The sequence below is a fragment of the Phycisphaerales bacterium genome, assembly GCA_035627955.1.
Lineage (GTDB): Bacteria > Planctomycetota > Phycisphaerae > Phycisphaerales > UBA1924 > JAEYTB01.
On record DASPKU010000021.1, the window covers coordinates 168651 to 257185 of the forward strand.

Consider the following 88535-nt stretch of genomic DNA (forward strand, 5'->3'; position numbering starts at 1 on the left):
CGCGGGAGAGGGCTTCGAGGAGGGCGAGGGAGAGGCCCTCGGCGCGGGAGGGGAGGATGAAGATGTCGTGGTCGTCGAGGAGGGCTGGAACCTCGCCGGGTGTGGCGGCGTCGCGGAGAATGATGGTGTCGAGGCCGGCGCAGGCGCGGGCGAGGTCGTCGCGCGCGGGGCCATTGCCGATGATCGTCAGCGTGTGACGGAGGCCGAGCTGCGTGAGCGTGCGCGAGAGGGTGGGAAGTGCGAGAACGCGCTTGATGTCGCGGTCGAGGCGGCCAAGGTAGAGCAGGCGCGGGCGGGCGGTGTTGAGGCGCGGGCGCGGCGGGTTGCTCGCGTCGATGGGGGTGGCGTTGGGGATGTTCCAGATGCGGGCGTGGGGGATGCGGGCGCGGAGGGTGTGTTCCAGGTGGTCGCTCACGGCCGCGATGTGCGCGATGACCGGTGAGTAGAAGTCGAGGACGCGGAGGTCGTAGGGGCTGTCGAGCTGGCACCAGCCGGCGATGCGGAACTGGTCGGGGATGTCGCGGGTGAGGGCGGCGAAGAGGCCGGCGGAGTCGCCGAGGTGCTGGGGGATGCAGATGACGGGCTGCTGTGTTTGCTGGTTGAGGGTGGTGATGGCGTGGCGGTAGGTGGGGAGGTAGGGCGAGAGGTCGCCCCGGGAGGCGCGGAGGGGGGCGAATGTCGGATGTGGGATGTCGGATATCGGATGTGAAGGCAGGCGGAAGACCTGCAATGCGGGGTGCAGGGGGATGTCGAGCGGGGCGGACTCTTCGGGGTGGAGGAGGAGAGCGGTCGTGTGGCCGCGGGCGGCGAGCTCGCTGGTGAGGCGTGCGGCCCAGACCTGGACGCCGCCGATGGTGAGGCCGGTGGGGAGGGAGATGAGGAGGGGGGGGAGCACAGGGGAAGCGGAAACCGGAAAGCGGAAGGCGGAAAGCGACGTCTGTGTGACAACTAGGGGTCAACCACCGAGATGAGGACATCTCGGTGGCACGTCAGGTCGTTGCTACGCACCAGTACTCTCCCCATCTGGTGGTGAGGTGGGTGAGGGTGAGGTTGGCTTCGCGGAGCTCGCTCAGGAGCTGGTCGGCGGTGTACTCGGTCTCGTGGGTGGGGTCGAGGCGCCACTCGACGCCGAGCTGCTGCTTCCACGGCACGCGCCAGTCGCGGTCGAAGGCGGGGACTCGGATGAGGAAGCGCTTGGGGGCGTACCACTCGCCCCACTGGGCGAGGCGCTGGGGGCGGTGGGTGATGTGCTCGAGGACGTTGGAGAGGACGATCGTGTCGTACTGGCCCGGAGCGCGGAACGTGGTGATGTCGCCCTCGAGGTAGGTGATTGAGAGGTTCTGGTTGGCGGCGGCGGTTCGGGCCTTGGCGAGGTTCTCGGGTGACCAGTCGACGCCGGTGATGCAGGCGCGGGAGCGGGCGGCGATGCTGGCGGCGAGGGCGCCGACGCCACATCCAAGGTCGATCACGCGCTCGCCCGCGGTGATGTTGTCCACGAAGAAGTCGTGGTATCGCATGAGAGCGTGCTTGGGGTGCAAGCCTTGGTGCAGCCCCGCGGCGATGGCGGCGTAGCCCTCTTCCTCGTAGATGGCGGAGTCAAGGGCCATGAGGAAGGTGGCGCGGTCGATAGGCGAGAGCTGGCGGGAGAAGGCGCGGAGGGCGCCGAGCCATTCCTTCATGGCCTGCGGGCCCTTGGCGAGCAGGGCGGGGTCAAAGGTGATCGGGTGAGCGGTGGTGGAAGGCATGGTCGGGTTCCGGGTAGGCATCAAGGGGAAGGCAGGTCGAGGAACCAGTCGATCACCTCGCGGACGGCGCCGTGACCGCCGGGCTTCTTGGTGATGAGCTTGGCCGCCGCGAGGCACTTCTCGTGGGCGTCGGCGACGGCGATGCCGAGGGCAACGTGCTGCATGCAGGCGATGTCGTTGACGTCGTTGCCGACGTAAGCGACCTGGTCCGCAGTGAGGCCGCGGTCGGCGATCATGGTTTGCAGTGCAGGCAGCTTGTTCTTGGCGACGACGCAGGGGATCTTGAGCTTCTCGCAGCGCTTCTGCGGGGCGGGGTTCACCTCGGCGGTGAGCACGGCGATGAGGGGCAGGCCGCGCTCGCGGAGGAGGCCGACGCCCAAGCCGTCGGAGCGGTTGGCGAGGACGCCTTCGGTACCGTCCTCGAGGACGAGGACCTGGTTGGTGGTGAAGACGCCGTCGAAGTCGAAGACGAGGAGTTTGATGCTGGAGAGCTGGGGGGCCATGGCAGTAGGTCCTATAGGTCCTATGGGTCGTATAGGTCCTATGCAGCAGCGGGCTGGAGCAGCGCGTCGCGGTGTGCAGCGAGTTCGAGCTGCACGATGGTGGGGAGGCCGTAGCGGCGGCGGGCGGTGTGCGCGGCCGCGGTGCCCAGGCGGGAGCGGAGGCGGGGGTGGGTGAGGAGGTCCTCAATGGCGGCAGCCAAGGCGCGCGGGGTAGGCGCGACGAGCAGGCCGTCGGTGTTGTGGGCGATGACCTCGAGGCCGGGCGCCTGCGCGGCGATCACCGGGGCGCCGGTGGTCATGGCCTCGATGACGGTCTTGGGGTGCCCCTCGAGGGCGGAGGCCTGCACGTAGATGGTGCAGGTGTGCATGCGGGCGAGCAGGTCGTGGTGGGGGATGCGGGGGGTGAGGGTCACGTTGACGGTCAGGGCCTCGGCGAGGTTGCGGAGGCTGGGCCGCTCGGCACCCTCGCCGAAGACATCGAGGCGGGTGGTCTCGCGGAGCGCTTTCGGCAGGAGCGAGAGGGCCTCGATCAGCAGGTGGACGCGCTTGCGGGGGACGAGCTGGCCAGCGTAGAGCAGGGTCGCGGCGTCGCGCTGCTGCACGGGCGTGGGGTCGGAGGTGAGGTCGACGTAGTTGGGGATGAGGCGGGTGCGGGCGGGGTCGAGCGCGTGGCGCGCGACAAGGTGGTCGAGCATCTCCTGCGTGGTGCCGACGACGAGGTCCGCGGCGGTGCAGAGGGCGTGCTCGCGGGCGCGGGTGCGGTGAGCCTCGGGTGACTTCGGGCCCTTGTCCGATTCGACGAAGAGCGACCAGGGGTAGCCGCCGCGGGCGATGAGGGCGGTGGGGTGGTTGCGGCTGCGGAGGTGATTGGTGATGGCGAGGGCGAGCTCGCCGCCGTGCATCTGGTTGGTCTTGACGATTGTCGGTGAGTCTGCGGGGATCAGCGCGGCCACGCGCGCGGGGGCGGCGGCGGTGTAGTCGGCGGGCGGGAGATTGTCGTGGTTGCAGACGACGTGGACCTTGTGGGCGTCGGCGGGGGCGAGGAGGGGGGCGAGGATGCCGGGGTCGGTGGAGTGGCCGTGGGTGACGAGGATGATGCGTGCGTAGTGGGGGAGGAGCTCGCGATAGAGGGCCCACTCGCGGGCGAGCATGCCGGTGTCACGCCAGGTGGCGAGGGAGACGCTCTCGGTAAAGGTGAGGATGAGGGTGGCGTGGCGCATGGGATGGAATGCGGGCTGAAAGCCCGCCTCCCCGGTTCGATCGGCGATTGAGGGGGTGTGTGGGGAGTTTTTTGCGCGTGGGGCGCGGGTGGTCGATGGTGGGGTATGGCTCTGATTTCGGTGGCGTTGCCGGTATGGCGGGCGGCGGGGACGTTGCGCGAGGCGCTCGGCTGTGTGCTGGGGCAGACGCACCGTGAGCTGGAGGTGCTGCTGGTCCTGAACGGGTCAGACGCGGAGACCCGGCGCGTGGCAATGGAGCAGGCGGCGGCGGATGGGCGGGTGCGGGTGCTGGAGATGGCGGAGGCGAGCCTGCCCGCGGCCCTGAACCTGTCGCTGCGGGAGGCGCGGGGCGAGTTTGTGGCACGGATGGACGCGGATGACTGGTGCGGGCCGGAGCGGCTGGCGCGGCAGGCGTCGTTCCTGGTGGAGCACCCGCGGGTGGCGGCGGTTGGGTGCGGGTGGGAGGTGGAGGAGGATGGGCGCGTGACGGCAGTGGTTCGGCCGCCGGCGGACCCGGCGGAAGCGCGGTGGCGGCTGCTGGTGGAGAACCCGTTCGCACACGGGGCGATGATGCTGCGGCGCTCGGCGGTGCTGGATATGGGCGGGTACGACGAGTCGATGGTGCGGGCGCAAGACTATGACTTGTGGGTGCGGCTGAGCGCGCGGTGGGGGGTGTGTGCGTTGCCGCAGGTGATGTACCGGCACCGGCGCGCGCCGGGGGGGACGTACAGCGCCTCGGAGCTGCAGGCGCGGCACGCGGCCGTGGTGATGACGCGGGCATGGGCCGCGCTCCCGGGGGGCGGGGATGTGTCGGGGGAGCTGGCGCGGGCGATGGGGGTGGAGGGCGGGCGGGCCTTGGCGATGGAGGCTCTTGAGGCGCGCCTGCGCGAGGAGCCGACGCGCGGGGCGCTGATGGCGTGGCTGTGGGTGCGCGGCGTGCTGGGGGCGGAGAAGAGCGTGGTGGAGGTCTGCCGCGGTGCGCGGGCGCGGGAGGTGGCTTCATTGATCAAAGCGGCGGGTGCGAGCGGCGTGTGGCTGTGGGGGGCGGGGGCGCACTGCGGGCGGGTGCTGGAGCTGCTGCGCGGGACGGGGCTGGAGGTGCTGGGGCTGGTGGATGACGGGCTGGTGGGGCAGGAGCGGTACGGGTTTGTGGTGTCTTCGCCTGCGGCGGTGCGGGCGGGGGAGGACGTGTTATTGGCGAGTGATGCGCATGAGGGGGCGCTGTGGGAGGCGTCGCGCGGGGCGCGGGAGCGCGGGGTGAGGGTGTGGCGGTTGTACTCGGAGTGAGAAGAAATATTGGAGGTGGGATTTGGGAGGTGGGGTTTGGGATGTCGTATATGGGGCGCCGGTCGTTGAGCGGTGATGGATCTCGCCCGGTTCTCCTCCGCCCCCTTCGGGGCGGCTGAGTGAATGTGGCAAACCACCAGTTGCGCGACGGCGAAGCGCCGTCGCTTCACTGGTGGCAACACTCTGGCGCCCCGTTGGGGCGAAGAGCACCGAGATGAGGACATCTCGGTGGCACGATGGGTGCGCAACGGCGAAGCGCCGTCGCTCCACTGGTGGCAACACTCTGGCGCCACGTTGGGGCGAAGAGCACCGAGATGGACACCTCGGGGCACGAGCGCTCGTTCACGCGGCTTCGTAGAGCGGGACGACGTGGTCGGCGAAGGTGCGGGCGCGGGTCAGCATTTCGCGTTCGTGCTCGTCGCTGGAGATGATGAGGGCGTGGGCGTCGAGCAGGGGGAAGTGGGCGGGTGAGAGGACGGGCTTGCCGGCGATATGAGGCGGAGGGCCGTGGGGGGTGCCGGCCGCGTCATCGATGATGGCGACGAGTTCGGGGGTGCTGGCGATGGCGGATGCGAGCGCGGCGGTGTGGCGGCCGCAGCCATAGAGAGCGAGGCGCGTGCGGCCCTGCTGGCGGAGATGGGCGAGGGTGCGGCGGAGGCGGCGCTCGCCCGGGCTTGGGCGCGGCGTCACGGAGAGCGGCAGGTCGACTTCAGCAGTGTCGATGCCGACGGCGCGGAGCTCGGTGAGCCAGAGATTGGCGAGGTGGGCGGCGCGCTCGGGGGCGAAGGGGCCGATGGCGCTGAGGGCGTGGAGCGTGCGGGTCCACCGGCGGGTGATCGCGTCGGGCGTTGCGTGGTCGCCGGGGCATGCCGCGGCTTCGTTGAAGAGCGCGTTGAGCGCGGGGGCGCGGGCGGCGGGGGAGAAGAGTTGGAGTGCGCGGGCGTGCGCGGCGCTGGACATGGCGTGCAGCGCGCCGGGGCTGTTCACGAGAGTGGAAAGGGCCGCGGCGAGGGCGGGCATGTCGCCGGTGGGGATGATGAGGCCGTCGGAATGGCTGCGGATCCAGTGCGTGGCCTCGCCGCAGGAGGTGGTGATGGCGGCGGGGCGGGCCGCGGCCATGGCCTCCATCACGCACATCGGCGCGGCCTCTGAAGCGGAGACCAGGAGCAGAAGGTGGTGCTCGTGCAGGAGGTGCGACATGCGCGCGGGCGGCACCGCGCCCGTGAAGGTGACGCGGGGCGAGTGGGGTGCGAGGGCGGCGCGGAGCTCGCGCTCGGCGGGACCCTCGCCGGCGATGGTGAGGTGGAAGTGGACGGCGCGGGCGGCGAGGGCGTCGCACAGGTGGGCAAGGTCGAGGACCCGCTTGTGGTGTTTCTCGAGACGGGCGGCGTAGAGCAGGCGCAGCGGGTGGTCGCCGCCCAGGGGCGGCAGGGGCGCCGGCTCTCCGGGCACGTCGATGAAGGCGGGGGCGGTGGCGCGCGGGGGCGGTAGTTCGAGGCCGAGCTCGGCGGCGACGGTGAGGGCGCGCCGTCGGCCCTCGTGCGACACGGCCCGCCAGGCGTCGGCGAGCTCGAAGCAAGTGGTGACGAGCGCCTCGCCGTCGTGGGATGCGGAGTGGAGCCAAGCGGCGCAGCGAGTGCCGCGGTAGTGCTCCAATGAGGCGGCGGCGAAGGCGTGGGGGAGGTCGTTCGTGAGGACTACGTCGACATTCAAGCTGCGAAGCGCGTCGCGTACGGCGAGCACCTGATCAACGGCGTCGGCGCCCTTGGGCCAGGTGCAGAGCGCGACGCCGGGGGCGCCGGCGAGAGGGGATTGCGCGACGTCTGTGTCGGTGAGGGCCTCGCCGATGATCAGCGGGCGTGCGGGGGTGTGGGGAGCCTCCAGGCGCGCGGCGGAGAGGCCGGCAGTGGAGACGCCGGAGACCTTGGCGGGGCGGTGGAGGGCGACGACGTTCATGAGACGGGCGGCAATGTCGGATGTTCGATGTCGGATGTCGGATGTGACAGCGAAGCGTTGAAAGAAGTGGCGACGAGCTCGAGCATGCGTTGTGCGAGGGCGTCGGTGGTGAGGTGCTCGCGGGCGACCTTGGTGACGCGATCGGTCACACTGACCCGCCAGGCCTGGTCGGTGAGGGCGCGGGTGATGAGGGCTTCAAGCTGGGCCTCGGTCTGGAAGGTGGTGTCGGCGAGGTCGCCGAAGAGGAACGCGGGGTTGTGGTCGGGGGCCATCGCGTTGCGGAGCCGGCGCTGGTTCTCGCGCCGTGAGGTGGGGAACCACATGATGGGACCCTCGTGCGGGTGGCCGAGGCGCGCGAGGTGGTCGGCGAGGGCGTGGAACTCGGGGTGGTTGGCGATCTCGTAGCCGACGCGGGCATTGGCGGTGTCGACGTGGTCGGGCGTGCGGTCGATGGTGGCGAGCTCGGCGGCGGTGCGGAGGCCGGCGTGGGCGTCACGGAACAGGCGGGGTATGCACAGGCCGCCGGCGAGGTAGCACTCGACAACGCGCTGGTGCACAAGGGCGGTGCCGGAGAGGTGCAGGTGCACGCCGGCGCAGCGGTAGCTGGCGCGGAGCTCGTCGTTGTGCGGGAGCTCGCCGCGGGCGAACTCGGCAAGCGTGGGGTGCCTATCCCAGTGCTTGCCGTAGAGGTGGAAGCGGAGGTTGCGCCGGCGGGCGATTGCGGCGGCCCACTCGAGGGCCTCGTGACGGATGAGGCGGTCGGCGAGCGGGATGGCCGCGTGCTGGTAGATCTTGTGGAGCGTGTCCTGGTCGGCGGGGGAGTCGGGCTCGCGGCCGAGCGCGTTGCGGAGGCGGTCGCGGGCAGCGTTGCGGAGGCGGAGGTGGTGGCAGGTGTGGGCGCACTCGCTGGCCGCGGCCTGGATTTCGGGCCAGAGGGCGTCGAAGGCGCGCTGGGCGCCGGGGTTGTGCCGCATCTCGGCGCGGAGGCGCTCAAACATGGCCCGCGGCGTCTCGGCGTGGTGGGAGACGAAGGCGATGTCGCAGGTGTGCTTGCGGGCGAGGTCGGGTGCGACGGGGCCGCGGTGGAACTTGTGAGGGTCAGCGACGAGGGCGATGGGCAGGAGGCGGTCGGTGGGGTACTCGTGCCTCAGGAAGAGGTCGGCGAAGGTGTGGCCTGCGATGAAGTCGAAGTCTGTTTGCGCACGCCCCAGCTCGGCGCGGAAGAGGTGGGGCATCGCGTCCTGGAGCCAGGCGATGTAGGGGATGCGCGGCGGGATAGCGCGTGCGAGGCAGGCGCGGGGGTAGTTGATGGTGATGATGAGGTCGGGGTCGAGCTCGTCGATGGCACGAAGGTACGCGTTGGCCGCGAGCTCGGTATGGGCGTCAGGCTCGATGAGCACCTGGGCGCGGTGGCCGGCGCGGGTGAGTGCGGCGGCGAGGTCGTGCGCGGCGTGCTGGACGTACGTGGAAAAGCGCGAGGTGGGGAGGAGGATGCGGAGGTGAGACGGTGAGGCGGTGAGACGGTGAGACGGTGATGGAGGTGTACCGAAGCATTCGCGCCAGTAGGTTGCGTCGCGCTCGGCGTACCGGGTGGTCAGGGCTGTGGTGAGTTGCTCGAACTCAGTGTGCTGGTGGGTGAGCGCGGCGGAGACGGTATCGGGGAGCGAGGGGGTGCACGGCGTGGGGAGCGTGGGGCTCGGCAGGACGATGGTGGGGAGGGCGTAGGGGGTGCGCTCCCGGAGTTTCGCGGCCAGGCGCGTGGTGGCATCGGGGCCGATGTAGAGCTCGACGCGCGGGTCGTTGAGTTCGCCGGTGAGGTCGGTGATCGCGAGCTGCTCGAGGAACTCGGCGGGGTCGTGCTGGGCGATGATGATGCGGGGGGCGAAGCCGATGGGGCTCGTCGGGGTGGCGTCGTAGAGGGCTTTGAAGAGAGGGGCGGAGAGGCCGTGGAGGACGATGCGGGAGAGGTCGGCGGCAGATCGCTGACGGACCTGGTCGAGCAGGGCCTTGGCGTGGGCGTGCTGATTGATGAAGCGGGTGGTGCGGAGGGCGGCTGAGGGCTCGGCGGCACGATGGGCAGTGCGCGGACGGGTGATGAGGTTGCCGTCGAGGGTCTTGAAGCAGTCGTGGGTGGGTTGGATGTTGTCGAGCTGCAGGGCACCGAGATGAAGACATCTCGGTGGCACGACGGTGTCGTCCGGCAGGCGGGCGACGGCGGCGCGGAGGGCGTTGACGTCGGGGTGGTCGGGGAGCAGCGCGAGCTGCTCGTTCGCGAGGGTGCGGAGGCCCAGCCGCGCGAGGTTGGCGGCGGTGAGGAAGCGGAGTGCGTGGTCGCCCTGGATCTGGTCGAGGGCCTGGGCGGCGAGGGGGAGGAAGTCCCAGGGGCGGCCGGACTGGCCCGCGCGGACGAGGTCGTCGCGGGTCAGCGTGCGCGGAGTTTGAGCGCTGGGTGCTGCGGGCACGGAGGATGTATCGGCGCAGGCGGGGCGCGGCCGATAAAGGGGCGATGAGCCCGAATACCACAGGGTGGGGGGATGGCACGCGCGGAGGCAGCGGTAGTGGGGGGGGCGGCCTGCCCGCGGGTGTGCGCGCGAAGATCGTGAACCGCGAGCAGCTGCTGGCCGCGCGGGCGGAGGCGCGGCGTGCGGGGCGGGCGCTGGTGCAGTGCCACGGCTGCTTCGACATCGTGCACCCGGGGCACATCCGGCACCTGCGGCAGGCGCGGAGCCTGGGCGACCTGCTGCTGGTGAGCATCACCGGTGACCCGGGCATCAGCAAGGGGGTGGGGCGACCACTGATCCCGGAGGAGCTGCGGGCGGAGAACCTCGCGGCCCTGGACTGCGTGGATTACGTGTACGTCGACGACCAGCCCACGGCGCTGTCGCTGCTGGAGGCGGTGAAGCCCGACGTGTACGTGAAGGGCAAGGAGTACGAGAGCAACAACGACCCGCGGTTCGCGGCCGAGCGGCAGGCGGTTGAGCGGGCGGGCGGGCGCGTGGTGTTCAGCAGCGGGGACGTGGTGTTCAGCTCGACGGCGCTGATTGCGGCGCTGGAGCAGAGCGCGGACCCCTACCACCAGCGGCTGGTGCAGCTGTGCCAGCGGGAGGAGCTCTCCGGTCCGACGCTGTACTCGCTGATCACGTCGTTCAAGGGAAAGCGCGTGGCGGTCGTCGGGGAGGTGATCCTCGACACGTACATCCTCTGCGACCGGCCGGAGGTGGCGAGCGAGAGCCCGGTGATGACGCTGCGGCCGCTGGAGGCGCGGCATTACGACGGCGGCGCGGCGGTGGTGGCGCGGCACCTGGCTGCGCTGGGTGCGAAGCCCGTGCTGGTGACCGTGCTGCCGGCAACGCGCGACGGCGCGGCGTTGCGCGAGCGGCTGGAGGCCGAGGGCATCGAGGTGCGGGCGATGGCGGTGAAGACGCCGGTGCCGGAGAAACAGCGGTTTTTAGTGGGCGCGCAGAAGGTGATGAAGGTTGATCTGGTGGAGCCGCTGGTGCTGGATGCGGGGGCGCAGGAGCGGTTTGTGGAGATGGCGGTGGGGGCGTGCGGAGAAGAACCGCCGCGGAGCGGCGGGGTACCCAGGGCCGAGGCCGCGATCGTGACGGACTTCGGGCTGGGGCTGTTCGTGCCGAAGATGATGGCGCGGCTGTGCAAGGGGCTGCGGACGCGGGTGAAGACGCTGACGGGGGACGTGAGCGGCAAGCGGAGCAACCTGCGGTTCATGCGAGAGATGGACCTCCTTTGCCCGAGCGAGCAGGAGCTGCGTGAGGTCATGCGGCTGCACGGCGAGGGGCTGCCGCTGGTGGCGTACCGGCTGCTGGAGGCGACGCAGTCGAAGGCGGCGTTCGTGACGCTGGGCGCCGACGGACTGATTGCATTCTCGCCGGTGGAGGGCGCGGAAACGGCGGAGGGGTGGACGACGCGGCTCAACAGCGAGCACGTGCCGGCGCTGGTGCCGATCGCGCTGGACCCGCTGGGGTGCGGGGACTCGCTATTGAGCGTGGCGACGCTGGCGCTGAGCGCGGGCGGGTCGCTGGTGCAGGCGGCGTTCCTGGGGGCTTGCGCGGGGGCGGTGCAGGTGCAGCGGCTGGGGAACATGGCGGTGACCCCGGCGGACCTGCGCGGGGTGGTGGCGCGGGTGCAGAGTTCGAGGTTGGTATTTGCGGGGGAGAGGGCGGTGTCGGAGAGGGTCTTGCAAAGGGCGTGATGGGGTACGTGCAAGGTGTCCCGATCCGAGACTTCGCCCAGGGCGGCTCAGTCTCGGCTTCGGTTCGGCGTGCGGTTTGCGGGTGGGTTTTCCATGATCTCGTACGTCATTCCGACGCGGAACCGGCCTGAGCGGCTGAAGCAGACCTTGTGGGCGATCGAGGCGCTGGGGGATCACCGCGCGTGCGGGGGAGCGGAGGTTGTCGTCGTTGATAATGCGAGCACCGAGCGGTTGATCATGCCGGCGGAACTGGCCTGTGGGGGGGCCGGTGCGGTGCCGGTGCGGGCGGTGCTGCTGGATGAGAACATGGGGGCGGCGGCGAGGAACATCGGGGTTGCGGAGAGTGAGCCAGCGTCGGAGTGGATCGTCATGCTCGACGACGACTCGTACCCGGACGACACGGCGTTCATGGAGCGGCTTGCGGCGCAGCCGGCGGATGTGGCGGCGGTGTCGGCGGACATCTGGCTGGACACGCGCGGGCGGGCAGACACGCGAGAGAGCGGTGGGCTGCCAGAGGTATTCATCGGGTGCGGCGTGGCGATCCGGCGGCGGGTGTTCAAGGAACTGGGCGGGTACGACGCGGCGTTCGGGTATTACGCGGAGGAGTACGACCTCGCGGCGCGGATGCTGCTGGCGGGGCACCGCGTCGCGTTCGAGCCGCTGTTCAGCGTGACGCACGCGAAGGTGAGCAGCGGGCGCGACATGAACACGATCCTGGGGCGGCTGGTGCGGAATAACGGGTGGGTGGCGCAGCGGTACGCGCCCGAGTCGTGCCGCCTGGCTGAGCTGCGCGAGACGCGGCGGCGCTACCGGCGGATCGCCGCGAAAGAGCGGGCGCTGTCCGGCTTTGGGCGCGGGCTGGTGGAGCTGCGGAAGACGTTGTGGCGGCAGAAGCGCACGCCGATGAGCGTGGAGCTGTGGGACCGGTTCACCGGTCTCGCGGCCGCGCGGGCGGCGCTGCAGCGTCAGTACGCGGCGCGCCCGTTCAGGAGTGCGGCGATCATCGACCCGGGCAAGAACGCGTGGGTGGTAGCGCGGGCACTGGAAGAACTGGGCGTGCGGCTCACGGGCGAGGGCGAGGACGCGGAGGTGAGCGTGATTGGCACGATGTCGCCGGGGCCGATGATGGACGCGATGCGGAAGCGCGCGGGCGGGCGGCAGCGGGTGATCATGCCCTGGGATGTGGGTGAGGTTGCGATGGAGCGGGTGCGCGAGGCGGCGTGACGCAGGTCGACTGGGTAGAGGCACGACCCGAAGACGGATCGTGCCACCCGTCAGTTGAGGCCGACCTTGCGGATGCCCAGGCGATCGCAGATTTCGTGCACGCGGACAACGTCCTCGTAGGCGACGTCGGGTGAGACCTCGACAGGGACGACGAGGTTCTCAGGGCCGACGCGGGTGGCTTCGGCGGAGAGGGCGCTCTCGATCTGATTGACCGTGATCGGCGTCGCGTCGTTGATGGCGATCTGCGTGACGCCGTTGGCGGAGCGTGTGAGCGTGAGGCGCAGGCGCGTGGGCTCGGCGGCGGTGGGCTGCGCGGCGGCGCTGCGGGTGGGCAGGTAGGACTTGAGGAACCACTCGGGGCCGAGGAAGGCCGTGCTGGCCATGAAGAAGATGAGGATAACCATGACGACGTCGACCATCGGCGTCATGTTGGGCCCGACGTGGGTCTCGTAGAGGGCCTGAGCGTTGCGGCGGCGGAAACTGTGGCTCATGCGCCCCCCGACTTCTCGGTGACGAGCCACACGGCGGTGAGGCCCGCGGCGCGGCAGGCCTTCACGACAGGCTCGACAGCGCCGTAGCTGAGGCGGCGGTCGGCGCGGACCTGGACGGTGGTGGTCGCGGCCTTGTCGCCCACGCGGGCACGGAGGGCGTCGGCGAGGGCATCGCGCGGCACCTCAACGCCGTCGAGCAGGATGCGGGAAGTGAGGTCCAGGCTGCCGGAAGCGCCCTCGGCGGTGACGGTGATGACGACGGGCTTCTGTTCTTCGCTGGTGGCGCCGATGCGGGACTCGGGCAGGTCCACGCGCGAGCGTTTGTCGGCGGCGAGTTTGCCGACTATGAGGTAGAAGATGATGAGCACCATCACCACGTCGATCAGCGGCGTGACGTTGATCTTGGCCGCGGGCTGGTGAGGATGGAAGGTGCGGAGACGCATGGAGAAAGTGAAAAGTGGAAACCGAAAAGCGAAAATGAAGGCGTGGCGTCAGGTGTGGGAAGGAGCTTTGATCGCACCGGCGATCACGGCGCGCGGGCCTGCGCCGACGGGGGCATCCTCCGGCTCACGGACGGGCAGGAGCTCGATGATCTCGCTCGCTGCGACGATGCCGCGGGTGCAGAGGCGGTCGACGACCCCGCGGTAGAGGCCGTAGATGAGCAGGCAGGGGATGGCGAGGCAGAGGCCCAGCAGGGTGTGGAAGAGTGCTTTGCTGATGCCCAGCGAGAGGTCGCCGGGGCCGGCCTGGCCGCCGGCTTCGCCCAGGCTGGTAAAGGCGAGGATCATGCCGTAGACGGTGCCGGCGAGACCCACGAGCGGGCCGAGGTTGCCGATCACGTTGAGCACATCGATCTTGCGGAACCAGCGGGCGGACTCTTCGCTCGCGGCGAGCTCCGCGGCCTCGCGCATGGCCGCCTTGTCGTGCACGGGCGCGGCGAGGGTCGCCTTGACCACGCGGGCGACGAAGCTCTCATCCTCGTGCACGGCCATCGAGAGGTCTTCCCAGCGCTTGGCGCGGGCAAGGTCGCGGAGGCGGGCGATGGTCTTGGGCGGCGTGATGTTCTGCTCGCGGACGTCCATCATGCACATGAAGATGGCGGCGACGCCCGCGACCGAGCCGAGCAGCAGCAGCACGGTGAAGAGGTCGAAGGACTTGACGAAGAGGGACCAGAGGCCGCCGGTGGCGACGGGGGTGCCGCCACCGGCAGCGGGGGTGGTTTGCGCGAGGGCGGGAAGGGCGAGGACGGCCGCGCCGAGGAGGGCGAGGAGGCAGAGGCGGGCGAGGGTGATCATGGGTGGGGATGGTAGGAGGACTCTGGAGGGTCCCCGCCGCACAGAGAAGTGCACCGAGATGAGGACATCTCGGTGGCACGGACGCGCCCGGTGCTAGACGTTCTCTTCGTCGGTAGGCTTGATCTCGCGCGAGGTCTTGTAGCCGCCGGTAAACCACTGGTACATGTCCGCGTCGCGGGCGCGTTCGTCGATGAACGGGTAGGTGGCGGATGTCGGGGAGACCCAGCGGCCGGTGACGCGGCACTTCGTGGGCTCGCGGTCGCGCAGCCACTCCAGACGCGGGCGGCTTTCCCAGCTGCCCGGCAGCCGCAGGGTGATCTGACGACGCGAGGGGCCGGCCGCGGCGATCTCGATCCAGGCGCACTCGTCTGGCAGTGCCTTTGCGATTCGGCGCGGCCACTCGATGAGCGCGACAGAGTCTGTTGCGGCCTGACGTGAGTGGTGGTCAAAGAGCCGGTCCCAGCCGAGTGCATCGAGGTCTTCCTCGCTGGTGAGGCGGTAGGCGTCGACGTGCGTGATACGCCCACCCGCGAGGGCATTGCGGGCGGCAGGGGGAATCGGGTACTCGTTGACAAAGACGAACGTGGGGCTGGAGACGAGACTCGTATCAACGCCGAGGGCGCCTGCCAGGGCGCGCACGAAGGTGGTCTTGCCCGCACCCAGGTCGCCCTCCAGGGCGAGGACATCACCAGAAGCGAGCACTGAGGCCAGTCCCGCGGCGAGGGCGCCGGTGGCTTCCTCGCTGTCGCTGGTGCGCTGGATAACGATGGTGGCCCTGGACACTACGTGTGCTCCCAGCCCCGGCCTGAGACGTCGAGGCGTTCGCCGTCGAGCAGAAGGTAGCACGCGGGCTCGCCGGCGAGGCAGCGGCCGATGCGGGTGATGGGCGTGCCGGTGAGTGGGCATGTGGGCGGCAGTGTGACGGCGGTGTCGGCGGTGAAGAGGAGCTCATAGTCCTCGCCGTCGGAGACGGACTGGAGGACGAGGTTCCGGTCCGCCGAATGTTGGCGGGCACGATCATGAAGACATGATCGTGGCACATCGAGCTCCAGCTGTACGCGCGAGGCCGCGCCGAGCCTGCCCGCGTCGATGCCCAGACCGTCGGACAGGTCCATCATCGCGTGCAGCTGCGGGCCGAGGGTGTCGGCGAGCCAGTGTGCCTCGGTCACGCGCGGCTCGAAGGTGAGGTGCCGGCCCATGCCGGTCGCGGCGTCGAACGAGCCCCCGATGCGGCCGGTGATGTAGACGTGGTCGCTGGGCCTGGCGGTAGAACGCAGGACCGGGCCGCGGGAGGGATGCGGGAGCCCGACGAGTGTGATGGTCAGGGTCAAGGGCGTTGCGTCGGTGGCAAAAGACGCGATGTCGCCGCCCACGAGCGGGGCGCCGAAGTGGCGTGACCAGCGCGAGCAGGCGTCAAAGAGCTCATCGGCGCGGCGCTGCTCGTAGCCGGGGGGCAGGGCGCACGCCGCGAGCGCGGCCCGCGGCGTGCCCGCCATGGCGGCGATGTCGGAGACCGCGCGGGCAATCGCCTTGCGGGCAATCAGGTCCAGCGGTGTGCCCGGCGTGAAGTGCCGGCCCTCGATGAGCTGGTCGGTCTTGAGCAGCACGCCAGGGTGCGCGGCCCCGACACCAACGAGGGCGCAGTCATCACCGGGCCCCACGAGCACCTGTGGAAAGGCGGCGCGGAGGTCGGTGGAGCGGTTGTAAATGAGGGCGAGCAGTTCGCCTTCGCGCATGGGCCATGGTAGAGCGAGCGCTATGGGAGTGGTGCGCTCCGGGACTATGATCCGGCATGACCATCACGATCCCCGACGAAGTTCTCAAGAGTTCGGGATTGACTGAGCGGGAGGTGCTCCTTGAACTTGCCTGCCGTCTCTTTGATATCGACCGGCTGACAAAGCATGAGGCCGCCTCCATGTGCGGCCTGGACCGGCCGTCATTCGAGGATGAACTCTTCAAACGTGGCCTTGCTGTCTACCACATGACGGATGAAGATTGGGAGATTGAGCAGCGGGCGCGGAGGGCTGGTTGAGTTGCTCATAGTCAGCGACACATCGCCGCTGCGTGCTTTGCAAGTTCTCTCGTTGCTCGGCCTTCTTGAGCCGCTGTACTCGCAAGTACTGATCCCCCCGGCTGTGTACACCGAGCTTTCTCGAGCGCGGATCGGTGTGCCCCCGCTCGACATTGCGCAGCATTCCTTTATTGAGGTGCGCTCGCCGAAGCTCGTTCGAGGGTTCCCTCGCCTCGGTCCGGGAGAATCGGAGGCGATCTCTCTTGCTCTTGAACTGGGCGCGACCGAGCTACTCATAGACGAGGTCGGTGCACGGAGTGTCGCCACGACACTCGGCATGAAGCCCATCGGCGTGCTTGGTGTTCTCATCCAGGGAAAGCAGCGCGGGCTGGTTCAGCAAGTGGCGCCATTGATTGAGCAACTCCAACAGCGGATCTCATTCAGGGTGTCTGATGCGGTCGTCGCTGAGGTGCTCCGGCAGGCGGGTGAATCGCGACCCTGAGATAGGAGTGCAGATTTGTCCGACCTCTACACCTTCCTCGCCCACCGCGGCCTCGCCTTCGCCAACCCGTTCAGCGAGCCCTCGATGCAGCGGGCTATCGACGTGCTGGCGCTCGCGCCTGGAGCGAGCGTGGCCGACTTCGGTGCTGGGTCTTGCGAGCTGCCGATCCGGCTGGTGGAGAAGTACCAGGCGAAGGTCGCGGCCGTGGAGCTGTCGGCGCGGATGGCGGCGTGGGCGCGGGAGAAGATCCACGCTCGCCTCGTGGCAAAGAACCTGCCCGGCGGCGTGACCGTGCACGAGGGCGACGCGGGTGCGTTCCGCGCCACCATGGAGCCGCACTCCTACGACCTCACGATCTGCATCGGCTCCTCGCACGCGCTGGGCGGGTACGAGAAGACGGTGCAGGTGCTCAAACGGCTGACGCGACCCGGCGGGCAGGTGCTGATCGGCGAGGGGTTCTGGGGCAAGGCGCCGCCGGAGGCCTACCCCCAGGCGACGGGCATGACGCCCGACGAGTTCCACACGCACGGGGGGAACATCGACCACGCCTGCCGCGAGGGGCTGACGCCGCTGTGGGCGATCACCGCCAGCGAGCGCGAGTGGGACGAGTACGAGTGGGCCCACGCGCGGAACCTTGAGTCACTCGCGCAGGACAAGTGCGACTCGGGCGCGGCGTTGATCGCCCGGGGGCGCTCCTGGCGCGAGGCGTACTGGAAGTGGGGGCGGGGCGTACTGGGGTTCGGGCTGTACCTGTTCCGCTGCCAATGAAAAACCGGCCCTGTGCAGGCCGGTTTCGTTGCGGGTCAGCGGGCAGAGTTACTTGTGGTCGTGACCGGCGTGGTCGTTGGGCACCGGCACGGCCGTGGGCGGGGGCGTGGGCTGCGGCTTGGGGGCAAGGTTGCGCGCCGCGACCAGCTCCAGCTCGATGTCGCAGGTAACGCCGGTGGGTCGGTTGGTGACCTCGGGCATGGAGTTGTTGAGCTGCTTGGGGATGTGGATCTTGCGCTTGCCGCCGACCTTCATGCCCTTGAGCGCCAGCTGCATGGCGTCGTCGCGCGGGCTGTAGCGCATTTCGCCGGGCAGCCAGACGTAGGGCGGGTTGTCATGCGTCACCTTCTCGCCGCTGGCAGGAGTGATGGTCTGCTTGACCACGCCCACGGCCATGCCCCAGATCTCCTCGCCGGTGCCCGGGCTGATGTCCTCCCAGTGCAGCGCGTCATCGAGCTGGATGACGAACACGAGGTCGGCCTTCGCCGGGATCTTGGGCGGGCTGCCGGCCTCGCCGTAGGCGAGGGCGTAGGGGATCGTGAGCTTGCGGATGCCGCCGACCTTCATGCCGGGGACGCCCTTCTGCCAGCCCTGGATGACGCCGTTAAGCGAGAAGGCGATGGGCTCGCCGCGCTCGAACGCTGAGTCGAAGGCGGGGGTGCCGGCGGGAGCGTCCTTGAGGGTGCCGTGGTAGAAGGCGACGACGGTGTCGCCCGGCTTGACCTCGTAGCCGTTGCCGACCTTCATGTCCTCGACGATGAGGCCGCCCTCGAGCTCCTTACGCTCGATGATCGGCATCTCGGGGACGGGGATGCCCTTGGGGGCCGGGGGGGTAACGGGCTGCACAGCGGTGGGCTGGCCGGCGGGGGTCGCGGGGGGCTGGCCCGGCTGAGGGGCGGGTTGAGCAGCGGGCTGCGGCTGCGTGGCGGGCTGGCTGCCCGGCTGAGCGACGGCCACGGCGACACCGGCGGCGACGATCAACATCGCGAGGACACTGCGCATGGACTTCCTTTCAGAGTGGTTGCGAATCATGGAAGGGGATGGTAGCTCAGCCGGGGGAAGCGAGTGCAACCAGCTGGTCGGCGCGAACACGGGCGAGACCGGAGCGAGAGGCTCCGGACGAGTCGCGGCTGGTGCAATGGGATAAACGCGCTGAGGGCTCCGGAGCTTGCGCTCCGATCTCGCAATGGCACTCTCTGCCTCAGTGAAGCACCCGGTAAACCTCGCTCTCGTCGGTCAGGCCCATCTTGACCTTGGCGAGGGCGTCCTCGCGCATGGGCGAGAAGCCGTGCTTGCGGGCGGTCTCGTAGAGCGTCACCGCGTCCGCGCGGGTGGCGGTCAGGCGGCGCATCTCGTCATCCATGGTCATGATCTCGTACACGGCGAGGCGGCCCTTGTAGCCCACGCCGTAGCAGACCTCGCACCGCACGTCGGACGAGCCGGGGGTGGGCACGCCGGTGCCGCCGCACGCCTGGCAGCTGCGCCGAAGCAGCCGCTGCGCCAGCACCGCCAGCAGCGAGCTGGTGACGAGGTAGGGCTCGATGCCGATGTCGACCAGGCGCGGGATGGCGCTGGGGGCGTCGTTGGTGTGCAGCGTCGCGAGCACAAGGTGGCCGGTGAGCGACGCCTGGATCGCCAGCTGCGCCGTCTCGGCGTCGCGGATTTCGCCGACGAGGATGACGTCGGGGTCCTGACGCAGGAGGCTGCGGAGGCCCGCGGCGAATGTGACGCCGCGCTTCACGTTCACCTGCATCTGGCTGATGCCCTCGAGGTGGTACTCGACCGGGTCCTCGATGGTCATCACGTTGCGGCTGGCGCGGTCGATGCGGGAGAGCGCGGCGTAGAGCGTCGTCGTCTTACCCGAGCCGGTGGGACCGGTGACCAGCACGATGCCGGTGGGCCGCTCGATCAAGTCCAGCAGTTGTGCCTGCATCGGCTTGGTCATGCCGATCTCGTCGAGCGAGAGCTGCGTGGCGGTCTGGTCGAGCAGACGCAGCACGAGGCGCTCGCCGTAGACGGTGGGGATGCAGGAGAAGCGGATGTCGACTTTGCGGCTGCCGACACGCACGGAGGTGTGGCCGTCCTGGGGCGTGTGGCGGTTGGCGATGTCCAGCTCCGTCATGACCTTCAGGCGCGACGAGATCGCGGCCGCGAGCGACAGCGGGGGGCTGAAGGCGTCCACCAGCATGCCGTCGATGCGGAAGCGGATGACGAGCTTGTTCTCCTGCGGGTGGACGTGAATGTCGCTGGCGCGCCGGCGCAGGGCCTCGAACAGGATCATGTTCACCAGTCGGATGACCGGCGTCTGGCGGGCGAGCTGGAGCAGGTCGGTGGACTGGCCCGCAGACCCCGCGGCCGCGGCGATGGCCCGCTCGTCGAGCGGCATCTCCTCGATGATTTCGGTGACGAGGTCCTGCCGCTGCTCGTAGCCGCGGTTGATGAGATTGCCCACGGCCCCCCGTGGCGTCAGCACCACGCGCACGGGCATGCCGAGGATGTCCTCGAGCATGGTGAAGGTCGCGGGCTGCATCGGCTGGGCGGTGGCGACGGTCATGCTGACGCCGTCGGACTCCAGGCCCGCGACGTGGCGGGTGCGGGCGACGTCGGGTGGGACAAGCTCGTAGAAGCGGCTCGCGGACTCGTGCCCGCGCGGCTCAGAGATGAACCTGAGGCCGGTGCGCTTGGCGAGCAGCTCCAGGGCCTGGTGCTCGTCCATGGCGAGCATGGTGAGCAGGACGTCCCACGGTTCCTCGTCGCTGCCTTCCACCTTTGGGAACTGCCGCAGCTGCTCGGGGCTGATGGCGAGGGGGCCAAAGAGCTGGGCCACGCGCGGCAGGTCGAGGGCCGCGCCGTTGGTGGGCTTGGGTTCCGCGGCGTTCTCGCGACGCAGAATCGACTTGAGGGAGTCCTTGGGCATCAGTGCTTCTTGTGGGGTTCTTAGTCGGGGTTGGGCTGGTTGGGGTCGCTGGTCTCGGGAGAGGTGTGGTCGGGGCGGCCCTTGGTCTCGCGCGGGCGCTCCTCGTGCAGCATCGCGGGGGCGGGCTGCTCGTCGGGGAGCGGGATGGGCGCGGGAGGGTCGATCGGGGCGGGCGCCGGGTCATTGATGACCGCAGGCTGGTTGAAGGCCGCGGGCATGCGGGGCGGGAGTACGGGGTTGAGCACGTCGATGGTCGCGCGCCGGAGGGGCGGCAGCTCGCTCTCCTGAAGGGCGGAGGACTGCGGGCCGCGGGTGAGGATGCGGAGGTCCTGGAAGGTGGGGTCGCGGAGGATGCGCGGCGTCAGGAAGACGTAGAGCGTGGTGGTGCGGTCGTTGTCGCGCCGGTCCTGGAAGAGCAGGCCCAGCAGCGGGATGTCGCCCAGCAGCGGGATCTGTGCGCGGGTGAGCGAGTCGCTCTTGAAGTTGAGGCCGCCGACGATGACGGTCGTGTCCGCGGGGATGGTGACGCTGTTGGCGGTGAGGCGGTTTTCGGCCTTGGGCGGGGGGAGGTTGGCCGTCGCGCTGCCGGTGAAGCTGCTGAGGATGACCTCGTACTCCAGGCCCATGTAGCCGCCGTCGCTGATGTGCGGCGTGACACGGAGTGTGGTGCCGGCATCCTCATACCCGCCGAAGCTCGTCTGCGAGGGGTTGCCGGTGGTCTGGGTGGTGGTGGCGGTGGGCTGGCTGTCCACGCTGACGATCTCGGCCTCCTCGTTGTCGTCCACCAGCAGCTGCGGGGCCGACAGGATGCGCGAGTTCACCTTCGTCTGCAGAGCGTGCATGATGATCGGAACCTGGTCCGACTTGATGACCGCCGCGGTGAGGCCGCCCAGCCCGGTCGCGACGGTCTTGACGCCCGTGATGTCGTTGCCCGTCGCGAAGCTGGAGAGGCCGAAGTTGGTGTTGAGCACGCCGCCGCTGCCGTTGGCGTTGATCAGCTGCGTCTCGAACGCGAGCCGCAGGTCGTCGCTCCACGTCACGGAAACGATCTTGGCTTCGATGTACACCTGGGCCCTGCGCTGATCGAGCTTCTCGATCAGGCGTGCGAACTCGCGCTGCTGACCCGCGGGAGCCTTGACGAGGATCTGGTTGTTGGCCTCGTCGGCGACGACGTACCCCTCGCCGTCGAGCGAAAGCTCGCCCTCGCCCGCCTGCGTTGTCGTGGCGGGGTTGCGGGTGCCGCCCGCCGGGTTGTTGCGGTTGCGGAACTGCTCGCGGGCGACGCGGCTGCTGCTGCGGCCCACGCCCGAGCCCGCCTGCCCATTCCCCGGCAGCAGCGGGCTGCTGCCCACCACCTGCGAGTTGTTGATGATCGCGTCGATCACGGCCGCGACCTCCGCGGCCTCGCTGTTGCGCAGCTTGTACACGCCGATGATCACGCGCTCGCTCTGTGGATCGATCTCGCGGATGAGGGCGTCCATCTGCTGGTGCTGCGGCTCGGTGGCGTAGTAGATGATGGTGCCGCGGGTCTCGTCCACGACCATCACCGGGCCGCCGGAGGTGATCTGGCCCTGCTGCCCCTGGCCAAGGCCCTGCTGCTGACGCAGGTTCTGCTGGTTGAACGCGGCTGCGGCGTCCCCGGCGGACTCGTTGATCGTGGTGATCTCGCCCAGGCCGCGGCTGCGGGCGATGTTGGCGATCGATGCCGCCCATGTGCCCACGGCGTAGTTCTTGGGCGTGAGGTTGTTGGGGACGTCGATCATCTCCAGCACCTGCTGGACGCGGGCGATCTCTTCCGGTTGGCCGCGGAAGATGAGCGCGTTGCCCTGCGGGTCGACGATGAGGCGGTCGGAGAGGTTGTCGAGGTTGCCGGTGCGGCCTGCAGCGGCCGGGGCCACGCCGGGCTGGCTGGGCTGGCCGATGCCGGCGTCGGTGCGCTGCGCGAGAGCGCCGACGAGCTCAAGGGCACGCTGGCGGGCGACCGATGCGGCCAGGTACCGAAGTTCCAGGCGCGTGTAGGATGTCTTGCCGGTCTCTTCGACCAGGCGGTCAACAAGGCGCTCAAGGGCCGCGAGGCGGCGCGGGGTGTCGGTCGCGAGGATGATTCCAAGATCGTCGACGTAGGTGTACTTGGTCGGCGGCTGGCCCGCGGCGGTGAAGTGGGCGCTGATGGCCTGCTGCAGGCTGCTGGGGCGGACGTTGGGCGTGCGGATGACGCGGGTCGTGGAGAGGTCATCGCCCACCTGCACGCCGATGTTGGCGATCGGGTGCACGGTGTAGATGCCAAACTCGTCGCGCGTGATGGTGTAGTTCTGCTGCTCCAGCAAGCGGTCCAGCAGCGGGATGAGCTCGTTGCGGCGGACGGGGATCGGCGCGTTGAAGACCACCGTGCCCGGCACATCACCCTGCACGGCGACGTTGATCTGGAGGGTTCGGGCGACGAGCTCGATGAGCGAGGAGAGCTGCACGGGCTCGGCGAAGGCGGGCAGGTAGACCATCTCCGACTCGCCGGCCTGGTTCTGCGGCTGGCCGGCGCCTTCGGGCGCGGGGGTGAGGGTGCCGCCAGCGGGCTGGTTGCCCGGTTGAGCACCGGGCTGGTTGCCCGCGCCCGGCTGACGCCCGGGCTGGTTGGGCTGCGGCTGGCCCGCGGCGGGGGTGTTCCCGGGGCGAGGCTGGCCGTTGTTGGCGGTGGGGGGCACGCCCTTGTCGGGCTGGCGCGAGGGCTGGGGCGGGCGGGTCATTGCCGGGCGGCTGGGCGTCCCCGGCTTTTCGCCCTCACGCGGCTGGGCTGATGCCGGCAGCCCCGCAAGAAGGATGAGGGCGAGGGCTGGGGCCAGGGTTCGGACAGGGGGGGTCATCACGCTGCTCTCCCGGGTCGCCCACCGGACGGGTGGGGACAAACGGTTATCCTTCGGCCGCGGGGCCCTGTCAACCGTAGTAGGCGGGGCACAATGTGCTACGCCCGGTCGACCGCGGAGTGCCCCTGACGAACTCAATATGCCCCCACCCATCGCCGCGCTCGCTCATGTTGAGGAAATAGCCCCCCGCAGAAGGGTGTGCGTTGTGCACGATGCGGGGGTGCGGAGATGAGCGGGGAAGCCCCTGCACGCCCGCGGGTTGTGAGCCTGCTGCCCTCGGCGACAGAGGCCCTGTGTGCCATCGGCGGCGGAGGGCTCCTGGTGGGGCGTTCTCATGAATGCGACTTTCCGGCGTCGGTTGCGCACCTGCCGGTGCTGACCGGGCAGCGGACGCACGCGACCGACCCGGCGGAGATCGACCGGCAGGTGTCGGCGTCCCTGAGCGCGGGCGAGGCGCTGTACACGCTGGACGCGATACTGCTGGAGGGGCTGCGGCCGGATGTGATCCTCACGCAGGACCTCTGCGAGGTGTGCTCGATCGACCTCGCCCACGTCCAGCGGGTCGCCGCGTCGTTCTCCTGGCCGGTGCAGGTCGTGAGCCTCAACCCGCACACGCTCGAGGGGGTGCTCGATGACCTGCTGACGGTCGGGCGGGCGGTGGGGATGGAACGTGCCGCGACGGAGACGCTGGTGCGGCTGCGGGGGCGGCTGTTCGCGGCGGAGGAGTTTGTGAACCCGTACGCCGACGGTCCGACTGTCGGGTTCCTGGAATGGACCGACCCGCTGTTCTGCGCCGGGCACTGGACGGTGCAGATGATCGAGCGGGCGGGCGGGCGGCACCCGCTGAACCCGACCGTGGCGCAGGCCAATGCGGGGGCCGCGGCGGGGCCACAGCGGGCGCAGCGGTTGGCGGGGAAGTCGGTGCGGGTGCCGGAGGAGGTCTTTGTCGCATCGGCACCTGAGTACGTGGTGATTGCGCCCTGCGGCCTCTCGCTGGAGCGCACCCGAGCGTGCGCCGCCGCCCTGGCCCAGAAGCCCTGGTGGCGCGACCTGCCTGCGGTCCGTCAGCGGCAGGTGGCCCTGGTGGACGGTAACCAGATGTTCAATCGGCCGGGGCCCCGCCTGGTGGACGCCTTCGAGTGGCTGGTGGGTTGGCTGAACGACCGGCCGGAGGTGATTCCCGACGGGTTCCCGTGGGAACGCGGCGTCTGACGGGTCCTGTGCGCGAGCACAGGAGGATCCCTGCAAGCGGACTAAAAACGGGGCCCTGAGGGCCCCGTCTGTGCGCTGCTGTTCCGGTGCCTCCTGAGCGTGCGCTCAGGGCTCCTTTGCTCGCCTGAAACTCAGGGCGTTCCGCTCGGCGGGCGGCAGTCCTCGTTGCGCCCGACGCGCACCGTCTTCATGATGAAGGTGCTGTCGGTCCCGCTGCCGGTGCACTCGCCGCAGCTCACTTTCTGTCCGCTGTACCACCAGTGCTGGGTGGCGGGGAAGTCGTAGTAGCAGAACTTGTCATCAGGGAAGCTGGCGGGGGTGGAGTGGTAGCGGAAGATCCACTGACCGTTGGGGTCGGGGACCATGGGGTCATAGTTCTTGACGCACCCGGTGCACCCGAAGGAAAAGCAGTCCACGGAGGTGGCGGCCACCCCCGTGATGATGACCTCCATTTTGTAGGCGGATTCATCCAGCAGCTTCTTGAGGGGGTCGATCCCTTCGGGGTCGCAGCTCAGGTCGAGGGGCGCCACCGCGATCTGCGACAGGCCCGGGGCGGCTTCCCAGCCGATCTCCTCCAGCAGCGTCATGACCTCGACCGGATCGTCAGACACCTCGATGAGCTGGTGCATCGGGTCATCCGTGTACAGGCCTTCGGTCATGTTCTTAGGCTCGGAGCCTTCGATGTCCGCCCGGACCACACAGCAGAGCTCGGAGTGGTTCTTGAAGATCTCGGCGCTGCCGTAGTGGTCGTGCAGCCACTTCACGGCGCCGGCGAGGTTGTAGTTGGACCAGCCCCACATCGTCCACTCGCCGTCGGCGCCCTTGTCGTACCAGACCAGCGGGATGTTGTTGCCGACCAGAAGGTTGGGGTTGATGTAGCAGAAGAACCCCTTCACCTCGCCGTCGACGAGGACCGGGGCGAACGTCCAGTCCGCGAACTCCTGCGTTGCGTAAGCGGGGCGCGTGGTCGTCTGCGCCTCCACCGTTGCGGACCCGAGGAACACACCCACCGCTGCGGCCGCGGCCGCCATCCATCGACGCATGATCACTCTCCCTTATGTAGTTCCGCGGTACCACCCGCCCGCGGGGATGAGAGGAAACTAATCCCACATGCCCGGGAGTGCAAGGCAATGTGGCGAGGAATCCCCTGGTAAGGCGTTGAGGGGCTGTCACTTGTCGCGGCGGTGGTGCTTCTTGTTGCGGTCCCGGTCCTTGCTGCGCTTGTCGCGCCGCTGGCCACCGGTCATGTCCTTGAAACCAGCCCCCTGGCCCCGACCCATGCCCCCGGCGGGGGCTCCCCCGTCGAGTCGGGAGAGCTGCGGCTTCTTGGCCTTGCCCGCCGCCCGCTTCTCGGCGTCGTCAACGACGAGCTCCATCTGCCGCTTGGCGAGGTCGACCTTGGCGACCTTCACGGTCACCAGGTCACCGAAGTTGAAGGAGCGGCCCGAGCGGATATCGGTGAGGGCGCCGGACTTCTGGTCGATCTTCCAGATGGGCGTGAGGTTCTCGCGGGTGACGTCGCCGGGCAGGTCCTCGGACTTGACGAAGCCGTCGGCGAGGTACTTCTCGATCTGCACGAAGATGCCGCGGGGGTTGACGTTGGTCACGACGCCCGCGAAGGACTCGCCGATGTGCTTCTCCAGGAGCTGGAGCACCAGGAAGTTGCGCAGCTCGCGCTCGGCGGACTCGGCGTTGACCTCTCGCTGGCTGGCGTGCCGGCCGACCTCGACCAGCTCCCCCTCGTCGGGGCACTGGTGGCTGTCCCGCATGTCACGCCCCAGCTCGCGGGCCTCCTTCTCACTGCGCGGGCGCTGCTTGCCGTTGTCGGTGCGGCGGAGGTACTCGGCCAGGGCACGGTGGACGGTGAGGTCGGCGTAGCGGCGGATAGGGCTGGTGAAGTGGGCGTAGGCCTCGCTGGCCAGGGCGAAGTGGCCGATCAGCGCGGGGCTGTACTCGGCCTTGGACAGCGTCCGCAGCACGGCGATGTGCACGGCCCGGGCCGCGGGGGTGCCGTGCGTGGCCTTGAGCAGCCCCTGCAGCTCCTCGCGCGTGGGGTTCTTGGGGATGCGGAAGCCCGCCACCATCGCCACCTTGCGCATGGAGTCCACGTCCCCGGGCACGGGGTCGGGGTGGATGCGCCGCAGCAGCGGGACCTCGAGGTTCTCAAAGAGGCGGGCCAGTACCTCGTTGGCCTCCACCATGAACATCTCGATGAGCTTGTGCGTGAAGGCGTCGTCCTCACGCTCGGCGTCGATCACGTGCCCGTTCTGGTCGTAGATCAGCTCCACCTCGGGCAGGTCGAGCACGATCATGCCCTGGCGGTCGCGCCGCGACTGGATGGTTTTGGCGAGAGTGTTCATCTCCTTGAGGGCCTCGAGGAGCTGGTCGGTGTACTTGGGCGGGGTCTTGGCATGCTTCCTCGCCTCGTTGAAGTCCCCGTCGATGAGGGCCTGGGCCTCCAGGTACGTCAGGCGCTTGGCCGACTTGATGAGGGTGTTGGCGACCCGCTCGCCCCGCACGTTGCCGCGGGAGTCGTACTTGATCCACGCCGTCTTGCAGAACCGCGGCACGCCCTCCTGCAGCGAGTGGATCCCGTTGCTGAGGATCTCCGGGAGCATGGGGATCACCAGGCGCGGCAGGTAGCAGGAGTTCGCCCGGTCCGCGGCCTCGACATCCAGCGGCGAGCCGCGGGGGATGAAGTGGGCGACGTCGGCAATGTGCACGCCCAGCTCCCAGCCGCCCCCGTCGAACTCGTCGGTGCGCTTGATGCTGATGGCGTCGTCGTAGTCCTTGGCGTCGGGGGGGTCGATGGTCAGGATGAACTCGCCGGTCAGGTCCTCGCGGTTCTTCAGCGCCGAGGAGCCCTTCTCCTTCCACTCATTGATCTGCCGCTCGAACTCCAGCGCCGCCTCGCGGGCCTGCTGGATGCACTCCTCGGGGAACTCGCCGGGCAGGTCGTACGCGGCGATGACCGCCTGTGTCTCCACGTCGGGCCGCCCCGCGTCGCCCAGCACCCGCGTGATGACGCCCTCGCCCAGCATGTCCCCCTCGGGGAACGCCGTGAGCTCGAGCACGACCTTGTCGCCCTCCTTGGCGTTCTTGCTCTCGGCGTCGCGGACGACGATGGGCTGGCTGATCTGCCGCCCGTCGGGCTGCACCAGCCACTGCCCGCCGCGCTTCGTGAGGGTGCCGGTGTAGGAGGTGTGCTTGCGGTTGACGACCTCGACGATGGAGCCGCTGAACCCGCTGCCGGGTGCGCCGGAGCGGTCGCGGAAAACCTTGATCTTCACGGTGTCGCCCGTGAGGGCGTCGCCGGTCTCGTCGGGGGGGATGAACACCGAGCCCTCGCGCACGGCGGTGTCGGGCTCCACGAAGCCGAAGCCGCGGGCGTTCTTGCGAAACTTGCCGGTGATGAAGCCGCCCGCCTGCTGCGAGCGGGTGGCCACGCTGGGCAGCGAGACCATGCCGGTCTGGGCGATCTCGACCTGGCCCTCCTGGGCCATGCTCTTGACGGCGGCGGTGAAGGCGTCCATCTCCTCAGTGGGGATATTGAGGTCGCCGGCGAGGTCGCCGATGCGGCGGGGGGTGTAGTCGTCGTGGCGCAGGTGATCGAGCAGGCGACGCTGGTAACGCAGTAAGGACAAGTGCAATCCCTTCAAAGGGGGCGGGCGGCCGCCCCGGCACCACAAGAGTAGTGGAACCGGCCAGCGGGTGATGAACGCGTGCTAAGACGTTGTGGGTCAGGCCCAGTGCGCCCGCAGGGCCGCGCCGATGGCGTCGAAGGTGGCCCGCGCGCCGGCGACGGCGGCGGCGTGCCCATCCGGCGGGACCAGCGGGGCGGCGCTCTCTTTGAACGCCCGCCAGCGGGGCATGGTCTGCGCCCCCGCACCCCGGAAGAACGTGGCCCCGCCACCCTTCACGCCCAGCACACGCTCCAGGTGCGCCGCGATGACCTGCCCGCCAAGGGCGGAGCCCTCGACGACGTACAGCGACCCGATCACCGCGGGGTTGTCAGAGAAGGTCGGCGCGGGCGTCGTCTCGCGCGGAACGGGGGCGTCCAGCGCGGCAAGGTCCGCGTCCAGGGCCTCAACCCGCCAGGCCCCACTCCACGCCACCCCCGCGGGGGCGGCGGTGACGGCCCAGGGCTCCCACGCCGCGTAGAAGGCGCGGAAGGCCCGCAGCTGGCGGATGAGCTCGGCGCGGGCCGCCGGCAGCCCCGCCGCGGACTCGGCCGCGGTGTGGTGGGCGCGGGTCTCTTCTCTGAGCACCTCGAAGACAGTCATGGGCGTGGCTCACTGAAAGGGGCGGACCTGCTCCTGCACGAGCTCGAGCCCCTCGGCAAGGTCGGCGGCGCTCATATCGGCGCCAAGGCGGCCGGCCAGGCCGGGGTAGCCGGTGATCATGCGACCGCCGGCGATGACGCGGAGCCTGGGCAACAGCCCACGGCAGGATTCCACGGCCTCGGTCGCCGCGCGCACGCCGTACACGGTGCAGACCGACAGGGCGAGCAGGTGCGGGCGGAAGGCCGCGGCCTCCTCGGCGACGGTGCGCACAGGGGTGTCGGCCCCCAGGCAGCGGACGCTCCACCCGCGGGCCTCCAGCAGGTCGGCGAAGGCGCTGCAGCCCAGGCTGTGCCGCTCGCCGCCGGGGCAGAAAACGATGGCGCGGAGGTCCAGCGTGGGGCGGGCCACGTACAGGAGGTCGATCGCCAGGTGCGACATCAGCTGCTGGGTGGTGTGGGTGCAGAAGTGCTCCTGCGCCACCGTGATGGCCCGCTTCTGCCACAGGCGGCCCACCTCCCGCTGCACCGGCAGCAGGACGTGCACGTAGACCTCCAGCAGCGGCACGCCCTGCGCCACGGCGGCCTTGAGCTTGCTCGCGGCGGACTCCCGGCTGCCGATGAGCAGGGCGTCGAGGTACTCGCGCGCCAGCCTGGCGTGGGGGCCGGCGTCGGTGATCTCGCAGGCGGGCTCCTCGCCGGGGCCGAGCGCGATGGCCGCGCCGATGCACGCCCCCGCGGCGTCGGCGTCCAGCTCGTCCAGGCGGGTGCGCACGATCTCGTTGAGGGCCTCCAGGGACGCGCGGATGTGGGTGGTCTCCACCCCGTAGGCGGTCATGACGCGGGTGGCCCACGCCGCGTAGTCGGCGAAGAGCTCCGGCTCCCCCGCCCACAGGGCGATCGCCAGGTGCCTCACGTGGTGGGCCATGTCCTCCACGCACCTGGCCTTGCCCTTGGGCCCGTAGAACTCCACCAGCTGCGGGCGCAGGGTGTACAGCCGCTCCACCGCGGCGCGGCTGATCTCGTCGGCGTCTCGCTCCAGCGGGTGGAACTCGGGCACGATCCAACAGTACCCCCCCGCGCGCCGCAAGAAAGAGCCCCTCACGGGGGAGGCGGGCCCCCGGGGCACTCAAGGCAGGCCTCTCGCGGAGGACGCGGGGGCGCGGACGGGGAGGGGAATCATGAGAACGGTTGCGGTGCGCGGGCTCAGGCGGGCAAGGGAACGAACGGGCCTTTGTCTCTTCCCCTCCGCGCCCCCGCGACCTCCGCGAGAGACCTCTTCGGCGCGGCGCGGGAAGGCGGGCGCGTAGCATGGCCCCGCCATGAACCCGACCACCGCGTGGATCATCCTCGTCATTGCCGGGCTGCTGGAGGTCGCGTGGGCGATCGGCCTCAAGTACACCCACGGCTTCACCCGCCTGTGGCCCAGCGTCGCCACCATCGCCGCCATCATCGTGAGCATGTACCTGCTGTCGCTGGCCGCCCGCACGCTCCCCATCGGCACCGCCTACGCCGTGTGGGTCGGCATCGGGGCCGCGGGCACGGCGGTGCTGGGCATGCTCATCCTGCACGAGCCGGCGACGCTTGGGCGCGTGTTCTTCCTGGTGCTGATGGGGGTGGCGATCGTGGGGTTGAAGCTGACGGCGCCGACGGCGGCGGGGACGCCGTAGCACCTGCCCGGCGTCTGTCAGGGTGGCGGCGGCCCCGCCATGGGCGGGATCGCCGCGTACAACCCGCTCCTGGTGGTGCAAACTTCCGTCAACGCGGCGCAGAAGGCCTTCAACGCGCCGCAGAACTTGTTGAACGCGGCGCCCACGGCGTTCAACGCGGCGCAGAACAGGTTCGCCGCAGTGCGCAACACGTTGAACGCGGTCTCGCACATGTTCAACGTGGCGTGGACCGTGTTGAGCGCGGCCTCGAACGTGTTCGCGGGGGCGCCCAGCATGTTCAACCCGACGGAGAGCATGTTCAGGGCAACGTGGGGCATGTTCTGCGCGGCGCAGACCTGTTGCACATGGCGCCGCTCATGTTCCACACCGCGCCGCCCATGTTCTACACCGCGCCGGGCCCTTTTCACGACGCGCCGCCCTTGCTCCAGGCCGCCGCGGACTGACTCTGCGCCACGGCGAACAGCCGTTGCGCCGCCGTGAACACGGGCGCGGGCGCCGCCGCCGCGGTTGCGGATCCCGCGCCCGCTTTGGCCAACTCCGTCCCGCTGGTGCAGAGGGGGCTGCCGCCCGTCGCCGCGGCGACCGACGCCCCGCCGAGCAGGGCGCGAGGGGTGGGCAGGGTGCGCACCGCACCAACTTCCGCTGAGCCGGAAGTTGGTGGCACGTCTATCACACGTGCGGCACCCGTGCGCACCTTTGACGGCATCGCCCCCGGGACTTTGGGCACTGGGGAGGGGTGCGCGGCTCTGCCGCACCTCTCCCCGAGTGCCCAACCGGAGCCAAGGCCTTGTCTACTTTGCCTTCGTGTCTTGCGCATGCTCTGCGCCGCCGCGTGTCCGCTGGTGCCAAGGGGGCTGCCGTCCCTCGTGCGGCTCCCCGCTGAAGACAAGACCTCTGCGCGATCGGCGACCGTTGTGCGCACGGAGTGGCCAGGGAGAGCCCGAGAGGGCCGGCCTTGAGGCCCTCTCGGTTGCGCGACGACGGGGCGCGCAGAGGAGGCCGGGCGCGGCGGCGACCCCTCCGGGGTCCAGGCGGACATGGCGCGGCGCTCCGGGGGTGGCGCTCCTCGCGGACTCGTCGCTTCACCCCCGGCTACTGGCGGCCACCCCTGCGGGGTGAGGAAGATGGCACGGGCGGGGAGCGGGGTGCGCACGGCGCTGATGGCCGCGGCGCCGGCGATCAGCGGCACCCGGCCGCGGACCGGGAGCGTGTGGCGCACGCGCCCCGCGGCTCAGCAGGCGTGACCGCCCAAGACCCTGAAGAAGGCCTCGATGTCCTGGTCCGTGGCGGCGTCGCCGTCGGCGTTGAAGTCGCTGCCGCCCTCGAAGCAGGTGGGGCAGCAGTGGCCGCCGATGCAGGCGAAGAAGGCCTCGATGTCCTGGTCGGTGCCGGTGTCGCCGTCGCCGTTGAAGTCGGCGGTGCCGCAGGGCGGGGGCGGCACGGCATCGACATGGGCCAGCACGCCCACGGCAGCGGCAGTGGGGCTGACGTAGAGCAGGAACGCGACCTGGTTGTCGTCGTTGACGGCCGCGGGTTTGCCGTCCTCGCCGCCGGTGAGGCTGTTGAGGAGGATGGCGTCGGGGGTGATCGTCTGGCCGGGGGCGAACTCGAAGGGCACTCCCTTGCGGGCGAGGAGCGTGACCTGGCCGGCGCTGGTGCGGCCCCACAGGGCGGTGTTGTTGGTGGACGTGACGCCCGTGCCGGTGAGCGTGGTCAGAAACGCGATGTGTCCGGCGGGGCTGAGGCAGACGTCGAGGAAGGCGGTGGGCGACACGCCGGGCAGGCCGGGCGCGGGGTCGCCCGAGCGCATGACCAGCGAGAAGTTGCCGGGCGTGCCCACCCAGATGGCGCGGTTGTTCGTGGTGGTGACGCCGGGGCCGGCGAGCTGGCTGGTCATGAGGACGCGGCCGCCGCCGCTGGGGATCACGACGGAGATGGTGCCGTGGGTGAGGCCGGGGAGCCCGGGCGCGGCGTCGCCCTCCCGGATGACGGTGGGCGTGCCGCCGCCGCCGGGGATGATGAACGCGGCGGAGTCGTTCTCGGTGGTGATGCCCGGGCCCGCGAGGGTGGCGGTGAAGGTGAGCGTGCCCGCGTCGTTGATCCAGAAGCCGCCGATGCCGCTGGTGGTGAGCCCGGCCATGCCGGGGGCGGGGGGCGCGGCGTTGCCCTCGCGGGCGATCATGACGACCGAGCCCGGCGTGCCGGCGAAGATGGCCCCGTCGTTGGCGATGGTGACGCCCGTGCCGCTGAGGACGGCGCTGAAGGCGACGAAGCCCGCCGCGTTGGTGACGGGCCCCGCGAAGGTCGAGTAGTTCACGCCCACGGGGGCGCCGGGGGCCTGCGCGGCGCGTCGGGCGACGAGGGAGATCGCGCCGGGCGTGCCCGCGAACACCGCGCGGGTGCCGCTGGGGACGCTCCCAACCAGCGGGCACTCGAAGACGATCCGGCCGTTGCGGTGCCGCACGGTGTAGACGCCGTTGACGATCGACGGCGGCAGGTCGCCGTAGAGGGCGCCCGCGGGTGCGCCGGGAGCCTGTGCTCCGGCGCGGGCAACCACCGCGAGGTTCTCAGGGAGGCCCAGGAAGAGGGCCGAGCCGTTGGCGGCGGTCACGCCATCGCCCACGAGGTAGGAGAGCACGGCGAGTCGGCCGCCGGCGCCGCCGCCCAGCGCCTCGGTGTGGCCGTTGTTGATCTCGCCCCAGCGCACGCCGGGGAGCGCGGGGATGGCGTCGCCCATGCGCACGAGGAGATTGGGGGCGAGGCCGACACCGCGGCCGAAGATGGCGCGGTTGTTCTCGGTGGTGACCCCGGTGCCGCCGAGCGCCGTGAAGAACATCGCATTGCCCCCGGAGTCAAGGCCCGGGATCGCAGGGAAGACGTAGTTGCACCCCGCGGGCAGGCCCGACGCCTGCTGGCCCGCGACATGGATGATCTCGAACACGGGCTGCGCGGCGGCGACGCCGGCCGAGGCGAGGACGCCGAGTGCCGCGGCCAGTGTGTTGGTCATTGAGTGCGTCACCTGCTCTCCCCTTGTCGGATGGCGTGCAGCGCCAGCATACATATCGGGAGTCGCCGGGAAAGGGGCATCGGGTGCGGCGCGTGAAAAAGCCCAGGGATCGTGATCCCTGGGCTTTGGGTGCTGGTCATTGGGGGCTGCTTACTTGTCTTCCATCAGCGCCGCCTGGGCCGCCGCGAGGCGCGCGATCGGCACGCGGAAGGGCGAGCAGGACACGTAGTCCATGCCGACCTTGTGGCAGAAGTAGATGGACTTAGGGTCCCCGCCGTGCTCGCCGCAGATGCCGACCTTGAGATCGGGCTTCTTGGCCCGCCCCTTCTTGACGCCCATGTCGATGAGCTGGCCCACGCCGCCGGTGTCGAGGGTCTGGAAGGGGTCGGCGGGCAGGATCTCGCGCTCGAGGTAGTCGGGCAGGAAGGTGCCGATGTCGTCGCGGGAGAAGCCGAAGGTCATCTGTGTGAGGTCGTTGGTGCCGAAGGAGAAGAAGTCGGCCTTCTCGGCGATCTCATCGGCGGTGACGGCGGCGCGGGGCACCTCGATCATCGTGCCGATCTTGATGTCGAGGCGCGGCTTGAAGTCCTGCTCCTCCTTCACCTTCGCGATGGTGGCCTCGACCTCCTGGCGCATCACCGCCAGCTCCTTGCGGGTGCCCGCGAGGGGGATCATGATCTCGGGCATGGCCTTGATGTTGCTGCGGAGGCAGTCGATCATGGCCTCGGTGATGGCCCGCACCTGCATCTCAAGGATCTCGGGATAAGTGACGCAGAGGCGGCAGCCGCGGTGGCCCAGCATGGGGTTGGCCTCGTGCAGGCTGGCGACGCGGCTCTTCACCTTCTCGAGCGTGAGGCCCAGGCTCTTGGCGAGCTCGGCCTGCTGCTTCTCCTCGTGCGGCACGAACTCGTGCAGCGGCGGGTCGATGAGGCGGATGGTGACGGGGCAGCCCTTCATGGCCTTGAAGATGCCCATGAAGTCGTCGCGCTGGTAGGGCAGGAGCTTGTCCAGGGCCTTGACGCGGGCTTCCTTGGTCTCGGCGAGGATCATCTCGCGCATCGCCTTGATGCGGTCGCCCTCGAAGAACATGTGCTCGGTGCGGGTGAGGCCAATGCCCTCGGCGCCGAAGTCGCGGGCCCGCTGGGCGTCCTCGGGGGTGTCGGCGTTGGTGCGGATGCCGAGCTTGCGGTACTTGTCGGACCACTTCATCACCTGGGCGAAGTCGCCCGACATCTTGGGCTCGATGCTGGGCACCTGGCCCGACATCACCTCGCCGGTGGAGCCGTCGATCGAGAGCACATCGTCGCGCCCGAACTTCTTGCCCTTGACGGTGAGCGTGCCCTTCTCGCTGTCGATCTCGAGCTCGCCCGCGCCCACGACGCAGCACTTGCCCCAGCCGCACGCGACCACCGCCGCGTGGCTGGTGCGCCCGCCGGTGGAGGTCAGGATGCCCGCGGCCGAGTGCATGCCCTCGACGTCCTCGGGGCTCGTCTCCTTGCGGACGAGCAGGACCTTCTCGCCCTTGCCCGCCCGCTCCACGGCCTCGGCGGCGGTGAAGGCGAGCTTGCCGAAGGTGGCGCCGGGCGAGGCGGGGATGCCGCGGGTGAGGATCTCGACCCGCTTCTTGGCGGCGGGGTCAAAGGACGGCAGCAGCAGCTGCGTGAGGTCCTGGGCGGGGATGCGGAGCAGGGCGGTCTTCTCGTCGATCAGCCGCTCCTTCACCATGTCGCAGGCGATGCGCACGGCGGCGAAGCCGTTGCGCTTGCCGGTGCGGGTCTGCAGCATGTAGAGCGTGCCGCGCTCGATGGTGAACTCGATGTCCTGCATGTCCTTGTAGTGCTTCTCGAGCTTGTTCTTGATGTCGAGGAGCTGCTGGTAGACCTTCTTGTTCCACTTGGCCATCTGCTCGACGGGCAGCGGCGTGCGGATGCCGGCGACCACGTCCTCGCCCTGGGCGTTGACGAGGTACTCGCCGTAAAAGGTGTTCTCGCCGGTGGCGTTGTTGCGGGTGAAGGCGACGCCCGTGCCCGAGTCGTCGCCCATGTTGCCGTACACCATCGACTGCACGTTCACGGCGGTGCCGTTCAGGTTGCCGACGTTGGCGATGCGGCGGTAGCTGATGGCGCGGTCGCCGTTCCAGCTCTTGAACACCGCCTCGATGGCGAGCTCCAGCTGCTTGCTGGTGTTCTGCGGGAAGACCTCGCCCACGGAGCGCTGGTAGACCTTCTTGTACTCCTCGCACAGCTCGATCATGCCCTGCTCGGGCACGTCGGTGTCGAGCTTGGCCCCGTACTTGACCTTGATCTTGTTGAAGGCGTCCTCGAACTTGTGGTGGTCGACGCCCATCACGACGTCGCCGAACATGTTGATGAGGCGGCGGTAGGCGTCGTAGGCAAAGCGGGCGTTGCCCGTAGCGTTGGCCAGGCCCACCACGGAGGCGTCGGTCAGGCCCAGGTTGAGGATGGTGTCCATCATGCCGGGCATGGACACCGCGGCCCCCGAGCGGACGGAGACCAGCAGCGGGTTGGTGTTGTCGTTGAAGCGCTTGCCCAGCTCCTTCTCGAGCATGGCGATGTTGCGGTGCACCTCGTTCATGAGGCCGTGGGGCAGGCGCTGGCCATTGCGGTAGTAGGCGGCGCAGGTGTCGGTGGTGATGGTGAAGCCGGGGGGGACGGGCAGGCCGATGGAGGTCATATCGGCGAGGTTGGCGCCCTTGCCGCCCAGCAGCAGCTTCATGTCGGCGGCGCCCTCGGTGCGGGTCTTGCCGAAGTAGTAGACCATCTTGCCGGGCTTGGCCCGCATGTTGGGGCCGGAGCCGGGGGCCGCGGAGGCGTCGGGCTTGCGGGCGACTTTCTTGAGGACCTTCTTGCTGTCCTTGCTGGCGGGGCCATGCTGAACCGGGGCCATGGGGGTCCGGACCTTCGGGGACGACTTGGGCATCGGCGACCTTTCCGAGTGGGTGAGTGCGGCTCGCGGACACGCGGGAGAGGCCGCCCGTTTCGGGGTCTGCTCGGCCCAAAGTCCCGCGGAAATGACAGGCCCAAAGTCTAGGTTGGCCCCGTTGCCCTTTCGACCGCAGGGCCTGCTGCGCCCGACCCTGAGGCCACTAGAGTCACCCCGTGCCCGGGGATTCTGACCATCTCAGGCCGCTGGACCTGCCGCTCGCGCCGGAGGCGGTGCTGACCCGCTGGCCCGAGCGGGAGCCGCTGGCGGTGCTGTGGTCGGGGGGAAGCGCGGGGCCACACGCCCGGTGGACGGTGCTGGCCCGCCCGAGCCGGAGCGAGACGGCGACACCCGGCACTGCGGCGGAGGCTAAGTCGTTCCTTGACAGGTGGTTGTGTCCTTCCTCGGGTGCCATGACGACGTCTTCGTCGCTATGGAAGGGCATCCCCGATGCAGAGGTCCCCAAGTTCCGCGGGGGGGTCATCGTGGCGCTCTCGTACGACCTTGGGCGGGTGCTGGAACCGGCCGTGGGGGCTTCGCGGCACAGGGGCGCACCGACCTGCTTCGCGTGCGAGTGCGCCGATGCGGTCATCTTTGATCACGCGAGGGGCCGCTGGTGGGCGCTGGGGGAGCCGCCGGCGCTCGCGAAGGGACCCGTGGGTGAGTTCATGATCAACGGGAACCCAGAGCTCCGCGTGACCGCGGCGGCGTACGCGGCAGGGGTGGACCGCGTGCTGGAGTACATCCGTGCCGGGGACGTGTACCAGGTGAACCTGGCGCACCGCACTTCGGCGCGGTTCAGTGGTTCGGGGCGCGCGTTCTTTGTGGCGCTGGTGAAGGAAGCGCGGCCGTGGTACGGGGCGTACGTGGAGACGGGCGAGGGGGCGGTGGCGTCGGCCTCGCCCGAGTTGTTCCTGTCGTACGACCCCGCAACGCGACGGCTGACCACGCGCCCGATGAAGGGGACTCGCCCGGCCACGCGCGCTGGCGAGCTGGAGACCAGCGAGAAGGACCGGGCCGAGCTCAACATGATCACCGACCTGATGCGCAACGACATCGGGAGGGTGAGCGAGCTGGGGTCGGTGACGGTCGAGTCCGCGCGGAACTTCGAGCGGCACAACACGCTGGTGCAGACCACCTCGACAGTGTCGGGCACGCTGCGGCCCGGGCTGACCATCGCCGACGCCCTCGCGGCCACGTTCCCCGGCGGCTCGGTGACGGGGTGCCCCAAGATCCGTGCGATGCAAATCATCGACGAGCTGGAGGACTCGCCCCGCGGGTTCTACTGCGGATCCATCGGGTACGTCTCCCGCAGCGGGCACGCGGCCTTCAACATCGCCATCCGCACGGCGGTGATCCGCGGCGGCGAGCTGACGTACCACGCGGGCGCGGGCATCGTCATCGACAGCGACCCCGCGGCGGAGTGGCAGGAGACGCTTGATAAGGCGGGCATCCTGAGGCGTGTGGCGCACGGACACGCCTGACGACGCCCAGTCCCCCTTGTCGGTTGTTAGGCTGTGCGCATGCTCGTCCAATCCGACCTTGTGGACGTCTACGTCTTCCGGCGCGAGCCTTGCGTCCAGTTTCTCCAGCTGCTGCGGACGGAGGCGCCGATGGAAGCGACGTGGCACCCGGTGATGGGCCACGTGCGCGAGGGCGAAACCGCGCTGGAGGCGGCGCTGCGCGAGCTGAGCGAAGAAACGGGCCTGACCCGCGCCGAGATGCTGGGGTTCTGGGCGCTTCAGGAGGTCAGTCCCTACTTCATCCCGCCAAACACAGTGAAGGTCAGCGGGCGATTCGCGGCCGAGGTAGGGCGGCTCTGGCAGCCCACGCTCAACGCTGAGCACCATGAGCACCGCTGGCGCAACTACAGCGAAGTCGACCGGGCCTTCCTCTGGCCGGGCCAGCGGGCGGCCTGTCGTGAGGTGAAGACCGTCATCGTCGCGGGTCACGAGGCCGCGAAGTGGCAGCTGGTGTAGAGTGCGGGCATGGCGAAGTCAGGCGTCATTCTGTCGGTGCTGCTGTGGGTTGCGGTGGTGGGGGCGATCATCTTCATCTCCTCCCTGAAGCTGCAGCGCAACGAGCGGAAGCTGTGGACGGCGGGCGTGGTCATGGCCGGGTTCGTGACGCAGCTGGGGATGGCCGCCTGGTACGACAGCCAGCGCCGCAAGGCGCTCAACGAGGCGCTCACGCAACGCGGCTTCGTGCCGAACACCGCCGATGAGTCGCCCGCGCAGGCGCTGCACTACCTGTCCCAGAGCGAGCACCACTCCTTCAAGGCCGTGCTATCCGCCCTGGGCACGATCGGGGACCGCCCGGCGCACTTCGCGGAGTACCAGTACACCATCGGCCGCGGCAAGGGGTCGCAGACGTTCAAGATGGCCGAGTTCGCGGTGGATGTGAGCCCAGCGGCCATGCCGCTGCGGCTGCTGCGGCGTCGCGGCGTGTTCAAGAAGGCCGCGAACCTGGCGACGATGTACGAGCGGATCAACAAGGAGTGGCAGGCCGCCGATGGGCGTGAGGGGGAAGCGAGCATGAAGCTCTCGCTGCCGTACTACGAGAGCATGCTGGGGGAGGCGCAGCCCACGGACGAGCAGTGGTGCGTGTCGGACGGGTGGGCGTCGCTCACCATCCGCCGGACCGTGCGGGCCGAGGACCTCGACGCGGTCTACGGGCGCGTCATGATGTTCGCGAAGATCTACGCGCCCGAGGCCTGACCGTCGGGCTTGACGGCGAAGATGGTCAGGCGGTGGCCCTTGGGGTCAAGGCCGCGCTCCCGGCAGATGCGGTCGCGCAGGGCTGCGAGCTCGGGCACGTCGATCTCGATGGTCTGCCCGGTGTCCATGCGGATGATGGAGTCGTTGGCCCGCTTGCCGTAGATGACCTGATAGTGCGTCTGCTCCTCATCGAAGAGGGCCCGCTGGATGATGCCCGCCTCCTGCAGCAGCTTGATGGTGCGGTAGACGGTGGCCTTGCTGACGCGGAAGCCCGACTTGCGGACCGTCTCGAGCACGCGGTCGGCCTCGAACAGGCCGTCAAACGACAGAACGGTGTCGAGCACCTGCGCCCGCTCGGGGGTGTACTTGAGGCCCTCGGCCTTGAGCTTCTTGCGGAAGACCGAGCAGAGGGGCTCGAAGACCTCCAAGGGCGCCTCGATCGCGTGCCCGGGCTGTGAAGAGGCCGACATCGTCGTATCCTACGCACCCGTCGTACCTGCACCCGTGAGGCCTACTTGCGAACGAGTCTGGTGAACCCTGCGAATCCCGGGGATTCCACGCCTGCGGGCCAGCGGACGCGCCGTGCGCTGGTGGTCTTCGCGATGGTCGTGCTGCTGGCGAGCGCGTGCGTGCTGTGCATCCCGGGGAGCGGGCTGGGGGCGTACGCGCCGCTGGTGCTGCTGGAGCGGCTGGTGTACTCGCTGGTGCCGGCGGTGGCGTACCTCGCGGCGGGCGTGGGCTTCGGTCGGCTGCTGCGGCCGCTGTGGCGCGGCGCGACGGACGAGTTCGCGTTGCAGGTAGGCGTCGGCCTTGGGCTGATGCTGACGCTGTCGCACCTCATGGGCTGGGCGGGGCTGCTGTCGGGGCAGGTTGGCCGTTGGGCCGGGCTCGGCACCATCCTGATCGGCGCGGCCTTAGCGCTGCAGCAGACGCACCGCTCGCTCCGCGGCGGCGGGTGGGAGCCGCGGGTCTCACCCCTGGGTCTGCTGAGCGCGATCGGGATCGCGGTGCTGCTGGTCGCGGCGTGCGCGCCGCCGGGCATCCACTGGGCCAGCGAGTTCGGCGGGTACGACGTGCTGGAATACCACCTGCAGCTGCCGCAGGAGTGGCTGTTTGGCGGGCGACTGCGGCCCTTTGAGCACAACGTGTACTCTTTCCTGCCGAGCTATATGGAGGCCGCGTACCTCCACCTGGGTGCGGCGACGTCGGGTGGGCGGCAGTCGATCGGGCAGCTGCCGGTGCTGGTGGAGGGCGAGGGCTACCGGCTCATCGCCTGCCAGCTGCTGCACGCCGGGTTCGCGTTGGTCGCGGCGTGGTTGACGGCGCGCCTGTCGCGCCGGCTCGCGGGGGCGGCGGCGGGGCCGGTCGCGTTCGGGTTGGCGATCCTGACGCCATGGACGGTGGTGACGGGGAGCATGGCGTACAACGAGATGACGATGCTCGCGATGCTCGCCGCGGGGCTGCTCGCGGCCTGTGAGACGGGGCTGCCGGCGTGGCGCCGCGGCGTCATGTGCGGGCTGCTGGTGGGTGTGGCGGCGTCGGTGAAGCCGACGGGGCTGCTGTTCGTGGGTGTGCCGGTGGGAGTGATGCTGCTGGCGCTGGCCCGGGTGCGGGAATGGCCGGCGATGATCGGCGCAGGATGCGTCGTGGGGCTGGCGGTGCTGGGGCCATGGCTTGCTCGCAACGCGATCGCGTGCGGGAACCCGGTGTTCCCTTTCGCGGCGTCGCTGTTCCCCAACGAGCTCGGCGGCACAGGGCACTGGACCGGGGAGCAGGTCGCGCGGTACATGGCGGCGCACCGGTTTGATGGTTCGCTCTTGGAGCGTGTGCGGCTGCTGGTGGCGCCTGACCCTGGGGCGGCCGCGGGCGCGCCCAATGCGCACCGGGGGATGATGCACGGGCAGTGGGGGTTCCTGTTTCCCTTCGCGCTGCTGGGGGCGGGGCTGCTGCTGAAGCGGCCGCGCCCCGTGTGGCGCGAACTGCTGCCGTTCCCGCTCGCGCTGCTGGGCGCGGGCTTGGTGCTGCAGGTCGTGCTGTGGCTGTTCACGACGCACCTGCAGTCACGGTTCCTGCTGCCGCTGCTGGTGCCCGCAGCGGTCCTCGCGGCGGCGGGGCTGACGACCATCACTTCGCACCCGCGGGCGCGGCTCCTGATCAGCGCGGTGCCGCTGGTCATCCAACTCGTGTTCACGGTGAACACCTTCCTCGCCGAGCGCGGCGGGCAGCCGAATGTGGGGCTCGCCAACGGCGTGGGGGTGCGTACCGGCGAGTTCTTTGACGGGCTGCCGTCCCAGGAGGTGGCCGGCGTGCTGGAACGCTGCCCGCCGGAGCTCTTCGTCAACCTCGCCCTGAAGCCGGGGACCCGCGTGTACCTGCTGGGCGATGCGACCCCCTTGTACTTCACGAGACCCGTCATCTACCAGACCACGTACGACACCTCGCCGCTGTCGGGCGTGGAGGTCAGCGAGTGGAACCGCGTGTTCCGCTCACTCGGCGTTGATGTGGTGCTGGTGAACCTCTCCGAGATCGCGCGGCTGGAAAAGTCGGGCTGGAACCCGCCGGGGGTGACGGCCGCGCGGGTCACGCAATGGATGCAGGAGCACTCGATGCCGCTGCTGCCGCCGCAGCGGTGGGAGAGCAGCGGGATGTACCTCGTCGCGCCGGCGGATGCGGCGCCCGGTAGCGGCGGGGGGCCCAGGCCATGACGGCTCCTCAGCCGCCGCGCCGCGGCACGCGCCTGCTGGTGCAGGTGCTGCTGTTCTGCATCGGGCTCGCCCTGTTGGCGTGGTGCATCCGCACGGCCCTCAAGCCCGAGAACGCCGAGCACATCGAGCGGCTGCGGAACGCGCCCGCGGACCTGCTCGTGTCGATCATCGCGCTCTCCCTGACCACGCTGTTCCTCAATGCGGTGACGTTCTGGACGGCCATCTACCCCGTGAAGCGGGTGCCGTTCTGGGACATCCAGGCGACCAACGCGGGCGCGGCCCTGAGCAACTACGCGCCGGCGAAGCTGGGGGCGCTGCTGCGGTTTATCGTGCACAACCGCCGCAACCACGTCCCCATCTTCACCATCGGGGCGTGGATCGGGGCGGTGTCGGTCACGATGATGTGCGCGCTGATCCCGGTGGTCGCGGCGGGGATGTGGCGGAAGGCCTTCGACGCGTGGTTCCTGCTGGCGCTCTTCGGAGGGTTGGCGTTCACGTACACCACCACGCTGCTGCTGGCCCGGGCGTTCGCGGGGGAGCGCGGGCTCGTGCGCCTGCGGGCGATCTCCGCGCGCTTCCGCTCCAAGCTCCTCACGCGGTTCATGCACTCGCGGGCATTCCAGAACCTGCACGCGGGGATGACGATGCTGGCGCACCCGTGGGCCTTCGGCGCGGGCGTGCTGCTGCGGGTGGCGGACCTGCTGGTGCAGGCGCTGCGGTTCATGGTCGCTGCACGGCTGCTGGGGCTTGAGCTCGGATTCGAGGGGGCGTTGATCGTGTCAGGGGCGTACTTCCTGGTCTCGGTGTTCAGCCCCGCGGGGAGCCTGGGCATCCGCGAGTGGATCACCTCACAGCTCGCGCTGTTCGGGATCACGCAGGACACGATGACGGTGATGGCCCTGACGGTCACGCTGTCGGAGATGGCGGTGTACGTGGTGTGCGGCTCGGCAGGGCTGCTGTACCTGCGACCGGACCGGTTCCTGGTGCGGGGCGACGCAGGGGCGCAGGCAAAGGAGCCGATCGCGCAAGCGATCGAGAGCGATCACGCGAGTGATCGCGCGTAAGCGCGGAGTTGGACCAACGGGGAATCGTGGATCAATCCGATCGCCTGCGCGATCGGCTCTTTAGCACGTGCCGCCGCCCAGAACATGGAAGAATGCCTCGATGTCCTGGTCGGTGGCCGCGTCGCCGTCGCCGTTGAAGTCCGAGCCCGCGGGCCAGCAGGTGTCGCAGCAGTGCCCGCCGATACAGGCAAAGAACGCTTCGATGTCCTGGTCGGTGCCGAAGTCCCCGTCCCCGTTGAAGTCAGAAGTGCCGCAGTTGCCCCCACCGGTCGCAATGCGGGCGAGGAAGCCGCGCACCTGGCCGTTGTGGATGCCGGTGCCCACGATGAACTGGCCGTCGGGGCTGATGGCCTTGGCCTCCCGCAGCTCCCAGCCAGTCATGTTGACGCCAAGGCCGGCGAGGTGTGTGCCGAGTTCGACCATGCCGGTACTCTCGGTCCAGATGAAGGCCGCGCGGGGGTAGGTGGTGGGGGTGCCGCCCTCGACGTAGCGGAGTGCGAAGCCAACGACCGTTTGGCCGTCATCGGTGACCCCCTGCGCGAGAGAGCGCCGCGTCTCGGGCGAAGGGCCGGGCACGGTGCCGAGGTTCGTTGCGACGGGGGGGCTCGCAGTGAGGTCGCTGAAGACCCAGCGCGTCGCCCGCCCAAGGCCGCCCGGGGGCGTGATGTGCCCGACGATCGTCAGGCCGTCGCCGCTCACGGCGTACGACGCGCCGTTCAGCTCGAACGCGTGCGAGACGTTGTCGACCCAGCGCGTCGCGAAGGTCTGGAAGTTGATCAGCAGGCCGCCGGCGACCACCGTGCCGTCGGCGTTCACGGCCCGGGCCGTGCCGCCGGTGTCACCGCCGCCCAGCACCACCGTTCCGCCCGCGGGTGTCCAGATGTACGGCTTGGTGGGCGAGTTGAGCGAGTGGCCCACGATGGAGTTCCCGTCGCGGCTGATGCCCAGGGCAATCGACATGGTCGTCCCGGGCACCGTCGGCAGGCTCTCGATGCCCGCGGTGGTCCAGCGGTAGATGTTGGCCGGGCCCAGCCGCCCCGCGACCTTCGATCCGTCGCCGCTCACGGCGTAGCAGTACCCGCTGGGGTTCGGCTGCGTGCTGCTGCCCGGCAGAAGCTGGGAGCCGCCCGCAAGGGTCCAGATCATCGGGACAGGGTTGGAGACGAGCTCGGGGTTGGTGCCCGGGGCGCTGATGCCAACGACCATGCTGCCGTCGGCGCTCACGCCGAAGGCCGTGCTCTGGGTGTAGCCGGGCAGGACGGGGATCTCGGTGATCGAGGATTGAGCGAAGGCCCCCGCGGCGAGCAGCAGCGCGGCGACAGCAACAGAAACGCGGGCAGCGGTCTTCATGGCTCTAGCTCCCAGGGGTTCCCCACGAGGGGCCGCGCCAGTGTCCCCGAAGCGGGCCGCTGCCGCAAGGGCAAATAGGAGCGCCGCAGGGAGCATTCTGAGTCCCAGAACGGGGCCCGAATGCGGAGCATGCAGCCGCAGGCGAGGGAGGGGGGCAGCTGCGTTGACACATTGTGCCACTCCCGTACCATGCATCCATGGCCAAGCGAACGACGGCGAATGTATCCCTTACGCCCAAACTACAGGAGTTTGTCGACGGATTGGTTGCATCAGGGCGGTACCAGTCCACCAGTGAGGTCATTCGCGAAGCCTTGCGGCTCCTTGAGTATCGGGAGCGTCAATCGATTGCAAGCCTTGAAGACCTGAAGCGAGAGGTAGAGATCGGCCTTAAGGAGGCACGCGAAGGCAAACTCATCGATGGACCAACGGTTTTCCGCAAGGCGAGAGAGCGCATCCTGAAGCAGGCGAAAAAGCAGACCGGCCGCAGGCGGGCAGGATGAAGCCGTTCATCCTGACGCCCTCGGCAGAGCAGGACGTGTTTGGCATCGCTGACCACTTAGCGGCCCAGACGACAGACGCGGCCTTCATCGTTCTCACGAAAATGGAAGCGGCACTCTGGAGGCTGGGCGAGAACCCGCGCATCGGGCGTGAGCGACCTGACCTCTCGCCGAAGCGGGAACTGCGAAGTTGGCATGTGTTTGATTACCTGATTCTCTATCACCCGACGACACCCATCGAGGTAGTCCGAATCGTTCATGGGGCGCAGGACCTGCCTACGTTGCTGGAGCTTCCAAAGCGTTCGGCGAAGAAGCGGTCCTGATCACCAAGGCATCACCATGTTCTCCCCCATCCCCGAAATCCTCGAAGAGCTCAAGGCCGGCCGCATGGTCGTCCTCACCGACGACGAGAACCGTGAGAACGAGGGGGACCTCATCATCCCCGCCCAGTTCGTCACGCCCGAGGCGATCACGTTCATGCTCCAGAACGCCCTGGGGTACATGTGCCTCTCGCTCACCGAGGCAGACTGCGACCGCCTCAACCTCCACCCGCAGTCCGCGGTGAACACCACGGTGCGGGGCACGCCGTTTACTGTGTCGATCGACCTGCACCCCAAGCACGGCGGCACGACGGGGGTGTCCGCCAAGGAGCGGGCCAAGTGCATCCTGATGGCGATCGACCCGCGGTACGACGCGGAGGACTTCGTGCGGCCGGGCCACATCAACCCGCTGCGCTCGCGCGACGGGGGCGTGCTGGTGCGCACCGGGCAGACCGAGGGTTCGCTGGACCTCTGCCGGCTCGCGGGCCTCTACCCCGCGGCCGTGATCATCGAGATCATGAAGCCCGACGGCGAGATGGCCCGAGTGCCCGATCTCGCGCAGTTCTGCCAGAAGCACAACCTGAAGATGTGCTCGGTGGCACAGATCATCGAGTGGCGGCTGGAGCGCGAGTCGCTGGTGCGCCGTGTGCAGCCCTTCGAGGGACGGCCGCTCAAGACCGCGTACGGCACCTTCAACACGCTGCTGTTCCAAAGCGTCGTCGACCCGCTGCCGCACCTGGTGCTGACGTGCGGGGGCGTGGGGAAGCCCGCGCCCGGCACCAACGCGGCCCCGCGCAGCGACAAGCCCACGCTCGTCCGCATGCACCGCCGCCACCTGCTCGGCGATGTCTTCGGGGACCTGGAAGGCGGGGACGTGCCCAGCGGCGACACGCTGCGGGCATCCATGCAAGCGATCCAGGCTGAGGGGCACGGCGCGATCGTCTACCTGCGCACGAACAACCCCGCCGATGAGGCGGGGTCGGTCGAGGCGATCCTGCAATCGCTGGCACGACCGGGAGACCCGAACGTGCCCACGTTCTCCGGGCCGTCAGGGTCCACCGCCCACCCCCATCTCCTGCGCGAGTACGGGGTGGGCGGGCAGATCCTGCGGAACCTGGGCCTCAGCAGGCTGCGGCTGCTGACCAACAGCAACACCGAGCTGCCCGGCCTGGAGGCCTTCGGCCTGGAGATCACCGAGCGCGTGCCCGTGCACGTGCCCGCGCGATAGGCCTGGGAGAGAGCCGCTTAGCGGCGCTCGATCACCGTGGTGCTGCCGGGGCGGCGGTCGATGACCGTGGTTTCCGGGGTGTGATCGTGGATCACCGTGGGCCGGCGCTCGATCACCGTGGGCCGCTCGATCACGGTCGTGGGCCGTTCACGCTCGATGACGGTGGACCGCTCGGTGACCACGGGCCGCTCGACGACCGTGGTGCGGCGGCAACCAATCGGGGCGATGAACGCACCGGCGAGGATCAGCAGAAGAGTCGTTCTCATGGTCAAACTCCATCCATGGAGCGGGCACCATTGCCCGCCGCAACTAAGCTGGCGTGCCCGTCTGGGGGCCCGGTGAGCGGTGGCTAAAGCCGGTCAGATGGTGCGGTTGCGTCACCCGGTGTACCGTTACGCCAATGAAGGACCCCCGCCCGGAACCAGAGCGCGAACCGGACAAGCCGCTCATGCGCAGCCTGGGCGAGTTCTTCGGCCACATCGTGCAGGGCATCAAGTCCGACGTGGACCCGAAGAAGTCAGTCACGAAGCAGACCATCGAAGAAGAGACGCGCCAGACGCCGCAGGGGCCGGTGATCCTGCGCCGCACGATCATCGAAGAGGTTCAGCTGCCCCCGGCCGACAAGCAGTAGCCGCAAGAAGACCCAGCGGACCTCGACGAACTACGCATGCGCGCAGAAACGCCGGCGCTCACTGCCGTGAGCGCCAGCGCGGAAGTTCACCAGGATGCCGGGTCAGTCCTTGCTGCGTGAACGGCTGCGCGAGGACCGCCGCCCGCCCGAACGCGACGAGGACCGGCTTCGGGAAGAGCTGCTGCGCGATCCGCCGCTGCTGCGGCCGCTGCGTTCAGACGTGTTCCTCACCGAGCTGCGCCGTCCGCGCCCGCGGGAGCTGCTGCTGCTGGACCCACCGCTACGGCCTCCGGACCGCGACCGGGAACCAGTCCGCGAGCTGCTGCTGCGCGACAAGGAGCCCGAGCCGCGCCCGCTGCGGGCGCTGGTGTTCCGCGTGCCGCTGCTGGTGCCGCGCCCGCGCGAGCGCGAGGACCCGCCGCTGGAGCGCGAGCCCGACCGACCGCCGCTGCGGGAGCTGCTGCTGCGGGCGCCGCCACGGGAGGAGCTGCTGCTGCTCGAGGAGCGGCCGCTGCGGGCAGACGTGCCGCGCGAGGAGCTGGACCGGGACGAGCCGCGCGAGCTCGAGCGTGACCCAGCGCTGGAGCCAGAGCGAGACCCGGAGCGAGAACCAGAGCGGGAGCCAGAGCGAGAACCCGAGCGGGAGCTGCTGCTTCGACCGCCGGAACGCGAGCTGCTGCCCCCGCCACCGCTGCCCGAGCGCGAGCCCGAAGTGCGCGAGCTGCCGCGGGAAGAAGACAGCGATGTGCCAGAGCGGGAGCTGGACCCGCTCGACCGGGAGCTGCTCGAACCAGACCGGGAACCGCTGGAACGCGAACTGCCCGACCCCGAAGCCGACCGCGAACCAGAGCGAGAGCCGCCGCTGGAGCTTGAGCCCGAGCGCGTCCGCGACCCAGACCGCGCCCCTGAACCCGACCGCGACCGCGAACCCGAGCGCGACGAGCCGCGCGAGGACGAACGGCGGCCGCTGCCCGACTCATCGCCCTCACCCGAACCGCCGCGGTTCCCACCGCCATAAATCTTGTTTACCGTGGCCCAGGCGCGGCGTTCCGCCTCGTCCTCACCGACGCCGCGATCCTCGTAACCCTCTTCGATGTGCTCGGCCTGTCTCTGCTGCTTACCGGAGTACTTTGACTTGTCGCCGCGTGGCATGGTGATGCTTCCTTTCTTCTATCTGCAACTTCCCCGAACGGGGTGAAACGCCCCCACCCTGACGCGTGGTTATGCGAGCCAAGTGAACAACTTCTGAATGATGTGGACGCTGCCCGTACGCGCGCCTACGTGGCGCTGCGTGCGGCCATGGCTCTTCTCCCCACTTCTCCTCTGCTCCATCATGGCGCACCGGGATGAGAACACCCCGGCGCACGACATTGATCCTCCCCTTCCGAGGAGCGTCGTTGCGGCCCTGTTAGTGCGGCCCCTCATTGTGCTGCGGCACGGTTGGCTTGGTCTCCATGCTCGTCCGCGTGGAGCGCCCCGCGAACTGCCCGAAGCTGTCGCGCTGTTGCAGTCGCGCGGAGCGCTCGCCCCCCTTCTGCCCTGCGCGCGAACGCTGCAGGCGCGCCTGCTCCACCCCCTGCGGCGGCGGGATTGTCTGGCGGCTCATGTCCAAGGCACGGTTCTCTTCGTTCATACGTGTGCTCCTGAATGCAGCGGGTGTCGTGTGACCGCTGCCGGGCCATGGTCGTGGGGCCGGAGCAATACGGATTGAACGATCCGTAAAAAGACTCTTGGGTTGGTTGGTGCGGGCTCTACCACGGCGTGAGCGTCACCCGGCGTCACGCACGCGTCGCGCCGCATCAGCCCGGGAGCATGCACGCGCCACCAGCACTCACTGCATCCGAAGTAAACTGGGCGCGAAACAGGAGATTCACGTGCGAGACCACTTTTCATCCGGTGCACCCGCACAGCCCTCACGCCGTGAGGTCGTCAGGGCCGCGGGCTTCGGTGCCCTCGCCGCGGCCGGTGTGCTCTCGCGCCCAGCCCGCGCGGGCGTGCCAGGCGATCAGCGTTCATTCCGCATCGCCCACCTCACGGACATGCACGTTCAGCCGGAGCTGCGCGCGGACGAGGGCATGGCCGCGTGCCTGCGTCACGTGAACGCCCTCGCCCACAGGCCCGACCTGATCATCACCGGCGGCGACCAGGTGATGGACACCTTCGACCAGGGCTTCGACCGCAGCAAGGTGCTTTGGGACCTGTGGGCCAGGCAGCTCAAGGAGCACAACGCCATCCCCGCCCAGCACGTGCTCGGCAACCACGACATCTGGGGCTGGAACAAAAAGAAGAGCAAGTGCACCGGCGAGGAGAAGGGGTACGGCAAGGCCTGGGCGTGCGAGCAGTTCGGGCGTGACCGCACCTACACCAGCTTCGACGCCGGCGCCTGGCGGGTGGTGCTCCTTGATTCGGTGCAGCCCAAGGGAGATGGGTATGTCGGCCGCCTTGATGATGAGCAGTTCGAGTGGCTCGAGCAGGAGCTCAACGCGGGCGGCTCACCAGTGGCCGTGTTCTCGCACATACCGATCTTCTCCGTGTGCGTCTACAACGACGGCGCCAAGAAGAAGGACGCGCCCGACGACTGGTTCGTCTCGGGCGGGCTGATGCACGCCGACGCCAACCGAATCCGCAGGCTCTTCCTGCAGCACCCGCGCGTGAAGCTGTGCGTGAGCGGCCACATCCACCAGCTCGACCGCGTGGAGTTCACGGGCGTCACCTACATCTGCGACGGCGCGGTAAGCGGCCGCTGGTGGAAGGGCCGCCAGGCCGAGTGCGACGAGGGCTACGGCGTGATCGATCTCAGGCCCGACGGCACCTTCGCGCACGAGTACGTGAAGTACGGGTGGAAGGCGCCGAGCTAGGTCATAGAAGTCGTCGAAGACCTCGAAGACCTATTCATCGATCAAACCCTGAAGATGCTCCCCAGCTTCTTCCCCAGCAGACTGCTCGCCGCGAAGATCGTCACCGTGAGCAGGGCCATTCCCCACACGCCCATAGCGGCCGCGATGTAGGGCCCATCGCCCAGCCGCTCGGTGAACGCCCAGATCGCTTTGGTCACGGGGTAATGCCGCGCCTGCTGGGCGAGGATCAGCGAGTCGCTCACCTCCAGCATCGAGAAGCTGAACACCAGCAGCCCGCCCGCGATCAGGTTCGCGAGGATGAGCGGCAGGATGACGCGACGCACGGCCGTGACGCGGCTCGCGCCCAGGTTCACTGCGGCCTCCTCGAGCTCGCCGCTGGTCTGCTCCAGCCCGGCGACCGTCGAGCGCACGATGTACGGCAACCGCCGCACCGCGTAGGCCACGATCAGGAATGGCACCGGGTTGGGGTTGACCGCGAAGATGCTCGCGAACCCGCTCAGCGGGCCGTCCTTACCGAAGGGCCAGTTGAGGCTCATGGCCACGTACCCGAAGGCCATCACCAGCCCAGGCACCGCCAGCGGGAGCATGCAGAGGGCATCGAGCAGCGCCCGCCCCTTCACCTCCGTCCGCACGATGATGTACGCGATCACGATGCCCAGGGTGATGTCCAGCAGCATCGCCGCCGCGGCCAGCATCAGGCTGTTCTGGATTGCACGGAACGCATCCGCCGACGTCAGCGCCTGCTGGAAGTGGTGCCCGGTGAACGCCGTAGGCAGCACCGTGCCGTACCACTGCCCTGGCGAGGTGAAGCTGGTGATCACGACGCCGATGTGCGGCATGATGGCGATGAGGCTGACCAGGCCGAAGGCGAGCATCGCGCCTACCGCGGCCGCCCCCGTCAGCGGCTTCTCGGCCGCGGCCCGCGAGGCCTTGGAGTACATCGCGTACCCCTTGCGTCCGAACACCACCTTGCCCAGCAGGTAGATGCCCACCGCCGCGGCGAGCATCACGGCCGTGAGCGCGTACGGCTTGGCCGAGTTCTCCACTTCGCGCAGTCCATTGAAGATCTGCACGGGCGTGACCTCGTAGAAGTCGAACATCAGCGGTGCGCCCAGCTCGGTGAAGCTCCAGATGAACACGATCGTCGCGCCCGCGAACAGCCCCGGGCGCACCAGCGGCAGCGTGATGCGGAAGAACCGCCGCCACGGCCCCGCGCCCAGGTTCTCCGCGGCCTCGCCCAGCGCAGGATCCAGGTTCGCCAGCGCGGCCGTGGTGTTGAGGTAGATGATGGGGTAAAGCGACAGCGCCTGCACCAGCATGACGCCGTAGATCTTCGCCGAGCCGAGCACGTCGATGTCGGTGCCCAGCAGCGCGTTGATCGCGCCCTCGCGCCCGAGGAACGCCCGCATGCCGATGGCGCCCACGAAGGGCGGCAGGATCAGCGGCACCAGCACCGCGGCGTTGAAGAAGCTCTTGCCCGGGAAGCGGCATGTGGCGGAGAGCACCGCCAGCGGCAGCGCGATCAGGATGGCGAGGAACGTCGTGCCCGCGGCCACGCGCAGCGAGTTGAGCAGACCCCGCACCGTCCGCGGGTCCTCAAACAGCAGCCGCAGGTGGTCGAACGTGAAGCCCGAGTGTGTCGCCGGGTCGGCGTAGAACGCCCCGCGCAGCGTGAGCAGGATGGGGTAGACCAGAAACACGCCCAGCAGCGCCAGGGCCCCGATCAGGAGCGTGTAGTGCCAGAAGTTGCGCGAGGCGCGGGGCATGCGGGGGCAGAGTGTACCCGGTCAGCGACGCCCGTTTGCGGCGCACCCGTCGCTATACTCCGGGCATGTTCGACCGCATCGTGTCCGACCCCGCGATCCTCTCGGGAAAGCCGATCGTCAAGGGCACCCGGCTGAGCGTCGAGTTCCTGCTCGAGCTGGTCGCCAGTGGCGGCACGATCCCCCAGATCGTCGCGCAATACCCGCAGCTCACCGCGGGTGATGTGGAGCAGGCCCTTCGATTCGCAGCCAATGCTCTCAAGAACGAGGTCGTTGTGACCGCGAGGCTCGCGGGTTGAAGCTGCCGGCTGATGTCGTCACCCTCCCACGCGTGCCGAGACTGTTGGCTCCGGGAAGGTGAATGGTTCCGCCCGGGTACGATCGGCACATTAGGTTCGCACGGCACCCAACCACCTTTTTTTCGCAGAGCAGAAATAGTTGGTGGCACGACAATCAACAGGAGGTATCGAGATCATGCCGCCTGGGCGGTTTCGGGCCAGCGAATCCATTCTCCTAGAGGGTGATATCGAGGGCGTTGAGTATGCCGGCCGACGTATCGATCAGTTCGTTACCGTCGGCGCGACCCTGACAAACTGCACGTTCAGCGAGACAGCGATCGCGCACGTTCAGTTTGGGTCAGGAACGAAGCAGACGATCTTCCGCGACTGCAGGTTCTCTGCTGTATGCCTGAACATGGACGTGGGGGGCAACTGCCGGTACGAGCGATGCGTCTTCGAGCGGGCCACCTTCAGAAGCTGGATGTGTATGGCTGTCGAACTGATCGATTGCAGGTTCACGGGGGAGATTGAAGATTCAATCCTGAGCGCCGCGGTGCCCCCTTCATTGGCAGCAATGGTTGGACGAAACACGAACGAGCTCCGCAGGAACGACTTCTCGAGAGCGTCGCTGAAGAACACAGTTTTTCGGGGCGGGGTTGACTTACTGGATCAGTCGCTTCCGAGCGGACCCGGATGCATACTGATCAGAGAGCCGGTCGCGGTGCTTCGGGCGGCCAAGGCTGCTCTGCATGAACAGGCGGAGGGCCAGAGGAAAGATGCGGCCGCGCTCCATGCCGTCTTCGGAATGTGGGAGATGGAACTGGAGCTTGGGCAACGGCAGCTCTGGGTACAGAGGTCCGATCTGGACGCGATCGTTGGCGACGTGGTCGCGGGAAATCTGTGGGACGCCCTTGCTGCCGCCAACGGAACGAGCAGCTAAAGGTGCTGATCGGGACTCCACCGACCTCGCGCGGTACCGGCCCTCGCTCCCCCAGCACTTGATTGGAATGACCTCCGTGTCTTTGCAGATCCGGGGCACTTTCATCAGATGTGCTGAGCAGCGTGGGTGACCGAGGGGCCCGCGTGCGGAGGAGCACGGGCTTTTGTCATGGTGCGGGGCGAGCGGGTAGCGTTGGGCCTGCATCGCGGGGCGGAGCCCCTGTTTTTGGAGCGGGCGTGCGGGCATTCTCTCGTTGCGAGGACATCCGGGCAAGTTGATTTGGCGTGTGTTGGCGCAGGAACGTGCGCGGGCGGCCGTGGCGTCGCAGAACGCGTTTTCATGTGGACGCGCAAAGCGGTGCGGGCGCTCCTGGCGGGGTCGGGCAGGGGCGGCGAGCCCCTGCCACGCGCGGCTCGGTGCGCGTGAGCGCGCGGGTGCGGGGCCAGGCCAGCTGTGCACAGGTCGGGTGATGGACCGCCGCTTGCTAAGCGGTTGGCGCCGAAAGGCGCGGGGTTCGAGTCCTCTGCCATCCGCCTGGAGTGCCACGCGACGAGGCGTCGCCCCCGGTTGGAAGCCGGGCGGGCCCTTCACCGGGCTGGGGTTCGAGTCCCCGACACTCCGCTTCTCGCCCTGCCGCCGGGGCGGCCTCCCCGACCGCCACCGGCGGCCGCAGGGCGATGTTCAGCACAAACTCTCCGCTGTGCACGCGCCGGATCGCGCGCCCCAGCGACTCCACGTCCCAGCCGCGGTAGGTGGCCCCCCACACCCCCGCCTCCATCACGCGGTCAAACTCGTCGGGGGCCATCGCCACCGCGTGCACCAGGACCTTCGACTCGGGGCTGACCTCCGCCAGCCGGCTTGTCAGTGCCGCGGCGTCCAGCCCCGGCATCGTCGGGTCGAGGACGACCACGTCCGGCCGCACCACGCGGCACACCCGCTCCACGTGCGTTGGCGTCCCGAGCAGGGCCATCACCTCGATCCCGTGCCCCGCATCCAGCCCCCGCCCGACCGCGGCCAGCACCTCCGGGCAGCAATCAACGAACACAACACGCACGAGCGCAGCAGTGCTCATGTGGATCTCCAGTGAATCAGGTTGTGCACGCAGGCCGCCGCTCCCCGCGGTCGGCCGGTTGACCTTCCAGGCGCGGGTCCCCACCCACGCCGACCTCCAAGCCTGAGCCGTCAGTATCCCCGGCCCCGCCGGGGTATTCAAGTGAAAAAAGCCCGGAATCACAAGTAAAACACCCCAAAGCACTTAGGAAAACACAGCGGGCCCGGCAGTGGTCTGCCGGGCCCGCGTCAGAAGCTGAGTGAGGGGAGGAACAGTTACTGCTTGGGCGCGGGGGCGGGCTCCGGCGCGGCTGGGGCCTCAGGGGCGGGCGGAGCGTCCGCCTTGGGCTCCTCGGGCGCGGGGTTGTTCTTGGCCGTTTCCTTCGCCCGGGCCGTGGCGTCCAGAACGTCCTTGCTGGGCAGGATCATCTGGCCCAGGAAGCCCTTCATCGCCGCCTGCATCTGCCCGGCGACCATCTCTTCCCGCTCGGGCAGGATCAGGGTGGAGAAGCCCACGACCTTGTTGTTGGCGTCGAAGATCGGCAGGCCCTCATCGCCGCCGACGACAATGCCCACCGACGGCATGATCAGCGTGCGGGGCTTGGTGACGGTGGCCGTGACGAAGCCCTCGCTGAGCATGGGGGCGCGGTCGAAGAACTTGCCCATGAGCGAGACGGCGTACAGCACCTCGCCCGTCTTGGGCTCGGCGCTCTGGGCGAAGTCGATGAACGCGTAAGGAGTCTTGGGCGCCTCCTCGACCTGGAGCCACGCGAGGCCGAGCTCGGTGTCGCGGGCGAGGAACTTGGCGCTCACGCCCTGGGTGTCATCACCGACGAGGATCTTGATGTCGGTGGGGGTGGGCACGCTCATGCCCATCCGCGCCATCAGGCCGCCGAAAGGCTTGTTGGAGCAGATGACCAGGCCGCTCGCGTCCATCATCGCGCCGGTGGTCTCTTCCTCCTGCTCACCCTCCTCGCTCTTGAGCACGAACTTGATGGTGACGATGGCCGCGGACCGCTCCGCGGCGATGCGGCTGCCCGGCGTGGCCGTGGAGGGCTGGGCCGGAGTGGCGGGGGTGGGGTCCGCCGCGATGGCGGGCGCGCCGACCAACGTAGTGCCGGCGAGCAGGGCGAGAACAGCGGCGGACAAGAGCTTCGACACGGTGCATCTCCAGAAAGCGTGCAGGAACCTGAGAACGCGCCAACACGGTAGCGGGTTTCACTTCTTCTCGGTGGACTCACCCTTGGCGGGCGCACCCTCGGCGGCGGCGGGCGCACCCTCGGTCTTCTTCTCGCCCTTCTCGCCAGTAACGACCGGCTTCCACTCGGGCTCCGCGAACATGAAGTACGTGCGGTTGCCGCGGAGCACGCCGAAGGTGACGCGCTCGGGCTGTGCCTTGGCGATCTCGGCCATGGCCTTGCGGAACGAGTGGATGTCCTTGATCTCGTGCTGGTTCACCTTCTGGATGAGGTCGCCATAGCCGATGCCGGCCAGGCCCGCCCATCCCGCGTCCTCGACGTTCTCCACCAGCACGCCGTTGACGGAGTCCTCCCACCGGTTGTCGTCGCGATCGAAGAAGGTCAGCTCCCGGACGGAGAGCTCGAAGTCCTTGTTCTGCTCCTTCAACGCCTCGCTGGGCCCGATCCGCGTGCGCTCGAGCGGCACGCTCAGCTCGATGGTCTCGCCGTTGCGGAGGACCGCGAGCGTGGCCTTGTCGTTGCCGCCCAGCTGCCGGATCTTGCGCTCCAGCATGCCCGACTCCTGGATGGAGCGCGGGGCCATCTTGTCGCCGTTGATGGCGGTGATGACGTCGCCCACCTGCAGGCCGCTCGTGTACGCGAGCGTGCCGGGGTACACGCGGGTCACGCGGAAGCCCAGCGTGCCCTCGTGGCCGAGCTGCTTGGCAAGGTCGCGCAGCACCGGCTGCGTGGCGATGCCGATCCAGCTCTTGGGCACCTCGCGAGGTGGGTCCTGCGTCTTGTCCGGACGCGGCTTGATGAGCGTCACCTGGTTCTTGCCGCGACGGTCGAACTCGATCAGCACGAACTCGGGGATCGGCTCGCCCGACATGATCTTCTTGTACACCTCCACGGCCTGTTCGAGCGTCTCTACCGGCTTGCCGTCCACCGTCTTGATGATGTCGCCATAGGAGAGCGCCGGCTCCGCCTGGGATGCAGGCCCGCCCGAGCGCAGCCCAGTCACGATCGCGCCTTTGGTGGACGCGAGCTGGCGGTCCTTCGCCATCTTCTCGGTGATCTGCGACAGGCTGACGCCCCACATGCGGAGCGCGGTCTGGTCGCCCCGCTCCTTCAGAAGCTTCTCGGTGACGAGAGTGGTGGTGGCCTTTTCGCCCCCTCGGCTGTACTCCACGCTCATCTTCGTGCCCACGGGCTTGCTCGAGATCATCCGCACGAACGTGGGCACTTCCTCCGCGAACTTCACGGTCACGGGCTTGCCATCGAGGGCCGTGATCAGGTCGCCCGCCTTCAGCCCCGCCTTGTCGGCCGGCGAGTCCTTGACGACGGAGTTGATGAACACACCCTCCTTGAACTCCGAGCGCTTGATGGGCTTGAGGGCGATGCCCACCTGCGAGCGGACGACCTCGCCCTTGTCGATGAGCTCGCGGGCGACGTCGCGGGCGAGGGCCGCGGGGATCGCGAAGCCCATGTTCTGCCCGCCCAGTGCGTTGACGCCGATGACCTCGCCTCGCAGGTTCACCAGCGGGCCGCCGGAGTTGCCGTGGTTGATGTTGGCGTCGTGCTGGATCCAGGAGGTGAAGAGGCCGGTCCGCCCGGCGTCAAACTCCATCTCCTCGACCTCGTCCCCGCCCATGCCGCTGGTGAATACGCGCTCGGTGTTGCTCACGATGCCCAGCGTGACGGAGCGGGACAGCGCCAGCGGCGAGCCCATGGCCATCACGTAGTCGCCCACCATCAGCTTGTCGCTGTCGCCGAAGCTCGCGTAAGGCAGCGGGCCCTTGTAGGAGCCGGGGTCGATCTTGAGCACCGCGAGGTCGGTCAGCGGGTCCTCGCCCACCATCGTCGCGGGCAGCTCGGTCCGGTCCGCGAGCGTGACGCGGTACTTCTTGCCGCTGTCGGTCACGTGCTGGTTGGTGAGGATGTAGCCGTCGGGCGAGATGATCGTGCCCGAGCCGATGGAGCCGCCCTTGGTCTCCTTGCCGCCGTAGTAGTTGACGGTGATGACCGAGATATTCACGAGCGCCGGGAAGACCTTGTCGCGGGCCTGGCTGACAACCACCCGCATCTCCTCCCGCAGGCTGTCGGCCCGATTCATGGCCGCCTTCTCGCCCGAGCCCCCGCCGCTGCGGGTCGACGGCTGATCGTTCTGCTGAGGGTCCTTGTGCGACACCGCACCCTGCGCGGCCGGCGTCCGCTGCTGCGAGCAGCCGCCCGCAAGCAGGGCCAGCAGCAGGGCGGGGGCGATCAGGGTCCGGAGTGGCGCGGTGCGGAGGGCCTGGGGCATCAAAGTCTCCTCGCCCCCGAAACCGGGAGCGGCAATTGCGTTGAGTGTTCAGGGAGCGGGTCTGGGTGGTTAATACCCCCCGCCCCCGGAAAGGTTCACGGGAGAGGATAGTGGAAAACGGTCGAGGGCCGGAGTTTCCCCTGCCAGACCGGCGACCGCCCCACTGAAAGTGTGGCGCTGGGCAGCCCTTGTGAGCGGATTGTGGGGCAACCTACCGGCAAGTCACCCCGCCCGCCGCCCTTGCCGGAGCCCGCGGACGGTGTACGATTGTGGCGACCTTGGGGTATGGTGTAACGGTAGCACGACTGACTCTGACTCAGTTAGTCTAGGTTCAAATCCTAGTACCCCAGCTTTCCGGCATGCAGCGGGCCTCGTGCCCCAGCGTGCCAACCCACGCCACGTTGCGACCTTGCGGCGAACCGGCCAAGAGCCGGGCGTGGTCGCTTGTGCCGGTGTGTGCCCAGTCGAGCCCCGAGAAAGGCACGATAAAGGCACCATTGATGCTGCGGCATCCTAGAGGGACGTTCCTCGACATCATGCCGTCCTCGTGAGGCTGGGCAGCGCGCTCATTGCGGCGCTCAGCGGCAGCAGCGCCTCGTCCGCGTACACCTCGGCCGTCAGCTTGATGTCCCGGTGCCGCATGATCCGCTGGGCCACCGCCATGGGCACGCTGCTCGTGACCAGCATGGTGGCCAGGGAGTGGCGAAGGCTGTGCAGGACCACCTTCCGCCCGCGCCCGTCGGCCTCCTCGATCCCAGCCGCCTTGAGGTCCGCCCGGAACTCCTCCATCAACGGGATCGCGTCGAAGACGGGGTCCTCGTCCGACCGCTCGCCCCGGCTTGCCTGGAGGGCGGCGACGACCTCCGGCACCAGCGGCACCGCTTCCGCCCTGCCGCTCTTGGTGAGGCTTGGGGGCAGCTCGACGTGGGCGTTGGCGACCTCCAGGTGCAGGTGGCCGTGGGTCAGCGCCGCAGCCTCTGACCGCCGCAGGCCGGTGTAGACGAGGAACAGGTAGCAGGTGCGCCTCGGCTCGGGCGCTGCCCCCAGCAGGCGCTTGATCTCGGGCACCGACAGCGCCCGCCTCGTCTTGTCCCCCTTGACGGCGCTCTTCGGCACAAGCTCGCAAGGGTTGGCCTCCATGACCCGCTGGGTCACGCACCAGGCGAAGAAGGCGCTCAGGTCCGCCCGGTGGGCGTTGACGGTCTTGGGGCTGAGCCCCTCGTCGTGCAACCGCCGGAGGTAGCCGGACACGCTCCGCTGCGAGCACATGGTCAGGTTGGCCCACCTCTGCTCGGTCGCCGCTCGCTCCAGGTGCTTGCGGACGTTGTACACGTACATCCCGTCCCGCCCGCGCCGCCGCAGGTCGGAGATGTAGTCGCTGACGTGGCTGAGGTACGGCTTGCGGGCCTCGCGGGGGTCGGCGTGCAGCACCCCGGCCTTGACCTTCTCCGCCGCCGTCTCGGCGTCCGAGAGCATCTTCTGGGCGACGCTCTTGTCCTTCGCGCCCGCCTTGCGCACCCGCTTCCCGGTCGCGTCCACGTAGTCCAGCCACCACTTCCCATCGCGCTCGTACAGCCGTCCCATGGTTCATCCCTTTGTGCTTTGTGCCGTCCGTTCCTAGACGGATGAGGGGCTTGACATGCCGAGGGTTCAAGCCGCGCAACCGCGCGACTTCGATGTTCACGCGGCCTTCTTCTTTTTCTTGGGAGTGCTCGGGGAGGGGGGGAGGGGGGGTTGTGTGTCCCCCCCACACCCCCCCAGAGGCTGAAGGCTCTGGGGGTGAGGGGTACTCGGGCACCCCCCTCCCCCAGTACTGAACCGGTGGGGCTGATTTTGGTGCTGGTGCCTAGTGATGTAGCCTTGCTCCTCGGCCAGCTTCAGAAGTGCTGTAGCGTCCGTCTTTGACACCCGGTCCTTGTACGCGCGGCTGAAAACCTCCTCGCGAATGACCGGTTCCGGTCCGACATAGCGGGATGCGAACGTCTCGGCAGTCAACGCCTGAGAGGCCTTGCTTGGCGGTGCCTTTTCGCGCGTGCGCTTCCCCTTCAGGAGTGACTCGGGGTCGAGAGTCGTGTCCCTGCACCAGCGCCCTCCCTCGAACCTCGCCACGAACGCGGCCATAGGTGGATACGAGCGGAGAACCGCCTGTGCGACGACAAGCCCCTCCTCAATCTCGCGGAATACGAGGTGGCTGTCAGCGGCACGGGTCTGGGCCCCCCCCCCTGCGCCTATATCCGTGACCGACTTGCGCAGCTGGGTGCCCTTGGAGGTGTGGTGCACGACCACTACCGCCGCATCGAGGTGTGCGGCGATGGCGTCTAGGCAGTTGTACATCTCGCTCACCGTCGCGTTGGAGTTCTCGTCGCCGTCCCTGGGCAGCAGTCGGTAGAGCGGATCGAGGACGACGAGGTCGAAAGTTCCTGGTGGAAGCCTCAGCAGGAACTCCATGACCTGATGGATGTTGAGCAGCTTCCCCCGCAGGCGCATCACCTCGAAGTCGGCGGCCACCTTCTCCGGATCAACGTTGTTCTGTTGGCAGACCGTCTTGAGGCGGAACGCCAACGTCTCTGCGTGCAGCTCCACATCAACCAGGAGGGCGCGCCCTTTGCGTGCCCTGAAACCGAACCAATCGCCGCCAGTTGCGACCGACAAGGCGAGGGACTGCGCCGCCCAGGACTTGCCGATCTTCGGAGGTGCGACGACGTTGAACACCTCGCCGCGACGGAGCAGCCCATCAACAACGGGCTCCCGGAGCTTGGGGAAGGCACGGATGAGCCCGCTGATCGTCTCGATCACTGGAGCATTGGTCTCGACTGTTGAGCTGTGCGTGCCCCGGTCCCGAGCGGGGTGGTAACCGGGCTCGATAGCTCTCCGAAGGTCTGCCCACTTGAGGTCAGCTCCACGGTTGTGCATGTTCTTGTAGCTCGTCTTACCGGAGTCGCCCACGATCACCGCGATGTCGCTGCCGCTCTCGGAGACGCAGTCCGGGATCACAGGGCAGCGGTCCAGGTAGAGGAAGGTGGCGTCATCCTTCCGATTCTCACCGGTAACATTGACCCCGTGGCTGGTCAGGTACTCCCGCACACCGGCCGCATCGCGGGAGAACCGGTCAAGGCTGCGCGAACAGGATGGTGGGGTACTCTGCGCCCGCGCTGTGCACGGCGAGGCTGGCGCTAAGGCTTCCAGTTGTTCTCTGGTCACGGCGCGATTAGGAGCTTCCCTTGTGAGCAGCACCGCGCGGCGGTGGGGGCGTGCGGCGATTCCGTCGAAGCCCTGGAAGTCGTCACCCTTGCGGGCCAGCGTCCCTGGCACCTTCGTGATTCGGGATGGGTTTGCGACCGAGGTATCGATCGCTACGAGGGCGTCGTCGAACCTGCCGGCCAAGCTCTTGAGCACGCGCTCTACGAGCCCGGAGTCGTTCGCTGGAAGCTCGACTGGGTACAGCAGGTGGTGGCCGTTGCCGGACATCGAACGAACTGGGTCGGGCCACCCCCGTGCTCGAAGATACTCGGAGATCTCCGTGGCCTTTGCCCCTGCGGCGGCGAGCTCGCCATCAGTTGAGGAGGTCCCAGATGGCCGGCGTGGGTCACAATCGATGAGGACCCATCGCCGCTCGACGATCTGCGTGTCGGCTGTCGTAGTCGTTTGCTCCTTGAGCCGCTCAGCAGACCTGGCCAAGAGGTCCGGTGTGACTGGGTTGAGGCTCACATAGATTGCGGGCGCTCGGCCGCTGGCGTCTATTGTCGCGATCGCCTCCGTCGCCTTGTTGGCGGACTCGTATCGGAAGTACCCCCCGATCGTGCGCAAGTTGGGTGCGCACTTGGGTGCCCGGACCTCGAACACGTCCCCGGGCCTGTACATCAGCCTCAGGAATGCCTCAGTGTCAGCGTGGGGGGCGACGCGGGCCACTTCAGCTCTCCCCGCCCTGCGCGATGAAGCGGTCGATGCTCGTGCGAGTCACACGAACTGCCCGGCCAATCTTCACCGCGTCAAGCTGCCGCGCCGCGATCAACCTCCAGATGCTCCGGACCGAGCAGTTCAACTCAGCTGCCGCCTGCGTGACCGTTGCCAGCTTCTGATCAACCCTCGCCGGCTGTTTCGTACCGTCCATGGAGAGACTCCCGTGTGAGTGCCCCCCGCGCCCTGCGGTTGCCACACTTCACGGGAGGTTCTACGTGCACGCAGAGTGCACGACGAGGCACTTACCGGGACTTCTTCCCTTTGATGTTCGTTGATGCGCTTTGATGCGCTTTCGCTCGCCTTCTGGGCCGAAGATCGCGCGGGTCAATCTCCTTCAAACCCTGCCGCAGCGAGTTGGCGAACTCTGGGTAAACAGTGCAGACGCTCTCGACTTCAAACTGGAGACGCCCGCGCTGCTTCTGCCCTCTGATTGGACCCTTGCCGCCTTTCCAGCGTGAGCGGAGAGTCGCTGGCATGAGGCCGTCGTTGGTGGCGAATCGAATCCATCGTGCTGAGCGCCAGACCTCCTCGGGGCAGTCAGTAGAGGAGGAACCCAGGCCGTCGGGCTCCGGTACGCCCCCTGTAGCAATGTGCCGATCCCTCGCGAGCACCTGCACCTGCCCGAACCCCTTCTTCAGCTTCGCGTGCAGTTGTTCGAGCGGCTCCGCCTCGATCAACGTGTTCGGAATCAGAACAGCTGGCGTGAGTCCTAGCGCCAACTGCCGCAGTTCAGCGAGGTCAGCGGCAAGCTCTCGCATTGAGGTGAGAGCACTGTCGTCTCGGGCGGCGCGGACGAGTGGGATGACCTCGTCATGCAGGAGCGCTTCTGCTTCGATGATCAAGTCTTGCAATGCTGAGATTGGAGAACCGGTGACTTCGCCGCTGGCGACCACGCCGGTCAGGAGGAAGTCCTCGGTCGGTGTCTGAGGACGGGGAGGGTCACGCCCGGTCGCCTCCTCGAAGGCCCGGATGTCCTTTGGGGCTTTGGTCGAGTTCGCCTGGTCAGCCAGAGCCTGGATCAGCATGCCGCGCAGCTCGCGACGCTGACGACGCTCCTCGGCTACGTGCTTAAGGGAGCCGATTACTGTCTGGACGCGACCGTCGAGCCTTAGCCACTCAATGGACAGTCTGGTTAGGGGGAGCGGCAGCGGTTCGGACATCAACTAGATCGTAGCGAAAGCGCCCTCTCTTGAACGTTGCCAGTAACGGGAGTAGCCGGGTCAGGGGGTAGAGGCCTGACAGCGGGCGGGGTGCGCTCTACCGGAGACCACAGGTGTTCAAGCCAAAGTGAATGAAGGTACTCTGATTGAATGGCAGTCACCTGGCCGTTACAGCGTCGGTGGACCAATTGGGTGGAAGGCGGGATCGCAGGAACACTGTGGACGACCGCACTTTCTACTCGTCCGGTCGCCATTCTTCTGGGTGCAGCGGGTCTGGGGAAGTCGTTCGAGATCGAACAGTTGGCGAGAGCCGAAGAGGCACAGGGAAGGCGGATCGCCAGGGTCGAGCTCGCTACAGCAATGCCATTTCCCTCTGATCTACGTGCAGCGTTGGAAAAGGCTCTTGGGGAGGCGGGTCCGGAAGGTGCGATCTACATCGATTCCCTTGATGAGGCATTGGTGCCGCTGCCCACTGCAGCAGCGATAATCGAGGGGTGGATCAAACAGCTTCAGACAGCGCCGTTCATCCGAATCGCATGCAGGTCCGCAGTCTGGCCTAAGACGCTGCAGCGCGCGCTAGAACTGAAGTACTCGCCCGAAGCCGTGACCACCGCTGAACTTCAGCCGCTGAATGAGGAGGACATCACGAGCGTGTGTGCGGCAGAGAAGCTAGATGCGCAGGCGTTCCTCGCAGACCTGCGAAGTGTCGGGGCGATGACTCTGGCAGAACAGCCGCTCACACTTGCTCTATTGGTGGCAGAACACGCCGCAGGTGGCACTCTAACCTCGTCCAGAGCCGAGTTGTTTGATCGGTGCATCCGTCGACTGTGCACTGAAGCGGTAGAACGCCTGGAGCACGGGACCGCCACCTCGGTGCCTGTGCAAACGTTGATAGAAGTGGCCGAGCGTTTGGCTACATTCACAGTGCTGTCTGGGCGCGAAGTCATCACCTTGGACGATTCCGCTGACGGTGCAGTGCTGACTGCTTTCGAACTAGGTGGACTCCCTAGTGGATCATCGCCCCAAATCTCGTCTGCTCTACTCACCGCGACGCTCCGAACTGGTCTGTTCAGGTCGGCGGGCCTCCGCGCCTCGAGATTCCTTCACCGCCAATTCGCCGAGTTCCTGGCCGGGAGAAGGCTGGGAAATACACCGGCGGCCCAAGCCCGCGCACTCCTTGCAAGAGGCAACGGCTGGGCTTCGGGCGTTGCTGGTCCTCTACGGGAGACCGCCGCAAGCGCCGCCATGTTCAGCTCTGCGCTCGCGAGGTGGATCAGTCAAACTGACCCGGAGGTCGTCGGTCTGAGTGACATAGCAGACGAGAGGCTCAGGCGGGACGCCTTTCTATCTCTGGTGCAGGCCTATAGGGCACATCGTTTAACCGATGCACAGGTTCCACGCGACGATGTTTCGTTATTGGGGCTGAAGTATTTAGGTGCCGCCGATGACATCCGACCACTCCTTCAAGAAAGGGCACGGGGCGCGGAGGATCTCAACGCATTCCTAATCGAAGTTGTCGAGTCATGGGGCCTGGTGGAGCTCGCGGAGGAGCTGGCGGAGTTGGCACTCGACGAGCGCATCGCGCTCTCAACCCGAAAAACAGCAGCGTACGCCATTGCGAAGATTGCTCCTGCGCGAACTAAGCATCGCCTCAAGCCACTCATCATAACAGACAGTGATCCGGACTCGGAACTGCGAGGGATCGCACTGCGCTGTAACTGGCCGGGGAACCTCTCAACTGGCGAGTTGTTTGCAGCGCTCGCAGCCCCGAGACGAAGGTTCCATTTTGGCAGTGTCGAAGCGTTCATCCTCAGCCTGGAGAAGTCCGAGTTTGACGCTGCTGATGATCGGGTTGCTGGCCTTCATTGGGCCAAACCGGTGCTCTCGGACAGGATGCACTCGCACTCTGGCCAGGACCTTGCACGAAGAGTCGCTCGCGCCGCCATTGAAGAAGTAGACCGCCCGGAGGTACTCGCATCTTTGATCGAGCTGATCACTACTGCGGCAAGCCATCATGCTGATTCAGTGTTCTTTGAAGACACCGACAAAGAAGCCGCAGAGGGCATCCGCACTTGGTTGTCTACGAACTCGGATGCTAGAAGAGGCATTCTCACGGCTGTAGCACGAAGTGTGCAGGATGGGCATCCTTTCTGGGGGCTCAACCGGCAATTACCCGGCCTCATTGTGATCGATGACTTTCACTGGCTGCTTCAGGAGTCCCTCGACCCGAACAAGAAGGATCACGAGCGTCGGAATCTTGCGGAGCTCGCGTCATGGCTCCCATGGCAGAGTGCAGTCCCAACCCTCGAGGCGTGGCTCGGCGTACGTGAGCAGTGGCCGATTAGTGAGGTGATCAAAGCACCACTGTCTGTTGCTCTCGGCTCTGCTGAGGCGAAGCAAATGCGGGAATGGCATTATGCTGACAGAACCCCGCGAAGGCAGAAACGCCGGTCTTCAAAGCCTCCACAGCCCGAGCGAATACGGGAGCTTCTGAGACGTGCTCGCGAGGACCCGATGTGGTTCGGTACGCTCGCACGCGAGCTGGCCCTTGATGAATCGACCGGACAGTGGAGGTTCGAGCGAGTTATCGACCGCACGCCTGGATGGGCTGCCGCACCATCACCGGTGCGTGCCGAAATCGTCGACGCCGCCAAGCGGCGTCTTCTCGATCAGCGGGAGCCGCCCGATGCTGAGCGCGATATTGAGCTGAACTCTGTGCTCAGCGACGGAGCCATGGAGGCCATCTTCCTACTGCAGCGCGTCGAACGCGAATGGCTTAGTGGCAGGGAGAAGCCATGGTGGCAGCGTTGGTGCTGGTACATCCTGCGGGAACTGCGGATGAACCTGTATGGCGAATCGGAGCCCGAGAAGCAGGACATCCTCGAGATGGTTGTGCAACACGCAGGGGACTGTGTGCGGCGAGAGATCCAGAGGATGGCTGGCAGAGCGGGCGCAGAATCGCTACTGCAGAGCATACTTGAGGCATCGAAGACTATCGCGGACGAACACCTGGTCATCGACGTGGCGCGGATGATCCAGGACGACGCGCTGACCGGGGATGCGCTTACCATAACACTCTCCTTCATCCTGGAACAGAGTGATGGGTTCACTGACCTAGCAACGAGGCTCCTCGGTCCCAACCACGACGGCGACATTCGGGTGCGTGCAGCGGTGGCCCTGCTGGAATATCGCCCTGCTGAAGCGTGGGGAAAGGTCCTCGAGTTTCTGCGAAGCGGCGGCCCGTTAGCGAGACTTGCCGTCGGGAAGTACGCATACGGCGAGCGGCTGGAGCGATCCGCTACGTTGAGCACGCTCGGACCAGCGCGCGTGGGAGAGCTGTTGGATGTACTCTTCGTGCTCTTTCCTCCCGCCGAAGACCCGGAACACGAAGGGGCCCACGCAGTGACTGAACGCGACGCCGCAGTGTGGATGCGTGGGTCTCTGCTGAACTGGCTTAGCTCACAAGACTCTCACATTGCCGTTCAAGCGCTTCGAGCGCTCGAACTGCACCACGGGGAACGAAATCCGTGGCTTCGAAGACCCAGGGCGGAGGTCGAGCGCCGTTATCGACAGTCCAGGTGGACGCCAATCCCAACGAGAACGATCGCGTTGATCCTTGCTGACTCGACCACAAGGCTGGTGCGGTCCGCGCAGGATGTAGTGGACCATGTGGTTGAAGTGCTGCTGCAGTTCCAAGCGGGGCTTCAGAGTCAATCACAACCCGAAATTGAAGATCTCTGGAATACTCCACACGGTGAACCCCCGACTCCGAAGTTGGAAGAGCGCGTCTCGGACAAGATTCGTAACGCGATCGAAGCGGGGTTCGCGCCGGCTCGCGCCATTACCGCCAATCGTGAGGTCCAGATCCGGAAGAGGTTCGTGCCCGCATCGGCAGGCGGCGCGCCGGGCAGCCGACCGGACGTGGTCGTGAGCGTACCCGCGATCGGAACCGTAGACGGGGAGGGCGCGATCATCGTCCCCGTGGAGGTCAAGCGATCGATGAACCCAGAAGCTCGAACCGGGTTACGCGACCAGCTCTCGGGGAGGTATCTCGTTGAACTGGGTGCAGATCGAGGGATATTCGTGGTCGCCTTCTTTGACACTCCCGGACTCGCGCCGCCGCACAGGCCAGTCTGGTCGTCCATTGACGCCGCGTGGGCGGAGCTGGAGGACCAATCACGAACGATAGAGGCCGAATCTGGGGGTAATGTCCTCGTCACGCCGTTCGTTCTTGACGCGCGTCTAAAGTGATGAACCGTGTGTGGTCCATCGCCGGCCAGCGATTGCACCGATCACAGCCATTGGTGCGATATGGTCCAGGTACGTGGCGGTCGTGGTAATGCTCCGATGCCCGAGTTGCTTCGAGATGATGCCGATGTCCACCCCTTCCGCCCGGAGCTGGGCGGCGTGAGTGTGACGTAGGCCGTGAGGGTGCACCCGCTTGGTGATCCCAGCCTTTGCCCCAAGCTGCTGGAACATCCGGCGGACGTACCCTGAGCTGAGCGACGCACCGCCGGCGACACAGAAGATTGAATGCGCTGGGCCGAAACCCGCCTGTGCTCGCACCTCAAGCCAGATCGCGAGCACCGCCGCCCCACCAGGGTCGATACCAACGGTACGTGACCGGTCGCCCTTCCCGTGCAGCACTCGGATTGTGCCTGCCGCGAGTTCCACATCCTTTGGGTGGAGCGCAAGGGCCTCGCTCACCCGTAGCCCCGCTCGATACAGGACCGCGATGAGAGCGCGGTTCCGCAGGCCGGTAGGGGTGGAGGGGCAGGCGTTCAGGAGGCGGAGCACCTCGTCGTTGGTGAGCACCTCGGCAGGCAACCGACGCTTGGGCTTAGCGCGGCGGGCAATGGGGCTGACGCTGGCAGACATACGCGGGGCCTCCTTGGGACCGGGCCTGTCTTACCTCGCGCCGGCAGCATGGTTCAAGTCGGGCCCGGCCAAGGAAAGGAATGGTCCCTAGTCGATGCGCGACTGTGACGCACCTCGAAGGTGCCTGCACGTCAACCGCTGTCGTGCCCAGTCTGATCTCCGTCAGTCATGGTAAAGTGCGGCAAATGGCCGACAAGAAACACCATGCGACAGCCCTTGGGAACAATCTACGACTAATCGGGCGATTCGATGAGGAGACGTGGTCGAGCATCTCCGAGCCACAGCTGAGCGCATACGACAGAACCCATGACCTGTGTGTCCTTGCCCGGGAGGTGTCTCGGCTCCCTCTTGAGCACCTGCCATCGTGGATGCTGCCGTCACTGAGTGAGCGTACGACACGATTCGTTGCGGACTTCAACGAGTTTGTTCAGGCGAGAAAGAGCTACCACGACACAGGGCAGAGCCACTTCGCTGAACAGGCTGACAGGCTCGCACCGACTATCACTGTCGAGGCGGAAAGCCTGTTCCGAGATCTCCTTCCTCCCCTTGGATTCCTTGGCCTTCAGAGGGCAAAGCTCGCGGATGTTCAGCATCGCGCGAACGAATCGGTGCAGGCGCTTCACACGCTGAGCGAGAACTGGAACGGCATCCTGGAGACGCAGGTGCGGGCTCTGGACACGATGCGGAATGAAACCCGGGCATTGACACAAAGCTTGCAAGAGGCGGCGGCCGAGCATGGTGTAGCACGCTTCGCGGCCCGTTTTCACCACATCGCGAACGACCACGATCAGGGCGCGGCCAAGTGGCTGTGGACAGCTGTATTGTGCGGGAGCGGCGCAATCGTTGCCGCCTTCTGCTTCTATGCGGTCTCAGAGGTGAAGGGACCCCTCGCGAACATCGAGAACGCCTATCTATTCACTACCCGCATCGTCATCATCGGCTTGCTGGTGCTTGCCGCCACCTACTGCGCGGGCATGTTCCGGGTCCGCGCTCACCTTTCAGAGATCAATCGTCACCGTGCGGCCGCTTTGGACACATTCAAAGAGTTCGTCCTCAGCACTCATTCGACTTCCGAACGCGATGCCGTGCTGAAGGCAACGGTGCGGACCATCTTCTCTCCGGTGGTGACCGGGCTGGTAAACTCGCGGGACGAGAAGGCGAACAACGAGTTCAATGGGCTCGTGCAAGCACTGCTGAACCGGAAGGACTAATGTGTTCGTCCAAAGCAACAAACTGGCCGCCTACCCTACCACAACAAAGGAGACCTCCATTTGGCGCGATCTTCCCTCTCTAACTTCCCTCTATCTCAGCTCGAGGCCGAACTCCAGCGCCGCCGTCAGGCCGCCGGCCCCCTTCAACGCAAGCGCGAGAGGCTGTTGACCAAGCTCGCCCAGATCGAGAAGCAGATCCAGGCACTCGGCGGGGAGCTCGACGAGCCCCGTCGGGGCCGTGGCGGTGCCATCCCTGGCCGCCGCCGCGCCCGGAACGAAAAGCCCCTACCCGAGGCCCTGCACGAGGTGCTCAAGGGGAAGACCATGGGTATCGCGGAGATCGCCGAAGCGGTGCAGAAGGCTGGCTTCAAGACACACAGCAAGAACTTCCGCGTGATGGTCAACATTGCCCTGACCAAGCACCCCAAGCTGTTCAAGCGGGTTGGGCGCGGTCAGTACACGACGAAGTGACCGACCAATGCATGTGGCACGCCCTCGGCTGATCCTTGCGGCCGCGATCTTCGGACTCGCGGGAGCGACGTTCGGGTGGTGGCGGTTGCGCACGCACCCCGGTTACGAGTCCGTAGTTCTGCCGTTCACGCTGCTGGGGCTCCTCCTGCTTCCCGTGATCATCGTGAGCGGCCGGCGGAAGGAACCTCGGGAGCGGTAGACTGCCGGTATGGAGTCAGGCCACCCCGGCGTAGCCGAAGCCATCCTCGCCACCTTGCGCGAGCACCACCAGCTCTCGATCGGGGTCGTTGGTATTGAGTACCCCGGCGTGGGGCAGGTGTGGCGCATCGATGCCAGCAACGCCGCCGGCGAACGGTGGACAGTCGAGCACGCCGACTACTACAGCGCGTGCGTTGCACTGGCGGAGCTGGTTGGCTTCGATCTGGAGGAGTGACCCTGCTCAGGGCTTCGCGCTAGTCGCCAGCCGTCCCTGAGCCCACTTCCGCCACTCCTCCGTCTCACCCCTGAGCGCGATCTCCGCGAGCATCTTCTTCGTCTCGGCATCGCTGCGACCGGTGCGGACCTGGATGCGGGTCAGCGCCTGCATCGTGGCGATGTGCTCGGGGTAGACCTCCAGAGCGGTGCGGTAGGTGTCGATCGCTTCCTCTGTGCGCCCGGCCACCTCCAGAGTGAGGGCGAGGTTCATCCGGGGGTCCGGGTGCCCTGGCATCAGCTTCTTGGCCCACTCAAACTCCCCGGCCGCCTCGTAGAGCTTGCCGCGCTGAAGCAGGAGCGTCCCGAGGTTGTTGTGGGCGGGGGCGTGGTACAGGTCAGCGCCGAGTGCGCGCCGGAGCAGGTCCTCGGCCTTGGCCGGATCGGAGTCGATCACGGCCACCGCTTCCTGGTTGAGACGATCCGCCTCAGTGGGATTCCGCTCCGCCTCCGACACGCCCGCGTAAGGGCTGCCCGGCTTGGAGGACGAGCACCCGCCGAGCAGAGCGGCAACGACCAGCATGGAGGCGACGAGGTTACGGATTGCCATTGGTGCGTTCCTTCGCATCGGTCGTGGCCGCGAACACTGTCTCAATGAACAGCGCCGCCCGCAAGGGCTTCTGGCCGCCCTTGGCCTGGTTGCTGGTGGGGGTGAGGTCGATAGTGCTCACGGTCCAGGCAGGCTCGGCGGCGCGCCACTCCTGGAGGAAGCGTCCGAGTTCGGGCAGCGTGATCGGGTCAAGGGTGAGGCGGACGGCCGTGCGGCGGTAGTTGATCCCGGTGCCGGTCCCGATGCCTGTCTCCACCTCGGGCGTGACGTTCTGCAAGGTGCCCTGGCTCAGACCGGTGACAGCGACCACCTGTGCGATGCGTGAAGCCAAGCCCGGCGCGGGTCGGGACCGCCGCGACTCGACAGGGGCGCTGGCGCGGAGGCGATCGAGCTGCGTCGCCTGGTCAGCCACAACGGTGAGGGCATCGGCCGCCTCGGTCGCCTGTTCCAAGGCCGCGACGTACCGCTGGGCGCTCCAGCCGATAAGGGCAGCTCCGAAGAGCGCACTCAGGATGGGAAGCACGCGGCTCATCGGCGTGCCTCCTCGTTGCGCCGGAGGCTCAGGGTCACCCGGGTCACGCCAGCAGTCGTGGAGAGCCGTGGCTCGTCCAGACTCCAGCCTGCGGGGGCCTTCAACGCTGCGAGCAGCGGCCGGGCATCGCCCTCGACAGAGAGGTTCAGGGTGATGGTCCGCGCGCTGATGGAGACGGCGCTGGCATCGCACTCCACGCCCTGAGGCCAGGCGGAGAGAAGCCCGGCAAGGGTGATGGAAGCGTCGCTTGGGGTGAGCGGCTGGTTGGGCTTGGTGGAGGCGCTGAGCACCTCCAGCTCCTTCCGCAAGGCGTCCTGTGTGCCTGCGCGGGTCGCCTCTTTCAACACGGTCGCGGTCGCCTCAGTCGCGGCACCCGCATGCTCCGACAGCTGAGCGGCACGCCTGAGCAGCCCCACCGAGATCAGCCCCGAGCAAAGGAGGATCGACGCCGCAAGCAGCATCGAACGCTGCGACCGCTCCCGGCGGAGTAGGCGGGGCTCGAACTCACCCACCAGCATCTCGGGCGAGACCGAGCCCAGCCCATCAGGCACCGTGTCGGACCGCAGCGAAAGCACGCCATCGGGAAGCCCTGACAGGTCCTCTCGCCGAGCGGCGCAGACCAGGAGTTGACCTCCTTCGACGGGGACTCCAACGGCGTGCACCTCATCCACGCTGATCGGCAGCTCGTCCTGGAGAACGGGCGCAAGCCCCGCAGGCAGCACGCCCGCGCGGACACCGGGCGCATCCAGCCCCGCCCAGAAGAACCGCTCGGCTGGCCACACCTGCGCGGTCATGGCGTTGCCCCCTGGTTCTTGAGTGTGAGCATCTGCATGCCACGGCCGTTCTGGATCGAGACAATGTCGGCGGCGATCCGGGCCACCTTCCTGCCCTGCACATCCTCGCCAGCCGCGACCACTTGCACCTTGTTAGTCTCGGGGTCGTACAGCACCGCCTTGTAGGAGTCGCCCTCCTTCAGGATGCCGATCAGCTGTACCTTAAGCGGCGGCGTTGGTGCGGGCGGGGGCGGCGCTGCGGCCTCTTTGATGGGCTCGGCCACGGTCCACACAGGCGTCTGGAAGGCGGCGAGCTCCAGGGGCGGTGCTGGCGTTTCGGCGGGTGCGGCCGCGCTTGCGAGCGTCGGGCTTTCAGGAGCATCCAGGGTTGGGAGGTACAACGCCCAGCCTGCGGCCACGAGGATCGCCAGCCCAGCCAATAGCGCCACTCGCCGCGTCGAGCGGCGAGAAGCCACAAGCGGGTCAGCGGTGGGGGAGGGCTCAGCCATCGAGCTCCTCCATCGCCTCTATGACGCGCGAGACCTCGGCCATGCTGGTGATGCCCTGGCGGGCGAGTACCGCGCCAGCGTCCTTGAGCGGGACCATTCCCTTCCTCACGGCAGCCGCCTTCAGGTCCGTGGCTGAGAGCCGCTGGCCGACCATGTCCCGGAGCTCGGCATCGAGGACAAGGAGCTCGAACACCCCCATCCGCCCCCGGTAGCCGGTGCCCAGGCACTCGGGGCACCCCTCGCCCATGCACGGCGGGTGGACGCGGCGGACCAGCCGCTGAGCGAGCACCCCTGAGAGGGAGGACGAAACCAGGAACGGCTCCACGCTGAGGTCGATCAGGCGCGCTACCGCGCTGGCGGCGTCGTTGGTGTGGAGGGTGGAGAGCACCAGGTGGCCCGTGAGGGACGCCTGCACCGCAATCCTGGCGGTCTCCTCGTCGCGGATCTCGCCCACCATGATCACATCCGGGTCCTGCCGCAGGATGTGTCGGAGGCCGGTGGCGAAGGTCAGCCCCTTCTTCACGTCCACCTGCGTCTGGCTGATGGCGAGCCCAGCGCCGGAAAGGTCGTACTCCACCGGATCCTCGACCGTCATCATGTTCAGCTCGCAGCCGCGAGCCTTCGCGCCGGCGTTCACCGCGCTGATATGTGCAAGCGTGGTGTAGAGGGTGGTGGTCTTGCCGCTGCCGGTTGGTCCGGTTGAGAGCACGATCCCGCTAGTGCGGTCCACGAGGCCCAGGTAGCCACGCTCCACCGCCCCAGGCATTCCGAGCCCGCTAAAGGCTTGGAGGTGGGGGGATCGGCTGGGGTCGAGCAGGCGGATGACCACGCGCTCGCCGTAGGTGCTGGGGAGCGAGCTGACGCGGAGGTCGATCCGGCGACCGCTCTGGCCCTTGGAGCCGCCGATGCTGACCGAGGCGCGGCCGTCCTGGGGCGCACGCTGCTCGGCCACATCCAGTGACGCCATGACCTTGATGCGGCTGACCACAGAAGCCGCGAGGGCGAGGGGCAGCTCGCGGACCGTGTGGAGCACCCCGTCGAGCCTGTACCGCACCAGGGTCTTGCCCCGCGCGGGCTGCACATGCACGTCGCTGGCAGAGCGCTGGAGAGCCTCAAAGAGCACCAGGTCCACGAGCCGCACGGCTGGTGCCTTGCCGCTGGTGTTCAGCAGGTCCGATTCGGCATCGCGGAGCGCCAGTCTGAGGTCCGCCTCGATGTCCTCGGTCCCGTCCACCTGCACGATCGGCGAGTCAGCCGTGCTGACCGGCCGCTCGTCCTGAGCCTCCGGCCGGTACGCCTTGTCGATTGCGGCCGCAAGCGCTTCGGGGTCAGAGAGGATGGCGCGGGTAGGACGCCGGAGCAGGACCCCGACATTGAAGACGGCCGTGGGTTTGGTCTGTGCAGTGACGTGCAGCTGCTCGATGCCATCCTCAATCCCGGCGCTCAGGACAAGGTGCCGGCGGGCGAAGTCATGGCTCACCAGCGACAGGAACTCGCGGCTGGGCTGCGCCGGGCGAGCTGCTGCCCCTTCGAGTGTCGGCTTGAGCTCGACCACGCTCATCGGATCACCCGTGGCTTCACTTCGGGGAAGCCGTCGCTGACGCGGGCCTTCTCGGCCTCGTTCGCGGAAATGTACTTGAGGTCCTCGAAGCTGGTGCTCCGCAGCACCGACGCCTTGATGAACACGAAGAACCGCGTGCGGCTGTCGTTGTTGTTGCGGGTCTTGAAGAGCTCGCCCAGAACCGGGATGGCTCCAATGCCCGGGATACGGGACTCGCCCTTGCTGTCGGTGATCAGGTCCAACCCGCCCACAACAACTGTGTGGCCGTCGGGGATGCTGGCTACCGAGTCCACGGCGTTCTCCTGCTTGGGGGGTGGAAGGCCGGCCGTCGTGCTCGCGCCCACGAAGCTGCTCAGCTTGATGCTGTAGGTCAGGACGAGGTGGTCGCCCTGGGCGATCTGGGGCTTGACAGAAATCGTGGTGCCGGCGTTCTCCGTGCCGCCATACGAGAAAGTGGAGTCGTTGCTGCCTGTGCGGGTCAGCTGCTGGACGGGCTGCTGGAGCGTGCTGCTGAAAACCGCCTTCTCGTTGTTGGACACGAGGACCTTTGGGTTGCTAACCGAGCGGCCCTTGTTGAGGGTCTCAAGCGCCCGCACGATGATCGAGAACTCACCGGGGTTGAGGACGGCACCGGTGAAGCCGGCCGCGTCGCCAACCGTGCGTGCCGCAGCACCACCTGTTGACAGGCCGAACAGCGACGAGAGCCGGGCGGAGGCGTTGCCGATGCTGCCGATGCGCTCGAGCTCCGCGCCTAGGGAGAGCGCCTCGGACTCGGTAAGGCTGACGAGCTGCACTTCCAGCATGACCTGGGGTTGGCGCACATCGAGGGAGACAAGGAGGGACTCAAGCTGGCTCAGCAGTCTGGGTTCCCCAATCGCAATTAGGGTGTTCGTGGGCTCGTCGGCGGTGAGCGAGAGTGGAGGACGTTGAGCTGTGTTGGTTACCTGAGCGCGTGGGCCAGACTGCGGGAGAAGCGTTGAACTCCCGGCGGATGATGTTCCGGGCGGGAGCTGGGGTGCGCGTGGCGTGGTCTGGGAGGAGCCCGCCGACACCTCGGCGCGGGAGGTGCCTGCGGCATCGGACTCGAGCGCGCCGGCCGCGATCAGCTGCTGGAGGGTGCCGAGCACCTCGACCACGGGGCGGTTCTTCACCGGGAACGAGCGGACAGGCATGGGCGTCTGCTCGGCGCTGTCGATCCGCGCCATCAGTGCGGCAATGCGCTCGTGCTGTGCAGCGGTGGCGGTCACGATCAAGCTGCTCGTGAGGTCGTCGATAACCGTCTGGAACCGGTCGTCCGTGAGGCCCACCGCGCCAACTGGGTTGGCTGTTGCCTGTACCAGCGTGGCTATGTCCTTGGCCGAGTAGTATCGCGGGGAGTAGGTGACCGTTTCCAAGGGCTCGCGTTTGTCAAGCTGACCAATGAGGTCCAGCCATGATTGCAGCGACTGCGGCTGGGCCAGGACCAGAACCGTCCCCGATTCGGACCCCACCAGCACCTCTCCAAGGAGCTTCCGCCCACCTGCCGACTCTCGCTTCACGTTGACCTGTGTGGCTGCCGCAACGACCACCGGAGCGGCGGTGTGCTTCAGCTGCACCGGGGTCAATGTGAGTGCGTCAGGCGTATCCAGCCGCTCCAGCAGGCCCTCGAGCTCTCTGACCCTAGTGGTGAAGTCACTGAGCGTGATCATGGGACTGTCACCAATGACAGAAGCTACGCCTGCTGGTCTGCTCAGAAAAGGTTTGATTCCCTCAGCTAACACCTTTGCAGATTGGTGCTTAGCAGTGATGACCACGGTGGTGAAGCCCGCCGCATCGGCCCCGTTGATGGATGCATGCGAGGCGGCCTGCTCTAGCTTTATGATGGAAAGTCCTGAGCTCCCGGGTGTCCTAATCGAAGTCAAGCCACGGGACGCGAGCACCTCAACCATGAGCTCCTGCACTTGAGTTGCACTCAAGGGTCCTGGGACCCGCAGGGTGACATTCGCCTCTAGATCGGAAGGGTTGTAGTGCACCTGGTAACGGTTGACCTCAGCGGCGAGGTCCACAAGGCGGGAGAGCTTGAGAGTTTCCGGGACATGAATCCCTTCTCCACCCCTGTCTTGCGCAAATACTCGCCAGGACAGGAGAAGCGTAACCAGGGCGGGGGCACATCGGCGAACGAGTGACATCGTGGCCAGAGTACTGTCCCGGGCGTTCTGCGCCGAGTCGATGTTGGTGGTCCCTCTTCCCCGTCTAGAAGAAGGCGAGCTATTTTGGCCGGTCCTGACGCGGCTGCACCGAACAGCACGGGATTCCAGAACCCTTGCAAGCTGGGCTGAGTGGTGGCAAGCAAGCACCCTGAGGTTGAGCATCTAGGCTCAACCTCGTTCTTCTACGAGCAGGTGTGGACAGTGTGTGGAAGATCGTGCTCGGTCCAACAAAGGTCGCATTCGTCGTCCTCCTCTGGTTATGCTCCGCGCGATGTGCACTTTAGCGGGGGGTGCATCTGAGCCGAACGCCCGGTCTCTCGCCAACTGATGTTCAAGGAGTCTGCCGGATGTACAGACCTCTTCTTGGTTCATGGAGCCTTGGCTGCATGCTGTCGCGTTCGCCGCTCTTCATGATCGGATTCGCCTCTGTACTGGCTGCACTACCGGCCTCAATGCTCGGTGCCGCAAACCGGACCGCGCCTCCGACCGGCTGCTGCGCACTCGACACCAGCGGCGATGGTTACATCGATGAAAATGAGGTGCTCGACCGCATCGAATTCTGCCAAGCGCACCCCAATGAGTGTGGCGGGCCGACTCCCGCAATGGCATGCCTCCAAACTCGCTGCCCCCCCAAGTCCAAGGAGCGACAGGGACCCAGTGCCCCAAGCGCGACGGTGACCATTGCCCCTCCGGCGGAGAACCCTGAGGAACCCCCTCGGCGCGATCCTCCGCCCGCGCCACAGCCGCCCCCCCTCACACCTCCTCCGGCTCAGCCTCCGGCTCAACCTCCGGCTCAGCCACCCGCGCAGCAGCCCCCGGCTCCGAAAGCACCACCCAAGAGCACCACGGATTGCCCGGTGGACCTCTATTCCGGTGCAAAGATTGAATCCGTCGAAGATCTGCGCATCACCTTGCCCGGGGCAGACTTCGTCATCACTCGTCAATACACGAGCCTGCAAACCTCCGGAACGGTTTGGCCGCTTGGCGAAGGATGGTCCCTTTCAGTTTTCAACAGCATCCGCACCGACATGTCCGGGCCTGGCAGCACAGAGCGGATCATCCTGCGGGGGCTCCCGCTGAATCAGACCAGTGTGTACGAGCAGGTGTCGGGCTCAAGCCCAACCACGTGGCGGGCAAGCCCCCGAGGGCAGGAGTATTTTCAGCAGACCACACTGACGGCCAACATTCTGGATCTCTCGAGCAACACATACACGAACGCGAGTCGCGGAGTGTGGAGGCTGACATACCCCGGTGTGTCTACCGTCGACTTCTACCGGAATGACGGGACCAGCACGCCCCCGTCGCTGGTGGGGCTTATTGCGCAAGAGGCCGACGTTTATGGCAATACGCGCATCTACGACTACCAGCTCTTCGGTCCGTCGTCGGGAACACAGGTCCCGAAGCTGGTCCGCATCCGCTGCTACAGCGGGGGCGCAAGCGCGTCGGGAGTACCCATCGCTGAGGTGTACTTCAACTGGAATCTCTATCCAGAAACCTACTCAAGCGTGAACTCACGCGTACGGCTGGGACGCCTGGCCTCCATGACAGCCGTCCGCTACTTCGAAGAGGGTGGACAGACCTGGGTAAACCCGACCAATGCTGTTGGGTACCGCTATTTTCAGCCCACCACTGTGTTGGACCCGGACGACAACGTGGTGCGTCCGGCGCATCACACGTCGGTCGGAACTGCGGGGGACCTGGTCCAGGTACGGTACTCGGACTCGCCCGATCCAAACCCTGCGGCGACGGACCTGCAAGACTGGGTCCGCGTCCAGCAGTACCGCTACTTTGGGGGGGCGTCAGCTTCCGTCAACGGTGAAACGATCACTGGCGGAGCACACCAACTCAAGGCAGCTATCAACCCGGAGCAGATCGAGTACGCGGCCGCTGCGTTGGCGACGACGTTGGACGACGAATGGCTCGACACCTTTGCTGACAGCTTACTGGTGTTGGCGGATGCGGATGAGATCACCGGCTTCGAAGGTGATCGTCCAGTGCTCGATCTAGCGGCAAAGGTTGTGTCCTACAACACCTCCGGTGCCCACAACAAGAAGGTGCAGACTCAGTACCTCCAGAACGGGTGCGCCTGCAGCGGGGCCGCGCAGTCGGTCAAGAACTCCTACGCCTACTACACATACGAATGGGGTACCAGTTCGTTGGACGGGGCCACCTGCAAGGTGGTTGAGGCTTACAAAACCTCTTCGGGCTACACGACGCTCCGCACGGAGTACAGCGACTTCAAGCAGCTGACCGCGACCTCTGGCCCTTACCTCATCAACCACGCGATCGTCTCAAATATTGCGGGACTGGCGCAGCGCTGGGTCACTCAGTACGACTACTCGTCCACCACGCGCAATCTCACACGGGTGGTGACGCCCGCCGCCGTTGATCACTACTACGCGATTGACGAGACCGGCGGCTCCACATCTAGCGGATCCATACGTCCTTCGACCGCAGTCGGGCTGAAGGCGAGCGAAGGCTTGGTGCATCACTACGGCTACACGGCTGACCATTGGCTCACTTCAGAGTCCGTCTCAAAAGGCGTCAGCACAACCCCAGTGACCGTCCTGGTGGTGACGTACCCCTCCAGCCCAACCACGAACCAGCGCAAGTGGCTGCCCACGAGCATTGAGGCTTACACCGACTCCGCTTCTACGGCCGAAGAAACGAAGCAGACGACAACGCTCGCGTACACCTTCCACTCCGGGGATGCGATCGCCAGCACTTCCTGGATCGTAGAGGCTGAATCACAGGATGAGGGTGGTCCAGGGGGAACGCTTTCCAGTACCTGCCTATTTGGGGCCAACGGTCAGCTGCAGTGGGTCCGTATGTTCGACGGTGCGTTGATTCACATCGGGCGTGAATCCACGACCGGTCAAGCTGTGCTGGTCGTCGCCAACGCGAATCCGTCCGGACAGACAGGGGTTTACCCAGCCCTGTCTGGGTCGAGCTACGGCGGCATCACAGTTGACAGCAGCTGGGGCCGGTACAGCAGTGGCGGCTCGCTCTCCTGGACCCACACTGTCAACCCCCGTGGCCAGCGCACAAGCACTACAGAGCCTGACGGCTCCACAAGCTACCTACATCGAGCGATGCAGGTCGATTCACTGCGCGGCGGCAACTTTTACTACTACACCGTAACGGGGCTCCCGCCCCAGATCCCGGGGTCGCCCGCAACCGCGTCAGGGCCCGCGCACGTCACGTGGATCAGTGCTTCCGGGTCCGTGCTTCGTGAGAGCGACTTCCTCATTTCCAGCGGCTACGACCCAGGGGCGGGTACCTTCACGATCAGCTCCACGGAAACCTCCCGGTCTGCCTCCTTCCTCAACCTTGGTGGAAACCTCACGAGCGATCAGAGGTGGTATGACATCGCGAACAACCTGTCGTATTCGAACACCTACGAGTACGATGACGCCGGCCGCGTGTCTTACATCACGGACGCGAACGGCACCATCACGCATATACCGGGGAACGGCCTGGACAGCAACAGCAACCCACTGAACGGGTACGATGCCCTTGGCCGCGTTCTCATCCGTGAGGTGGGTACGTCGAAGAGCCCAGCCAACTTCACGCGGCTTGCTGAGTTCTACTACGACGATACTGATGGGGACTCAACGCTCGAGCAGGGTATCGGTAACGGAAATCTCACACACGTAAGGCTCTTCACGGGTGAAACCTCAAGCGCCTATGGGCCATCGTCCCGGACGATCACCCGAACCTACAACTATCGAGACGAGCTCATCCGCATGGTGGGCCCGAGTGCGCCCTACGCGGAACTGGACTACGACAACCTGGGCCGACTGCGGAGAGCGGGCCTGTTCACCTCTGCAACTAGCGGGGATGAGCCTTCCGCAGTAAGGGCGACTACCTCCAGCACGCGCGGCAAGTACATTGAGCTTTCCTACAGCCAGCGGGGGCTTCCGTACCGTTCTGCAATCGCGGTGGACCCGACCGACCTCGGTGATGGGTTCATCGAGCAGCGCTCGTGGTATGACCCTTCCGGTCGCATCATAGAAAAGTGGACTCCAGGTCGTCCCGCTGTGAAGCGAGACTACGACGGGCTCGGTCGTGTCACATCTGTCTTCCTGACGGATCGGAACAATGACTCAATCACCGGAAGCACCGCGTACGCTTCGGCCGCTAACCGCACGGACGACACCGTTTTCGAGCAGGTGAATCGCACCTTCGACTCGTTGGGCCGCCTCAGCATCGTGGCTCACCTGCAGCGCATCCATGATTCTGCTCACACTGGCGACTTGACCATCTCGGCGAGCACGCCGAACGCGGTTACAACCTACCGAGGCTACGCCTACGACGCAGCGGGGCGCACGCTCGGGTCAGTGTACTTTGGCACAAACGACACCTCCAACGACTTCCTGAAGTCCGGCGGGTCGGCCCCTTCGGCGCTCTCCGCTGTCCCCTCGCGGGCGGACAGCGCCTTCGCGCACGCCATCATCAACTCGGTTACCTACAACTCGCGCGACCAGGTTGAATCAGTTATTGACCCCATGGGCCGGGTCACAAAGTACTTCTACGACGATCTCGACCGTCCCTTTGCGGTTGTCGAAAACCATGTCTCGGACCCGACGTTCACCTTTAGCAGCGGGCATTGGAACGTCACGGGCTCAATCACGGCCGACGAGAACCGCACGACAAGCTACGTCTATGACGGCCTGGACCAGGTGACAATGCAGGCCGCGCACCTGCCCCCGGTCAGCAGTGTCGCTCAGGCGCAGGTGACAAAGTACGTGTACTCGTACTATCACTCACACGGGAGCAGCCACACCGTCGGTAGCCCCAGCAGTTCCACTGCCACGTTGGCCGCCGTGAACGACCTCTTGTACGAAGTGTGGTTTCCCGATCGCAGTACGGGCGAGCCAAGCAGCTCGAACAAGATCACCTACGCCTACAACGCTCTGGGAGAGCCGCGCAGCGTGACCGACCAGAACGGCACCCGCCATGTCTACACGCGCGATGCCTCGGGCCGCCCGATACGCGACAAGGTGGAGGCCTTCGGGACGAACATTGACAACTATGTGGGTGCAATTGAGGCGGTCTACGACACCCTCGGGCGTCTGGACCGTATCACATCGCTCTCGTCGGACACCACGCCGGTGAAGCGCAATCAAGTTCGGTTCCGGTACAACAGCTTGGGGCAGATCTCCCGGCTCTATCAGGACAACGACGGTGAGGTTGAGTCCAGTGGTGATGACGGTGCTCCGCTCAACTCCACCACGGTCCTGCAGTACGGTTACGATACCCAGACTCTCTCGGCGGGGAACTACACGCGTCTGGCGAGCATGACATACCCCTCAGGAGCGGTGTACACCACCGGCTACGGAGCGAACACGACAGCGAACCATCGGGTGGGCCGTCCGGTCAAGTACACGCTCGGAAGCACCGACCTTCTGGAGTACAGCTACCTCGGGTTCGGCACAACCGTCCTGGCGCAGTTCCCTCAGATCGATGTCGACCTTGACCGCACGATCAAGCCTAGCGGTCACCGGCGAACGTCTTCAGTCACCTCGGGTGTGCAGGGTGAATACCACGGCTTCGACCGCCTGGGGCGGCTTATCCGCCAGTATTGGGTGGACTCCGATATCACTAATGGCGGCGGTGCGTACCCCACGAGGCCGCAGATTTTCGCAGAGGAGTACACCTACGACCGCAACTCCAACCGCACGGGGCGGCGCGATGCCCGGCCCGGTGCCGTAATCGGTAACCGCGACTCCCGGTTCGAGTACGACGGGCTGAAACGATTGAAGGAGGCAAAGCGCGGTGTAGACAGCATCAGCTCGTTCACCTCTGGGAAGGGCAGCCAGCGCTGGACGCTCGATACCCTCGGCAACTGGGCGGAGTTTGAGTCTGACCTCGCTCCCAACTCCACCACCGGTAACTTCGGCACGTACAACGACGCGACGGGCGACCTCCACGAGACGCGCGCACACAATCGGAACAATGAGGCGACTGGGCGTGTGCCGAACACGAACGTGTCGTCGACATCGCTCCCGTTCAATTACGACCCGGCGGGGAATCTGCGCTCCTACACGCTCGAGAACACCGGCACTCGCACGCTCACCCACGATGCGTGGAACCGCCTTGTCAACGTCACAGAACTCGGAAGTTCTGGTTCGATGAGCTGGTACGGTTCGTGGGATCACCGTTACAACGGGCTTGGGTGGCGGATCACCACCGGCACCGCGTTGGGCGGGCTTACCCGCGAGATGCGTTACTCGGCAGCTTGGCGACTTCTAGAGGAAGAGGTCTCGGACGGCGGAGAGTTCGGTTCGACGCCGCTGCGCCGAGTTGAGCGATTCTGGGGACAGCGGTATATCGACGACCAGGTCGCCTCCCGCGTGACCCCATACGTGCTGGTTGGTTCGACTTACCAGGAAGGCACGCCCCAGCTCTACTACCACCTCACTGACGCTCAGTTCAGCACCGTCGCCACCCTAGACGCAAATGCCAAGGTGGTGGAGCGAGTGAGCTACGACGCATACGGCAATCCGCGCCACCGGTGGCCAGGGGACTTCGACGGGGACGGCGATCAGGACAATGACCACGATGCTGCCGCTTTCGCCTCGATCGCAGAGGCCTACCTCGGCGACGAAACCTATGTCGCCGAAATGGACATCAACCGCGATGGAGTCATGGACCACCAGGATCCTGACGCGTTCGGAACATTCACCGTCAAGGTCGCGATCGGTGGAATCAGCAGTAGCGGGCCCGACAACTCGATCGGCTATTGCGGGTACGTCATCGACCCCACGACCGGATGGTACTTGGCGCGGAACCGCTGGTACGCGCCCGAGTTGGGGCGGTGGGTCGAGCGGGACCCCATCGGGTACATCGATGGAGCCAACCTATACGAATACGTCACAGGAAATCCGCTTCGCTTCGTCGACCCCTACGGGCTCTGGGGTGAGACATGGGCGCAGGATCTTGTCAATGCCGGGTGGCCCCGTGCTGGGCAGGCCCTTGGTGCAGCCGGCGGCGCTCTTGAAGGGGCTGCTACGGGTGCTTGGAACATGGTGGAGGGAGCTGGGAAGTCAGTTGTGGAGGCTGGTGCCATCATAGTGGATGGGGCCGGGATGCTCACTGACCTCGCCGCCCTCGAAGTGCTCGACAAAAACCTGGGATACGAGGCTATTTCAGAGTGGGGGAAGAGGCAGGAGCATGGCGGTTCGTGGGGAGAGGTGGGGGAGGATACCCTGAACTTCGCAGGACGTGGTGCCGCTGCGATGGTCACAAGAGGCGGGTCCGAAGTGTTGATCAACGTGTGGCAACATCATGACATTGACAATCCGGACGACATGGATGCGCTCTCGGAGAGCATGGGGTCCATCGTATTCTGGAACACTTTGGCGCATAACGCGCGCTACGCAGGTCAGGCCAAGGGTCAGGGCCAGAGCGTCGCGCGTTGGGGGCAGGAGGGTCTAAGAAGCGGTGATTGGGTGATGTCCGGCGGGAAGAACATTCTGAATTTTATGCTTTCAGGCAAAATGTTCGACCGGGGGCTGTTCCGAGTTGCTGAGATGTATCGGACGGGACGCACATATAGACTCACAGAGGGACAGAAAGTCGGGCTATATCCGGGGCTGTGGGGGAAGATCGCATACTTCTTCTTCGGACACCGGCAGGTGAGGTGCCCCGACCCTGCAACCCCCAAGCCACAGCCTACGGAGGGACGTTGACTACTACTCGGTTAGTTCTCGGTTCAATTGTTGGGTTGTTTGGTCTTTACGTGTGCTTCATGAACTGGAGAATTCTTCTCAAAGATCTTCCGCTTCCGCTGTTGCCCTTCTTCGGTGCTGGCCTGCTGATCTGTGCCGCTTGGATTGCCAGTGCGCAGGTATTCGGCCGATTCGTTTGGGTCCCGCTCCTGATCGACGGAGGTGCAGTGCCTTGGATAGTTCTACGGACGATAAAGCCGCGCGAGTAGGTCGAGTGTGGCAGTAGGCACCCGGCCCGGCATTACGGCCGATGAGCGACTTTCTTCTTCACGTCATAGCTGGATCGTTGGTCCACTCAGCCGCGCGTGAAGCTGGCGTCTGGGGATGGCGGCGACTGCATCGTAATGCGCAGCTTTGGTGCGGAACGGGCATGTCGGAATGGCCGGCCTGAGGCTGAGCGGAGCTGCAAACCCGTCAGGAGAATCGCGTCAGGTGTCGTCGTCCCTCGAAGGTCCGACGACCGGCCCGAACCGCACCTGCCAGAACTCGTCAAACGGCGCTCTGAAGAAGTCACGAAGAGGGTCGGCACGCCCGCCAGTAAGCCTTTCCAGGAAACGATCCCATTCCCCGAACGTTCGCTTCACATCCTCCCGCTTACGCTCGAAGATCTCTCCGGCGCGAACCTCGTTCATGGCTAGGATCGTCACGAAGCGGTCGAGCGACTCCACGTCCCACACTTGCGGTTCCCATTCCAGAGGAACGGGCCAGCGGTCTCGATCGTTGAGAGGGATGCGCGGGCGGATTACCTGGTTCTGCATCCATTCACCGTTGGCCTGCGGGAAGTGGCCCAAGGTCAAGACGACCCCGAAGATCGGCTTCTTGGAGTCGAGCAGCAGGTCATCGTAGACGCCTGCACGGATGTCCCTGGCTGTGGCCCGGACTTGCTGGCTACCTTCGGCTAAGTGCGCAGTGGTGCAAGCGGGATCGCGCAGCACGGGCGGGTCGATGAGTTGGGCATTGAGTTGGACTGCCTTCGATTCGACCACCAGGACGATGTCCGCAAACTCAAAGATCCCGTCACAACTCCGCTTGGACGCTCGCTCTCGGATGACTCGTTCATCCACCTTCTGGAGCAGACCGGGCGCACGCGCCATCACCGTGTGCAGGTACTTCTCGAGGCTTTGGCCGAGCTCCGCAGCGAGTTCTTGGGGGCAATGCCTCTCGCCTAGCTCAAGTACCGCGCTGATGGCAGCAGTAATCATGAGATCAGGGCGTGGGATGACGAAGTCCCCAGGCAGCTGAATGGCCGGACGGCGCAGAAAGGGAGATTCAACGCTGCTGGCACGCAGCGGCGTGGCCATGTCGCGGGTAACACTGTGCCGCCCGGCAAGTTCGTCCGGCGTGTAGGACAGCTCCCGCATACACCGGTAGAAAATGGGTGGCGGGATAAGCGCGTGTGGAATCTGCAGGCCGTAGTCCATCCCCATTTCGGGGTAGCGGCGTTTGAATGTGGCTGCCCACCCAAAGAACGCGGTGACCAGGAGGTCCTCCACAGAAAAGCCGACGTGGTGTGCTATCAATGCTGACGTGCGAGGAAGTGGCTGGTCAAGCCAAAGAAGCCGAAGGGCGCGGCCCACGGACAACCGAGTGGCGTTGAACTGCGTTTGGAGCTGCTCGCGATCAAGGAGCATGAGCCAGAGATCGACAGATTGAAGCTCCACAAGGAAGTACGTCTGGACGGGATTGGTGAACTCCCGATACAGGCTCATTACGCACTGGATGACGTGCTCGTCGGCGACGAACCCTTCGGGGCGCTGGCTGGCGAAAGCCGCACATTCAATGGCGTGCAGGAGGTGTGCCGGCGTCCAGCGACCGAGCAGCGAGCGGTCCTGGTGGGCTGCATGGATTCTCGCGCTCACCTCGGATACGAACGAGCCGTAGTGGATAGGGGCGAGTACGTCGTAGAGCGATCGATAGAACGCACGGATAGCGTTCTCCGCGTGTGCTCTGCCGTGTGCCTGTGACTTGCCCACCCGTGCATCCTACCGCGATCGTGAACTCCTGCGCCGTCATGCGCGCTTTGGGTGCGGAACGGGGCTGCGCTCGCAAAGGCCACCAGAGGCTGGTCTCGGCGGGTCATTCAATGATGAAGGATTCCGTAAACGGTGTTCTAAAGCCACGTTGACGAGCTTCAAACATGACCGCGCGCAAAGTGCGGGTGGTGCTGTCATAGCTCGTCAACGATGATCGCATGCGCACGCTAATCATTGAGCGAGCAGCGGCGACGCCATCGGACATGACTGAGCCGTACGCGTCAATAATGCTCACAATAGAAATCAGTGCGGCGGTATTGTCCGGTCTAGATTTCCACTCGTTGAGTAGGCTGTCAACCACCGAATCCGCAACGGCTGCGGCAAGGTCTTTTCGGTGAGGGGACGCAACATTGGCCGGGAATAACAGCCACCGGAGCCGTTGCGCATACGCAAATCGATCGTCCAAGCACCTAGCAAGGGCCAGGCTAGCATTCGCGCATGCCAGCATCTTAGCCGCAAGATCTCGAACCTCTGAGGTACAACCATTGCGCCATTCCACATCCATGGCGGCGCGCAAAAACCTCATATACCTCGTGAGCGCGACTCTTTCACACTCGGGTCCTTCCTCACGGGCCGCCTCAATCGCACGAGAATATAGCCATTCTGCTCGGTTGAGGTCGGTCCGATGTGTCCACACGAACCAGGCCCAGCGGGTATAACTGACCATGAGGTGAGCCAGCTGCACTTTGCGACTGACCGGGAGGAGTGTTGAAGGAAGATCTAGAGTAGCGACCCGAAAAAACTCATCCGCAACCTTGGCCATGTCGGGGTCACCCGACTGATAAGTGGCGAGCGAAGCGATCCTGGCTAGGTCCGAACTGGCCCGATAGTCCTGCCACGTCAGCGGCACGCCAGTGTCTCGGGCCTGGCGGGTTAAAGCCGAGCGACCGATGTCAAGTGCCTCTACAGCGTTCGGGCGAAGGTGGTAAGATCCGAAGACCCCCCCCACAAGACGCGCTGCAAGGTTGTAACCGCTGAGCTGCACATGAACCCTAACCGCCCTCTCCGACTGGGCCACATCGAGTGCCAATCTCTCTGCACGCGTAAGGAGATAGTTTCGCTGCTCGCCACTCAGGCCGGAGTTGTTCTGAGCGGTCCTCGCAAGGACCGTGGCACATCCAAGCGTCAATCGTGGAGACCGCGCTTCAAATTTCTCTGCGACGGCCATCACCGCACCAATGGAAGAGGCGTCCGAGAGTTCTCCAGGGCAGAGATGCAGCAGTCCTATGAGGACCGACGCGTAGGTATGAAGGTCCGTACCGTGTAATGCTCGTGGAAACCCTTTCTTGAGAGTGTGCCATGCCTCGACGTAGAGACCTGTCGCGATATCTCGCTGCCCTAGGCCCCGCATCGTGCCAGCCCAACTGGCAGTAGACGGAAGATCGAGACCCTCAGGAACGCGGATACGATCCTTCATCCGCCGAAAGAGTTCCCGTGCGATTTCGGGGTGGCTATTCGGAACTGTATGGGCGTCGTACTGTTTCAAAATACGGTCTAGATGCCATCGCCAATAGTTGAAAGTGGACTTGCACGGATTGGCGAGGGTGTGCCCCATAATCTTTAGGAGTAGTTCCGTGTAGCACTTCACTGAGTGCGTATGAGGAGCCAGCAGCTCCAAAGCCAGGATCGGTCCTCCCATATGGAACACGGCTGCATGTGATCCGAAAATCTGGGATCTCTCGGTGTCACGCCGGAGAATGCCTGCGGTCAAAAGCTGAGCGTCTTGCGCGATCTCGGCACCAAAGGCAGTTGCGACAGCATCAGCAGGCACGCTCGTACCAGCAGTTTGCGACAGAGCCACCCACATGACCAGAAGCTGAAGGTCCTCGGGTAATTGTTGGTACTGGCGCACCAGTGAAGCCGTGGGCGAAAGGGACCCCAATCGGGCGTGTTCAGGTAATTCTCGCCACAGAAGGGCGAGCATTGCGAAGAGTTGTTTTTTGAATCGGTAGCGATGACGCAGAATGGTCTCTGCACCAGCGGTGTCAAAGCCGCCGAGTCTGAGCCATGTGCGGGCAATTGAACGAACCTCATCGAGTTGGAGCTCTAAGTGGAATTGAGTGTCAGGGCGACTACCCCAGGAGACGTGGGTATATTCCGGCCGCGAACGATCGCGCCTTACTCCTAAAACGACTGTGTACCCGTGCTTTGAGAGCTGTTGAAGGCGTGCAGCGACTGAATCGCGCTCACTGGGAGATAAATAGCCGCGCGAGGGTGCGTCGTCTAACACCAGAATCGGCGGTGAAAAGAACCCGGGACCTACGCGCGGTCTTGTGAGCCCAACCCACCGGAGGGACTCGAGGCCGTGCGGGTGCGTATGGGTCCACTGAATGAATGAGCGCCAGTCGCCAATCACAGTTGGGCGATGTCTAGATAGCTCTGCGGCGACCTGAGCCAACAGTGTTGAAAGCCCATTCCCGCGATCTGAGTACACTTCAATCATTCCCGGCGCGGGCGGGCAAGCGGCGGCCACGATCCTCGAAGTGATTGCCCGACCTGCGAGTGCACCTGAAAATGCGAGTTCTAGCACTTCCTGGCGAGTCGCCAACCCCTCAATGTACCGCCTACCGGCCGCTCGTGATGGTTGTCGTGGTGAAGCAAAGTAAAGCGAATGCGCCAGCAACCCACGTTTGGTGCGGCGGAGGCTGTGCAAATGGAACAACCCTTTGCACAGTAGAGAGGAGCCCTGAAGTACAGCTCGCCAGTCCATAGATGAAACCGATAAGGGGCCGGGGCACTTGAGGAGTGCTCAGTTTACTCAGACGGGCGTATGCACGCGATGTCTCCGGCCTCGGTCACAGGTACCTCCGCCCACAACGCGCCGCCGTGAAAGGGGCAGGGGCGCTCGTACCCGCCGACCACCGCCCCAGGCTATCGAGCCGAATACGCGAGCCGTTGGGCCCATCGGCCCACGCCGACGTGATCCAGAGCGTTCCGCCGAAAGGCACGGTTCTGCATGCGCGCTTTCAGTGCGGAGCGTGCCTGCGCGTCGGGGCAGCTCGCCGCCCATCCACGGCCTGCTCCGCGCTCGTTTCGTCCTGGCCCCTGCGCTCCCGCGCTCGATTCGCTGGCGGGGTTGAAATGAAGAGCCCCGCCGGGCACCTGGGGGGTAGGCGCACGCAGCGGGGCTGTCCTGAAGAGGGGGCCTACTGGGTGGTGGCCCCACGATGTTGAGGCTCCAGCCTAACCCGGCAATCTCCCGGTCGCAAGACCGATCCGCGCCAGAATCTGGAGAGCTCTAACGCGCCCGCAGGCGTGGGAGGTCCGCGCCCTCGGAGGATTCCTGCGCTTCCTCAAAAAAGATTCCGCCCGCACTGTTCAGCACTGGAGCCTTCGTGCTTTGGCACTGCTGGCACAGTGCGTTGAGCCCTTGTTTTGCCCAGTTGAAAGCGCGTTTCCGCCCGGTAGGGTGTGGCCGCCGCAATAGGGCGGCGGAAAGCGAAAGGCTGAACAAATGGCAACGCTCAGGCTCAAGGTTGACGGGATCGAAGCGGCGGTTCTCTCCGAGGCCCTCTCCGGCAC

Annotated in this window: 70 protein-coding genes and 1 tRNA gene (1 of these 71 only partly in view); 27 read left to right on the forward strand and 44 right to left on the reverse strand. The window is 66.8% G+C overall.

Features of this window, described 5'->3' with window-relative positions; all coding sequences use genetic code 11:
* From VD997_17160 to VD997_17175, 4 genes are all read right to left on the reverse strand, one after another.
* Nucleotides 1–895 carry the 5' portion of a glycosyltransferase gene (locus tag VD997_17160; GenBank protein HYE63724.1) on the reverse strand. It extends 671 nt beyond the left edge of the window, so only the first 895 of its 1566 coding nucleotides appear in the window; its start codon is at nucleotides 893–895; its stop codon lies off the left edge, out of view.
* 94 nt (nucleotides 896–989) lie between these two features.
* Nucleotides 990–1745: a class I SAM-dependent methyltransferase gene (locus VD997_17165; GenBank protein ID HYE63725.1), complete on the reverse strand. Its 756-nt coding sequence runs from the start codon at nucleotides 1743–1745 to the stop codon at nucleotides 990–992.
* A gap of 20 nt (nucleotides 1746–1765) precedes the next feature.
* Nucleotides 1766–2248: an HAD hydrolase family protein gene (locus VD997_17170; GenBank protein ID HYE63726.1), complete on the reverse strand. Its 483-nt coding sequence runs from the start codon at nucleotides 2246–2248 to the stop codon at nucleotides 1766–1768.
* A gap of 38 nt (nucleotides 2249–2286) precedes the next feature.
* Nucleotides 2287–3468, reverse strand: a complete 1182-nt coding sequence (locus VD997_17175) for a glycosyltransferase family 4 protein (GenBank protein HYE63727.1) — start codon at nucleotides 3466–3468, stop codon at nucleotides 2287–2289.
* 105 nt (nucleotides 3469–3573) lie between these two features.
* Between VD997_17175 and VD997_17180 the strand changes: the two genes are divergently transcribed.
* A complete protein-coding gene (locus tag VD997_17180; GenBank protein HYE63728.1) occupies nucleotides 3574–4755 on the forward strand; it encodes a glycosyltransferase in 1182 nt (393 codons plus the stop codon).
* Between the two features lie 342 nt (nucleotides 4756–5097).
* Here the strand turns inward: VD997_17180 and VD997_17185 are convergent, their stop codons facing one another.
* Both VD997_17185 and VD997_17190 read right to left on the reverse strand, forming a co-directional pair.
* Nucleotides 5098–6711, reverse strand: a complete 1614-nt coding sequence (locus VD997_17185; GenBank protein ID HYE63729.1) for a glycosyltransferase — start codon at nucleotides 6709–6711, stop codon at nucleotides 5098–5100.
* Complete coding sequence (locus VD997_17190; protein HYE63730.1) at nucleotides 6708–9173, reverse strand: hypothetical protein; 2466 nt, start codon at nucleotides 9171–9173, stop codon at nucleotides 6708–6710. The genes VD997_17185 and VD997_17190 overlap by 4 nt, the downstream gene beginning before the upstream one ends.
* Nucleotides 9174–9217: 44 nt before the next feature.
* Here VD997_17190 and VD997_17195 point away from each other — a divergent pair, with 44 nt between their 5' ends.
* On the forward strand, nucleotides 9218–10921 hold the full coding sequence (locus VD997_17195; GenBank protein ID HYE63731.1) for a PfkB family carbohydrate kinase: 1704 nt from the start codon (nucleotides 9218–9220) through the stop codon (nucleotides 10919–10921).
* 93 nt (nucleotides 10922–11014) lie between these two features.
* The gene (locus VD997_17200; protein HYE63732.1) at nucleotides 11015–12145 is read left to right on the forward strand and encodes a glycosyltransferase; all 1131 of its coding nucleotides are present in this window, start codon (nucleotides 11015–11017) and stop codon (nucleotides 12143–12145) included.
* 50 nt (nucleotides 12146–12195) lie between these two features.
* On the opposite strand, the gene VD997_17205 is transcribed toward VD997_17200, so the two are convergent.
* From VD997_17205 to thiL, 5 genes are all read right to left on the reverse strand, one after another.
* Nucleotides 12196–12636, reverse strand: coding sequence for a biopolymer transporter ExbD (locus tag VD997_17205; GenBank protein ID HYE63733.1), 441 nt, complete (start codon nucleotides 12634–12636; stop codon nucleotides 12196–12198).
* Nucleotides 12633–13079 (reverse strand): biopolymer transporter ExbD, encoded by a 447-nt coding sequence (locus VD997_17210; GenBank protein HYE63734.1) that lies wholly within the window; start codon nucleotides 13077–13079, stop codon nucleotides 12633–12635. Before VD997_17210 ends, VD997_17205 begins: the two co-directional genes overlap by 4 nt.
* A gap of 48 nt (nucleotides 13080–13127) precedes the next feature.
* The gene (locus tag VD997_17215) at nucleotides 13128–13931 is read right to left on the reverse strand and encodes a MotA/TolQ/ExbB proton channel family protein (protein ID HYE63735.1); all 804 of its coding nucleotides are present in this window, start codon (nucleotides 13929–13931) and stop codon (nucleotides 13128–13130) included.
* 93 nt (nucleotides 13932–14024) lie between these two features.
* On the reverse strand, nucleotides 14025–14714 hold the full coding sequence (gene tsaE / locus VD997_17220; protein HYE63736.1) for a tRNA (adenosine(37)-N6)-threonylcarbamoyltransferase complex ATPase subunit type 1 TsaE: 690 nt from the start codon (nucleotides 14712–14714) through the stop codon (nucleotides 14025–14027).
* Nucleotides 14714–15667 (reverse strand): thiamine-phosphate kinase, encoded by a 954-nt coding sequence (gene thiL / locus VD997_17225; GenBank protein ID HYE63737.1) that lies wholly within the window; start codon nucleotides 15665–15667, stop codon nucleotides 14714–14716. The genes tsaE and thiL overlap by 1 nt, the downstream gene beginning before the upstream one ends.
* Before the next feature lie 56 nt (nucleotides 15668–15723).
* On the opposite strand from thiL, the gene VD997_17230 reads away from it, so the two are divergent.
* The 3 genes from VD997_17230 to VD997_17240 are packed head-to-tail and all read left to right on the forward strand — an operon-like array spanning nucleotide 15724 to nucleotide 17212.
* A complete protein-coding gene (locus VD997_17230) occupies nucleotides 15724–15963 on the forward strand; it encodes a UPF0175 family protein (GenBank protein ID HYE63738.1) in 240 nt (79 codons plus the stop codon).
* On the forward strand, nucleotides 15920–16444 hold the full coding sequence (locus VD997_17235) for a DUF3368 domain-containing protein (protein HYE63739.1): 525 nt from the start codon (nucleotides 15920–15922) through the stop codon (nucleotides 16442–16444). The genes VD997_17230 and VD997_17235 overlap by 44 nt, the downstream gene beginning before the upstream one ends.
* Nucleotides 16445–16459: 15 nt before the next feature.
* A complete protein-coding gene (locus VD997_17240) occupies nucleotides 16460–17212 on the forward strand; it encodes a class I SAM-dependent methyltransferase (GenBank protein HYE63740.1) in 753 nt (250 codons plus the stop codon).
* A gap of 48 nt (nucleotides 17213–17260) precedes the next feature.
* Here the strand turns inward: VD997_17240 and VD997_17245 are convergent, their stop codons facing one another.
* The 3 genes from VD997_17245 to VD997_17255 all read right to left on the reverse strand — a co-directional run bounded on the left by VD997_17245 (nucleotide 17261) and on the right by VD997_17255 (nucleotide 22987).
* Nucleotides 17261–18244 (reverse strand): FKBP-type peptidyl-prolyl cis-trans isomerase, encoded by a 984-nt coding sequence (locus VD997_17245; GenBank protein HYE63741.1) that lies wholly within the window; start codon nucleotides 18242–18244, stop codon nucleotides 17261–17263.
* 169 nt (nucleotides 18245–18413) lie between these two features.
* Nucleotides 18414–20129, reverse strand: a complete 1716-nt coding sequence (locus VD997_17250) for a GspE/PulE family protein (protein ID HYE63742.1) — start codon at nucleotides 20127–20129, stop codon at nucleotides 18414–18416.
* Nucleotides 20130–20149: 20 nt separating this feature from the next.
* A complete protein-coding gene (locus VD997_17255; GenBank protein HYE63743.1) occupies nucleotides 20150–22987 on the reverse strand; it encodes a secretin N-terminal domain-containing protein in 2838 nt (945 codons plus the stop codon).
* Nucleotides 22988–23215: 228 nt separating this feature from the next.
* Between VD997_17255 and VD997_17260 the strand changes: the two genes are divergently transcribed.
* On the forward strand, nucleotides 23216–24199 hold the full coding sequence (locus VD997_17260; GenBank protein HYE63744.1) for an ABC transporter substrate-binding protein: 984 nt from the start codon (nucleotides 23216–23218) through the stop codon (nucleotides 24197–24199).
* Nucleotides 24200–24330: 131 nt separating this feature from the next.
* Here the strand turns inward: VD997_17260 and VD997_17265 are convergent, their stop codons facing one another.
* The 4 genes from VD997_17265 to VD997_17280 form a co-directional block, all read right to left on the reverse strand.
* Nucleotides 24331–25242, reverse strand: a complete 912-nt coding sequence (locus VD997_17265) for a hypothetical protein (protein HYE63745.1) — start codon at nucleotides 25240–25242, stop codon at nucleotides 24331–24333.
* A 126-nt stretch (nucleotides 25243–25368) separates the two neighbouring features.
* Nucleotides 25369–27843, reverse strand: coding sequence for a VacB/RNase II family 3'-5' exoribonuclease (locus tag VD997_17270; GenBank protein HYE63746.1), 2475 nt, complete (start codon nucleotides 27841–27843; stop codon nucleotides 25369–25371).
* Between the two features lie 96 nt (nucleotides 27844–27939).
* The gene (locus VD997_17275) at nucleotides 27940–28482 is read right to left on the reverse strand and encodes a biliverdin-producing heme oxygenase (protein HYE63747.1); all 543 of its coding nucleotides are present in this window, start codon (nucleotides 28480–28482) and stop codon (nucleotides 27940–27942) included.
* A 9-nt stretch (nucleotides 28483–28491) separates the two neighbouring features.
* Nucleotides 28492–29538, reverse strand: coding sequence for a B12-binding domain-containing protein (locus tag VD997_17280; protein ID HYE63748.1), 1047 nt, complete (start codon nucleotides 29536–29538; stop codon nucleotides 28492–28494).
* Nucleotides 29539–29800: 262 nt separating this feature from the next.
* Here VD997_17280 and sugE point away from each other — a divergent pair, with 262 nt between their 5' ends.
* On the forward strand, nucleotides 29801–30148 hold the full coding sequence (gene sugE / locus VD997_17285) for a quaternary ammonium compound efflux SMR transporter SugE (protein ID HYE63749.1): 348 nt from the start codon (nucleotides 29801–29803) through the stop codon (nucleotides 30146–30148).
* A gap of 17 nt (nucleotides 30149–30165) precedes the next feature.
* Here the strand turns inward: sugE and VD997_17290 are convergent, their stop codons facing one another.
* The 4 genes from VD997_17290 to ppdK all read right to left on the reverse strand — a co-directional run bounded on the left by VD997_17290 (nucleotide 30166) and on the right by ppdK (nucleotide 36095).
* Complete coding sequence (locus VD997_17290; protein ID HYE63750.1) at nucleotides 30166–30492, reverse strand: hypothetical protein; 327 nt, start codon at nucleotides 30490–30492, stop codon at nucleotides 30166–30168.
* A 59-nt stretch (nucleotides 30493–30551) separates the two neighbouring features.
* Nucleotides 30552–30776 (reverse strand): hypothetical protein, encoded by a 225-nt coding sequence (locus VD997_17295; protein HYE63751.1) that lies wholly within the window; start codon nucleotides 30774–30776, stop codon nucleotides 30552–30554.
* Nucleotides 30777–31379: 603 nt separating this feature from the next.
* Nucleotides 31380–33155, reverse strand: coding sequence for a choice-of-anchor tandem repeat NxxGxxAF-containing protein (locus tag VD997_17300; protein HYE63752.1), 1776 nt, complete (start codon nucleotides 33153–33155; stop codon nucleotides 31380–31382).
* 150 nt (nucleotides 33156–33305) lie between these two features.
* Nucleotides 33306–36095 (reverse strand): pyruvate, phosphate dikinase, encoded by a 2790-nt coding sequence (gene ppdK, locus VD997_17305; GenBank protein ID HYE63753.1) that lies wholly within the window; start codon nucleotides 36093–36095, stop codon nucleotides 33306–33308.
* 179 nt (nucleotides 36096–36274) lie between these two features.
* Between ppdK and VD997_17310 the strand changes: the two genes are divergently transcribed.
* Genes VD997_17310 through VD997_17320 form a run of 3 tightly spaced genes read left to right on the forward strand, consistent with a single transcriptional unit; the run spans nucleotide 36275 to nucleotide 38815 of the window.
* The gene (locus VD997_17310) at nucleotides 36275–37582 is read left to right on the forward strand and encodes an anthranilate synthase component I family protein (protein HYE63754.1); all 1308 of its coding nucleotides are present in this window, start codon (nucleotides 36275–36277) and stop codon (nucleotides 37580–37582) included.
* 39 nt (nucleotides 37583–37621) lie between these two features.
* Nucleotides 37622–38077 carry an NUDIX domain-containing protein gene (locus tag VD997_17315; GenBank protein ID HYE63755.1) on the forward strand — a complete coding sequence of 152 codons (456 nt, stop codon included), beginning with the start codon at nucleotides 37622–37624 and terminating at the stop codon, nucleotides 38075–38077.
* A gap of 9 nt (nucleotides 38078–38086) precedes the next feature.
* Nucleotides 38087–38815 (forward strand): hypothetical protein, encoded by a 729-nt coding sequence (locus tag VD997_17320; GenBank protein ID HYE63756.1) that lies wholly within the window; start codon nucleotides 38087–38089, stop codon nucleotides 38813–38815.
* Here VD997_17320 and VD997_17325 read toward each other — a convergent pair.
* Nucleotides 38797–39285, reverse strand: a complete 489-nt coding sequence (locus tag VD997_17325) for a Fur family transcriptional regulator (GenBank protein ID HYE63757.1) — start codon at nucleotides 39283–39285, stop codon at nucleotides 38797–38799. The two genes, VD997_17320 and VD997_17325, sit on opposite strands and share 19 nt — an antisense overlap.
* Nucleotides 39286–39330: 45 nt before the next feature.
* Here VD997_17325 and VD997_17330 point away from each other — a divergent pair, with 45 nt between their 5' ends.
* Nucleotides 39331–41520 carry a hypothetical protein gene (locus VD997_17330; protein HYE63758.1) on the forward strand — a complete coding sequence of 730 codons (2190 nt, stop codon included), beginning with the start codon at nucleotides 39331–39333 and terminating at the stop codon, nucleotides 41518–41520.
* Entirely contained in the window at nucleotides 41517–42584 is a 1068-nt protein-coding gene (locus tag VD997_17335; GenBank protein ID HYE63759.1) for a lysylphosphatidylglycerol synthase domain-containing protein, read from the forward strand. The genes VD997_17330 and VD997_17335 overlap by 4 nt, the downstream gene beginning before the upstream one ends.
* Nucleotides 42585–42644: 60 nt before the next feature.
* Here VD997_17335 and VD997_17340 read toward each other — a convergent pair whose 3' ends face one another.
* Nucleotides 42645–43934, reverse strand: coding sequence for a hypothetical protein (locus VD997_17340; protein ID HYE63760.1), 1290 nt, complete (start codon nucleotides 43932–43934; stop codon nucleotides 42645–42647).
* A gap of 197 nt (nucleotides 43935–44131) precedes the next feature.
* Between VD997_17340 and VD997_17345 the strand changes: the two genes are divergently transcribed.
* The 3 genes from VD997_17345 to ribB are packed head-to-tail and all read left to right on the forward strand — an operon-like array spanning nucleotide 44132 to nucleotide 45979.
* The gene (locus VD997_17345) at nucleotides 44132–44434 is read left to right on the forward strand and encodes a type II toxin-antitoxin system ParD family antitoxin (protein ID HYE63761.1); all 303 of its coding nucleotides are present in this window, start codon (nucleotides 44132–44134) and stop codon (nucleotides 44432–44434) included.
* Nucleotides 44431–44754, forward strand: a complete 324-nt coding sequence (locus tag VD997_17350; GenBank protein HYE63762.1) for a type II toxin-antitoxin system RelE/ParE family toxin — start codon at nucleotides 44431–44433, stop codon at nucleotides 44752–44754. Before VD997_17345 ends, VD997_17350 begins: the two co-directional genes overlap by 4 nt.
* 16 nt (nucleotides 44755–44770) lie before the next feature.
* On the forward strand, nucleotides 44771–45979 hold the full coding sequence (gene ribB / locus VD997_17355; GenBank protein HYE63763.1) for a 3,4-dihydroxy-2-butanone-4-phosphate synthase: 1209 nt from the start codon (nucleotides 44771–44773) through the stop codon (nucleotides 45977–45979).
* Between the two features lie 17 nt (nucleotides 45980–45996).
* Here the strand turns inward: ribB and VD997_17360 are convergent, their stop codons facing one another.
* Nucleotides 45997–46245, reverse strand: coding sequence for a hypothetical protein (locus tag VD997_17360; protein HYE63764.1), 249 nt, complete (start codon nucleotides 46243–46245; stop codon nucleotides 45997–45999).
* A gap of 134 nt (nucleotides 46246–46379) precedes the next feature.
* Between VD997_17360 and VD997_17365 the strand changes: the two genes are divergently transcribed.
* Together VD997_17365 and VD997_17370 are read left to right on the forward strand one after the other, a co-directional pair.
* Nucleotides 46380–46610 carry a hypothetical protein gene (locus tag VD997_17365; protein ID HYE63765.1) on the forward strand — a complete coding sequence of 77 codons (231 nt, stop codon included), beginning with the start codon at nucleotides 46380–46382 and terminating at the stop codon, nucleotides 46608–46610.
* A gap of 94 nt (nucleotides 46611–46704) precedes the next feature.
* Nucleotides 46705–47628, forward strand: a complete 924-nt coding sequence (locus VD997_17370; protein ID HYE63766.1) for a hypothetical protein — start codon at nucleotides 46705–46707, stop codon at nucleotides 47626–47628.
* 390 nt (nucleotides 47629–48018) lie between these two features.
* Here VD997_17370 and VD997_17375 read toward each other — a convergent pair whose 3' ends face one another.
* Nucleotides 48019–48243 carry a hypothetical protein gene (locus tag VD997_17375; GenBank protein ID HYE63767.1) on the reverse strand — a complete coding sequence of 75 codons (225 nt, stop codon included), beginning with the start codon at nucleotides 48241–48243 and terminating at the stop codon, nucleotides 48019–48021.
* Nucleotides 48244–48484: 241 nt separating this feature from the next.
* Here VD997_17375 and VD997_17380 point away from each other — a divergent pair, with 241 nt between their 5' ends.
* Entirely contained in the window at nucleotides 48485–49468 is a 984-nt protein-coding gene (locus VD997_17380; GenBank protein HYE63768.1) for a metallophosphoesterase, read from the forward strand.
* A 41-nt stretch (nucleotides 49469–49509) separates the two neighbouring features.
* Here VD997_17380 and VD997_17385 read toward each other — a convergent pair whose 3' ends face one another.
* Nucleotides 49510–51234 (reverse strand): iron ABC transporter permease, encoded by a 1725-nt coding sequence (locus tag VD997_17385; GenBank protein HYE63769.1) that lies wholly within the window; start codon nucleotides 51232–51234, stop codon nucleotides 49510–49512.
* 65 nt (nucleotides 51235–51299) lie between these two features.
* On the opposite strand from VD997_17385, the gene VD997_17390 reads away from it, so the two are divergent.
* Nucleotides 51300–51530: a DUF433 domain-containing protein gene (locus VD997_17390; protein HYE63770.1), complete on the forward strand. Its 231-nt coding sequence runs from the start codon at nucleotides 51300–51302 to the stop codon at nucleotides 51528–51530.
* A 142-nt stretch (nucleotides 51531–51672) separates the two neighbouring features.
* Nucleotides 51673–52449, forward strand: a complete 777-nt coding sequence (locus VD997_17395) for a hypothetical protein (protein ID HYE63771.1) — start codon at nucleotides 51673–51675, stop codon at nucleotides 52447–52449.
* 484 nt (nucleotides 52450–52933) lie between these two features.
* Here VD997_17395 and VD997_17400 read toward each other — a convergent pair whose 3' ends face one another.
* From VD997_17400 to VD997_17410, 3 genes are all read right to left on the reverse strand, one after another.
* Nucleotides 52934–53521, reverse strand: a complete 588-nt coding sequence (locus VD997_17400) for a hypothetical protein (GenBank protein ID HYE63772.1) — start codon at nucleotides 53519–53521, stop codon at nucleotides 52934–52936.
* Nucleotides 53522–53775: 254 nt separating this feature from the next.
* Nucleotides 53776–54660 carry a serine protease gene (locus VD997_17405; GenBank protein HYE63773.1) on the reverse strand — a complete coding sequence of 295 codons (885 nt, stop codon included), beginning with the start codon at nucleotides 54658–54660 and terminating at the stop codon, nucleotides 53776–53778.
* Between the two features lie 57 nt (nucleotides 54661–54717).
* Entirely contained in the window at nucleotides 54718–56982 is a 2265-nt protein-coding gene (locus VD997_17410) for a PDZ domain-containing protein (protein HYE63774.1), read from the reverse strand.
* Nucleotides 56983–57261: 279 nt separating this feature from the next.
* Between VD997_17410 and VD997_17415 the strand changes: the two genes are divergently transcribed.
* Nucleotides 57262–57332, forward strand: a tRNA-Gln gene (locus VD997_17415).
* Nucleotides 57333–57516: 184 nt separating this feature from the next.
* Here the strand turns inward: VD997_17415 and VD997_17420 are convergent.
* From VD997_17420 to VD997_17435, 4 genes are all read right to left on the reverse strand, one after another.
* Nucleotides 57517–58566, reverse strand: a complete 1050-nt coding sequence (locus VD997_17420) for a site-specific integrase (protein ID HYE63775.1) — start codon at nucleotides 58564–58566, stop codon at nucleotides 57517–57519.
* A gap of 96 nt (nucleotides 58567–58662) precedes the next feature.
* Nucleotides 58663–60891 (reverse strand): AAA family ATPase, encoded by a 2229-nt coding sequence (locus VD997_17425; protein ID HYE63776.1) that lies wholly within the window; start codon nucleotides 60889–60891, stop codon nucleotides 58663–58665.
* A gap of 1 nt (nucleotide 60892) precedes the next feature.
* Complete coding sequence (locus tag VD997_17430) at nucleotides 60893–61093, reverse strand: helix-turn-helix domain-containing protein (GenBank protein ID HYE63777.1); 201 nt, start codon at nucleotides 61091–61093, stop codon at nucleotides 60893–60895.
* 91 nt (nucleotides 61094–61184) lie between these two features.
* Complete coding sequence (locus tag VD997_17435; protein HYE63778.1) at nucleotides 61185–62102, reverse strand: hypothetical protein; 918 nt, start codon at nucleotides 62100–62102, stop codon at nucleotides 61185–61187.
* 150 nt (nucleotides 62103–62252) lie between these two features.
* On the opposite strand from VD997_17435, the gene VD997_17440 reads away from it, so the two are divergent.
* Nucleotides 62253–66353 carry a hypothetical protein gene (locus VD997_17440; GenBank protein ID HYE63779.1) on the forward strand — a complete coding sequence of 1367 codons (4101 nt, stop codon included), beginning with the start codon at nucleotides 62253–62255 and terminating at the stop codon, nucleotides 66351–66353.
* Here the strand turns inward: VD997_17440 and VD997_17445 are convergent.
* On the reverse strand, nucleotides 66345–66980 hold the full coding sequence (locus VD997_17445) for a site-specific integrase (GenBank protein ID HYE63780.1): 636 nt from the start codon (nucleotides 66978–66980) through the stop codon (nucleotides 66345–66347). The genes VD997_17440 and VD997_17445 overlap by 9 nt on opposite strands.
* Before the next feature lie 368 nt (nucleotides 66981–67348).
* On the opposite strand from VD997_17445, the gene VD997_17450 reads away from it, so the two are divergent.
* The 3 genes from VD997_17450 (at nucleotide 67349) to VD997_17460 (ending at nucleotide 69095) form a co-directional block, all read left to right on the forward strand.
* A complete protein-coding gene (locus VD997_17450; GenBank protein HYE63781.1) occupies nucleotides 67349–68191 on the forward strand; it encodes a hypothetical protein in 843 nt (280 codons plus the stop codon).
* Nucleotides 68192–68251: 60 nt separating this feature from the next.
* Nucleotides 68252–68662 (forward strand): hypothetical protein, encoded by a 411-nt coding sequence (locus VD997_17455; GenBank protein ID HYE63782.1) that lies wholly within the window; start codon nucleotides 68252–68254, stop codon nucleotides 68660–68662.
* 208 nt (nucleotides 68663–68870) lie between these two features.
* On the forward strand, nucleotides 68871–69095 hold the full coding sequence (locus VD997_17460) for a hypothetical protein (protein ID HYE63783.1): 225 nt from the start codon (nucleotides 68871–68873) through the stop codon (nucleotides 69093–69095).
* A gap of 6 nt (nucleotides 69096–69101) precedes the next feature.
* Here VD997_17460 and VD997_17465 read toward each other — a convergent pair whose 3' ends face one another.
* Genes VD997_17465 through VD997_17490 form a run of 6 tightly spaced genes read right to left on the reverse strand, consistent with a single transcriptional unit; the run spans nucleotide 69102 to nucleotide 74746 of the window.
* Nucleotides 69102–69683 (reverse strand): tetratricopeptide repeat protein, encoded by a 582-nt coding sequence (locus tag VD997_17465; GenBank protein ID HYE63784.1) that lies wholly within the window; start codon nucleotides 69681–69683, stop codon nucleotides 69102–69104.
* Complete coding sequence (locus VD997_17470) at nucleotides 69670–70215, reverse strand: hypothetical protein (GenBank protein HYE63785.1); 546 nt, start codon at nucleotides 70213–70215, stop codon at nucleotides 69670–69672. Before VD997_17470 ends, VD997_17465 begins: the two co-directional genes overlap by 14 nt.
* Nucleotides 70212–71009, reverse strand: coding sequence for a hypothetical protein (locus tag VD997_17475; protein HYE63786.1), 798 nt, complete (start codon nucleotides 71007–71009; stop codon nucleotides 70212–70214). Before VD997_17475 ends, VD997_17470 begins: the two co-directional genes overlap by 4 nt.
* Complete coding sequence (locus VD997_17480) at nucleotides 71006–71497, reverse strand: hypothetical protein (GenBank protein ID HYE63787.1); 492 nt, start codon at nucleotides 71495–71497, stop codon at nucleotides 71006–71008. Before VD997_17480 ends, VD997_17475 begins: the two co-directional genes overlap by 4 nt.
* On the reverse strand, nucleotides 71490–73058 hold the full coding sequence (locus tag VD997_17485; protein ID HYE63788.1) for a GspE/PulE family protein: 1569 nt from the start codon (nucleotides 73056–73058) through the stop codon (nucleotides 71490–71492). Before VD997_17485 ends, VD997_17480 begins: the two co-directional genes overlap by 8 nt.
* Nucleotides 73055–74746: a secretin N-terminal domain-containing protein gene (locus VD997_17490; GenBank protein HYE63789.1), complete on the reverse strand. Its 1692-nt coding sequence runs from the start codon at nucleotides 74744–74746 to the stop codon at nucleotides 73055–73057. The genes VD997_17485 and VD997_17490 overlap by 4 nt, the downstream gene beginning before the upstream one ends.
* A 1358-nt stretch (nucleotides 74747–76104) precedes the next feature.
* Between VD997_17490 and VD997_17495 the strand changes: the two genes are divergently transcribed.
* Nucleotides 76105–82941: an RHS repeat-associated core domain-containing protein gene (locus VD997_17495; GenBank protein HYE63790.1), complete on the forward strand. Its 6837-nt coding sequence runs from the start codon at nucleotides 76105–76107 to the stop codon at nucleotides 82939–82941.
* Nucleotides 82942–83408: 467 nt separating this feature from the next.
* Here the strand turns inward: VD997_17495 and VD997_17500 are convergent, their stop codons facing one another.
* From VD997_17500 to VD997_17510, 3 genes are all read right to left on the reverse strand, one after another.
* A complete protein-coding gene (locus VD997_17500) occupies nucleotides 83409–84953 on the reverse strand; it encodes a hypothetical protein (GenBank protein ID HYE63791.1) in 1545 nt (514 codons plus the stop codon).
* Nucleotides 84954–85056: 103 nt separating this feature from the next.
* Entirely contained in the window at nucleotides 85057–86937 is a 1881-nt protein-coding gene (locus VD997_17505) for a hypothetical protein (GenBank protein HYE63792.1), read from the reverse strand.
* A 1314-nt stretch (nucleotides 86938–88251) separates the two neighbouring features.
* A partial coding sequence (locus tag VD997_17510) for a hypothetical protein (protein ID HYE63793.1) occupies nucleotides 88252–88535 on the reverse strand: 284 nt, incomplete at its 5' end.

Coding starts and splice junctions, on each gene's coding strand:
- VD997_17165 (HYE63725.1), bottom strand. CDS start 1,745: ATGCCTTCCACCACCGCTCACCCGATCACCTTTGACCCCGCCCTGCTC.
- VD997_17170 (HYE63726.1), bottom strand. CDS start 2,248: ATGGCCCCCCAGCTCTCCAGCATCAAACTCCTCGTCTTCGACTTCGAC.
- VD997_17175 (HYE63727.1), bottom strand. CDS start 3,468: ATGCGCCACGCCACCCTCATCCTCACCTTTACCGAGAGCGTCTCCCTC.
- VD997_17180 (HYE63728.1), top strand. CDS start 3,574: ATGGCTCTGATTTCGGTGGCGTTGCCGGTATGGCGGGCGGCGGGGACG.
- VD997_17185 (HYE63729.1), bottom strand. CDS start 6,711: ATGAACGTCGTCGCCCTCCACCGCCCCGCCAAGGTCTCCGGCGTCTCC.
- VD997_17195 (HYE63731.1), top strand. CDS start 9,218: ATGAGCCCGAATACCACAGGGTGGGGGGATGGCACGCGCGGAGGCAGC.
- VD997_17200 (HYE63732.1), top strand. CDS start 11,015: ATGATCTCGTACGTCATTCCGACGCGGAACCGGCCTGAGCGGCTGAAG.
- VD997_17205 (HYE63733.1), bottom strand. CDS start 12,636: ATGAGCCACAGTTTCCGCCGCCGCAACGCTCAGGCCCTCTACGAGACC.
- VD997_17210 (HYE63734.1), bottom strand. CDS start 13,079: ATGCGTCTCCGCACCTTCCATCCTCACCAGCCCGCGGCCAAGATCAAC.
- VD997_17215 (HYE63735.1), bottom strand. CDS start 13,931: ATGATCACCCTCGCCCGCCTCTGCCTCCTCGCCCTCCTCGGCGCGGCC.
- thiL (HYE63737.1), bottom strand. CDS start 15,667: ATGCGCGAAGGCGAACTGCTCGCCCTCATTTACAACCGCTCCACCGAC.
- VD997_17230 (HYE63738.1), top strand. CDS start 15,724: ATGACCATCACGATCCCCGACGAAGTTCTCAAGAGTTCGGGATTGACT.
- VD997_17235 (HYE63739.1), top strand. CDS start 15,920: ATGAAGATTGGGAGATTGAGCAGCGGGCGCGGAGGGCTGGTTGAGTTG.
- VD997_17245 (HYE63741.1), bottom strand. CDS start 18,244: ATGATTCGCAACCACTCTGAAAGGAAGTCCATGCGCAGTGTCCTCGCG.
- VD997_17250 (HYE63742.1), bottom strand. CDS start 20,129: ATGCCCAAGGACTCCCTCAAGTCGATTCTGCGTCGCGAGAACGCCGCG.
- VD997_17255 (HYE63743.1), bottom strand. CDS start 22,987: ATGACCCCCCCTGTCCGAACCCTGGCCCCAGCCCTCGCCCTCATCCTT.
- VD997_17260 (HYE63744.1), top strand. CDS start 23,216: ATGAGCGGGGAAGCCCCTGCACGCCCGCGGGTTGTGAGCCTGCTGCCC.
- VD997_17265 (HYE63745.1), bottom strand. CDS start 25,242: ATGCGTCGATGGATGGCGGCCGCGGCCGCAGCGGTGGGTGTGTTCCTC.
- VD997_17275 (HYE63747.1), bottom strand. CDS start 28,482: ATGACTGTCTTCGAGGTGCTCAGAGAAGAGACCCGCGCCCACCACACC.
- sugE (HYE63749.1), top strand. CDS start 29,801: ATGAACCCGACCACCGCGTGGATCATCCTCGTCATTGCCGGGCTGCTG.
- VD997_17300 (HYE63752.1), bottom strand. CDS start 33,155: ATGACCAACACACTGGCCGCGGCACTCGGCGTCCTCGCCTCGGCCGGC.
- ppdK (HYE63753.1), bottom strand. CDS start 36,095: ATGCCCAAGTCGTCCCCGAAGGTCCGGACCCCCATGGCCCCGGTTCAG.
- VD997_17315 (HYE63755.1), top strand. CDS start 37,622: ATGCTCGTCCAATCCGACCTTGTGGACGTCTACGTCTTCCGGCGCGAG.
- VD997_17320 (HYE63756.1), top strand. CDS start 38,087: ATGGCGAAGTCAGGCGTCATTCTGTCGGTGCTGCTGTGGGTTGCGGTG.
- VD997_17325 (HYE63757.1), bottom strand. CDS start 39,285: ATGTCGGCCTCTTCACAGCCCGGGCACGCGATCGAGGCGCCCTTGGAG.
- VD997_17335 (HYE63759.1), top strand. CDS start 41,517: ATGACGGCTCCTCAGCCGCCGCGCCGCGGCACGCGCCTGCTGGTGCAG.
- VD997_17340 (HYE63760.1), bottom strand. CDS start 43,934: ATGAAGACCGCTGCCCGCGTTTCTGTTGCTGTCGCCGCGCTGCTGCTC.
- VD997_17345 (HYE63761.1), top strand. CDS start 44,132: ATGGCCAAGCGAACGACGGCGAATGTATCCCTTACGCCCAAACTACAG.
- VD997_17350 (HYE63762.1), top strand. CDS start 44,431: ATGAAGCCGTTCATCCTGACGCCCTCGGCAGAGCAGGACGTGTTTGGC.
- ribB (HYE63763.1), top strand. CDS start 44,771: ATGTTCTCCCCCATCCCCGAAATCCTCGAAGAGCTCAAGGCCGGCCGC.
- VD997_17360 (HYE63764.1), bottom strand. CDS start 46,245: ATGAGAACGACTCTTCTGCTGATCCTCGCCGGTGCGTTCATCGCCCCG.
- VD997_17365 (HYE63765.1), top strand. CDS start 46,380: ATGAAGGACCCCCGCCCGGAACCAGAGCGCGAACCGGACAAGCCGCTC.
- VD997_17370 (HYE63766.1), top strand. CDS start 46,705: ATGCCGGGTCAGTCCTTGCTGCGTGAACGGCTGCGCGAGGACCGCCGC.
- VD997_17375 (HYE63767.1), bottom strand. CDS start 48,243: ATGAACGAAGAGAACCGTGCCTTGGACATGAGCCGCCAGACAATCCCG.
- VD997_17385 (HYE63769.1), bottom strand. CDS start 51,234: ATGCCCCGCGCCTCGCGCAACTTCTGGCACTACACGCTCCTGATCGGG.
- VD997_17390 (HYE63770.1), top strand. CDS start 51,300: ATGTTCGACCGCATCGTGTCCGACCCCGCGATCCTCTCGGGAAAGCCG.
- VD997_17400 (HYE63772.1), bottom strand. CDS start 53,521: ATGAGCACTGCTGCGCTCGTGCGTGTTGTGTTCGTTGATTGCTGCCCG.
- VD997_17410 (HYE63774.1), bottom strand. CDS start 56,982: ATGCCCCAGGCCCTCCGCACCGCGCCACTCCGGACCCTGATCGCCCCC.
- VD997_17420 (HYE63775.1), bottom strand. CDS start 58,566: ATGGGACGGCTGTACGAGCGCGATGGGAAGTGGTGGCTGGACTACGTG.
- VD997_17430 (HYE63777.1), bottom strand. CDS start 61,093: ATGGACGGTACGAAACAGCCGGCGAGGGTTGATCAGAAGCTGGCAACG.
- VD997_17435 (HYE63778.1), bottom strand. CDS start 62,102: ATGTCCGAACCGCTGCCGCTCCCCCTAACCAGACTGTCCATTGAGTGG.
- VD997_17440 (HYE63779.1), top strand. CDS start 62,253: ATGGCAGTCACCTGGCCGTTACAGCGTCGGTGGACCAATTGGGTGGAA.
- VD997_17445 (HYE63780.1), bottom strand. CDS start 66,980: ATGTCTGCCAGCGTCAGCCCCATTGCCCGCCGCGCTAAGCCCAAGCGT.
- VD997_17450 (HYE63781.1), top strand. CDS start 67,349: ATGCTGCCGTCACTGAGTGAGCGTACGACACGATTCGTTGCGGACTTC.
- VD997_17460 (HYE63783.1), top strand. CDS start 68,871: ATGGAGTCAGGCCACCCCGGCGTAGCCGAAGCCATCCTCGCCACCTTG.
- VD997_17465 (HYE63784.1), bottom strand. CDS start 69,683: ATGGCAATCCGTAACCTCGTCGCCTCCATGCTGGTCGTTGCCGCTCTG.
- VD997_17470 (HYE63785.1), bottom strand. CDS start 70,215: ATGAGCCGCGTGCTTCCCATCCTGAGTGCGCTCTTCGGAGCTGCCCTT.
- VD997_17475 (HYE63786.1), bottom strand. CDS start 71,009: ATGACCGCGCAGGTGTGGCCAGCCGAGCGGTTCTTCTGGGCGGGGCTG.
- VD997_17480 (HYE63787.1), bottom strand. CDS start 71,497: ATGGCTGAGCCCTCCCCCACCGCTGACCCGCTTGTGGCTTCTCGCCGC.
- VD997_17485 (HYE63788.1), bottom strand. CDS start 73,058: ATGAGCGTGGTCGAGCTCAAGCCGACACTCGAAGGGGCAGCAGCTCGC.
- VD997_17490 (HYE63789.1), bottom strand. CDS start 74,746: ATGATCACGCTCAGTGACTTCACCACTAGGGTCAGAGAGCTCGAGGGC.
- VD997_17505 (HYE63792.1), bottom strand. CDS start 86,937: ATGCTCGCCCTTCTGTGGCGAGAATTACCTGAACACGCCCGATTGGGG.